Source organism: Nocardia sp. NPDC049149 (assembly GCF_043197455.1).
Lineage (GTDB): Bacteria > Actinomycetota > Actinomycetes > Mycobacteriales > Mycobacteriaceae > Nocardia.
In genome coordinates, this window is the sequence record NZ_JBICTD010000016.1 from 56,879 (window position 1) to 159,852 (window position 102,974).

Sequence of the window (102,974 nt, forward strand, 5' to 3'; positions counted from 1 at the left end):
CGCTTGACGGATTTGGTCGTCATGATGCGGTACTCCCAATCTGCCCCACGACGCCGCACCCTGGCTGGTGCCGCGGACTTCGTGTCGATGCACCAGGTGTGGTGCGCCGGACTCCGTGAGGTCTCGAAAAGGTTACGAACACATCACGGTGGTTTGTAAAGTCGGACAACGGCAAATTGCGGACGCGCGATGTAAATCTCGTCTAAACGATGTGAGATATATCCCAGCAATCACGGAACGATAACAACGCGTTGTTATCGACTAGCGCCTCTGTCGCTATCTCGGTCAGCGGCATGACGGCTCGCCCGGGTTTCGGTGTGTACCGGCTGGACATTTCCCCAGGTCGCTCCGTTCATCTCGGTGACATGTCAAGCTATAAGACTGGTCGGTTGGGTAACTCGCCGCGATCGGTCGCAGCGCGCCGGTGGCAGCACCTCGGCACTGGCCGACACGCCCGAGCGATTGATGTCTTTTGTGCAACATTGTGAGCTGCGTCACTTTTTGGCGTTCTAGATCATTTTGTGGGTATCGAAACGAAAATCTCGAGGATTCTGTCCGGCGGGTTTCTGGGCATTTGGGACGAATCGGACAAGGATCCGGCCTTGTCGTACCCAGGGCCTACGCTCCTGCCCGTGTCCGACCCCGCGCCGCGCAAGGCCGCCGCTCAGCAGTTGGTCTTCGATGACCTCGACACGCCGCTCTACGACACCACCTTCGTGGTCGTCGACCTCGAAACCACCGGAACCAGCCCCGGCGCCGACGCGATCACCGAGATCGGCGCGGTGAAGGTGCGAGGTGGCGAGGTGCTCGGTGAGTTCGCCACCCTGGTCAACCCCGGTCGGGCGGTGCCGCCCGCCATCGTTCAGGTCACCGGGATCACCACCGCGATGGTCTACGCGGCGCCCAAGATCGATGCGGTGCTGCCCGGGTTTCTGGAGTTTGCCGCAGGGGCGGTGCTCGTCGCGCACAACGCGCGGTTCGACACGGCCTTCCTGCGGGCCGCGGCGGCCAGCTGCGAGACCGCGTGGCCGAGCTTCACCGTGCTCTGCACCGTGAAGCTGGCGCGGCGCGTACTCGGCAGGGACGAGGCGCCGTCGGTGCGGTTGAGCGCGCTGGCCCAGTTGCTCGGCGCGAGTACCCAGCCGACGCACCGGGCACTGGACGACGCGCGGGCCACCGTCGACGTGCTGCACGCGCTGATCGGACGAGTCGGCAATCAAGGCGTGCACAGTCTCACCGAGCTCGTCGACTACCTGCCCGACGTCACGCCGCGCCAGCGCGCCAAGCGGTTCCTCGCCGCCGACCTGCCGACAAGTCCCGGCGTGTACCTGTTCCGTGGACCGTCCGACGAAGTCCTCTATATCGGCACCGCGGTGAATTTGCGCCGCCGCGTACGCAGTTACTTCACCGGCTCGGAGACCAGAGGCCGGATGAAAGAAATGGTCTCGCTGGCAACCAGAGTCGATCACGTCGTGTGCGCGCACGCGTTGGAGGCAGGGGTGCGGGAACTTCGACTGCTCGTCGCGCACACCCCGCCCTACAACCGTCGCTCCAAGTTCCCCAAGCGCGCCTGGTGGATCACGCTCACCGCCGAGCCGTTCCCGCGCTTCGCGATCGCCCGCACTCCGAACCGGGACGCCCTCGGACCCTTCAACTCTCGCAACGAGGCGGCCGAACTGGCGGTGATCATCGCCGAACACACCGGCCTGCGCACCTGCACTACCCGCCTGCCCAGCCGCGGCAGGCACGAGTGCCCGCCCGCGATCGTCGGCGGCTGCCCAGCGGCCGGTGATGGAAGGCCTATTAATACAGAGGAATACGCACCGGTTGCCGCCCGCGTGCGCGCCCTGTTCGCCGGCCACTCCGACGCGGCGTTGCGCACCATGCTCGACCGCATCGAATCCCACTCCCGCGCCGAACACTTCGAAGCGGCTGCCCGCCTCCGCGACCGCACCGTCGCGGTGATCCGCGCCCTGCACCGCACCCAGCGCCTCACCGCCGTTGCCCGCATCGCCGAACTCATCGCCGCCCACCCCGACGGTGTAGGCGGATGGGAGTTCGCCGTCATCCGCTACGGCCGCCTCGCCGCCGCAGGCACCGCGGTCCGCGGCGTCTCCCCGATGCCGGTCGTCGAACGTCTGGTCGCCGCGGCCGAAACCGTCATCCCCGAGGGCGGTGCACACCCAATAGATGAGGCCTCAGCAGACGCCCATATAGATAAAGCCCCCAACGATGCGCGTGACTCGATGAGCATGCGTTCGGGAGGGAGCCATGTGCACGCCGTAGATAAGGCCAACCCGGACGCTTATGCGGGCGAGAGTGACTCGAGCGCCCGTGCAGGGGAGGACGGCAGGCGTGCGATAGATAAGGCCACGGCCGACGCGCATACAGATAAGGCCTCAAATGACGTGCGCACCGACGAGCGCGGCTCGATGAGCATGCGTCCGGACGAGCGCCACGTGCGTGCAGTAGATGGGTCCCTGTCCGACGCAGATGCGGGCGAGCGTGATTCGGAGAGCAGACGTGCGGGGGAGGGCGGCCTGCGCGCGAAAGGTGAGGCCTCAGCAGACCTGCGCAGAGATACGGCCTCGACGGACGCGCACATAAATAAGGCCTCAAATGGCAGACGTGCGGGCAAGGGTGGCTCGGCGAACATGCGCGCGGGGGAGTGGGACTTGCGTATAGATAAGGCCTCTGTGGACGTCCATATAGATAAGGCCCCGAGAGACCAGGGCGTGGGTGGCTCCGCGAACGTGCGCGCGGGGGAGTGGGACTTGCGTACAGACAACGCCTCGCCGGATGTGCGAGTGGGCGACGGCGGTTCGGGGGACGTGCATGCAGGGGATGGGAACGCGGCGGGCATGGGTGCGGGGGAAGGCGACTCGGCGAGCGCGGGTGCCGCGGTGGGCGGCGCGCAGGTAATGGATAAGGCCCGACCGACCGTGCGGGCAGGCATGGGTGATTCGGTGAGCGCTCGAGTGGGGGAGGGCGGCTCGTCTATAGATGAGGCCTCGGTGGACGTGCATATAGATAAGGCCCCAAGAGATCAGCGCGCGGGCGAGGGTGGCTCCGCGAACGTGCGTGCGGGGGAGGGCGGCTCGTATATAGATGAGGCCTCGGCGGGCGTGCATATAGATAAGGCCCCACGAGACGAGGGCGCGGGCGACGGTGGGGCAGCGAACGTGCGCGCGAGGGAGGACGGCTCGCATATAGATAAGGCCTCGGTGGGTGTGCGGGTGGGGCAGGACGTTTTGGTGGACGTGCCGGTTCGGGTGGATGTGGGGGCGTGGGAGGACGTTCCGATCAATGTGCCGCCGCTGCGGGGGGCTTCGCCGGAGGAGGCGGGGCTGGTGGTGCGGTGGCTGGCTCGGCCGGGGGTGCGGATCGTGCGGACGAGCGAGGGGTATCGGGAGCCGGTGTATGGTGCGGCGCGGTGGTCGGGGTGGGCGGAGGTGGCTGATGCGGCGGCGAGGACCCAACCGGCCGAAGAGGAATACGTGAACCGCTTAGGCTGAGCGCATGATTACCGCGATCGTGCTGATCCTTGCCGACAACGGCCGCATTCCCGAGACCGCGCAGGCCGTGGCGGACACCGAAGGTGTTGCCGAGGTCTACTCCTGCGCAGGCGACGTGGACCTGATCGCGATTGTGCGAGTGCGCGACCACGAGCAGATCGCCGAGGTGGTGACCGGGCGCATCGACAAGGTCGACGGCGTCGCACGGACCACCACCCACATCGCGTTCAAGTCCTACTCCCGCGTGGATGTCGAGGCAGGCTTCTCGCTGGGCGAGTGAAACCGAGCGGGCGGCCGACAATGCTCGGTCGCCCGATCAGCCATCAACACCAACTCGACGGCGTTGTGTCCGTGGAGAGCCCGCCGACTCGGCCCGACTGTGTGGCTGGCCGCGTGGAGATCGTGTCGGCTCGGCCCCGTGTCGAGGGGGAACTGGTGCAGGTGGCCTCTCGGGCGATGCCTGCACCAGTACCCCATGATCTTGAAGTCGTCCCCGCCGCACAGGGGCGGTGCTTGATGTACAGCGGGGACGCCTATTTCACCAGCTGTCGCTGGTTCGCTGGTGTCCGCGCACCGAACCGGTTGGCTCGGCTCGATCGCTGGCCGATGTTCATGCCGTGTGGAGAGCGCGCGCCGACTCGGCTCGGTTGTGCCGGGCTCAGGGTTTGGTGGCGTGCGGATTCCGCCGACTCAGCCGATTTGTGCTGACTTGCTGGTGTATTGGCCTGCCTCGCCGGGCGCGAGCACACCGCTGGAATCACCCTCGCAGCCGGCGAGCGGGAAGAGGGTGACCACGCTGTCGGTGTTGTTCTCGATCGTGCGGGTGTCGTCGCTGCCGAGAAAGACGCAGCCCGCATTGCCCATGTCTCGGTTGTTGACCATCAAACTGCCGTCCGCCTGGGCCGTCGGCGCGGCGACCAGCACGGCCACCACCGCGAGCACGCCGGGTAGTGCACGAACGCTGCGACGCATGTTGTGCTCCTCACCAGTCGAAGAACCGGCGCGCACCCGGACATCGAACCCGGGTGATTTGCCGGAATGTCGCTCCAACTGTAGTCCCGCCTGGCGGGCGAAGAAATGCCCAGGTCAGCGGTCGCCGAGCGTGACCGTCAGCTTGGTCCAGCGCTCGAGCAGCGCGGCGGCGTTGCCCGAGTCGATCGCTTCCGCGGCGCGTTCGAGGCCGGTCGCGAGCAGCTCGTGCACCTCGGTGTCGGCGTCGGCGGTGCCCTGCGACAGGTTGTAGGCGACGATCGCCGCCGCCGAGTTCACCAGCACCGCATCGCGAACCGCACCGCTGGTCCCGCCGAAGACGTCGCGCGCGACACCCGCGTTGACCTGTGCGTCGCCGCCGCGCAATGCGGAGAGGTCGACGCGGGGGATGCCGAGGCGAGTCGGGTCGATGGTGGTTTCCCGCATCTGCCCGCCGGACACCACCCAGGCGGCCGTGGTGTCGGAGGTGGTGATCTCGTCCAGACCGTCGTTGCCACGCACCACCAGCGCACTCCCGCCGCGTCCGGCGAAAACGCCCGCGATCACCGGAAGCAGGTCGGTGAACGCGCACCCGACCAGACCTGCCCGCGGTTGCGCCGGATTCGTCAGCGGCCCAAGCACATTGAAGACGGTCGGGATGCCGATTTCCCTGCGCGCCGCACCGGCGAACCGCAGCGCGGGATGAAACACCGGCGCGAAACAGAACCCGATGCCGACCTCACGAACGCACCGGGCCACCGATTCCGGTCCGAGCGCGAGCCGCACGCCGAGCGCCTCGAGCACATCCGCGCCGCCGCTTTTCGAGGACGCCGCCCGGTTGCCGTGCTTGACCACCGGCACCCCGGCGGCCGCGACGACGATCGAGGACATCGTGGAGATGTTCACCGATCCGGACCGATCACCGCCGGTGCCGACGATGTCGACGGCGTCGCCGTCGATGTGCACCAGCCGCGCGTGTTCCAGCATGCCGGTGGCGAGGCCGGTGAGCTCGGCAGGTGTCGGGCCTTTGATCTTCATGGCGACACCGAATGCGGCGATCTGCGCGGAGGTCGCGTTGTCCGACATGATCTCGTCCATCGCCCAGGCCGTGTCGTCCGCAGCCAGGTCGTCACCGTCGGTGAGGGCCCCCAAAACCTGAGGCCAGCTGCGTTCGCTCATCTTGTCCACTTCTCCCTGTCACGCTGGCTCGCAAGAGTGCTCGCGACGCGCGAATGCGCGCGGCTGCCCACCAGTTTGTCGCGAAGAAGCCTACTGGGCGAGGGCTTATTGTCACTGTTCGGTGGCATTTCCATTCGCGGGGCGCGGCTGCAGTGCATCCCAGCCGTCGGCGGTGCCGTCGTGGCGTTGCGCGAGTCCGGCCATTCGAGAGCGTTCTTGCGAACAGTGCAGCGCGTCGAGCACCTGCACCCGTTGCAGGATCACCGTTTCCATCGTGTCGGTCCCCGGCCCGCCGACCTGCGGCGCAGGCGCGTACCCCTCCTGCGCCGCGATCCCGCACACCGCCTCGACCTGCCCCGGCGGTACCCGCAGGTGATGACGCAGCACCGCAGGCGCGTCCGCGATCAGGTCGGTAGCGCGCGCCAGCGCCGTCGAACAAGCCTCGGCGTCATCGAAACTCGCGACGACCACTACCAAATCGGCCCGGCTGGGATCCAGCGGTGCCGGACCGCCCCGTCCGAACCAGCGCCGCCAACCACGTCCCACATCGATTCCCATCTCAGGTTCCCCTTATCTCCGCATGCCATCCTGGTACCCGGCAATGCCGACACGCCCGACCGGTACCCGCGAGTTTTGCGGAACGGGAAGCCGCCCGCCGCGCCCGCACCGAAACGACACATTCCGGCCGCTCGGGCGCGCGACGCACCCGCCGGCCGGCCACCGCCCCTGGTCGAATCGTTGCGCGGCGCCGATTTTCCCGACCCCCGAACGGGTCGCGTCGCAGCCACCGCGAAACGATCTTCCCAGGTCGAGACGTTGTCTGTCCGTGGGTCTTCCGACACGGAGACACAAGTTTCGCACCCGGGTACTTGTGTCGTACTACGACGAGTCATACTTACCCCCGTGACGACCGCAGTAGGGACCCCCGGATCGGCCATTACCCAGCGTGTGCACTCGCTGAATCGGCCCAACATGGTCAGCGTCGGTACCATCATCTGGCTGTCCAGCGAGCTGATGTTCTTCGCCGGCCTCTTCGCGATGTACTTCGTCGCGCGCGCGCAGGCCCATGGCAATTGGCCGCCGGAACCGACCGAGTTGAACCTGAAGCTCGCCGTGCCGGTCACCGCCGTCCTGGTCGCGTCGTCGTTCACCTGCCAGATGGGTGTGTTCGCGGCGGAGAAGGGCGACGTGTTCGGCCTGCGTCGCTGGTATGTCGTCACCCTGATCATGGGCGCGATGTTCGTCGCCGGTCAGGGCTACGAGTACATGAATCTGGTGCACGAAGGCACCTCGATCTCGAGCAGTGCGTACGGCTCGGTGTTCTACATCACCACCGGTTTCCACGGTTTGCACGTCATCGGCGGTCTGATCGCGTTCGTGTTCCTGCTGATCCGCACCAAGGTCAGTAAGTTCACGCCCGCGCAGGCCACTGCCGCGATCGTCGTCTCGTACTACTGGCACTTCGTCGACATCGTGTGGATCGGGTTGTTCGCCACGATCTACTTCGTCCGCTGAGTCGGGCATTACCCAGTCTTTTGCACAAGTCGGTTCCGTCTACTCCAAAGGGACACAGATGAGTTCATCTCCCCCGTCAGCGCCAGCGCCCGAAAGCAACGGGAACGGCGAGGCCAGCAAGACGCGCAGGCAGCGCCGCGTTCGCCGTCGCATCGCGGGCGGGCTCGCGCTGTTGGTGGGCCTCGTCGGAGCAGGCTTCCTGGCAGCGGCGTTGACGCCGGACCCGCAGCGCGCGACCGCGCACGAGGACCAGTCCGCGCTGATCCGCGAGGGCCAGCAGCTGTATGACACGTCCTGCATCACCTGCCACGGTGCGAACCTGCAGGGTGTCGCGGATCGCGGCCCGAGCCTCATCGGTGTCGGCGAGGCCGCCGTCTACTTCCAGGTGTCTTCCGGCCGCATGCCGATGGCCCGCAACGAGGCTCAGGCGCAGCGCAAGCCACCGAAGTTCGACGAGCGCCAGACCGACGCGCTGATGGCGTATGTTGCGGCCAACGGCGGCGGCCCGAGCGTGGTGCGTGACGCGAACGGCGAGATCGCCCAGGAATCCCTGCGCGGCGACGACATCGCGCGTGGTTCGGAACTGTTCCGGATGAACTGCGCCTCCTGCCACAACTTCACCGGCCGTGGTGGCGCACTCTCCTCGGGTAAGTTCGCGCCGCCGCTGGAGCCCGCCTCCGAGCAGCAGATCTACGACGCGATGGTCTCGGGCCCGCAGAACATGCCGAAGTTCTCCGACCGGCAGCTCTCGCCGGAAGAGAAGCGCGACATCATCGCCTACGTCATGAACGCCAAGGAAGAGCGTGCTCCCGGCGGCTGGGACCTCGGTGGATTCGGTCCCGCGACCGAGGGTCTGGTCATGTGGGTGATCGGCATTACGACGGTGGTCGGTGCCGCGATTTGGATCGGGTCCCGTTCATGAGTGAGAAGGAGCCAAACGACATGGGTCGGCCGGATGAGGGCCACGACGGCGGCGAGCCGTCGAACGAGCAGGCGAGCCGTACCCCGGCCGTTCCGGAGTCCGCAGGCCATGCGCTGACGGACCCGACCGAGGCCGAACTCGACGCGATGTCGCGGGACGAGCTGGTCAAGCTCGGCACCGAGCGCGACGGCGTCGACGTCGCCTACCGGCGCGAGCGGTTCCCGGTTCCGGGCACCCGCGCCGAGAAGCGGGCCGAGCGCGCGGTCGCGTTCTGGTTCGCGGTCTCCGGCATCGCCGCGGCGGTGCTGGTCGGCGTGTTCCTGTTCTGGCCGTGGGAGTTCAAGTCCTCCGGTGAGGACGGCCACGCGGCCTACTCGCTGTTCACTCCGCTGGTCGGTATCACCTTCGGCGTCTCGGTGCTGGTCATCGGCGTCGCGGTGGTGTTGATCCGCAAGCTGTTCATCCCCGCTGAACTGTCCATCCAGGACCGCCACGACGGTCCGTCGCCCGAGGTCGAGCGCCGCACCCTGGTCGCCGAGCTGACGGACGCGCTGGACACCTCGACGCTGGCCCGGCGCAAGCTGATCACCCGCACCGCCGGTGCCGGTGTCGGTGTGCTCGGCATCGGCGCGCTGCTGGTGTTCGTCGGCGGCATGGTGAAGAACCCGTGGGCCAAGCGCGAGAAGTCGCCGCTGTGGGTGTCGGGCTGGACGCCGGACTACCCGGGCGAGACCATCTACATCCGGCGCGACACCGGTCGCCCCGAGGACATCGTGCTGGTTCGCCCCGAGGATATGGACGCGGGCGGCATGGAGACGGTGTTCCCGTGGAAGGAAAGCTGGCGCGGCCACGAGCACGAGACGCTGCAGTCGCTGCGCGGTATCCGCAACGCCGTCATGCTGATTCGCCTGCGCACCGAGGACGCGCAGAAGGCGATCAAGCGTAAGGGCCAGGAGAGCTTCAACTACGGCGACTACTTCGCCTACTCGAAGATCTGCACCCATCTCGGTTGCCCGACGTCGCTGTTCGAGTCGCAGACCAACAAGATCCTCTGCCCCTGCCACCAGTCGCAGTTCCTCGCGACCGAATGGGGTAAGCCGGTCTTCGGTCCTGCCGCTCGCGCACTGCCGCAGCTGCCGATCACCGTCAACTCCGAGGGCTTCTTGGTCGCCAACGGCGACTTCATCGAGCCGCTCGGCCCGGCTTACTGGGAGCGTCGTTCATGAGCCCTTCGATGGTGGCAAACCAAGCGAACGAGATGGACGAGCGGTATCAAGCCGCGAAGTTCGTGAAGCGGTCGATCAACAAGGTCTTCCCGACCCACTGGTCGTTCCTGCTCGGCGAGATCGCGCTGTACAGCTTCATCATCCTGTTGCTGTCGGGCGTGTATCTGACCTTGTTCTTCGATCCGTCGATGACCGAGGTCGTCTACAACGGCGCGTACCAGCCGCTGCGTGGTGTGACCATGTCGCGTGCCTACGAGACGTCGCTGAACATCACCTTCGAGGTGCGTGGCGGTCTGTTCGTCCGCCAGGTGCATCACTGGGCCGCACTGCTTTTCGCGGCGTCGATCATCGTGCACCTGTTCCGCATCTTCTTCACCGGCGCGTTCCGCAAGCCGCGTGAGGCGAACTGGGTGATCGGCTGCCTGCTGCTCATCCTGGCGATGTTCGAGGGCTTCTTCGGCTACTCGCTGCCCGACGACCTGCTGTCCGGCACCGGCCTGCGCGCCGCGTTCGGCGGTATCACGATGAGTATCCCGATCGCGGGTACCTGGATGCACTGGTTGATCTTCGGCGGGGACTTCCCAGGCACGATCATCATCCCGCGCCTCTACATCGCGCACGTGCTGCTGTTCCCCGGCATCATCCTCGCGTTGATCGCCGCGCACGTCGCGCTGGTCTGGTACCAGAAGCACACCCAGTTCCCCGGACCCGGCCGCACCGAGAACAACGTGGTCGGCGCCCGCATCATCCCGGTGTTCGCCGCCGACCAGGGCGCGTTCTTCGCCTTCACCCTCGGCATCGTCGGCATCATGGGCGGCGTCTTCCAGATCAACCCGATCTGGAACCTGGGTCCGTACAACCCCTCTCAAGTGTCGGCGGGTTCGCAGCCCGACTTCTACATGATGTGGACCGACGGTCTTGCCCGCCTCATGCCGCCGTGGGAGCTGTACCTCGGCCGCTACACGGTGCCTGCCGTGTTCTGGGTCGCGCTGATCATGGGCCTGGTGTTCACGGTGCTGATCATGTACCCGTGGATCGAGAAGCGGCTCACCGGCGACACCGCAGGGCACAACCTGCTGCAGCGTCCGCGTGACGTGCCGGTCCGTACCGCGATCGGCGCGATGTCCATCGGCTTCTACCTGGTGCTGACGCTGTCGTGCGTCAACGACATCGTGGCGCTGAAGTTCGACATCTCGCTGAACGCCACCACCTGGATGGGCCGCATCGGCCTGCTCGTCGTGCCGCCGGTCGCCTACTTCGTGGCCTACCGGTTCTGCATCGGCCTGCAGCGCAGCGACCGGGCGGTGCTGGAGCACGGCATCGAAACCGGTGTCATCAAGCGCCTGCCGCACGGTGAGTACATCGAGGTGCACCAGCCGCTCGGCCCGGTCGACGACCACGGCCACCCGATCCCGCTGGAGTACCAGGGTGCCCCGGTGCCCAAGAAGATGAACAAGCTCGGGTCCGCGGGCAAGCCCGGTACCGGCAGCTTCCTGCGTGCCGATCCGTGGCAGGAGAGCGAAAAGCACTTCGAGATCGAGCATGCCGAGGAGCACAAGCAGTTGAAGGTGCTGCAGGCACGCCAAGAGAAGGAACACGGTGGCAAGCACAGCCACTGATCACTGATCACTGAACACGAAGGCCCCGAGTCGAATCCGACTCGGGGCCTTTGCTTTTGGCTGACGGCGGCGGCGCCGCTGACGATGGGCCGGCGACTACAGGCGTGGCGTGCTGCGGCGGGACGCTTCGATGGCTTCGAACTTCGCCAGGTTGTGGCGCGCGTCGGCCAGCGCGTCGTGCGCGTCCGGCGGGACAGGCGGCAGCTCGGGCCTGCCGTGCGCGTCCCAGTGCTGGCGCAGTTCGTTGGTGTAGCGGGGCAGGACGGTAGGCAGGTCGACCATCGAACCCCACAGCTGGCAGAGCGCCACATGGTCGTACGCGCCGACCCACGCCCACAGCTCCGGCACCACGGAGGACCGGGGCACCAGGAAGCGGTAGAGCTCGTCGCGGATCTGCTGTCGACTTCGCCACAGCGGCGAGGACGGCGACGGCAGCTGCGGCAGCACGTGCCTGCGCACCCACGGGCCCGCGCGGTCCGGGTCGAATTCGGTTGATACCGCGTAGTATTCGCGCCCGTCCTCGCAGACGACGCCGATGGAGACCAGGTCGATAACTGTCCCATCCTCAATGAATTCGCAATCGTAAAAGTATCGAAGCGAGATCGGTCCACTCCTCAGCAGTTCGGTGTTCCCCCGCGAATCACCCTAAGTGGAACAGGGCTGGGTCCGGTATCCGGGCTCGGCTCGACATGGTGGTGGCGGTACCCACCCCTACGGTGGGTACCACTGGCGTCCGAGTGGTCCGTATTCTGAACGAGTGAACTGGACCGTCGACGTACCGATCGATCGCCTGCCGGAATTGCCGCCGCTGCCCACCGAGCTGCGCAGGCGGTTGGACGACGCGCTGGCCCGCCCCGCGCTGCAGCAGCCGTCGTGGGATCCGGAACAGGCCAGGGTGATGCGGACCGTGCTGGAGAGCGTGCCGCCGATCTGTGTGCCCGCCGAGGTGGAGGATCTGCGCGAGCAGCTCGCCGAGGTGGCGCGCGGTGAAGCGTTCCTCATGCAGGGCGGCGACTGCGCCGAGACCTTCGCCGACAACACCGAGCCGCACATCCGCGGCAACATCCGCACGTTGCTGCAGATGGCGGTCGTGCTGACCTATGGCGCGAGCATGCCGGTGGTCAAGGTCGCGCGGATCGCGGGCCAGTACGCCAAGCCGCGGTCCTCCGACACCGATTCGCTCGGCCTCAAGTCTTACCGCGGTGACATGGTCAACTCGCTGGTGGCCGACGCTGCGATGCGCGAGCACGACCCGTCTCGGCTGGTGCGTGCCTACGCCAACGCCAGCGCCGCGATGAACCTGGTGCGCGCGCTGACCGGCGCGGGCATGGCCGATTTGCACAAGGTGCACGACTGGAACCGCGACTTCGTCGCGAAGTCGCCTGCCGGTGCTCGTTACGAGGCGCTGGCCGAGGAGATCGACCGCGGCCTCGCGTTCATGACCGCGTGCCGGGTGAACGACCCGAGCCTGAAGTCGGCCCGCATCTACGCCAGCCACGAGGCGTTGGTGCTCGACTACGAGCGCGCGATGCTGCGGCTCAGCGAGAACGCCGCAGGCGAGCCGGTCCTCTACGATCTGTCCGCGCATTTCCTCTGGATCGGCGAACGGACCAGGCAGCTCGACGGCGCGCACATCGCGCTCGCCGAACTGCTCGCCAACCCGATCGGCCTGAAGATCGGCCCGAGCACCACGCCCGAGCTGGCCGTCGAATACGTCGAGCGCCTCGACCCCAACAACGAGCCGGGCCGCCTGACCATCGTCTCCCGCATGGGCAACAGCAAGGTCCGCGATGTCTTGCCGCCCATCATCGAAAAGGTCCAGGCCACCGGGCACCAGGTCATCTGGCAGTGCGATCCGATGCACGGGAACACGCACGAGGCGTCCACCGGTTTCAAGACCCGCCACTTCGACCGGATCGTCGACGAGGTGCAGGGTTTCTTCGAGGTGCATCACGCCCTCGGCACCCATCCCGGCGGCTTGCACATCGAGCTGACCGGTGAAGACGTCACCGAGTGCCTCGGCGGCGCGCAGGACATCTCCGATCTCGACCTGTCCGGTCGCTACGAAACCGCCTGCGATCCGCGCCTCAACACCCAGCAGTCGCTCGAACTGGCCTTCCTGGTCGCCGAAATGCTGCGCTGACGCCTGAAAGTCGCTGAGCCGCACCCTTTCTGATTTCCCGCACACGATCTGGCCTGCCGAATCGTGTGCGGGAAATCAAAAACGGTGCGGCTCAGCATTTTTGATCTCGCGCCGACGCGATCCGGCGGTTCGGGTCAGGGGAGGGCGGTGAGGGTGACCGTTGAGCCCGCTTCGACGTTGGTGCCGATGCCGGGAACCTGGCCGATCACCACGGAGCTGTCGGAGGGGGTGAGCTGTTTGACCTCGACCTGGAGACCGAGTTCGCGGAGCGCGGCTTTGGCTTCGCGGACGCTGCCGCCGAGCATCGCGGGCACTCTGACCGCGTTGGAGACGAAAAGCGTGACGGCCGTACCGGAGTCGACCGTGGTCGACCCTTCCGGGTCGGTGCCGATCACTTTGTCGCCTGCGACGTCTTTGTCGAATTTGAGCTGGGTGTCGCGGATCTTGAAGCCTGCCGCGGTGAGGATCTTGGTGGCGTCCTCGGTGGTTTTGCCGCGGACGTCCGGCAGTTTGAGCGGTTTGGCCCCGCTGCTGCGGTAGACCTTCACCTGTCCGTTCATCGGAAGAACGGTGCCGGGGCCGGGGTCGACCCGTTCGAGGGTGCCTTTCGGAGCCGAACTGCCGACCTCGCCGGCATCCACCGGTTGCAGGCCCGCATCCCGGATCAGCTGGTTGACCTTCGAGATCTGATCGCCGCGATTGACGTCGGGCACTTTGGGTTTGCCGCTGGAGATGAGGACCGCGACGGTCGAGCCCTTGGTGACCCGCGATCCCGCCGCCGGGTCGGTGCCGACCACGTTGCCGACGGGGATCGTGTCCGACGCCTTCTGTCTGATCTGGGTTTCGAACCCGGCCTCGCGCAGCGTGGTGACCGCGCGGTCTCTGTCGAGTCCTGCGGTGGCGGGGATCGGTGAGAACCGGCCGAAGCCGAGCCACCATCCGCCGATGCCGACGACCAGCGTGAGAATCACCACGATGGCCACCCACAGCCAGACCGCGCGGCGGGATTTCGCGCGGACCGGCGCGTACGCCTGATACGGCGTCGACGCGTGCTGCTGGCGCACCGGTTGTTCGTCGTAGCCGTCCGGCGGGCCGTAATCGACCCGAGGGCGCTGGGCAGTGACCACCTTCGTGTGCTGCACCGTCGGCGGCGTGTACGGCTCGGGGACGGGCGCCGGGGCAGGCTGGTGCCCGTTGGGCGTGGCAACCTTGTAGCTCGCGCTCAAATGCTCGGCCGAATCCTGCGGCGCGGGCACCCGGTACGGCGGCAGGTTCAGTTTCGCGCCGATCTGGCGCAACGCCGCCGCCATCTCGTTCGCGTCGGCGTAGCGGTGCGCGGGCTCGCGCGCGGTGGCCTTGGCGACCAGTTCGTCGAACTCCGGCGGCACGCCCGCGATGAACCGGCTCGGGCTCGGCACGTCGTTCTCGATGCGCTGATAGGCGACCGAGATCGAGGTGTCGCCGGTGAACGGCACCTTCCCGGTCAGCAACTCGAAGATCAACACGCCGAAGGCGTACACATCACTTCGCGCGTCGGCCGTGCCGCTGGTCACCTGCTCGGGCGACAGGTACGCGGCCGTGCCGAGAATCACGCTCGCCGAGGTGGTGTTGGCCGCCGCCACCGCGCGCACCAGACCGAAATCGGCGATCTTGACCTCGCCCGCATCGGAGATCAGCACGTTCTCCGGCTTCACGTCACGGTGCACCAGGCCCGCCGAATGCGCGACGCCGATCGCCGCGAGCACCGGCTCGGCGACCGCGCGCACCGCGTGCGGCGGCATCGGCCCGCGTTCACGCAGCAACTCGCGCAGCGTCCCACCCTCGACCAGCTCCATGATCAGGAACGGATACTCGCCGTCGACACCCTGGTCGTATACCGCGACCAGCGACGAATGCTTGAGCTTGGCGACCGCGCGCGCCTCGAACTCGAATCGGGAAAGGAACTGCGGGTCACCGGCGAATTTCGGGTCCATCACCTTGATGGCGACCGGGCGATCCAGACGGGTGTCGACTCCCCGGAAGACCATCGACATGCCGCCGCGGGCAATCGGCGCATCGATGCGATAGCGCCCTTCCAGCATCTGGCCGATCAATTGATGTCCTCCGGCTTTCACAAAGTTCTCACCCCTCGCGGTTCATCCCACAAGCGATCGACCGCCCTGTGCGGCCCTCACGATGGTATCGACCAAACGCACCCGGGTGTCTCACGACTTGCGGCAGCGGACCGTCTACCGTTATCCGCGTGAGTGCATTTCCCTGCAGTGATGATGTCCTTCCGGAGTCGGTGGCGCTGTTGCCGCTGCCCGAGGTGGCCGACAAGCTCGGGCTCGTCGTGACCCGGGTGCATCAGATGCTGCGCGACCACCAGTTGCTCGCCGTCCGCCGCGACGGTGTCGCGGGCGTCCCCGAACGGTTCTTCGACGCCGCAGGCGCGGTCGTCAAGCCGCTCCCCGGCCTGATCACCGTGATGAAGGACGCCAAGTACACCGACGAAGAGATCCTCCAGTGGATCTTCACCGACGACGACAGCCTCCCCGGCAAGCCCATCGACGCCCTCCACGGCCCGCTCGCCCGCGAGGTCATCCGCAGAGCCGCCGCCGACCCGTTCTGAGTTGTTGGCCGCGCGGGCGCGGCGTTGTTCGCGGCCCCTTGGTCTCGCGTCCGAGCGGCCGAGACTTGCGCCTGCGGCGCATGCGCTTCGGCCACTCGGACGCGAGACGGCCGCGAACGGCGCTCGCAAAACTCGCGCGTGGTTCGCGAGTATGCAGGCACGGTGTCGACAACCTGTGTCGACCTCATCGGTGGTTGCGTAGGGCAGCGGTGGTGAATTGCACTGCTGCGACGCCGAGGCGTCGGTGGCGGGGGACTACTGCGCGGTGGGTGAAGATGTCGTAGTCGGAGTCCTCTATGCGGTCGAGGATGGCTGCGTAGAGGGTGGCTGCGGTGCGGATGGCGGGGCGGACGCGGGGGTCGAGGAGATCGATGCCTGGTTGGGCCTTGCGGTAGATGTCGCGGTTGATCGCGATGAGGTGGGCCACGGCTCGGCGCAGCTTCGGGTCGGTGTGACCGGTGCGGCGGCAGTGCATGAGGAGATCGTGGTCGACGCCGAAGGCGGCGAGTTCGTCCGCAGGCAGGTAGACGCGCCCGCGGTCGAGGTCTTCGGCGACATCGCGGAGGAAGTTGGTGAGCTGGAACGCTTCGCCGAGTGCGGCGGCGGCGGGTTCGGCCTCGGCGACCGGGCCGACGGTGCCGAGGACGGGGAGCACCTGGAGACCGATGGCGGCGGCGGAGCCTGCCATGTAGTCGCGGAGCTCGGCCATCGTGGTGTAGCGGTCCCGGAAGTTGCTGGTGCCAGGCACATCCATGCGCATGGAGTCCAGGAACGTCCAGAAGTGTTGTGCGGCAATGTCGTAGCGGCCGATGGTGTCGGCGAGGGCGAGCAGGACCAGCCGGTGCGGCTCGGCGGGCAGCGGCTGTCCCGGCGATTCCAGCGCGATCCGCAGGTCCTTCTCGATCAGGTCGAGTAGGTCGGCAGGGTCTGGGCGCTGCGGAAGGCGCTGGGGCGCATCGGTTTCCGCGTGGTCGACGATGTCGTCGACGAGCCGGGCGAACGCGTAGAGCGCATGGATCGCTGGTCGGCGTTCGGCCGAAAGTAACCGGGTGGCCAGGAAGTAGGTGCGCCCGTGCGTGGCCGCGATCTGCTTGCATACGCGGTACGCGACGTCGAGCTGGGTCGACGAGGCGTCGCTGCTCATGGGCGGGCTGGCGCGGCCGGTTCGATGCTCGGCGGCGCGGACCGCAACCGCAGCGGATCCACCGTGCGCAACGACATCGCCGCCACCACGGCGGCGAAGGTCGCGGCGGCCACGTGCACGAAGTTGTACAGGCCGATGGAGCCGTCCGGTTGGAAGACCAGCATCAGCCAGGTGCAGAGGCCGACAAGCACCATCAATGTTCTGGTGGACAGCGCGAAGGCGGCGGCCAAAGCGAGCGGCCACGAGTAGTACCAGGGCAGCGCGGCGGGGGAGAGGATGACGATCGCGACGAACGCGATCAGGATCCCGAGCACCGCTTCGCGCTCGCTGTGCCGGAACCGCCACCAGGTCCACGCGAGGACGGCGACCAGCGCCACCGCACACAACACCCTGGCCACGTCGAGCACCGGCGCGAAGTTCAGCGGTGTCACCCAGGTGGTCGCGTGCGCCATGATCGTGGGCAGCGAGAGCCACTGGATGATCTTCTTCGACCCGGACAGCGCCGTCAGCCAGCCGAAACCGACGCCGGCGATGGCCGAGGCGGCCAGGAACACGATCGCGAAGACGCTCAGGCCGAGACCGGCGATCTTGGCGAACACCATGGTCGGGTGTGGCATGTCTTCGGTCGGTTCGGCGGCGTCGTGAGGTTGTTCGCTCTCCGGCAGGTGTTCCGGGTCGCGCCCGGCCCGGCGTGCGGCGCGTTGCTCGCGCTCGTGCAGCATCCAGATCCACACCAGGAACGGCAGCGCGACGCCTGCGGTCGCCTTGATCCCCACGGCGATGGCGAGCACGACGACGCCTGTCACGTGATGGCGTTCCAACACCAGCGCGATGGCCGCGCACATCAGTCCGACCATCAGCATCTCGTTGTGCACGCCGCCGATGAGGTGGATCAGCACCAGCGGGTTGAGTACCGCGAGCCACAGCGCGACCGTCGGCTTGCCGCCGAGATGCTTGGTCAGATACGGCACCGCCCACATCATCAACACCAGGCCGGGCAGCATCACGAAGCGCATGGCGATGGTGCCTGCGACCACGTTGTCACCGGTGATGCTGGTGATGCCGCGGCCGAGCAGCAGGAAGACCGGGCCGTAGGGCGCGGTGGTCGCCGTCCAGACCTCGCTCACGTTGTCCAGCAGCACACCCGGGTTCTTGACCGGCGGGTCGACGTACGGGTCGTAGCCGTCGCGCAGCAACGCGCCCTGCGCCAGGTAGGAGTACACGTCCCTGCTGAACATCGGCACGGCGAACAGCAAGGGGGTGATCCAGATTCCGACGATCGCGCGCAACTCGTTCAGCGTGACGCCCGCGTCGAGCCCGGTGCCTTTGCCGATGGTGGCGCGGCCGAGCCGGACCCACGCCGTGATCATCAGCAGCACGCCGATCCAGATGACGATGGTCGACAGTGCGTAGCCGTGGCCGAAACGCAGCCACGAGAGGTGCATCGCCTCGAGCAGCGGATCCTGCCGCCGGGTACTGCCCGCGCCGAAGCCGCCGAAGGTGATCATGAGCGCGCCGTAGAAGCCGAGCAGCGCGGCATGTCCTTCCGGGCTGCGGAGGAAATCGGCGGAGGTGCGGAGCAAGGCCAACACACTCTGGGACAGGGTGCTCGCCGACGCACGTGGTGCTGCGGCAACCGACTCGGATCGCTCGGTGGCGGCCGATTCGCGCTTCGTCGCATTGCTCGGTGCGTGGCCGGTGGTGTCAGTCAATGGAGCCTCTGCGGCGCGCGTTTCGGGGGATGCCATCTGGTGTCGGTCCCCCCGAATGGTCAGCGGTCGCAACCGCACGTGAATAGGTCGGCGCCTAGTTTACGGCGTCGCAGGGAACACTATCCCGCTGGTAGGTGCGGTTTCATCTCGAGCAGGGCGCATATCACCGGTAATACGGTTTGCCGCCAGTTTTCCGGACAGCAGTGTGGTCGGCACTCCTACGCCTGGCGTGGTGCCGCAACCTGCGATAACTACGTTGTCGCTGGTGCGCGGAAAATTGCGTGGGCGAAATGGTCCGGTTTGTCGGAAAAGATGGGCCGCGGAGAACGGCGAGCCTGCCAGCATCCCTTGGTCGTGCCACGTTTGCGGCGTATCGAGATGGTCGATGGTGAAGTGCTCGGCAATGCCCGTATATCCGCGTTCTTCCAGCACCAGAAGCAGTTCGCGGAGGTAGGCAGGGCCCACGCGCGACCAGTCCAGCGGGGCGGAGTCCAGGTTGGGGCACGGCGCAAGCAGCGACAGCGGCTCGTATGCGCCGTCCGCGCGTGCGATGACCAGAGCGGGGTCGGTGAGCGCGGGCCGGGTCAGCAGCAACGACGGGTCGCTCATCAATCGTCCTCGGCGGCCGGTGATCTCGGCGAACGTGGCGTCCCATGCCGCGCCGAACTCGATGGTGTGGTGCGCCTGCACCGGCCAGGTGGCGGCCACCTCGGCGGGCACGGTGCCGTGCGCGACGACCGCGGAGGGTGCGGCGCGCAACCCGCGGCGCCTGCGCACGCCGAAGCGTGCGATGGAGCCGAGGTCGACGGTGAGCACCAGCACGTCACAGTCGAAAGCGCGGCCGTCGGCCGTGCGCACCCGCTCGGCCCGCCTGCCCGCATAGTCGACCGCGGTCACCTCGGTGCCCAATTCCAGCGTGCCGCCCGCCGCGGTGAAGGCCTCGGCCATGGCCGAGGCGATCGTGCGCATCCCACCCTCGGGAAAGTAGACGCCGAGCGAGGTGTCCATGTGCGGGATGGCGCCGTACACGGCGAGCGCGTCGGCGGGCGGCAGGCCCGCGTACAACGCCTGGAAGGTGAACAGCCGGGCCAGTCGCGGATCGTTCAGGAGTTTTCCGACTCGCTTGCCGAGCTTGCCGAACCCGCCGAGTCGCGCCAAAGAGACCAGCGCCCTGCGCTTTTCGGGGGTCCGCAGCATGTCCACCGGTGAATCGAAGTTGGTGTCCATGAATTCGGTGAACTCGGCCGCGTAGATGCGGGCCAGCCACGCGCGCAGCCGCCGGTAGCGGCGCGCCTCCGCCGGACCGCAGGCCGCGGCGACCTCCTCGGCCATCGCCTCGGGGTCCGCGAACACCCGGATCGTGCTGTCGTCGGCGAACTTTGCGTGGTAGGCGGGGGCCAGCTGATGGATGCGGAGCGCGGGCTTGCAGGTTTCCGGCGTGCGCCCGACCGCGGCAAGGGCGTCGGTGATCAGTTCGGGCAACGTCAAAACGGTAGCGCCGGAATCGATCTCGTAGTCCGGACCGCGATAGGTCCCGACCCGCCCGCCCGGCTGGTCGGCCCGCTCGAGCAGGGTGACCGAGCGTCCGGCGCCGGTCAGGTACAGCGCGGCGGAGAGACCGGCCAGCCCCGCGCCGACGACCACCACCCGATCCGTCGGTCCTGCAACGATTTTCACTGATCGACCAGCTCTCACGCGGCGCGTTTGGTCGCGGCGAGCGCCATCGCGCGTAGCCGCTCCTTGGCGGCCGATGTCGCCGTGCTCGCCTCGATGGCGGCCAGCCCAGCCTCGGTGAGCTCGCCGATCCGGCGTTCCACCTCGTCCACCGCGCCGAGCTCGGTCAGCACCTCGCGCAACCGCTCGACCTCGTCGGCGCCGAGATCGGTGCCGAGGCTGGTGCGCAGCAGCTTCGCGGCGGCCGGATCGGTCGCGTCCGCGCGCTGCAAGGCCTCGGCGACCAGCACGGTGCGCTTGCCTTCGCGCAGATCGTCGCCGGAGGGCTTGCCCGTGACCGCGGGATCGCCGAACACCCCGAGCAGGTCGTCGCGCAGCTGGAAGGCGATGCCGATGTCGGTGCCGTAGGTGCGATAGGCCGCGATCAGTCCTTGATCGGCGTCCGCGATGGCCGCGCCGAGGTGCAGCGGGCGTTCGACGGTGTAGGCGGCGGTCTTGTACCGGTTGATCCGCAGCGCGGCCGCGACCGACTCGTCGCCGCCCGCCTCACCGTGGATGTCGAGCAGCTGCCCGCCGAGCACCTCGGTGCGCATCCCCGCCCACACCGGCGCGAACCTGGCGATCGCCGCCGGGTCGAGCCCGGAGGCGTGCACCATGTCATCGGCCCAGGCCAGCGCCAGGTCGCCGATGAGGATCGCGACGCTGGTGCCGAAGTGAGCGGAATCACCAGCCCAGTCACGGTCGCGGTGGCGCTGCTCGAAATCGACGTGGACCGTGGGGAAGCGTCGCCGGGTGCGCGAGGAATCGATGATGTCGTCGTGGATCAGCGCGCACGCCTGCACCAGCTCCAGCGCCGAACACGCGGTGAGCACCGCGTCGGCCTCTGAGCTCTCGGCGTCGCCGCCCGCGCCGAGCCACCCGGTCCACGCGAACGCGGGCCTGGTGCGCTTGCCGCCGCGCAACACGAACAGCTCCAACGCATCTGCCGCCTCGACGAAGACCGGGCCGAGCTGCTCGACGATGCCGCGACGCGTGGCGAAGAACCTGTTCAACGCGTTTTCCACCGCGGTGACGAAGCCAGGGGTGCCCGGCTGCGGTGCGATGAGCTCGGCCGCCGAGGTGCGGTGAGGCGTCTGGGTACCGGGTCCGGCGGACAGGGGGAGCCTCCAAGGTCAGGCGGGTGCTGGTCTGTCCGAAGAATACGCGTTGGCTGCGCCGACCCGCCGGGGCCGCCGCCGCTCGCCACTTACACTGGACCGGTGACTTTCGATAATGCGCGGGGACGCTCGACCCCAGGCCGTCCGCCCCGGACGCACCCGAACGTCTCTGGAACACCCTCGGTTGTACAGAGTCTGCGGACCCATTCGGGTCTCGGCGTGCCGTTCTCCGTGGAGTTCAATCCGCCGCGGGACGCGGCCGCGGAGGCACGGCTGTGGCGTGCCGTTCGCCAGTTCGAGCGGATGCATCCCGCGTTCGTGTCGATGACCTACGGCGCGGGCGGTTCCACTCGCGATCGCACCGTGCGGGTCACCGGTGAGCTGGCGCAGGAGACCACCCTGCTTCCGGTGGCGCACCTGACCGCCGTCGAGCACAGCCTTGCCGAATTGCGCTCGCTGGTCGGCTCCTACGCCGATTCGGGCATCCGCAACATCCTGGTGCTGCGCGGCGATCCGCCCGGCGATCCGCTCGGCGAATGGCAGCAGCATCCCGAAGGTGTCGCCTACGCCGAGGAACTCGTGCGCATCGTGCGCGACCTCGGTGACTTCCACGTCGGTGTCGCCTCGTTCCCGCAGGGGCATCACCGGTCGCCGGACCTGGACAGCGATACCGCCTTCCTGGCCGCGAAACTGCGTGCGGGCGCGGAATATTCGATTACCCAGATGTTCTTCGACGTCGAGCACTACCTGCGGCTGCGCGACCGGCTGGTGCAGTGCGACCCGATCGAGGGCGCCAAGCCGATCATCCCCGAGCTGATGCCGATCACTTCGCTGCGCACGGTGGCGCGCGCCGAAGAGCTGTGCGGCCGTGCGCTGCCCGCGTCGGTGCTCGACCGGCTGAACAAGGCGGCGGGTGACGCCCCTGAGGAAAACCAGGCCGCGGTGCGCGAAGTCGGCATCGAGATCGCGACCGAGATGGCGCAGCGGCTGATCGACGAGGGCGCGCCGTGCCTGCATTTCATCACCTTGAACTTCGCTAAGGCGACCACCGAGGTCCTCACCAACCTCGGCTACGGCGTGACCGCGGCGCCGATCAGCGCCTGAGGGCCGAACATCCGAGGGTGTCCGGCCCTGTTCGCTACCAGCCGGGGTTTCCGGCGAGTGGCACGTTCACATAGCTGGGTGCCGACGGATCCAGTTGCAGGTGCTGGGGTTTGAGCTCGGTCGCGTCCAACAGCGGGCGGATCGGCAGGCCCTTCGGATAGTTGCCCGCGAAGATGTCGACCCGAAGCCGGTGTCCCGGTTGGAGAATCGCGTCGGTGGGGGCGAGGCCGACATCGAGTTGGACGGGTTGTCCCGGCACCACTGCCTTGCGCTCGGCGAGCGACATCACCGGGAACGGATCGGTGTACGCACCGTCGGGGGAGCGTCTGCTCTGTCCGTCATCGATGGCACGCAACGACGACATCAGCTGCCCGGTCGTCAGCGTGACCGAACGACCGTCTGGGGCAACGTCGTTCAGCGTCGCGGTCCAGTAGCCGTCGGTGGCGTCGTGCACCGTGTTGAGGTGCACCGCGATCGGGCCGGAGATCGGCGTCGGCGCGGTCACCGGCGGGCTGGTGAAGGTGAGCCCGCTGAGTTCCTGTATCCGCGCCTCCTTGCCGCAGCCGGAGAAGACCAGGATGCCCGCGGTGCCCTGCACCGAGTCGGCCGAACAGAGACTGGCCAGACCCGGTGCCACGGTGAGCCGATTCGTCTCGGGAGTGGGTTCGGCGGTGAGGGTTCCGTCGTGCACGCTGGTGGTAGTGGTGCCGCTCGGCGCCGCCGAGAAGTACAACCGCCGGTGGCTCGCCTCCGGCCGCGGGAACTGCTCGGCGCTGGTCCAGCCTGCGCCCTGCTGCCACATGGTCACCGGGCCGTAGCCGTCGATCCCGTTGTCGATGCCCTTGAGCCACTTGTCGAACCACGCGCGCTGCAACACGTCGATGCGCGGCGGTTCACCGGGCTTGCCGCGCATGTCGAAGCCCGTGCTCACGTGGTAGCTGTTGCCCATGATCAGCTGCTTCTGCCCGGGTGGCAGCGGAATGTCTTGGTAGATACGGGGTTCGCCGTTGGCGAAGTTGTCGTGCCAGCCGCCGATCACCATGGTCGGCACCGTGATGCGGTCCGGATGTCCGAGCCACGCCTGCCTGATCGGGCTCGCCGGGTCGAGAACCTCCTGCAGCTGCGGCGGAACCCGGTCGAACGAATCGGTGCCCAGTGTCTGGATGCCGACGTCCAGGAACGACAGCGGGCTGGCCAGCCGGTCGCTGAGCCACTGCATATCGAACCTGCCTTGCAGCAGCGACACCAGATCGGGCACGAACTTGGCCACATTCACCAGGAGCAGATAGGGCAGCAGGATCCCGATGGCCGCACCGCCCGGCGCGATCATGTCGCGCACCAGGTCATTGCCCGGCACCACCGGGACGATGGCTTTCAGTGCGGGCGGCTGCTTTTCGGCGGCCTGCACCTGGTTGATCCCGGAGTACGAGGCGCCGGTCATGCCGACGTTCCCGTCGGACCACGGCTGTGCGGCGGCCCACGCGATCACCTCGGGGGTGTCCTGCTGGTCCTTCGGTCCCCACGGCTCCCAGATCCCCTGGGAGAAGCCGGTGCCACGGACGTCGACCACGATCTGCGTGTAGCCGCTGCGAATCAGGTTGGGGTCCACCGCGAATGCGCGCCCGAACCCGCCGCCTGCGACCCGCGTCGCGTCCGTCAGTCCCTCCAGCGGAGTGCCTGGCAGCTCGAAGTCGCGAAGGAAGCCGACGATCGCGTCGGACAGCACCGGGATCGAGAGCCCGGTTTGCGCGATCATCGAGAGCAGCTTGGTATAGGGCGTCAGGTTGACGATGGTCGGCAGCGGCGTCGCGATGGGTCCGTTGGTGTCCGCGGGCCGATACACGTTCGCCTTCAGCACCGTGCCGTCGCTCATCGTGATCGGCACATCCCAGTCGATATGAATCCCCGGGTACTGCTGCGGACCGTCGTGCACCGCGGTCCACTGTGGCGTTCCCTCAGGTGACGCGGGCGCGGTCGGCGCTACCAGTAGTTGTGACACAGCGAGTAGGGCGAGCACTCCGATGAACCAGCGGGTCCCCGGGTGCTTACCCACCCCGCGGACTCCGTCGGCTGCCGTCCCCGGTGGGGCTGGAGCAATCCTCATCGATCTCCTCCGTCGTTCCGAATCGGCCAGAAATATACATGCAGGCATGTATGTTTCGTGGTAGTTTTCGAAATAGGGGTGTGACGGGCGGTTTGATCTTCGTGACGCCGGGTATGTAACTGTTTGATCTCGGGGTATTTAGCTGTCCTGGACAGATGATCAAAAATTGATGAACACGTGAAACGGGGGCGTGACTGCCCTCGATGGAGTGAGTGTTCGACGGATTCCCGGTCCGTCGGGCCTGTGTTGCGGGATGTGTAAGAGAAGGGGAGGGCACGGCGCAGTGACCCCACCAGCCAAACGATCGTTCAGACGGCACGACCAGCACATGGCGGCGGGATACCTGGCTTTGGCCAGAGGTTGCCGGACCGCCGATGACCAGGAAGACACACACGTGACGGGGTCGATGGACGCCGTCCGGCGGGACTTCTATGTCGTGCGCCAGCACGACGAGCCCGCCTGGACATGCTGTGCAACCGAGGAACAAACGGCCGAACGGCCGAAACCCTTGTCCAGGCGCGCCCATTGGGCCGCCGACTTCGAGGGTGACACGCAAAGCATCGAGGCTTTCGAATCGAGCTACTCGGATGCCTATCGGGCCGCCGAGGACCGCGAAGACTGGAAGATGCTCGAGGAGCTCAAGGCCGCGGTCGACCGCGCGTACATCGCCGCGCAGGACCGCGTGGACGAGCGGCGGATGGCCGGGCTCAAGAGCCTGCGCGAACGCGCGGAACTCGACACCTTGGCCAGGGCCTATCGGACCGCCGAAATCTATGGACTGTCAACGCAGTCGGTGACCTACGCGGGCTGGCACGTCGGCGCGCGCACCGGCACCGGCACGCCAGAGGGTGCGCTGATGGTCTACGCCGAGTCGGGCGACGAAGCGGTGTTCGACTTCAGGCCCGGGCAACGCGCTCAGGTCAGGGAGATCATCCGGGCAGGCAGCCGTCGCGACTTCAGCATGCGGCCCTACACCATTCGGCGGATCTCGCCGGGCCTGCTCGGCTCGCTCGCTCCGCAAGCCGCCAGGCTGGACGTGATAACCAGGGACGGGACAGTGATTCCGGCCACGGTGGTGGCACGGACGTTCGCGGTGGACCTGCCACTCGAACTGCCGAGCCAGCCGCGACTGACCGCACTGCGCGCTGCCGCGACGGCATCGAACGACGCCGAATTGGCGGCGATGATCGCCGTCGAGACGGAGGTCTACGAACAGCTGCGCGACTTCACCGTCCGCGTGTACGACAGCGCAGACGCCCTCCTGTACGAGGGGCCTGCGCTGCCGATCGAAAACTCACGCGGCGCGGGCTGCGCGTAACCCCCAGGCGTCGGCGAGGAGTCGATGCGACTCCAGCCGGTCGGCGTGCCGGTGCGTGACGCTGGTCACGAGGAGCTCGTCGGCGCCCGTGAGGTGTTGGAGAGCGGCCAGCCGCTCGACGACAGTGCTTGGCGCGCCTACGAATTGGGTGGCCAGGCGGTCGTCGACCAGGCGGTGCTGTTCGGGGGTGAGCGGGGTGGCGGTGTCCGGGTCGAGATAGTCGGCCGCGCCGGCCCCGCTGCGGATGCTGTGCACCCAGTGGCCGTAGGTGGCGGCGTGCTGGCGGGCGGTCGCGTCGTCGGCGGCGACCACCACGTCGGCGGAGACCACGACATAGGGTGCGGACAGCTGGGGAGAGGGGCGGAACGCCGCGCGATAGGCCTCGACCGCGTCCAGCGCGGTGCCGGGGGCCACGTGGTAGGCCGCGGCGAACGGAAGCCCGAGTCGGCCGGCGAGTTCGGCACTTTCGCCACCGGAGCTGCCGAACAACCACAGCTCGACCTGCGCGCCCTCGCCGGGAACGGCATGCAGCGCAATGCCTTCCGGACTGGCGAAGGTGCCGTCGAGTAGCGCGCGGATCTCGTCGATCTGCTCGGCGAAGTCCAGTGGTTCCGCGCCGCGCTGCTGCAGGGCGCTGATCGAGGCGAGGAATTTCGAGCGGTCGGCGATCCGGCCCGGATCGAACGGCGGCGGAACGACGACACCGTCCCGGATTTCGGTGCGGCCGGTCGCGGTGTCGATCTTGGGATGGCTGCCCTTGGCATGTGCTGGCTCCGAGCCGTATTGGCTGCGGCGGTGGCCGGAGCGACCGAGGCCGAGATCCAGTCGGCCGGGGTAGAGCGCGTCGATGGTGCCGAAGGCTTCGACGATCGACGCCGAGGTGTGATGGCCGACCTGGACGGCCGCCGAGCCGACCCGGATGCGGGAGGTGGCGGCGGCAACCAAGCCGATGAGGGTGATCGATGCGGAGCTGGCCACCGAGACGAAGTGGTGTTCGGCGAGCCAATAGCGGTGGTAGCCCCACTGTTCGGCGTGCTGCGCGAGGTCGATGGTGTTGCGCAGCGCCTGCTGCGCGGTCGAGCCTGCGCTGACCGGGGACAGGTCGAGAATGGAGAGCGGGACGGTCACGCGGTCCTCCCTAGCCGTGGATGCTGTTCGCCTGCTTCGATGGCCACCCGCAGCCGGTTCTCCGCGGGTGCCAGCGGGCAGGTCGCGAAATCGGTGAAGGCGCACGGCAGGTTGGCCGCGCGATTGAAGTCGAGCCGCACGAGGCCGTTCGCGTCGGGCGCGCCGACCACGAGCGAGCGCGCCGCGGGATAGGTGGTGATGCCGCTGGTCGCGTCGGTGAACAGCAGGCGCAGATCGGTGGGATCGCCGAACGCGATCACCCGCTCGGTGGCCTCGCCGATGGCGAATTCGATGGTGCCCGAGGCGGTGTGGTGGTGCTCGAGCCCGTCGATCACGGCACCGGTGGTCACCGTCGTCGACTCGTCGAACGGGGTGAACCGGCCCTGCACCACCCAGCGCGGGTCGGCCGCATAGGCCGGAATGCCGTCGAAACTCACCAGCGTCGGCGCGGCCGGATCGTGCACGCGCACCGCGTACTTGCCGGTGCGCCGGATCACCTCGAGCACCCGATGTTCGTGCAGCACCGACAATCCCGGCGCGCCCTCGGCGGGCGTGAGGATCTGCACGCCCGCGATGCGGTTGCCGTCGAATTCCAGGCGGTCGGCGGGCTGCGCGGTGATGAACACTTTGTTGTCGGTGACCCACCAGGTGCCTGGCACCTCCGGCAGCCGCTCGGGTTGGTCGGTGAGCCAATGCAATCCGGTCAGGCTGAGGAAGCCGAGCGGATCACGCAACTGGTCTTCCCGCGCGTGATGCCAGCGTGCCCACTCGGTTTCGAAAACGGTGCTGATGCTTGTCGTCATGACGCTCGTGCTCCTTCGTGGACGGTGCGGTGCTGACGCGGACCGAGCTGGTCGCGCCGGGTGGTGAGGTCGGTCATCAATGGGTCTCCCGCCAATCGAGGCACTGCCGTGCCGCCGGGTGCAGACCCGTTCCCGCGGCGTCGGGTGCGAAGAACAGTGCGTGCTGCCACAACTCGGCGCCGCGATCCGTCCCCGGCCCGGTCAGGTGGGTTCGCCACCATCGCTTCGCGCGGGCAGGCAGCGACGGCGCCGCGTCCGGCCTGCTCCGGCAGCAGACGGGCCGTTCCGTGCGGACGAGTATCCGGCTGTGGCGGTAGGTCGAATCCGACATCAGGGGAGTCCTTTCGCCACGGCGGGCCGGGGGATGGCCGAGAGCAGCTCGCGGGTGTATTCGTGCTGCGGATTGTCGAAAATCTGTGCGGTGGTCCCGGATTCGACGATACGGCCGTGCCGCATGACGGCCACGTGATCGCTGATCCTGCGGACCACCGCCAGGTCGTGCGAGATGAACAGGTAGCTCAGCGCCAGCTCGGACTGCAGCCGGTCGAGCAGCTCCAAGATCTGTGCCTGGACCGAGGCGTCGAGCGCGGAGACGGGCTCGTCGAGCACCAGCAAGTCGGGATGCAACGCGAGGGCACGGGCGATCGCCACGCGCTGGCGTTGTCCGCCCGACAGTTCGGCGGGGCGGCGCTGCGCGAAGTCGGCGGGCAGCGCCACCTGCTCGAGCAGCTCGGCGACCCGCGTCTGCCTGGCCGCGCGGTCGCCGACGCCGTAGGCGCGCAGCGGCTCCTCGATGATGGCGCCGACGCGCCAGCGCGGGTCGAGCGACGCGTACGGGTTCTGGTAGACCACTTGGAACCGCTTGCGCAGCAGCCGGAGTCGTGCGCCGCGCAGCCGGGTCAGCTCCTGTCCGTCGAAGGCGACCCGCCCGCTGTCGGGGTCGGTGAGCCGCAACGCGATGCGCGCCGTCGTCGACTTGCCCGATCCGGATTCGCCGACCAGCGACAGGGTTTCGCCGCGCCGGAGCTCGAAGTCGACACCGGCGACCGCGGTGACCGACCCGCCCGCCTGCGCGCGGAATCGCTTGCGCACCTCGCGCACGGCGAGCAACGGCGTCGCGCCGTCGCGTGGCTTGGGCGTCCGATAGACACCGACGGGCGCCAGGCTCGGTGAGGCCGCGAGCAGCCGCTTCGTGTACGGATGCCGCGGCTCGGCCAACACCGTTGCGGTCGGCCCGCTTTCGACGATCTCGCCGCCGTGCAGCACGATGATCCGATCCGCGCGCTCGGCGGCCACCGCGAGATCGTGGGTGATCAACAGCACCGCGGTGCCCTTGGCCGCGATCTGGCTCGCCAGCTGATCGAGCACGCGGCGGGCCACCGTGGCGTCCAGTGCGCTGGTCGGCTCGTCCGCGATCACCAGGTCCGGCTCACAGGCCAGCGCGGAGGCGATGAGCACCCGCTGGCGTTGACCGCCGGAAAGTTCGTGCGGGTACTGCACTTCGCGCAGCTCCGGCCGATCCAGGCCCGCTTCGGCGAGCAACTCGACCGCGCGTCCGCGCGCGGACTTGCGGTCGGCCAGCCGGTGCACCACCAGCGCCTCGGCCACCTGCTCGCCGACGCGCTGGACCGGATTCAGCGACAGACCGGGATCCTGTGGCACGAAACCGATCCGCGCGCCGCGCAGCCGCTGCAATGCCCGCGCGGACCTGGTGTCGATCACCTTTCCGTCGAACGCGATAGTGCCCCCGGTTATTTCGGCGTTGGCGCCGAGCAGCCCGATCACCGACTGCGCGAGGGTGGACTTGCCGGAACCGGATTCGCCGACCAGTGCCACTACTTCGCCGCGGCACACCTGCAACGAAACCCCGGCCAGTGCGCTGACCGCACCCGAGTCCGCCTGGTAGCGGACCCGGAGATCGTCGACCTGCAGCAGCGGATCGGCGGTGCGCGTTCGGGTTTGCGTTGGTGGTGCTAACGGCGAAGTGATGGTCATGGTTATTCGTTCCTTCCTACGGCGCGCCCTAGGCGCTGAGCGGCCAAGACAACCGCGACGATGACCAGCCCTGGCAGCGTGGTCAGCCACCACGCGGTGGCGAGATAGTTGCGACCCTCGGAGATGAGCGAACCCCATTCCGGGGTGGGTGGTTTCGCGCCGTAACCGAGGAAGCTCAGCGCCGAGATCGAGAGCACGGCCATGCCGAACTCGACCGCGGCCAGCGCGAGCACCGGCTGATAGGAGTTGGGCAGCACATGCCGCAGCAGCGCCGTGTACCATCGGGCGCCCGCCGCATGGGCGGCCTCGACATACGCCGCGTTCCGCACCCGCAGCACCTCCGACCGCATGACCCTGGCGAAGTTGGCGATCAGCGAAACGCCCACCGCGACAGCCACATTGCGGGTGCCGAAGCCCAGCGCGGTGACCAGCGCCAGCGACAGCAGCAGTGCCGGGATGGACAGCAGCACGTCGACGACACGCATGACGACGGAGTCGACGAACCCACCGGCCGCGCCGGAGACCAAGCCGAGGAGCGACCCGGCCACCAGGGCGATCCCGACTGCGGCGAGCGTCGCGGTGAGCGAGAGCCCGGCGCCGTGCACCATCCTGGTGTAGAGGTCGCGCCCGAGGTTGTCGGTGCCGAACCAGTGCTGCGCGTCGGGACTGCGGAACTTCTCCGCAGGCACCCCGGTCAACGGGTCACCGCTGGCGAATACCGAGGGAAACAGCGCCCACCCGACCGCCAATGCCGAGATCAATCCGGACAGGACGAGGATCGCGTTGCTGCGCAACCACTTCCCTCGCAGCGTTGGCGCGCGCAGCGAGATCGGCCGCCGCTCCTCGATGACGTCAACCACGAACTGCCACCCCTTCGACTGTCCCGCTCGGCTCGGGCGTCGCCTCGGCCGCGAGGGTGCGGCGGGCACGCGCGGCGATGCGCGGATCGAGCAGTGGATACAGCAGATCCACCGCGAGATTCACCGTGACGAACACGGTGGAGGTGAGCAGGACGACGCCCTGCACCACCGGAATGTCTTGTGCCAGTACGGCGCTCTGGGTGAGCCGCCCGACGCCCTGCCTGGCGAAAACGGTCTCGACCACGACGGATCCGGCCAGCATGTTGCCGACGAGCACGCCGGCGATGGTGAAGGTCGGCACGCTTGCCGGACGCAGCACGTGTTTGCGCTGCACCCACCAGCGTGAACCGCCCTTGGCCAGTGCCACATCGACGAACGGCTGCCGCCAGGTGGCCGCGAGCCCGGCCGTGAGCACCTGGGCGATCACCGCACCGATCGGCAACGCCAGCGTCACCGCGGGCAGCACCGTGGCCGCGAAGCCGTGTCCGCCGAAGGCGGGGACGAGCCGCCACTGGAACGAGAACAGCTGCAGCAGCAGCAATCCCGTCCAGAAGGTCGGTACCGAGACCCCGAGCGAGGGGAGCGCCGCCAATGCGGTGCGCAGCCACGGGCGCCGGGTGTAGGTCGCGGCGAAGGCCACCGCGACGCCGCCGACGGTCGCGAAAACCAGGGCGAGCCCGGTCAATGCGAGCGTCGACGGCAATGCGTCGCCGAGCGCGCTCGTCACCGGCTGTCCCGTGCCGATGGAATGCCCGAGGTCGCCGCGCACCGCATGCCAGAGCGCGGTCCAATACTGCTCCCACAGTGGCCGATCCAGCCCGTAGCGTGCCTGCAACTCGGCGATCGCGGCCTTGTCCACCGGGGTGCCCGCACCGCCGCCGTCGGCCGCGATGGAGATCGGGTCGGCGGGCAGCAGATAGAGCACGACGAACGAGAGGGTGAACGCGGCCCACAGCACCCAGATCGCCTGCAGGACCCGCAGAGCCAGATAGCGTGCCATCGTCACCGCCCGCTCAGCCAGGCGTCGAAGAACTGCAGCCGGGCCGAGGCTTCGAACCTCAGGTCCTGTGCGGTGGCGCTCGCGCCGATCGCCTGGGACAGCTCGACCGTCGGAATCCACAGTCCGGCCGTGAGCACCTGCTGTTGCGCGGTGCGGACCAGGCCGGTGCGTGCGCCGTTGTCGACGGTGCCCAGCTGACCGTCGAGTGCATCGTCGAGGGCCGGGATGCGGTCGCGCGCATTGAGATTGCGGCCGTCGAGGCCGAACGAGGTGCGCAGGATGTCACCGTCCGCGCGGGTGGTGTTGTAGTAGGTGCTCTCGAAGTCCTTGGCGTTCTGCCGCGCGGTGGACTCCGCATTCGACACCAGATCCAGCTTCAGTTCGATACCGACCTGGCGCAGCTGCTGCTGCACCAACTCGATGATCGCCTGATTGCCCGCGAACACCTGGCTGAAGAGCACCGAGAAGGACAGGCGCTCACCGTTCTTCACCCTGATGCCGTCGCCACCCGGCACCCAGCCCGCCTGATCCAGGATGGTGCGCGCCTTCGCAGGCTCGTAGGCCAGCTGTGCCGAAAGATCCTGGTAGCCGGGCGTGCTGCTGGCCAGCGTGCTGGTCGCGGGCTTGAACTGTGGCCCGAGCACGGTGTCGACCAGCTGCTTCCGATCGATCGCAGGCAACAGGGCCTGGCGAACGGCAGGATCGCGCAACGGTCCTCGGGTCACGTTCGGCTGGAAGCCGAACGGCACACCGGGATTGGCGGTGCTGAGCACCCGGCCGCCTGCCGCCTCGATCTGCGGTGCGTCCTGCGGCAGCGCGTCGCTGATCGCGTCGAGTTGTCCCGAGGCCACACTGCCGGTGCGCACGCCGGATTCGGGCACAACGGTGAACTCGATCTTGTCGAGGTATGCCTCGCCGCGATGCCCGAACACCGCCGAACCCCACTGGTAGCCAGCGCGTTTCGCCAGCGTTACCGAGGCGTCCTGGCGGTAGCTCGCGTAGGTGAACGGGCCGCTGCCGATGTTGTCGCCGAGGCAGCGCTGTTCGGCGGGCTTGGCGGTGGTGGCGTCGGCGAGGATGCCCAGCTGCGTCGTCGAGGACGCCTGCAGGAATTGCGCGTTGGGCTTGGTGAACTCCACCCGCGCGGTCAACCGGTCCACCGCGGTGGTGCCGACGTAGTTGGTGAGATAACTGGCGCCGAGTGGGGATTTCGCCGAACCGAGCTTGACGATCGAATCGAAGGTTTTGCGCACCGAATCCGCGGTGAGCGGCGTGCCGTCACTGAAGGTGACGCCGTCGGTCAGCTTGAACGTGAACACCTTCGCGTCGGGCGTCACTTCCCAGCTCTGCGCGAGCCACGGCTTCAGCTCGCCGGTCTTCGGGTCCTGGTCGGTCAGCGAATCCACGATCTGCCGGGAGACGTACAGCGTCTGATTGGTGCCGGACTGCGCGGGATCCGAGCAGGTCGGCGCCTGGGACAGCCCGTAGCGCAAGGTGCCGCCCGGCTTCGGCGGCCCGGCGTCACCGCCGGGAGCGGCCGAATCGGTGCCGCAGGCGGCGACGGCGCCGATGGCGGCCAGTGCGCCTGCCAGCGCGAGGATTCGGTGGCTGGTTCGGATCACGGTGCTACTCCAGAGATTTCGGTGCGGACGAGGTCGTCGCGCGGGTCGAGCTCGGCGGCATCGGCGCCGGTGGCCAAGGGGCGGCTTGGAATACGGCGGCGCAACTCCGGCGCCACCGCGGTCTGGAACAGCGCGAGACTGTCCAGGTAGTCGATCTCGGGGCGGCCGTCGCGCTCGGCGGACAGGTGGATCACCTCGTGGCCGAACTGCTCGTGCTGCCTGCCGACCTTGTCGAGCACCTGCTCGGGACTGCCGACCAGGGCCGAGCTGCGGGCAACGAAATCGTCGAGGGTCTCGAACACGATCGGCAGCCCGAGCTTGTGCGCCAACGCGAGTCGCGCCTCGAAGATCGGACGGTAGGTGTCGAGCGCCTGCTGAGAGGTGCGGGCCACATGGAATCCGGCCGTGCCTGCCCCGACCAACGCGTCCTCGGGCCGGTGGCCGTAGAACTCCCAGCGCTCCCGATAGTGGCGCACCAGTTCGGCATACGGCTCGATCGGGTTGGTGACGTTCGCGGAGAACAGTGGATCACCGTTGCGGGCGGCAAGTTCCACCGAGTCTCTGCTCGTCGCGCTGCCGTGCCAGATCCGGATCTTCGGCTGCCACGGCCGCGGCAGCGCCTTCGCCGCCTGCAGTTCCGGCCGGAACCGGCCGGACCAGGTCACGCTGTCGCTGGCCCAGAGCGCCCGAAACAGCTCGTAGCCTTCGCGATTGCGGTCCCACTGGTCGTCGGTGGTGACGTGGAACAGCTCGGCCTGCGCCGCGCCGTTGCCCTTGCCGATGATCAGCTCCAGCCTGCCGCCGGACAGGTTGTCCAGCGTCGAGTAGTCCTCGAACGCGCGCACCGGGTCCAACAGGCTGAGCGTGGTGACCGCGGTGAACAGCGTGATACGCGAGGTGACCGCGGCGAGATGGCTGAGGATCACCGGCGGTGCGGCGGACAGGAACGGATCCTCGTGCCGCTCGCCGACCGCGAAGCCGTCGTAGCCGAGATCCTCGGCCAGCTTGGCCTGGTCGACGACAGTGCGCAGCCGTTCCCTGGTGCCGGGGAGGCGTCCCGTCGTCGGATCCGGCACGCGGGTAACCAGGGTGAAGAGCAGGAACTTCATGCGATCGCCCCCAGATCGTCGGTACGGGACAGGTGCTTCTCGAACGGGTGCGGGCCGATCTCGTCGGCGGGCACGGCCGGGTCGTAGAGCGCGGTGTAGCCCGCCGCGAGATACAGCGCGACGGCCTCGGGCTGGCGCGGCCCGGTGGTGAGGTAGATGCGCCGGTAGCCGCGCTGCACGATCTCGGCCTCCAGCTGCTGGAGCACGTAGCGGCCGAGGCCTTGCCTGCGATGTTCCCGCGACGTCCAGATGCGTTTCAGCTCGGCGGTTTCCGTGTCGTAGCGCTGAAAGGCACCGCCTGCCACCGCTTCTCCTGCCCTGGTGACGACCAGGAGCGCACCGTGTGGTGGCGCGAACGCCGCCGCCGGGTACTCGGTCAGTGATGCGTGCATCTGTCCTGCGGTGCCGCCGTAGCGGCTGCTGTATTCGACCGCGAGTTCGGCGAGCAGGGGAGCGGCGAGCGGATCGCTCTGGGCAACGCGGTGCACCCGCAGCTCCGGTCGCGAAAGCTGTTGGGTCACCGGCTCACCGCTTCTTCGGTAGGCCGGGCGGATTGATCCGCGACGCGGTGACCTGTTCGGACTGCAGACCCCACCGCGCGATCACCTGCTGGTAGGTGCCGTGCTCGATGGCGTAGGCCAGCGCGTGCTGGACGGCGGTGATCAGCCCGCTGTTCTTCTTGGTGAGCACCGCGATCTCGCCCTGCAGTTCCGCACCCGCGCCGGAGAAGGTGGCCAGGATCTTGGTCTGATTCGTGGTGGTGGAGTGGTAGATCGCGGTCGGGTTCGGCCCGATGTAGCCATCGAGCCGCTGCGAGGCCAGCGCCAGGTAATAGTCGCTGACCTGCTGGAAGTAGGCGATGTCGATCGGCGCCAGGCCCTCGGTGCGGTTCTGCTCGTTCCACTTCACCAGGAGCTGTTCCTGATTGGTGCCGGTGCCGACGCCGATCCGCTTGCCGGCCAGGCTTTTACGGCCCTGATAGTCGAGGGTGCTCTGCTTCGGCACCTCCAACGCGACGGTGTCGTTGCGGTAGGTGGCGAAGTCGTACTTTTCCTTGCGCTCCTCGGTCACCGTGACGTTGGAGATGAACGCGTCGACTTCGCCGGAATCGATCCGCACGAAGTTCTGCGACCAATCCGCCACCTGCGCATCGAGTTTCAGCCCGAGAATGTCGGCGACCAGTGCGGCGAAATCGACCTCGGAGCCGACCACGGTCTTGTCGTCGTTGGCGTAGAAGCGCAGCGGCGGCGCGGTGCCGGAGGCGCCGGTCACCACCAGCGTGCCGCGCTCTCGAATGGCCTGCGGCACTTCGGCGGCGATGCTGTCCACCTTGGCGGCGCGGACTCGGCCGGTCTGGGCGGCGGAGAGGTCGAACGTGATCGCACCGGCGGTCTGGGACGCGGTGTCCGCCTCCGGGTCGGTGCAGCCGGTGGCCAGCAGCACGACCGCGGTCGCGGCGGCGGTGGCCAGGGCAGAGAGCTTCATCGGGTACCTGTTCATCAGCGGACTCGGGACAGGAAGGCGCGGGTGCGCGGGTGGCGCGGATTGTCGAGGACTGCTTGGGGCGTGCCCTGCTCGACGATGACGCCCGCGTCGAGAAACACCACGGTGTCGGCGATCTCACGGGCGAAGCCGATTTCGTGGGTGACGATCACCAGGGCGGTGCCGCCGTCCGCGAGGCCGCGGATCACGTCGAGCACCTCGCCGACCAGCTCGGGATCCAGGGCGGAAGTCGGCTCGTCGAACAGGATCACCCTCGGCTGCAAGGCAAGTGCGCGGGCGATCGCCACCCGCTGCTGCTGCCCGCCGGACAGCGTGCGCGGATAGGCGTCGGCCAGCTCGCCGATGCCGACCCGCGCCAGCAGCACCCGCGCCTCGGCCTCGACCTCCTTGCGATCGCGGCGTTGCGCCGACAGCGGCGCCAGCGTGACGTTGTCGAGCACCGTCAGATGCGGAAACAGGTTGAACTGCTGGAAGACGAAACCGATGCGGGAGCGTTGCTTGCGCACCGCGCGGTCGGGGAGGGCGTGCAAGGTGTTGCGGCGCAGGCGATAGCCGATCAACTCGCCGTCGATGTGCACGGTGCCTGCGTCCAGTGTCTCCAGGTGGTTGACCACCCGCAGCAGGGTGGACTTGCCCGAGCCGGACGGGCCGATCACCGTGACTACCTCGCCGGACCGCACGGTCAGATCGATGCCGCGCAAAATCTCGTGCGCGCCATAGGATTTGCGGACGCCGCGTACCTCGACGGCGGCGGTGGCGGTCATCGGGTCGCTCCGCGTGGTGCGGCGGAACCGGTTTCGGCGATCTCACGCAGCTTCTGCCAGCCGCGCTGCAGCGGCGACGGCGGAGGTGTGCGTTGTGCGCCCTTGGCGTAGTGGCGCTCGATGTAGTACTGCGCGACCGAGAGCACGGTGGTGAGCACGATGTACCAGGCGGTGGCGACCATCAGCAGCGGCACCACCCGGCCGTTGCGGCCGTAGATCACCTGGACCTGGTAGAAGAGTTCGGCGATCGCCATCACCGACACGATCGAGGTGCCCTTGAACAGGCTGATCACCTCGTTGGTCGCGTTCGGCAGGATCGACCGCATCGCCTGCGGCACCACGATGGTGCGAAACTGGCGCACCCGCGGAATACCGAGCGCGGCAGCGGCTTCGAGCTGGCCCGCGTCGACGGAGATGATGCCCGCCCTGATGATCTCGGCCGAGTACGCGGCCTGGTGCAGCGCGAGCCCGATCACCGCCGCGGTGAACCCGCTGATCACCCCGTTCACCTCGAAGGTGAAAAACGCTGGGCCGAAAGGGATCCCGATCGACAGCGTGTGGTACAGGTAGGCGATGTTGAACCAGAACAGCAGCTGCACGATCAGCGGGATCGAGCGGAACGCCCAGATGTAGCTCCACGAGATCACCCGCAGCACCGGATTGTTCGAGAGCCGGGCGATGGCAAGGGCGGTGCCGAGCAGGAAGCCGAGCGCGGTGCCCCACGCGGTGAGCTCCAGCGTCACCCGCAGCGCGGACAGCACCGATTTCGCGGTGATGTACTGGGCGAAGGTCGGCCAATCCCAGCCGGGGTTGGTGGCAAGGCCGTGGATGAACTGCGCGAGCAGGACGAGCGCGACGGCGCTGATCACCCAGCGCCACGGGTGCCAGGGTTTGGCCACGGTGGGAGCTGGCGCTGTGACCGGCGGCGGTGGGGCGGGCTCGTCCGGTGCCAGCTCGGCGGCGGCATCGGGTGCGACGGACGCACTCATATCGGGAGGTCCTTCGGAAGAACGAAATGTGACCGCCCCTCATCGGGCCGCGGTCACCTCACCCGGCCAGCGACGGGTGCACTGTCTGGCTGCGGTCAGCCCCGACAGCTCGCGGACGTCACCTTGCACTGATCGATATGTCGGCGTCCCCACCGGATGCCGCGGACAGCTTCGATGACCATGTCGGTTCCTCCATCGGTCCTGGCGGAAGCACCCGCACCCGCTGTACGGGGGGTTGCTGCGACGTCGACGAGCCAGGTCTCTCGGTCGCTCTGGATGGTTGCCGCCGATCCGGACACCGCAGGATGTCAGGGTCGAGCGGAATTATCATGCCCAGCGGCCGAACCCTTAGACAAGGGAACGAATCACCGTGAGCCTAGCCCTTGTCGCACGGCGCGCGGTCCCGCAGAATTCGTCGCTGACAAGCGGTGTCACCGCGTGGGGTTCAACCGGATCACGATGTTGTCGGAGGACGGCTCCGGTACCGATTCGCCGGTGACCCTGACTTTCAGAGTGCGCCCGGTATCGCGGTCGACGAAGGACAGGGGCGGGCGGCCGTCCTGCAGGTATTTGTCGCCCCACTGCATCAGGGACAGGAAGACCGGCAGCAGATCCTCGCCGGACTCGGTCAGTAGATACTCGTCGTGGATCCGTTTGCCGGGCTCCCGATAGGGCACGCGGGTGACGATCCCGGCGGATTCGAGCTGTTTGAGCGCTCGTGACGCAGCGGGCGCCGACGTGCCGATCCGTGCCACGAAATCTTCGAATCGTGTTGTGCCATAGAAGCATTCTCGAATCGCGAGAAACACCGTCTTGGTGCTGAGCAGGCTCAGCACCCGCTCCGCCGAGCAGCCGTCGCTTGCTGACCACGCGTCGCGATCGCGCAGCCGCTTTTCGAACTCCATCACCACTCCAGCATTGTAACTAACGGTTGCGTTATTCAGCATCCCGTGCTTGTATCTAACTAACGTAATCGTTACTGAGATGGAGGGTGCAATGGTTGCGGTGCAGGACAAGGTGGCTGTGGTAACCGGGGGCCGGCGTGGGCTCGGCGCGACGCTGGTCGACGAACTGTTGGCGCGTGGGGCCCGAAAGGTCTATTCGACCGCGCGCGCGGCGTACCTCGACAGCAGGCCGGAGGTGGTCACCGCCGCGCTCGAGGTGCGTTCGGCGGACTCGGTTGCCGCGTTCGCGGAACTCGCCTCCGACGCCCAGCTCGTGTTCAACAACGCGGGAACCCTGCTACCGGGTGCATTGCTGACGGGCGACTTCGACAGGGTCACCGAGACATTCGATGTCAATGTCTTCGGACCGCTGCGCGTGGCGCGGGCCTTCGCGCCGATCCTGGCCGCCAACGGCGGCGGTGCGCTGGTGAACATGCACTCCGTGCTGTCCTGGCTGGCGGGCAGCGGCGCATACGGGGCATCCAAGGCCGCCGCGTGGTCGGTGACGAACTCGCTGCGTATCGAGTTGGCGCAGCAGCACACTCAGGTCGTCGGCGTGCACGCGGGATTCATCGACACCGAGATGGTGTCGGCAGTCCAGGCACCGAAGGCCACGCCCGCCGAGATCGCCGCGCGAATCCTCGACGGCCTCGAAGCGGGCCACACCGAAGTGCTGGCCGATGCCGTCACCGTCGATGTCAAAGCGGCCCTCTCCGGGCCGGTGGAGCAGCTGATCTTCGCCGCCGCCCGCTGAGATCACCAGAGGAGCACCGAAAGCCATGCCACTGTGGACAATTCATCACACGCCTGGAATCTTCACCGACACCGACACCGACAAACACAAGCTCGCCGCGCGCATTGCCGACCACTACGAATCGGTCGGCCTGCCGAGGTTCTATGTGGTGACGCTGTTTCATGAAGTCCGTCCCGAGAACTTCTACGTCGGCGGCGAACCGACCCCGGCCGGGGTCCGCATCGCCATCGACCACATCGCTCGCCGCAACCCCGATCAGGAAAGCCGTCGGCGAACGGCCCAGTGGATCAAAACCATCGTGCACCCGTTCCTCGAGCGAGATCCCGACCTGCACTGGGAGTTCCACGCCGACGAGACCAGCGAGGACCTCTGGATGATCAATGGTGTCGTGCCCCCGCCAGGCGGTTCCGACGCCGAAAAGCGCTGGGCTGAACAGAACTCGGTGTCCGCCTACTGACGATGCCACGCGGATGCGCTGACGACCAGTGGCGCGCGTAGTCCGCTCGGCGCATCCCTGTCACACGGATGGATGCGGATGGTCGTCGCCTGCGCTGTGCACGGTGGGCGGATGGAACGCCCGCGCCACGATACTGCGACACGCCAGGAGCTTGCCAGTGTCGATACGGGCAGTTCAGTGGGTTTGCCGGAGTACCGTCAGTCATCGGTTGTGTCGACGAGGAGGTCTCCGTGGCCGTGCTGCGCCGTCTGACCATAGTGTCCGCTGTCAGTGCGCTCGCGCTGCTGGTTGTCGCGCCCGCTGCCGGCGCGGAGCCTGGCCCATCGGGCGGTGGGGTGCCCGCTCCGCAGGTCGGGTCGGTGCCTGCTCCACCTTTCGGCGTGGTTCCTGCTCCGGCTGCTGGCGTTGCGCCGGCGGCGCCTGGGAATGGTGCGCCCAATTCACCTGGCGGAGTGGGAGATCGGGCGTCACAGGGTGGACGAGGTGCGGCCGGGGATCTGTTCGGTGTCTATGAGGCCGCGGTCGATGCGTTGCGGGCGTTCGGGATGCAGCCGTTTCTGTATCCGACGGCAGCGCCGTTCTGTTTGCCGGGCAGCACACTCGGTCTCGCACCCGCGGTGGCCGGGGCGGTTCCTGGGCCGTGGCCCAAGACGACGGTCCCGATTCCTGGACTCGACCTGACGGCAGTCAAGGCCGGGCAGACCATGTTCAGCTTTCTGCCTTACGGGCTCGGACCCGAGGGGTCGAATACCACGGGCATGTATGTCGCCTGGATGAACACGAGCACAAGCAAGTACGGCCTGGTGCCGATGGGGACGCTGTCCGACGTGGTCCGCACGATGGTGCCCGCCGAGGTCCCACCGGCGCTGCGGCCCATGGCCGAGCGGGTGATTCAAGACTTCTTCCTCGGTGCCATGCCGATGGGCGGGATTCGTGCGGTGCCGGTCGAGACCGGATCGGGCACCGTACTCGCCGCGGTCTTCGGGGCGGTGCAGAACGGTGGCGTGCCCTGTTTCTTCCTGCCGACAGTGGGTGTGATCGACGTTCCGTAAGCCCTTGGTTGGACAGCGTTCTCGACACGGCTGCGGCTCGGAGTAGGCAAGCGAGTCAGTCCGAAGCAAGCCGTGCGCCGACACCGGCGGTATCGACGACTCGCCCCTTCCATTCCAGTGCGCCGCGCCGCCGAGCCCGGTGGGAACGCACCCAGAGCCGCAGGTAGGCGGCGACGGAGAACGGGTGAGCCAGTGCCGCAATCACATCGGCGCCTGCGAGCGGGCCACCGGTTTCGGTCGAGCGGGCGAGTAGTCGGCCGATGACTGCGGCGGCGTAGCCGAGCAGACCGGCGCGGCGGACCGCACCGTGACCAAGGACAGCCGCCAGCGGTGGCAGCCAATAGCCAAGGGCAGCAAAGATTCCCACCGCCGCACCACCGACGCGGGTGCCGCCGTAAGCGGACCAGAGCCAGCGGGTGTAGCCCGCGTCGAGTTCGGCGGCGCCGGTGTACATCCTGGTATTCGCGAGGCTGCCGGCGGCGACGAGAACGGTGTGCTGTCCGGCCCGGCGCAGGGTTCGGGCAATATCGAGATCTTCGGTGACACTGGCGGCGACCGCGGCGTGCCCGCCGACGGCGCGATAGGCGGCGGTGTCGAACACCAGGAATTGGCCGCAGGCCACCGCGGTCGATGGCCGCAAGCTTCGATTGCCCACGGAGATCGGCAGGCTCGCGGCCCACGACCAGCACAGCAGCGGCTGCACCAGCGCCTCGGCCACGGACTCGGCTCGCTGGCGCGGCCACGGCGACACCAGCGCCACCTGCTGCTTGCGCAACGCGGTGACCGCACCCGCGATCGCCTGCGGCGCCAGCCGCACGTCGGCATCCAGGAAAACCAGCGACGGCGTCGAAACTTCCTCGGCCAGCCGCGCACACGCGGCGGCCTTCCCGGTCCAGCCCGGCGCGGGCTCGGTGTCGTTGCGCAACACCGTGATCCGGGGATCAGCACCGGCCGCCGCGGTGGCGGCGGCGAAGGTGTCGTCGGTCGAGCCGTCATCGAGGACGAGCACCGTCATCCGCGCGACTCCGAGCTGCGCCCGCAGGTCAGTGATCAGCCATGGCAGCCGCGTCGCCTCGTCTCGCGCGGGCACACACACGGTCACCGGCTCGATCACGCTGGCAGGCCGATTCGTCAACCGCCGCACCGTGATCCGGTTGTACAAGGCGATGGCCGCACCTGACACTGCGATGCCGGCGCCGATCCGCGTCGCGACGAACGGGCTCAGCGACTCTGCTTGACCGAACGCCACCAACGACTCCAGGAGAGCCCGGTGGGTGCGCCCGGCGCCGGGGGATTGCGGTCCATGTACGCCATGGCGGCGATGATGGCCGCGACGGCGAGGGTGATGCCGCCGACGATGCCTGCCCAGCCCGCGAAGGAGCGGGTGTTGGGGTCGGCGTAGCTGACCTCGGCGCGCAGCGTGGAGACGTCGCCGGGCGGCAGCTTCCACGACACGATGTTGTCGCCCTCGCGGTTGCCGTTGGTCTTGGCGACGCGGGCCGGGAAGGCGACGGTGAACTGCACGTCGGAGCCGTGCGGCGGTACGGATTTCAGGTCGACGCGGCCGTTGAGGCTGACCAGATCGCCCGCCCGCTGGAACTGGAGCGAGAACATGCCCTGTGTTTGCTCGGACAGCTGACCGAGCTGCGCGACCTCGCCGAACGACATGTCCTCGAAGAAGACCTGGCTGCCCACGTACCCGTCCTGGGTGTAGGACTCCACCCGCACCTTGGCGGCCAGCGAGTCCGGCGCCTTCAGCTGCGGGCCCTTGTCCTTGGGGTCGGCGGGGACGACCGCGGCGACGATCCGCCCGGACACCCGGTCGTTCGACGAGACACCCATCGACACCTGCACCCGCAGGCAGCCCGCGAGCACGGGGACCAGCAACGCCGCCAGCAGAACGGCCGCGGCGATCCGCCGTCCGAGACGGGGTGTCCGCGGCGGCGATAGGACCGGGGCATCGGGCATCGTGGTGATGGGACTCGGCTGCACGCAGACATCGTGCCAGGCCATCCCTCGTAGTGCCCACGCGACGGGCGGAACGCGGGTCGCGATGTCGCTACCCATCCTGTCGAGCCGTGCCCGCGACGAGCCCGCGCAGCAGCGGAATGCCCAGGATGCTCAGCCCGACGCCGCCGTAACAGGCCGAAAACGGGAGGCCGAGAAACACTGCGTGCGCGAGGGTCGACCCGAGCCAGGTCCACAGAAATACAGCCACCGGCACGGCGATCCGAGCCGGAAAGGGTCCGATTCTGTCGAGCCCTACTGACGTCGTCGCATCGGGCGCCGCGCGCTCCCAGACCGCGAGCAGCGCTCCCATGAGCAGTGCCACCGCGAACCAGCCGAGATAGTTGGTGTACGGGATTTCGGGCAGACCGGGCAGTCCGGAGTCGGTGTCGCACCAGATCCACTGCCCGTCGGCGACCATCTGCGGATCGAGGAACAGGTCCCAGCCCACCGCCCCCACCGCGAGCAAGCCGATCCGCGACGGCACCCGCCGGGCGATGAGGCCGGCCACCACCCACACCGGATACAGCCCGCCGGTCCACGCCAGCGGTACCACCAGCGGCACTCCGCCCAGGGCAGGCCCGAGCCGGTCCACCGCGTACGCGTAACACCCGAACGGCATGTCCGTTGCGGTGCCGACGATCTCGGCGAGCAGGCCGAGGCCGGAGACGATCACCGCGAACCCGACCGCGTACCGAACACCGCGGGTCGCGCGTGCGTGCGCCAATGCCGTACCCGCCGAAAGGAGTACGACGAGCACCGTGACGCGGTCGCGGGCCGCACCGGAGGTCAGTGGGTAGGCGATCTGGGCGAGGATCAGCAGCGCGGCGCAGACGAACGGCACCACGGCGCGCACGGGCGGGCGGACAACGTGCCGCGGGATCGATGTCATCGCCTGCGCGGCAACGAGAACCGACGACGCCGTAGGTCGCGCAGCGCCATGGCGGCGGCGGTGCGCCCGCTTGCCCCGGACACGCCACCACCTGGATGCGTCGACGCGCCGGTCAAATACAGGCCGGGCGCGCCGGGCACGCGCTGCCCCGCCAGCTCGGGCAGCGGTCGCCACAGCATCATCTGGTCCAGCGACATCTCGACGTGCATCACATTGCCGCCGAGCAGTCCGAGCTCTCGTTCCAGCTCGACCGGGGTCTGCACATGCCTGCGCAGCACCGAGTCGGCGAAACCCGGTGCACAGGAGTCGACTTCGGCGATGATGCGATCGGCTTCGCCGTCGGCGTGCCCGGCCCAGTCGCTGCCGTCGGCCAGCCGGTACGGATGCCATTGCGCCCACAGCGACAGCTGGTGCTCTCCTGGCGGCGCGATACTCGGGTCGAGCGCACTGAAACTCATCGCAAGCACCACCGGCCGCGGCGGCAGCTCACCGGCCGAGGCCGCACCGTGCGCGAGCCGAAGCTGCCGCCGATCCGACACGAGAAACTGCAGACCGCGCGCGGATTCGTCGACGGAGCTGCCTGCGTACTGTGGCAATGCGCTGGTGGCTACTCGCACCACCATGCCGATGCCGGGCCCGACGCGGATGCGCCGCCGCCAGTCGTCGAGTACCGCAGCGTCGAACCCGCCGTCGCGCAACAGCTCCAGGGTGGTCAGCACATGGGCACCGGCGATCACAGTGTCCGCGTGCAGCTTTCGTCCCGACGCGGTGTGCACCTGCCAGCCGTCGCCGTCGCGCCGCAGTGCGGTGACCGCGTCGCCCGCCGTCACCACGCCGCCGTCGGACTGCAGCCGTCGCACCAGCGCCGCACTCAACGCGCCACTGCCGCCGACCGCACGACCAGGCGGCAGCGTGTGCATGAGCGCGGCGAACCCGACCATCGGCGCGGTGCCGGGTTCCGACATCGGCGGTCCGGACTGGGCGCCGAACCAGGCCAGCGACGCCTTGAGTCGCTCGTCCTGAAAATAGGTGTCCAGCAACGCGTCACCGGACTGCAGGAACTCTCGCGACAGCGCGCTGCCACCGTTCTTCGCGTCAAGCCCCCAGAACGAACGCACCAGCCGCCCCGGCGTCGGCCCGCCGCCGAACGCGCGCATCACCCGCGCGCTGCGCGGCCCCCACACCTCGACGAATCGTCGATACGCCGCGGCATCCCGTTCGCCGCACGCGGCCGCGATCGATGCACAGGTGGCATCGAGGTCCCTGTGGAAAACCAGCGGCGCACGCCCCGCGACGCCGGGCGTGAAACCCCAAGGGTCGCAATCGATGTACCGCAGCCCGAAGTCGCCGAGCGCCAGGTCCTCGATGATCCCGGTGTGCCGGATCATCAGGTGCGCGGACGAACCGCGATCGACCAGATGGCCGGGAAACCGCTCGACCGTCGACACCGCGCCGCCGAGCACCTCGTCGCGTTCCAGCACCTCGACCTGATGCCCGGCCCGCGCGAGATAACAGGCGGCGACCAGCGCATTGTGGCCGGAGCCGACCACCGCGACCGTCACGTGACCGCCATACCGGCGCGCCGCACCGTCCTCACAGCGGCAGCCGCCGTCCGAGAATGGCGAACGGCCTACTGTCGCCCGCGAACACGAAATTGCGCACCACGTCACCGAATCCCTGCCGCCGGTACAGCCGCCACGCGCGATTGTCTTCCTGCTCGACCTCCGGCGTCGACAGCAGCACTGCGCGTTCCTGCCGGTCCTGCAGCAGCCGTTCGAGCAGCGTTGCGCCGATGCCGAGGCCCTGTGCCGACGGGTGCACATGCAGCTCGGTGAGCTCGAAGTAGTCCGAAAGCAGTTCGCGCGCCGAGTGTTCCGGCCAGCCGGACCGTCGCATCCCGCTGTGCACCTGCTGGTGCCACCACTGGTGCGGTGCGCCGTGATACCCGTAGGCGATGGCAACGATCGGCGAGGACCGTAGATCGACGTGACCGGAATCGTCCGGCGCCACCGCGGCGACAGCCTGCCACCCGGAGCGGGTGGTGTGCTCGGTCCACATGGGCGCGCGGTGGTGTTCGGTGCCGCGGGGATAGTCCATCGCCGCGACATACACCCCGAGTGCGTCGTGCAGCCGGGAGCGCAGTGCCGCGACGGAGAGGTCGACGACGACAGGTGCTGGCGTGTGATTGGGCTTGACGGCGGTCATGGCTCTCGTCGGTCCGGCGGGCAGGAGTGCGGCGACGGGGTCGTCACTGCGCGGGCGCGGAAGTTTGTCGGTGGGCGTCTCTATATTCAATCTCAATTCAAACGTTCGAATACCTGTTCGGTCACACCAAGGCGGTGTTGGCCCCGGGTGCGCGATGATGGAGGGACGGGGACATGTCTGGTCGGATGGAACATCCCGGACAACCCGGTCGAGCGGGCAAGCTACTGAAACGAGCGGATGGCCTGCTCATGCAGGCCGCGGGCGAGCGAGACCCGCGTGAGCGGTTCCGGACCGCCTATCTCGCGGCGCTGCGCGGGGCCGGGGCGGTGATCGCGCTCACCGGCGCCGACACCGCGCCACGGGCTCGGTCCCGCAACGCGTGGGTCCTCCTGCAAGGCGCCGCGCCCGAGTTCGTGATGTGGGCTGATTATTTCAGCGCGCGCTCGGAGATCAGGGCGGCGCTGGAGGCCGGACTGGATCGCGACATCGACGATATCGAGGCCGACGAGTTCTATTCGCGGGTAGGCGCATTCCTTCACGACGTCGAAGATCTCCTTAACGCATCGGCTCGGTTGCGCCCGGCCCCGGGGTGGACAGGGGGCATGACCGCATAGTTATGGGCGACTAGGTGGTACGGCCCTGATCGAACTCGTATCATTGGTGACAGATAGCCGCCAAGGTCGGCTATCTGTCGCCTACCCGGAGGCGACAGCCACGCCTAGTGCCGGGGGAGGTACCGTGCCACTCTCCGAGCACGAGCAGCGCATGCTCGAACAAATCGAGAGCGCGCTCTATGCTGAGGATCCGAAGTTCGCGTCGTCCGTCCGCGGCGGACGCCTTCGCTCGACCTCGAGTCGTCGCAGACTCCAGGCCGCGGCCTTGTTCGTCCTCGGTCTGTTTCTACTCGTCGCCGGCATCGCCGCACCAGTGAAGCCCGGCGGCTTCCCGATCATCAGCTTGATCGGCTTCATCGTCATGTTCGCCGCGGGCGTCCTGCTGCTGGTCGGCAGCTCCAAGGGCATCGCGAAGGGTGATCGGTCCGGCGGCGACGCCGCGCCCGGTGGTCCGAGCGGCGGCGCGAGTGGCCGTGGCCGCCAACGCAAGTCCGGCGGTTTCTCCGAGCGGATGGAAGACCGATTCCGGCGAAGGTTCGAGCAGGAGTAGCTCGCTCGTAGCCTGACAACTTCAGCACAGCCAGCGACGCCGCACCGATTCGGTGCGGCGTCGCTGGCTCACGTGTGGACACTGTCGGGTCGCCGGTGATCTCCGCGTCAGTGGGTGGCGCTTCCCCCCACCGCCCCCACCAAGATTCCCCACCTCGCCCCACCGTGATCACCCACTTCGCCCCACCCTCACCTCGAAGTGATCACACCTGGGTGTTTGCTGGGTGTTTCCGGGCGTTTGTCCTTCGGGCCGTGCGTGTCGGCAGAACACGCAAAAAGTTCTCCACCTGGGTGATAGCTGGGGTGACCTGCGAAATCGGCTGAGCGGCGAGCCGGATCACCACGGGTTTCGATTGAAAGTGGGGGAAAGTGGGGTAATGTGGAGCGCGCACTACCGGAAAGGCCGACCATCGAGGTGATCGACTAGGGAGGTATCGGGTTGTTTCTCGGTACCTACACACCTCGGCTGGACGACAAGGGGCGACTCACGTTGCCTGCAAAATTTCGAGACGATCTGGCGGGAGGGTTGATGGTCACGAAGGGTCAGGACCACAGCCTTGCCGTGTATCCCAGAGAAGAGTTCACCGCACTCGCTCGGCGGGCCGCGGCGGCATCTCGGAGTAATCCGCAGGCACGCGCATTCGTCCGGGCACTGGCAGCCGGCACCGACGAACAACGTCCGGATGCCCAGGGCCGCATCGTGTTATCTGCCGAACACCGTCGGTACGCGAACCTGCAACGGGATTGCGTGGTGATCGGCTCGGTCGATTTCCTCGAAATATGGGACAAGCAGGCGTGGGACACCTACCTCGCCGAGCACGAGGAGGACTTCTCGCAAGCGAGAGACGAGTCGCTGGGCGGAATCTTCTAGCCCCGAGCGAACGAGTGCCGCGTGGCCTCTGCCCGGACGCGGACCCTGACGTACTTCCCCGACGCCAGGTGCCGCGGTTCGGTCAGAGACCACGGGGCATTCGTCTCCAGCAACAGTTTTCAGCAGTGGGAACAGAGCGACCCGCGTGTGGTACGCGACGAAGCGAGGCAGATCCCGGGAGGTCGAGGTGAACCGCGAACAGGACGGCCCCCGCCATGTTCCGGTTTTGCTTGGTCGAGCCGATGCACTGCTCGGGCCCGCGCTGACCGAACCGGGCGCGGTATATCTCGATGCGACACTGGGTCTCGGCGGACACGCCGAACACTTTCTGCGCACCTATCCCGGTCTCCGGCTCGTCGGTCTCGATCGCGATACCGCCGCGCTGGAGTTGGCCGGCGCGCGGCTCGCGCCCTTCGCGGACCGAATCACCTTGGTGCACACCCGATATGACGGCATCGCCGATGCGCTGACCGAGGCCGGGCTTGCCAGCACTGGCTCGGTCTCGGGCATCCTGATGGACCTCGGCGTGTCGTCGATGCAGCTCGACGAGGCCGACCGCGGCTTCGCCTACTCCGTCGACGCGCCGCTGGACATGCGGATGGACCCGACCACCGGCCCCACCGCCGCCGATGTGCTCAACACCTACGGCCACGGCGATCTGGCCAGGGTGCTGAAAACCTATGGGGAGGAACGCTTCGCGGGCAAGATCGCATCCGAGGTGCTGCGCCGCCGCCAGCAGCGGCCGTTCACGACCAGCGCCGAGCTGGTCGAGCTGCTCTACGCGACCATTCCGGCGGCGACCAGGCGCACCGGCGGGCATCCGGCCAAGCGCACCTTCCAGGCGCTGCGGATCGAGGTGAACCGCGAGCTCGACTCCTTGCGCGCGGCGCTGCCCGCCGCGCTGGACGCACTGCGGGTCGGCGGCCGGATCGTGGTGATGTCGTATCAGTCGCTGGAAGACAAGGTGGTCAAGCAGGAGTTCGCGCCGCGCGCGGCCTCCCGCACGCCCGTCGACCTTCCGGTCGAATTGCCCGGCATGGGACCGGAATTCCGGTTGCTGACCCGCGGCGCCGAGAAGGCGACCGAGCAGGAGATCGAGGAGAACCCCCGCGCCGCACCGGTCCGGATGCGCGCGGCCGAACGGATCCAGGAGGTCGGATGAGTCACCGCTGCGGCGTGCTCACCCGGCCGACGGGGTGTGGGAACTCCGGCATGACACCGGAACGGATGAGTCGTCCGCGCGCAGCACTCATCCAGCCGACGGGAACTTTCGCGCGCGCACGCAGCCGTTGGAGACAGGAGCGTACGAGCGCTCTTCCGGCGGAAGGGAGGCGGGCTTGTCCCGCCACCAGCACAGGACGCCGGAGGCGACACGAACGAGGAGTGTGTCTCCGGCAGACCGGGTGTGGGGCCTGGACAAGGGAGGCCGGATGCCCCACGCAGACTCACGAGGGGACAATGAAATGAGCATACGGACACGGACCGTAGCGGCACCGGGGCGCATCGCGCGCCGGGTGCACGAGTCCGACCGGGTGAAGTCGGGCGCCGCACAGCGGGCCTATGCGCGGCGCCGGACCCGCGCCGAAAGCCGTTCGGACACACCTGATCTGCCGAGGCAGCCGGTGTCGGCGATGGCGGGCCGGATCCGGTTCGTCACGGCGATCATCGCGCTGCTCGGCTGCGGCCTCGCGCTCACGCTGCTGCTGACCACCCGCGCCGCGGAGGACAGCTACCAGCTCGGCGATGCACGGGCGGTCAACCGCAAGCTGCTCGACGAGCGCAACGCATTGCAGCGGGAGGTGGAGGCGGCCGATTCCGCGCCTGCCCTGGCCGCTCGCGCCCGCGAACTCGGCATGATTCCGGCCAAGGACCCGGCTCGCCTGGTCGTCGCGCCGGACGGCACCGTGACGGTGATCGGCAAACCCACTCCGGCACAGGGCCCTCCGGTGCCGCCGCTGAACGTGTCGCCGTCGGCGCCGGTGCCGCCGCCCGCGAACAATGCCCAGGCCCGTGGTGAGCGGGTGGTGCCGGTGACGACCACACCGGCAACGCCGACGGCGCCGCCCGCGGCGAACGCGCAGGTGAATGCGGCGCCGGCGAGCCCGGTGCCGAGCCCGACCCCGGTCGCGCCCGCACCGCCGCCCGCGCCGGACACCGCGGCGCAGGCGGGCGCGGTACCCCACGCCGAGGCCGTCCCGCAGGCGGAGGCGCCGCAGCCGCCGCCCGAGGACATCGCCAGGCCGCATTCGGAAACCCCACAGCCGCAACAACTTCCCGATGGAGGCCAGCGGTGACACAGACCAGGCCCGCGCCGCGCCAGCGACGTGGGCCTGGGCCCACCAAGGCGGCAAGACCACGCTCGGCGTCACCCAAGAAGGACACGCCGCTACGCAGGCGGCTCGGCGCAGGCCGGATCCTGATGCTGATCGCGCTCGGTGTTGTTGCGCTGCAACTGCTCTGGATTCAGACGATCAACGCGCCGAGTTTGTCCGCGCAGGCGGCAGATCAGCGCACCAACACCGATGTCGAGTATGCGGTCAGAGGCCCGATCACCGACCGCAACGGCAAATTGCTCGCCTTCACCGTCGCCGCGAAAAAGCTGAACTTCCAACCGGTTCCGGTCCGCAAGCAGCTCGCCGATGCGCGGGCCAAGAGCGACAAGGCGCCCGATCCGGACAAGCGGCTCGAGGACATCGCCAAGATGATCGCCGAGAAGCTCGGCAAGTCGGGGCCGTCGGAGTCGGAACTGCTCGCCAAGCTGCGCAGCAATGAGAAGTTCGTCTACCTGGCCAGCAATGTCGACCCGCGGATCGCCGCGGACATCAGGGCCAAGTATCCGGAGGTCGGCGCGGAGGTGCAGCACCCGCGCGAGTATCCCGGTGGTTCGTTGGCGGCCAACGTGATCGGCGCGACCGGGTGGGACGGCCACGGTCAGATCGGGCTCGAGTCCTCGCTGGACTCGGTGCTCGCGGGCACCGACGGTTCGCGCACCTATGACCGCGGTTCCGACGGCGCCGTCATCCCCGGCAGTTCGCGCGACAAGCAGGACGCCGTGAACGGCTACGGCGTCGAGCTGACCCTCGACTCGGATCTGCAGTACTTCGTGCAACAGCAGGTGCAGCAGGCCAAGGAGATGTCCGGCGCCAATGCGGCCTCGGCGGTGGTGCTCGACGCCAAGACCGGCCAGGTGCTCTCGATGGCCAACGACAACACCTTCAATCCGCAACTGGGACCGGAACATTGGGACAACGCGGGGATGAACAACCCCTCGGTGTCCAATGTCTTCGAGCCGGGATCGGTGAACAAGATCATCACGGCCTCGGCCGCCATCGAGTACGGCCTGACGACGCCCGACGAGGTGCACCAGGTGCCCGGCAATATCCGGATGGCCGGAGTGACCGTCAACGACGCCTGGCCGCACGGTGTTTCGCCGTTCACCACCACCGGCATCTTCGGCAGGTCGTCCAACGTCGGCACCCTGATCCTCGCCCAGCGGGTCGGCGAGGACCGCTTCGCCGACATGGTTAATCGCTTCGGTCTCGGCCAGCGCACCGGCGTCGGCCTGCCCGGCGAGAGCTCTGGTCAGGTACCCGCCAGGGATCAGTGGTCCGGCGGCACCTTCGCGAACCTGCCGATCGGCCAAGGCCTTTCGATGACCACCCTGCAGATGACGGGGATGTACCAGGCCATCGCCAACGACGGCGTGCGCATCCCGCCGCGCATCATCAAGTCGAAGATCGGCCCGGACGGTCACCGCACCGAAGAGGAACAGCCCGAGGGGGTGCGGGTGGTGAGCCCACAGACCGCGGCGACGCTGCGCACCATGTTCCAATCGGTGGTGCAGCGGGATCCGATGAACGCCAACCAGAACGGCACCGGCGGCCCCGCCGCCATCGACGGGTATCAGGTCGCGGGCAAGACCGGCACCGCGCAGAAGGTCGACCCGGCCTGCCGCTGCTACTCGACGTCCTCGTTCTGGATCACCTTCGCGGGCATGGTCCCCGCCGACAACCCGCGCTACGTGATCGGCCTCATGCTCGACAACCCGATCCGCAGCTCCGACGGCAGCGGCGGTCAGTCGGCCGCGCCCCTGTTCCACAGCATCGCCTCGTGGGCACTCCAGCGCGACCGCATCCCGCCGTCGCCGGAGCCGTCCAGGCGATTCGTGCTGCAGACCGACTAGGGCGTGTCTCCCGGGCATGTGGTGCGGAAAAACGCAGGCGCGTGGTGAAGGCGCTATCCGTCGCCGGTAACCTGACACGTCGATCACCGCCCGCCGAGAGGAGCCTGGTTTCTGTGCAGTCCGGCCAAGCGCATGCGTTGCGACCAGCGCACGTGCCAACCACATCGTTGACGGCGCTCGCGGCCGCGATCGAGGCGGAACCGGCTGTACCGGCATCGCTCGACGGGGTCGTGGTCACCGGCATCGAGCAGCGGTCCAATGCCGTGCTGCCTGGAGATCTCTTCGCGGCGCTGCCCGGTGCCCGGTCGCACGGCGCGCGCTTTGCCGCCGACGCGGTCGCCAGGGGCGCCGTTGCGGTGCTCACCGATGCGGCGGGCGCCGAACTCGCCGGTGCGCTGGACGTGCCGGTGCTGGTGCGGGAGAACCCGCGCGGGGTGCTCGGCGAATTGTCCGCATCGATCTATGGCAACCCCTGCGCGCAGCTGCGGATCATCGGCATCACCGGCACCTCGGGCAAGACGACGACCTCCTATCTGGTCGAGGCGGGGCTGGCCGCGGGCGGCCTGTCGACCGCGCTGATCGGCACCATCGAGACCAGGATCGGCGGGCGCCGGGTGCCGAGCGCGCTGACCACACCCGAGGCGCCGCAGCTGCACGCGATGTTCGCGCTGATGGTCGAGCAGGGCGTGGACGCGGTGGTGATGGAGGTGTCCAGCCATGCGCTGGCGCTCGGCCGCGTCGACGGCGTGCGTTTCGCGGTCGGCGGGTTCACCAACCTGTCGCAGGATCACCTGGACTTCCACGCCGACTTCGAGGACTACTTCGGCGCCAAGCGCAGGCTGTTCGAGGCGGGTTCGCCGATTGCCGCGCGGACCGCGGTGATCTGTGTCGACGACGAATGGGGCCGGCGGCTCGCCGCCGACCTCGACGCCCCGATCACGGTGTCCACCACCGGATCCGGTGACTGGGCGGTGCGCGACGGCATCCGGGCGCACGGCGGCGAGCAGGAATTCACCGCGGCCGGTCCGGACGGCGATGTCGCGGTGCGCCTTCGCCTTCCCGGCCGCTACAACGTGGCCAACGGGCTGCTCGCGGTCGCGCTGTGCGCGGCGGCCGGTGTCGATGCCGCGGTGGCCGCGCCCGCGCTGGCCACCGTCGACGTGCCGGGCCGGATGCAGCGGGTGGAGCGGGGCCAGGACTTCCTCGCCATCGTCGACTACGCACACAAACCAGCGGCGCTGGAATCGGTGATCGCCACGCTGCGTGGACATCTCGCCGCCGACACACCGGAAGCGCCTGGGCGACTTGCCGTGGTGATCGGCGCCGGTGGCGACCGCGATGCCGGCAAGCGTCCGCTCATGGGCGAAGTGGCGGCGCGCGGCGCCGACCTGGTGATCATCACCGACGACAACCCGCGCAGCGAAGACCCGGAACGGATCAGGGCGGCGATGAGTGCGGGTGCGCTCGCGGTGCCCGAGGCCGAACGCGGTACGGTGCGCGAGGTCGGCGATCGCGCTGAAGCCATTGCGGCAGCGGTGAATTGGGCACAGTCCGGCGACGTGGTACTGGTTGCGGGCAAGGGCCACGAGGCAGGGCAGGAGATCCAGGGCGTGAAGCATCCCTTCGACGACCGCGACGTGCTCGCGGCGGCACTGGACAAGCGAAGTCCGCACAGCGCGGATGCGGAGGACTTGACGGTTTCATGATCGAGATGACACTGCGGGAGATCGCGGACGTCGTCGGCGGCACGCTGCACGACGTCCCCGACCCGGAGGTGCGAGTCACCGGTTCGGTCGAATTCGATTCGCGCCGAATCGGTCCCGGTGATCTGTTCCTTGCGCTGCCCGGCGAACGTTCGGACGGGCACGACTTCGCGACGGCGGCGATCGACGCAGGCGCGGTCGCGGTGCTCGCGGCACGTCCGGTCGGCGTACCCGCCATCGTGGTCGCGCCGAACCCAGGCTCGTTGCCTGCGAGTTCGGTTGCGCTGGCCGGTGATTCGGACGGCTCCGGCGCCGCCGCGCTGGTCGCGCTCGCCGATCTGGCCCGCGTCAGTGTCGAACGTCTCACCGCGGCAGGCACTCTCACCGTGATCGGGGTAACCGGCTCGTCCGGCAAGACCTCGACCAAAGACCTGCTCGCGGCCGTACTCGCGCCGCTCGGCACCGTGGTCGCGCCGCCGGGTTCGTTCAACAGCGAGCTCGGCCACCCGTGGACCGCGTTGCGCGCCAACGCCGACACTCGTTTCCTGGTGCTCGAGATGTCGGCGCGCGGCACCGGTCATATCGCGGCGGCGGCCAGGGTGACACCGCCGCGCATCGGCGTCGTGCTCAACGTCGGCACCGCCCACCTCGGTGAGTTTGGCAGCCGCGAGGCGATCGCGAAGGCCAAAGGCGAACTGGTGGAAGCGCTTCCGTCGTCCGGGCTGGCGGTGCTCAACGCCGACGATCAGCAGGTCGCCGCGATGGCGGCGCGGACGTCGGCCCGCGTGGTGACGGTCGGGCACTCGGACAGTGCGACAGTGCGCGCCACCGACATCCGGCTCGACGAACAGGCGCGCGCCGGTTTCACCATGCACACCCCGGCGGGCAGCGTGCCGATCCAGCTGGCCGTGCACGGTGAGCACCAGGTCGGCAACGCGCTGTCCGCCGCCGCCGTCGCCATGGAATGCGGCGCCGACCTCGCCACCGTCGCGCAGGCGCTGTCCGGCGCGCGCGCCGTTTCGGCCCGCCGCATGGACGTGCGCACCACCGGCCGCGGCGTGACCGTCGTCAACGACGCGTACAACGCCAACCCGGATTCCGTTCGCGCAGCACTGAAAGCGCTGGTCACCATGGCGCGCGCGGGCGAAACTCCGCGCCGCAGCTGGGCCGTGCTCGGCGAGATGGGCGAACTAGGGGAAGAATCCGTGATCGAACACGATCGGATCGGGCGGCTCGCGGTCCGGCTCGACGTGCACCGGCTGATCGTCGTCGGCACCGGAAGGCCGTCCCGGGCGATGCATCAGGGAGCGGTGATGGAAGGCTCATGGGGCGAGGAGTCGATCCTTGTGCCCGACATCGCCGCGGCCATCGCGCTGCTCGACGACGAAGTCGAGCCGGGTGACGTGGTGCTGGTGAAGGCGTCGAAGTCGGAGGGCCTCTGGGAGGTCGCCGAACACCTGACCGGTAGTGAGCCATCGAGCGGACGCAAGGAAAGCACGGAGGCAGCAGGGTGAGTGAAGGAGCCGTGGTCATCGCCAACCACCGGTCGGACGACGACGTCCGCCATCAGCGCACCGAAGACACAGCGGCCAGCTGCCGAACGACGGAGCCGAGCATCAGCGAGGCGCTCTCGTGAGACAGATTTTGTTCGCGGCCGCGATCGCGCTCGCCGTGTCCATCCTGCTGACCCCGCTGCTGATCAAGATGTTCGCCAAGCAGGGCTTCGGCCAGGAGATCCGGGTCGACGGCCCGGCCAGCCACCAGGCCAAGCGCGGCACCCCGACCATGGGTGGTGTCGCCATCATCGTCGGCATGTGGGCCGGCTACCTCGGCTCGCACCTGATCGGCATCGGCTATAACGCCGACGGTCCATCGGCGTCCGGGCTGCTTGTCCTCGGCCTGGCGACCGCGCTCGGCGGTGTCGGTTTCGTCGACGACTTCATCAAGATCCGCAAGCAGCGCAATCTCGGCCTGACGGCCGCGGGCAAGTACCTCGGTCAGCTGACCGCCGCCGTCGTGTTCGGCGTGCTCGCCCTGCAGTTCCGCGGCGCCAGCGGGCTGACCCCGGCCAGCAGGCACCTGTCGTATGTGCGCGACATCAGCACGGTCACCATGGGCGTCGTCGTGTTCCTGGTCTTCGTCTGCCTGGTGGTCGTCGCCTGGTCCAACGCGGTGAACCTCACCGATGGACTGGACGGTCTGGCGGCAGGCTCGATGAGCCTGGTGCTCGGCGGCTACGTGGTCATCACGTTCTGGCAGTACTACCACGCCTGCGAGACCAAGCCCGAGCTCGGTTGCTACAACGTGCGCGACCCGCTCGACCTGGCGTTGGTCTGTGCCGCAGGCGCGGCGGCGTGCGTCGGGTTCCTGTGGTGGAATGCCGCGCCCGCCAAGATCTTCATGGGTGACACCGGCTCGCTCGCGCTCGGCGGCATGCTCGCGGGCTTGTCCATCACCACACGTACCGAGCTGCTGATGATCGTCATCGGTGCGCTCTTCGTTGCCGAGACCCTGTCGGTCGTGCTCCAGGTGGCGGTGTACCGCACCACGCGCAACCGGCTGTTCAAGATGGCGCCGTTCCATCATCACTTCGAGCTCAGCAAGTGGGCCGAGACTACGGTGATCATCAGGTTCTGGCTATTGGCCGCGATGGCGTCGGCCGTCGGGCTCGGTTTGTTCTACAGCGAATATCTCTCTGCGGTCGGGTGAACTAGCGATGGTCGAACATTCTCCTCGGGCCCTGCGATCACCAGGGCCCATGCTCGAATTCCTGCGTGGCCGTGACGTTCTCGTCGCGGGCTGGGGTGTCTCGGGGCGCTCGCTCGTCGAGCCGCTCCGCGATATCGGCGCACGCCCGGTGGTGACCGACGGCGGTGCCGCGGCACTGGCCGAAGCGTCCGCACTCGGCCTGGACATCGCCACCTGCGCGGAACTGGAATCCGCGGACTGGAGCCGGTTCGCGCTGGTGATCACCAGCCCGGGCTGGCGGCCGGACTCACCGGTGCTCGCCGCGGCGGTCGCCGAGGGCACCCCGGTGTGGGGCGACGTCGAATTCGCCTGGTGGGTCGATCAAGCCAGGATCTACGGTCCGGTGCGCAAGTGGCTGGTGATCACCGGAACCAACGGCAAGACCACCACCACGCAGATGACGCATGCCATCCTGCGCGCCGCTGGCATCCCCAGCGTCGCGTGCGGCAACATCGGCCTGCCGATCCTGGATGCGTTGCGGCGCAACCCCGGTCCCCAGGTGCTCGCGGTCGAGCTCTCCTCGTTCCAGCTGCACTGGGCGCCGTCGGTGCGTCCAGAGGCCGGCGTGGTGCTCAATGTGGCCGAGGATCACCTGGATTGGCACGGCGGCCTCGACGCGTATGCCGCCGCGAAGGCGCGGGCGCTGGTCGGCAGGGTCGGCGTGGTCGGGTTGGACGATCCGGTGGCCGCCTCGCTGGCGCGTCGCTCGAAAGCCCGTCGCACCGTTGGCTTCCGGATCGGCGTGCCCGCCGACGGCGAGCTCGGCGTCGTCGACGGCAAGCTGCTCGATCGCGCGTTCACCAAGGCCGCGATCCTGGCCGAGGTCGGTGACATCAGCCCGCCTGGCCCGGCAGGCGTCGCCGACGCGCTCGCCGCGGCCGCACTGACCAGGGCCATCGACGTGGCGCCGCAGTTCATTCGGGAAGGCCTGATCGAGCACAAGGTCGGCCCGCACCGCTCCGCGTTCGTGCGCGAGGTGGCAGGCGTCGACTTCATCGACGACTCCAAGGCCACCAACCCGCACGCCGCACGCACCGCGATCCTGGCGCACCCGCAGGTGGTCTGGGTGGCAGGCGGCCAGCTGAAGGGCGCGCAGATCGAGGATCTGGTCGAAGAGGTCGCCGACCGGCTCGTCGCGGTGGTGCTGATCGGTGCCGACGCGCCGGTGTTCGCGGCCGCATTGGCGCGACACGCGCCCGATGTCCCGGTCATCGAGCTGATCGCGGGAGACGATGCTGGGATGGGTGACGCGTCGATAACCGATAAGGCCGACGCTGTCATGGCGCGTGCGGTCCGCGCCGCGGCCGGGTTCGCCAGTCGTGGCGACACCGTATTGCTCGCTCCGGCAGCGGCATCCCTGGACATGTTCGCCGACTACACGCATCGGGGCCGCAGTTTCGTGGCCGCGGTGCACGCACTGGAAGACGGTGACGTCGGGCGGCAGCTATGAGTGAAACGGCGCGGCGGACGGACCCGCGAGCCGGAGCCCGCTTCGTGGCCTGGCTGGCGCGGCCGCTCGCGTCGTTCCATCTGGTCGTCACCATCGCCACGCTGCTCACCGTGCTCGGCCTGGTGATGGTGCTTTCCGCGTCGAGCGTCGAGGCGTATGCCGATGGGGGATCGGCGTATTCGCTGTTCATCCAGCAGGCGCTGTTCGCCGCGATCGGCTGCGTGCTGTTCTATCTGGCGCTGCGCATTCCCTTGAAGCGGCTGCGGCAATGGTCGTTCCCGCTGTTCGCGCTGTCGGTGGTCGCGCTGGTGCTCGTGCTGATTCCCGGCATCGGCTCCGAGGTGCAGGGCGCGCGGCGCTGGTTGTTCATCGGGCCGATCTCGGTGCAGCCGTCGGAGATCGTCAAGGTGACGCTGGTGGTGTGGGGTGCCCACCTGCTTGCGTCGCGGCGTTCGGAACACGCGAGCCTCAAAGACATTCTGGTGCCGCTGGTGCCTGCCGGTCTGATCGTCTGCCTGCTCGTGGTGTTGCAGCCCAACCTGTCCACCACCATCGCGCTCGGTGTCGTGCTCGCGGCGCTGCTCTGGTTCGGCGGACTGCCGCTGCGGCTGTTCATCACCATCGCGGTGTCCGGCATGATCGCGGCGGGCGTGCTCGCCTTGTCCGCCGGGTACCGATCCGACCGGATGCGCGCGTTCTTCAATCCCGGCGAAGACCCGCAGGGCAAGAATTACCAAGCGCGCCAAGCGCTGTACTCGCTGGCCGACGGCGGCATCTGGGGCCGCGGCCTCGGGCAGAGCCGCGCCAAGTGGAGCTATCTGCCCAACTCGCACAACGACTTCATCTTCGCCATCATCGGCGAGGAACTCGGCTTCCTCGGCTGCGCACTGGTGCTCGGGCTGTTCGCGTTGTTCGTCTACACCGGCCTTCGCATCGCCAGCCGCTCGGTCGATCCGTTCCTTCGCCTGCTCACCGCGACCGCGACCACCTGGATCACCGTGCAGGCGTTGATCAATATCGGCTATGTCGTCGGTCTGCTTCCGGTCACCGGCCTGCAGCTGCCGCTGGTGTCCGCGGGTGGTTCGTCGCTGGCGATCACCCTGTTCATGTTCGGCATCATCGCGAACGCGGCACGCCATGAGCCCGAAGCGGTTTCGGCGCTACACTCCGGACAGGACGGCCGGTTCAGCAGATTGCTGCGGCTGCCGAAGCCGGAAATCTACTCGCCCGCCAGGGCCAGTGCCGCCCGCGCGAAGTCCGCGCAGCGCGCCAAGAAGCCGCCGCCGCAGCGCAGACAGGCCTTGCCGCCGGCGCGGCGGCCGAAGGAGGAGCCGGGCCGACGGCGTTCGCCCGAGAGCCGCGGCACCAGTTCGCTGCGCGCCACCAGGGCATGGGAGCCAAGCTATCCGGTCAACCACGCAAGAGAACGGGGAAGATCTAGGTGATCTCGGTAATCGTCGCAGGCGGCGGCACGGCGGGGCATATCGAGCCCGCCCTGGCAGTAGCGGATGCGCTGCGGCGACTCGACGATTCGATCCGGGTGACCGCGCTCGGCACCGAACGCGGCTTGGAGACTCGCCTGATCCCCGAACGTGGCTACCCACTCGAACTGATCCCACCGGTCCCGTTGCCGCGCAAGCCGACCGCCGATCTGCTGCGGCTGCCCGGCCGTGTCCGTGCCTCGGTGGCGCGGACCAGGGCCGTCATCGACAAGGTCGAGGCCGATGTGATCGTCGGCTTCGGTGGTTACGTGGCGCTGCCTGCCTATCTGGCCGCCGGGCCTGGCCTGTTGCGGCGGCGGCGCGCGGTGCCGGTGGTGGTGCACGAGGCGAACGCGAAGGCCGGGATCGCGAACAAGGTCGGCGCGCGCCGGGCCGCGCGAGTGCTTGCCGCCGTTCCGGATTCGGGGCTGGCCGGCGCGCAGGTCGTCGGCATTCCGGTGCGGGCGGCGATCACCACGCTGGACCGCGCCGCGTTGCGTGCCGAGGCGCGCGCCCATTTCGGGCTACCCGCCGAAGGGCCGGTGCTGCTGGTGTTCGGCGGCTCGCAGGGTGCGCGATCGCTGAACGAGGCGGTGTCGGGTGCGGCGGCGCAGCTGGCCGCGGCGGGCATTTCGGTGCTGCACGCGCACGGCCCCAAGAACACCCTCGACCTCGCCGCGTCCACACGGGGACAGCAGCCGGCGGAGCCGGCGGGGTGGGTAGGCACCGGGGGCACGCCATACGTGGCGGTGCCGTATCTTTCCCGGATGGATCTCGCCTACGCCGCCGCCGACGCGGTGGTCTGCCGGTCGGGTGCGATGACCGTCGCCGAGGTGTCGGCGGTCGGACTGCCCGCCTTCTATGTGCCGCTCGCACACGGCAACGGTGAGCAGGAACTCAACGCAAGACCGGTCGTCGCGCAGGGCGGTGGCAGAATCGTGCCCGATTCGGAACTGACCCCGAAATACGTGATCGATGAGGTGATTCCGCTGCTCATGGACTCCGCACGGCTGATCGAGATGGGCAGCGCCGCGGGCGGTGCCGGGCACCGCGACGCCGCCGACGCGGTGGCGCGCATCGTCCTGGAGGTAGCCGGATGACCGACGAACTCTCGTCACTGCCGCCTTCGCTGGCGCGGGTGCACATGGTCGGCATCGGCGGTGCGGGCATGTCCGGCATCGCCCGCATCCTGCTGTCCCGCGGCGGCGCCGTCTCCGGGTCGGACGCCAAGGAGAGTCGCGGCGTGCTCGCGCTGCGGGCCAGGGGCGCGCAGGTGCGCATCGGCCACGACGCCAGCGCGCTCGACCTGCTGCCCGGCGGCCCGACCGTGGTGGTCACCACCTACGCGGCCATCCCGAAGACCAATCCCGAACTGGTGGAAGCGAAGCGGCGCGACATTCCGGTGCTGCTGCGCCCCGCCGTGCTCGCGTCGCTGATGCAGGGGCATCGGACGCTGCTCGTCTCGGGCACGCACGGCAAGACCTCGACCACCTCGATGCTCATCGTGTCGTTGCAGCACTGCGGGCTCGACCCGTCCTTCGCGGTCGGCGGCGAGCTGAACGAGGCTGGCACCAATGCCCACCACGGCACCGGGGACATCTTCGTCGCCGAGGCCGACGAGAGCGACGGTTCGCTGCTGCAATACGAGCCGGACGTCGCGGTGGTCACCAACATCGAATCCGATCACCTCGACTACTTCGGCACCGACGAGGCCTATGTCCAGGTCTTCGACGATTTCGCGGACCGGCTCGTCGAGGGCGGCCTGCTGGTGGTCTGCCTGGACGATCCCGGTTCCTTCGCGCTGGCCGAGCGGGTCGGTGCGCGGTTGGCCGAGAAGAACATTCGGGTCCTCGGCTACGGCTCCGGTGAGCTCGCCGACGCGCCGGTTCCGGTCGGCGTTCGGCTGCACAGCTGGGAACCGCGCGATGTCGGCGGCATCGTAGGGTTCCAGCTCGCCGACGAATCGGCGCCGCGCACGCTGCGGCTCGCGGTGCCGGGCAGGCATATGGCGTTGAACGCCATGGCCGCGCTGCTCGCCGCCCGCGCAACGGGTGCCGACGTGGACGAAATCGTCCAGGGCCTGGAGGGTTTCGGCGGTGTGCACCGCCGGTTCCAGTTCAACGGCAGGGAGAACGGCGTTCGGGTCTTCGACGACTACGCCCATCATCCGACCGAGGTGCGTGCCGTGCTCGGCGCCGCCGCTGAGCTGGTGCAGCAGGAGGCCCGCGACGGCGCGCGGTCGCGGCAAGGCCGGGTGATCGTGGTCTTCCAACCGCACCTGTACAGCCGCACCGCGACCTTCGCCAAGGATTTCGGCGCCGCGCTCAGCCTGGCCGACGAGGTCGTCGTGCTCGATGTGTACGGGGCGCGGGAGAAGCCGCTGCCGGGGGTGAACGGTGCGCTGGTGGCGCAGTCGGTCACCAAACCCGTGCATTACCAGCCGGATATGTCCCGGGTCGGTCGCCAGGTCGCGCGGCTCGCGCTGCCCGGCGACGTGGTGATCACCATGGGTGCCGGCGATGTGACGATGCTCGGCAGCCAGATCCTCGACGGCCTGCGGGCGCGGCCCCAGTACGGGCGCTGACGGTGACACGCCGGGGACGGCAGTCGACGGAGTCGGCGGGACGGGCGAACACCAGCGGCGGGTCGGGGCGGGTCCGCGCGGAGCGGCGGGACGGACCCGGGTTCGTCCGGTCGGCGATGGACCGGCTGAGTCCGGCGCGGTGGCGGCGAATCTGGTTGTGGGGATTGCTGAGTGTGTGCGTCCTTGCTGTGGTCGCGGCCGTCGCGTTGTTCACCCCGGTGCTCTCCGTGCGCACCGTCAAGGTCGACGGCGCGATCGCGGTGCCCGAGCAACAGGTGCGGTCGCTGCTCGAAATCCCTTCGGGCCGCTCGATGCTGCGCATCGATACCACCGAGATCGCCCGGCGCGTCGCGAATATTCCGAAGGTGCGCACCGCGCGGGTGCAGCGGGTGTTCCCGTCGACGGTGAAGGTGACTGTGGTCGAGCGGGTTCCGGTGCTGTTCTTCGACAGCCCGCAGGGCGCGCATCTGCTCGACGCGGAGAGCGTGGAGTTCGCGATCGAGGCCGCGCCGATCGGCGTGCCCCGGTTGATCACCGACCATCCGGCCAGCGCCGACCCGGTCACCAAGGCCGCCGTCGGTGTGCTCGCTGTGCTGCCGCCTGCGCTGGGCATTCAGGTGGACGAGGTTGTGGCACGGTCCATTTCGGATATTTCGCTGAATCTGAAGGACGGCCGCACGGTACTGTGGGGCGGGACGAACGACGCCACGCGCAAGTCGGCGGTCGTGCTCCCGCTGTTGACCCGCCCTGGAACGGTGTTCGATGTATCGAGTCCCAATCTGGTCACGGTAAAGTGAGCGATACCCATTGCGCCCGCGTCGAATTGCACACTTCGATGGGCGGAGTTCGCAGACCCCGCGTGGTCCCGCGAATCACCGTCTCCGGGCCTGACGCTCATGCCACCGGTCTTCGCGCCGGGAACGGAGCGCCGGGGGGCAACCGTTCACCATACGTCGTGTGGGGCGGCGAAACGAGAGGGATCACACAAGATTCTGTCTCCCGTTTCGGCGCGCCTGCGCGCGGATTGCGGCGGCTGCGAATAGCGTTCCGCAGCAGTCGGATACTTGACATAACGCTAACCCTATGGTTGAGGTTGAGGGTTTGCCCGGGCGGCGGATCGCTGAGTGAAGCCGCTCAGGCCAACTTCACCCAGCTCAGCAGGCGAAATGTCGCGAATCCGAAAACGACAGGCTTTAGATCGAAGGAAGGCGAGAGCCCATGACGCCCCCGCACAACTACCTTGCAGTGATCAAGGTCGTCGGTATCGGCGGCGGCGGTGTGAATGCCGTCAACCGGATGATCGAACAGGGCCTCAAAGGTGTCGAGTTCATCGCTGTCAACACCGACGCGCAAGCCCTGCTGATGAGCGATGCCGACGTCAAGCTCGACGTCGGCCGTGAACTCACCCGTGGTCTCGGTGCAGGCGCCGACCCCGAGGTCGGCCGCAGGGCCGCCGAGGACCACAAGGACGAGATCGAAGAGGTGCTCAAGGGCGCCGACATGGTCTTCGTCACTGCGGGAGAGGGCGGTGGCACCGGTACCGGTGGTGCTCCCGTCGTCGCCCAGATCGCGCGCAAGCTCGGCGCGTTGACCATCGGTGTCGTCACGCGACCGTTCTCCTTCGAGGGCAAGCGGCGCGGCGGCCAGGCCGAAACCGGCATCACCCAGCTGCGCGAATCCTGCGACACGCTCATCGTCATCCCGAACGACCGGCTGCTCCAGCTCGGCGACGCGGCGGTCAGCCTGATGGACGCGTTCCGCTCGGCCGACGAGGTGCTCCTCAACGGTGTGCAGGGCATCACCGATCTGATCACCACCCCCGGCCTGATCAACGTCGACTTCGCCGACGTCAAGAGCGTGATGTCCGGCGCGGGCAGCGCGCTGATGGGCATCGGCTCCGCGCGCGGCGAGGGCCGTTCGGTGAAAGCCGCCGAGTCGGCGATCAATTCGCCGCTGCTCGAGGCGTCGATGGACGGCGCGCACGGCGTACTGCTGTCGATCGCGGGCGGCTCCGACCTCGGGCTGTTCGAGATCAACGAGGCTGCGTCGCTGGTCCAGGAGGCCGCGCACATCGAGGCCAACATCATCTTCGGCACGGTGATCGACGACTCGCTCGGCGACGAAGTGCGAGTCACCGTGATTGCCGCGGGTTTTGACGGTGGAGGACCCGCCCGGCGTACCTTCGACACCGCCAGCCGGGTCAACATCGGCTCGGCGCGCGCGGGGGAGATCGCCAAGAGCCGCGGCACCGAGGTCGCGGCCCACAGCAGCGATGCGACGGCCACCCCGATCGGTTCGGGCTCGAGCAGGAGCAACGTGCCGAGCTACTCGGATCGCCCCCGCCTAGCCGACCCGACCGTCGCGAACAACCCGCGCGCCCACATCGAGCCGCCGGACGACGATGACGACGACGTCGACGTGCCCTCGTTCATGCGCAGGTAAAGACTCGAAGAACGTCGAGGGGAGTCACCTGGTTGCTGGTTGATCGTCAACCGCCACCGGGTGACTCCCCTCGATGCATTCATGGGCATGATCACTGGGGGCGGGGGTGACGGGTCGGCTTTCACTACGCTCGGGGGTATGACTGCGCCGACTTTGACTGTTCGACGGGTGACCACGACGCGGGCGGGTGGCTTTTCGGCGCCGCCGTACGAGTCGTTCAACCTTGGGGATCACGTGGGGGACGATCCAGGCACGGTGCGGCGCAATCGGGATCGACTGGCCGAGGGGATCGGGCTGACGCCTGATCGGCTGGTGTGGATGGAGCAGATTCACGGCCGCAATGTCGAAATCATCGACGGCCCACGGGCGGAACCGGTGCCTGCGACCGATGCGCTGGTGACCACGGTGCCCAATCTCGCGCTCGTCGTGCTCAGCGCCGACTGCGTGCCGATCCTGTTGTCCGACGACGAGGCGGGTGTGATCGCCGCGGTGCACGCGGGTCGCATCGGCGCCAGGATCGGCATCGTGCCCCTGGTGCTCGACGCGATGGTGTCGGTCGGCGCCAAGCGCGAGCGGATCGGGGCGTTCCTCGGTCCCGCCGCTTCCGGTCGGCAGTACGAGGTGCCCGCCGCGATGCGCGCCGATGTCGAGGCGCACCTGCCAGGCAGCGCCGCGACGACGGTGCGTGGCACGCCCTCGCTCGACCTGCGCGCCGGCATTCGCAGGCAGCTCACCGAAGCCGGGGTCGGCGCGGTCGCCGTCGACCCGCGCTGCACCATCGAGGACCGCACCTTGTTCAGCCATCGCCGCGGTGCGCCGACCGGCCGCATCGCCGGGGTGATCTGGATGCAGGCATGAGCGCGCTGAACCTCACGGAGACCGTCGACGCGAGGACGGCCGAGTTGGCCACCAACCTGTCCGGTCTGCTACAGCGGATCGACGCGGCCTGCCTTGCGTCGGGCCGTGATTCGGACACGGTGCGTCTACTCCCCGTGACGAAGTTCTTCCCGGCCGCCGATGTGGCGATTCTGTACCGGCTCGGCCGCCGCGAGTTCGGCGAGTCACGGGAACAGGAGGCGACTGCCAAGGTGGCTGGACTGCCAACTTTGGTTCGGCAGGACACCGCTGCTGCCCGATCGGGCGCCGACAGTGACGAAGGCCTCTCAGATGTGCACTGGCACATGATCGGACGGCTCCAGCGGAACAAGGCGAAGGTCGTCGCCCGCTGGGCGCACACCGTGCATTCGGTCGACAGCGAACGACTGGCAACGGCCCTTGACGCGGGTGCGCGCGCCGCGCTCGACGCGGGGGACCGGACCGAGCCGCTCCGCGTCCTCCTGCAGGTGAGCCTGGATGACGACCCTTCGCGCGGCGGTGTCGCGCCTGCGGATTTGGCAGCGCTCGCGGAACACGTTGCGGCGTCTGCCGGATTGCGATTGTCCGGTCTGATGGCCATTCCGCCGCTGGGGGCTGAGTCTGATGCATCTTTCGCTCGGCTTGCGATATTGCACACGAGGATGCTCGCCGAGCATCCCGGTGCCACAGAGCTTTCCGCCGGAATGTCAGGGGATCTGGAATCTGCCATCCAACACGGCTCGACGGTTGTGCGTGTCGGTACCGCCTTGATGGGCGCTCGACCGATAACCTCGGCGTAGCAAAGAAACCTCATCAGTCACATTCGACACATATGCTTGGGACAGACGAGGGGCTGAGCAAGACTTCAACACCCGGCCGCCACCGGGGCCGAAGGAAGGTCGACCAATGAGCGAGCGCAGCGAGCGAGTAATCCGCGCAGCCACTTGCGTGGTCATGACCGTGCCACGCGACTGCGGGGTGCGGTAATGAGCACGCTCCACAAGTTCAAGGCCTATTTCGGCATGGTTCCGCTCGAGGATTACGAAGACGACTACGTGGATGATCGCGCCCCTCGGGGTGGCGACGACCGTGGTTCCCGTCGGCCCCGGCCCCGTGACTATGCCGACCGCGGCGCGTACGGCGCCGATCGCTATGCCGAAGATCGTTACGGCGCAGACCATTACGGCGCCGACGGCTTCGACCGCGAGGATCCGGACTACCCGGAGCCTGCCTACAAGTCGCCGTACAAGGCCGGATACCCCGTGTCCCGCCGCGACGACTACGCCGACGAACCCTACGGCGAGGACCGTTACGAGGCGCCGCGGCGTCCCACCCGGATCGAGGCCGCACCGTCGGGCCGATTCCGGGCGGGCGGTAGCGCGCCGACGCTGCGCGGAGCCACCCGAGGTGCGCTCGCCGTCGATCCCGAGGCCGAGGAGCGGCGGCTGGAGGAGCGCGTGCGCCCCGAGCCGGCACCCGCGCGCAGGCCGGGGATCTTCGAGGACGGAGGCCCCTTGTCCAAGATCACGACGCTGCGTCCACGGGACTACAGTGAGGCCCGCATCATCGGTGAGCGCTTCCGTGAGGGCAACCCGGTGATCATGGACCTGGTCGATCTCAGCAACGCCGATGCCAAGCGGCTGGTCGACTTCGCCGCAGGTCTGGCTTTCGCGCTGCGTGGCTCGTTCGACAAGGTGGCCACCAAGGTGTTCCTCCTCTCACCTGCGGATGTGGACGTATCGGCCGAAGAACGCCGACGCATCGCCGAAACCGGCTTCTACAACCAGAAATAAGGTCGTGATCTGGGGGGTGTTGCCGACCGGTCGCGCGTGGGGCGGCGCGGTCATTTTGCGCAAAGCCGATTTTGCGGCAGAGTGAACTCGTGGCCTTGTTCGCGGTGCTGTACTTCGTACTGTTCATCTTCTGGCTGTTGCTGATCAGCCGGGTGATCGTGGAGTTCATCCGAAGCTTCGCTCGTGACTGGCGTCCGACCGGTGTGGTGGTCATCATCCTGGAGGTGATCTTCACGATCACCGACCCGCCGGTGAAACTACTGAGACGGTTGATACCACCGGTGTCACTGGGGGGAATTCGCCTGGACTTGTCGATTATGGTCCTGCTTTTCATCGTCTTCATCTTGATGTCGATCGTGGGCAGGCTCGGGCAACCAGTAGCTCCGGTGTGACAGAATGGGCCGTGAAGTAGCTTGCTAGATCTGCTAGATCTCCAAAAGACGCGTGAAGGGATCCTTCCATGCCGCTGACTCCAGCCGATGTGCACAACGTCGCGTTCAGCAAACCGCCGATCGGGAAGCGCGGCTACAACGAGGATGAAGTCGACGCCTTCCTGGATCTCGTTGAGCAGGAGCTCTCGCGTCTGATCGAGGAAAACGCCGACCTGCGCCAGCGGGTCGCCGAACTCGATGCAGAACTGGCTGATGCCAAGAAGAATCGCGGCCCTGTCGTCCAGAACAACGTGAAACCGCCTGTGCAGCAGGCGCCGCCACCACCGCCGGAGCCCATCAAGCCGCCGGTGCAGCAGGCGCCGCCCGCCCCGATGCCCGCCGCGCCCGTCGCGAAGGACGCCCCGGGTGCGGACGCGAACCTGCAGGCGGCCAAGGTGCTCAGCCTCGCCCAGGAGATGGCGGACCGGCTGACAAGTGACGCCAAGGTGGAGGCGGAGAATCTGCTGTCCAACGCGCGGGCAAATTCTGAGCGTCTGGTCGGCGATGCCAGGACCCGCTCCGAGGGCATGATCGCGGACGCACGTCAGAAGGCCGACGCCATGCTGTCGGACGCGCAGAACCGTTCGGACAACCAGCTGCGCCAAGCCAAGGAGAAGGCCGACGCACTGCAGGCCGACGCGGAGCGCAAGCACACCGAGATCATGGCGACCATCACCCAGCAGCGCAGCGTGCTGGAGAGCCGGATCGAGCAGCTCAAGACCTTCGAGCGGGAGTACCGGGTGCGGCTGAAGTCCTACCTGGAATCGCAGCTCGAGGAGCTCGAGAACCGTGGCTCTGCGGTGCCGGTCGATGGTGGCGAGGCGTTTGCCGATGCCAACACGGCCAACAACCTGCAGCCCGCCTCGTTCGGCAAGGGTGGCAAGTAGCCGCTCACCTCGAGCTGCACCGTCCGGATAACTAGAGGAACAGTCGAGCCGCCTGGCATGCCTTGGGGGTCACCATGCTCGTCTTGACACTTGTCCTTGCCGCCGTCGGATTCGCCCTGCTGGTCGCCGCATTGACCACCGGTTCGGTGATCTGGGCGTGGGGCTGCATCCTGGTCTGTGTGCTCGGCGCGGTCCTGTTGCTGGTGAGTGCCCTGTCTATGCGTCGGCCGGATAGTGAGTCGCCGCCACCACCTGGGCGTCATGCCAAGCGCTAGGGGCCGTAAACAGGTTTGACCGCACTGGCTAGAATCAAACATGAACACTGGTGTTGATCCGGCTATCACCGGGGAGCCTTCGGAAGAACAGCACGTGCTGCCGGGCGGCGGCCGTGCCAAGTAGAACCGAACGGGTGAGCCCGTCACAGCTCGCAACGAGAGGTTCGGCTGTTCAGGCCGGACAAGCGGGGTGGTACCGCGGTAGCGACGCACCAGCGTCGACATCGTCCCCGTGCCAACGGACACGGCACGAGGAGACGCATCCGCGATGGCGGACCAAACTTCCAGCACTAGCGAGCGTAGCGAGCGGCCAGTAAACACAGCCGCCAATGCGGTCATGCCGGAACCGAGCGCCAGCGAGGTGCAGGTATGAGCGCTTACCCGCGCGTCGACTTCGGTGTCGGCAGTGCAGCGGGGTTCCCTGAGATGGAGCGGCGCGTGCTCGACGCATGGGCGGCCGCCGACACCTTCCGCGCGAGCATTGAAAACCGTTCCGGCGCAGCGGAATTCGTCTTCTATGACGGACCGCCCTTTGCCAATGGACTGCCGCATTACGGACATTTGCTGACCGGATATGTCAAGGATCTGGTCCCGCGTTTCCAGACGATGCGCGGTAAGCGTGTCGACCGGCGTTTCGGCTGGGACTGTCATGGATTGCCCGCGGAAATCGAAGCGGAAAAGCAGCTCGGTATCACGGACAAATCACAGATCGACGAGATGGGCCTCGCCGAATTCAACGCGGCGTGTAAATCTTCCGTCCTCCGATACACCGGGGAATGGCGCGACTACGTGACGCGTCAGGCGCGCTGGGTCGACTTCGACAACGACTACAAGACGCTCGATCTCGACTTCATGGAGTCGGTGATGTGGGCGTTCAAGTCGCTGCACGAGAAAGGGTTGATCTACCAAGGCTTCCGGGTGCTGCCCTACAGCTGGTACGAGCAGACCCCGCTGTCGAACCAGGAGACCCGCCTCGACGACGCGTACAAGATGCGCCAGGATCCGGCGGTCACCGTCGACATGGTGCTGCGCGTGCCCGCCGACCATCCGCTGCATGCGCTCGATGGTGTCAACGCGCTGATCTGGACCACCACGCCGTGGACGCTGCCGTCGAACCTCGCGATCGCGGTGCACCCCGACGTCCGATACGTCCACCTGCGCGCCGCGGACGGCAAGCAGTATCTGCTGGCGGCCGAGCGCGTGTCGCACTACTCCCGCGAGTTCGGCGACGAGCCGGAGGTGCTCGCCGAGTACGACGGCGCCGCGCTGGTCGGGCTGTCCTACACGCCGCCGTTCGACTTCTTCCTCGGTCACCCCAACGCACACCGGGTGCTGGCCGCCGACTACGTGACCACCGACTCCGGCACCGGTGTCGTGCATCTCGCGCCGGCGTTCGGTGAGGAGGACATGGACGTCGCCACCGCGAACGGCATCGAGATCGTGCAGCCGCTCGACCCGGGCGGCAAGTTCACCTCGATGGTGCCGCCGTACGAGGGCCTGATGGTGTTCGACGCCAACCCGGTGATCATCAAGGATCTCAAGGCCGCCGGAAAGCTGTTGCGGCACGAGACGATCGAGCACTCCTACCCGCACAGCTGGCGCTCGGGCCAGCCGCTGATCTACATGGCGGTGCCGTCCTGGTTCGTCGCGGTGACCAAGTTCCGCGACCGGATGGTCGAGCTGAACAAGCAGATCGCCTGGGTGCCCGAGCACATCAGGGACGGCCAGTTCGGCAAGTGGCTCGAGGGTGCGCGCGACTGGAACATCAGCCGCAATCGCTACTGGGGCAGCCCGATCCCGGTGTGGGTGTCCGACGACCCGGAGTATCCGCGGATGGACGTGTACGGCTCGCTCGACGAGCTGGCGCGTGATTTCGGCGTGCGCCCGGACGACCTGCACCGGCCGATGATCGACGACCTCACCCGGCCGAATCCCGATGACCCGACCGGCAAGTCGACCATGCGCCGGGTGCCCGAGGTGCTCGACTGCTGGTTCGAGTCGGGCTCGATGCCGTTCGCCCAGGTGCACTACCCGTTCGAGAACAAGGAGTGGTTCGACAACCACTTCCCCGGCGATTTCATCGTCGAGTACAACGGGCAGACCCGAGGCTGGTTCTACACCCTGCACGTGCTCTCGACCGCGCTCTTCGACAGCCCTGCCTTCAAAACCGTTGCGGCGCACGGCATCGTGCTCGGCGACGACGGGCTGAAGATGAGCAAGTCGAAGGGCAACTACCCGAACGTGAACGAGGTGTTCGATCGGGACGGCTCCGACGCGATGCGCTGGTTCCTGATGAGCTCGCCGATCCTGCGCGGCGGCAACCTCATCGTCACCGAGCGCGGCATCCGCGAGGGCGTCAGCCACGCGCTGCGTCCGCTGTGGAACGCGTGGACCTTCCTGCAGCTCTACGCCTCGAAGTCCGGTGTGTGGCGCACGGATTCGACCCACGTGCTCGACCGCTACATCCTGGCCAAGCTCGCGGTGACCAGAGACGTGATGACCGAGGCGCTGGAGACCTACGACATCGCGGGCGCCTGCGACGAGCTGCGCTCGTTCGCCGACGCGCTGACCAATTGGTATGTGCGCCGGTCGCGTTCGCGGTTCTGGGAAGAGGACCGCGACGCGGTCGACACGCTGCACACGGTGCTCGAGGTGGTCACCAGGCTCGCGGCGCCGCTGCTGCCGCTGATCAGCGAGGTGATCTGGCGCGGGCTCACCGGCGGTGACTCGGTGCACCTCGCCGACTGGCCGAAAGAAGGGGAGCTGCCGCACGATTCGGAGCTCGTCGCGGCCATGGACGAGGTCAGGGTGGTCTGCTCGACGGTGCTGAGCCTGCGCAAGGCGCAGAACCTGCGGGTGCGCCTGCCGCTGGCCGAGGTGACCATCGCGGCGGGCGACGCCGACCGGTTGGCGCCCTACGCCGACATCATCGCCGACGAGGTGAACGTCAAGAAGGTCGACCTGACCACCGATGTCGCCGTGCACGGCCGGTTCGAACTGGTCGTCAACGCCCGTGCCGCGGGTCCGCGCCTGGGCAAGGACGTGCAGACGGTGATCAAGGCGGTCAAGGCGGGGGAGTGGTCCGAGGATGCCAGCGGTGTGGTCACCGCCGCCGGAATCGCCCTGCTCCCTGAGGAATACACGCAGCGCCTGGTCGCCGCCGAGCCCGAGTCCACCGCCGCCCTGCCTGGCAACGCGGGCCTGGTGGTGCTGAACTCGGTGGTCACCGAGGAACTGGAGGCCGAGGGCTGGGCCCGCGACCTCATCCGTGATCTCCAGGAGACCAGGAAGTCCCTGGGGCTGGACGTGTCCGACCGGATCACGGTGGTGCTGGAGGTGCCCGCCGACCGCACTGCGTGGGCCGAGACGCATCGGGAGCTGATCGCCGGCGAGATCCTGGCGACCACCCTCACCCTCGGTGCCGCGGGCACCGAGGCCGCCGACCTCGTCGGTGGCGTGCGGGCGCAGGTCACCAAGGCCTGATTTCGAACAGTCGGGGCGGGACCTGAAAAAGGTTCCGCCCCTGCTGTTTTCGTACCGTCGAGCGTGGCGTCGCAATGCCGAGCAGATCGGCGATCGTGCGGCACCGATAGTTTCGGCCCGCGCATGGGCTGTCGACCGCCGGTGCTACCGGCTCGCGTGGTCGTGTCCTGCCGGGCTCGGTCCACCGCGTGCTGCCGGTGTGCCCGTCCCGACCAGCGGCGACACGTGCTGTGTCGCTGCGCTACTCCGCTCGTCACGCCGTTCGTAGCGGTGCGCGGCCACCGTCCACTTGGCCGACTTGTAGGCGCCCATCAGGCCGGCGCCATCAGTTGTTGCATGATCGCGGCGGTGTCCAGCCAGACGTTCTCGCGGCTGATCTTGTTGTCGCGGATCTCGCAGACGTGCAGTATCCGAAAGGTCAGCGGCCGGTTGTTGCCGGGGATGCCGAGGATCATGCCGGGTGCCGTTCCGTACCACAGGGATTCGTCGACGAAGAAGTCCTCGCCGTAGTACCGGTGCACGCTCTCCATCTTGTCCTCGCGGATGCCTGCGAACAGTTCCCGGTAGCGCTGGGCGATGGCGGTGTGGTCGTACAGGACGCCCTGCGGATCGCCGACGGCGTCGTGCTCGATGTCCTCGGCGAGGGTGTCCATGATCGCGTCGACATCGTTGGCGGCCTCCGCCGCGCAGTGCCGTGCGAACAGCTCGTCCATTTCTTCGTGTGTCATCGCCACGCCCTCCTCGGTGGTGAGAATCTGCTATCTTAGTGAGATGACTTTCTCACGGCGAGATGAGATTCTCAATAGTGGCCGAGCCAAAAATCAGAAGATGCGCACGAGGGAAGCGCTCATCAGTGCCGCGCTCGAACTCGCTCGCAACGGTCAGTCACCGTCGATCGCCGAGGTCGCGGAGGCCGCGAAGGTCTCGACCGCCACCGCGTATCGGTACTTTCCGAATCCGCAATCGCTGTGGGCGGACATGGCGACCCGTCAGACCGGATTCGTCGGCGGCTACCCGGACTTCCTCGACCGGTTGACCGGCGATGTCGAGGAGCGCATCGATCAGGTGGTGCGGGAGGTGTGCGCCTTCCAGTTCGCCGATGAGGTGGTGTGGCGCGGGGTGCTCAGAGCCACCCTTGATCGCTGGTTCAATCAGGTGGATGTCGTTGAGGCGGAACGGGTTCCGGTGCGCGGCGTGACCCGGCTGGAGATGGCGCGGCGCGCCTTGGCGCCGCTGCGCGACACGCTCTCGGAAGAGCGGTGGGAACAGTTGGTGCACGCGGTGACCATGGTGTTCGGTGTCGAGGCCATCGTGTCCACCCGGGACACCTGCGGCCTCGACCCAGAGGCGGCCACCGAAACGATGCGTTGGGCGGCCCGAGCTCTCGTTCGGGCCGCCGTGGCCGAGGCGGGCTGACCTCGGCGCTACTGTCAGGCGGGCGCCATCAGCTGCTGCATGATCGCGGCGGTGTCCAGCCAGACGTTCTCGCGGCTGATCTTGTTGTCGCGGATCTCGCAGACGTGCAGTATCCGGAAGTTCACCGGGCGATTGTTGCCGGGGATGCCGAGCAGAATGCCGGTTACCCTTCCGTACCAATGGGATTCGTCGACGAAGAAGTCCGCACCGTAGTACCGGTGCACGCTCTCCATCTTGTCCTCGTCGAGACCGGCGAACAGCTCCCGGTAGCGCTCGGCAATGGCGGCGTGGTCGGTCAGGACGCCCTGCGGATCGCCGACAGCGTCATGCTCTATCTCGTCGGCAAGGGTGTCCATGATCGCGTCGACATCGTTGGCGGCCTCCGCCGCACAGTGCCGCGCGAACAGCTCGTCCATTTCCGCAGGTGTCATCGATGCGCCTTCCTGATAATGAGAATCTGATCTCGTGCTGAGGGGACTGTCCTACGACGAGCCCAGATTCTCAATACTTCGGTCCGCTCACTTGAACGCGTTCTCCCTGAGCTGGATCAAGTAGGCGCGGCGCTCGGCGATCAGGCCGTCGCGCATCACGAAAACCTCGCCAGCCACCATGCGGACCGGTTCGCCGTCGACTCGCGTCGCCTCGATGGCCAGCTCTGCCATGACGACGTCATCCTCCTCGACCATGCGCAGGATGGTGATCCGCGGGCTTCCGGTGAAGCCCTCGTTCTCGATCTCCTTGTCGTAGGCGTCTTTTCCGGTCAGCTGGAACCAGCCGAAGACGGTCCATTCGATGTCGTGGGTCAGGCAGGACAGGATCTGGTCGTGGTCGGTCTTGTTGAAGCCATCGATGTAGCGCTCGACGGTGCGCTTGTTCGCCGAAGTCACGGTTCTCCCTGGTGATGGTTGGTGGGCAGGCTCTTGAACCGTAGCGGGATCCGATTGCATAATGCAATCACTTTGGTGTAATTCGCGGCGTCGATCAAGTGTGATGCAGATCACATATTATTGATTTGCTGAAGTGTCGCCGCTGCTCGGAGCGACGCGGCAGAATCGGCAATGGTGCTGTTGTTGCGGAGATCGACTTCTGTGGCAGCAGTGAGTTCGTGAGTTGTCCTAACTGCGTTGAGCTGCGCGAGACGTGCCTACGCCGGGCGCAGCGACTGCGGTTCCTGCTGGACGACGGTGCGCTAGCCGGGCGTCAGCCGGGGCCGCCGGATGGTTGCCCGGTGGCCGGGTGACCGGAAGGGACGAGCACGTGAACAGAAAACCATTGCGCCGCATTGCCCTCGGACTGCTGATCTCGACGGCGGCCACGCTGATCATGGCGGGCCCAGGGTGGTCGGACACCGGCATCGGCAGCATCGACAGCCTCTCCGCGTCCGGCTCCGCCGCGATTCCGCTGCCGAGCTCGCACGGCGTCGGCGCACTCGCCGCCGCTGTCACGCAAACCGGAAAGCCGTACGAGTGGGGTGGCACCGGCCCGGTCGCCTGGGACTGCTCGGGCCTCGTGCAGTGGGCGTTCCGGCAGGTCGGCGTCCGCATTCCGCGCACGACCTGGGAGCAGGCCAGAGCGGGTGCGCCCGTGCCGTTCTTCGCCTTGTCGCCCGGTGACGTGGTGGTGCTGAACCGCGACGGCTCCCATGTCGGCATCTACGCGGGGCTGGGCCAGATCTTCAACGCCTACGACTGGGGCGTCCCGGTCGGGCTGAGCCCGCTGCGCCAGTTCGATATCTATGCCATCCGGCGGTTCTGACGGCTGAGCCGCACACCGGTGCGCACCGGTGTGCGGCTCGCACAGTTCAGTGGCCGGTGTCCTCGGCGAGGCTGCGCAGCAGCGGACCGTACTGCGGGTTCGCCAGCGCCGAAGCGAACTGGGCGACCAGATAGTCGGCCGGGTTGCCGGTGTCGTACCAGCGGCCCTTGATCACCTGGCCGAACACCGGGTTGTTCGCCGCGTGCACGTTGATCGCGTCGGTCAGGTAGACCTCGCCGGAGCGGTGCTCGTACCAGGCGTTGGTCTGGCTCCGCAGTTCCTCGATGATGCCGGGGGTGACCACGTAGCCGCCGATCGCGGCGAAATCGGACGGGGCGTCCTCGGGCTTGGGCTTCTCGCGCAGGCCGGTGATCCGCAGCAGGCCGTTGCCCTGGTCGTCGGCGACGACCGGCACGCCGTAGCGCTGGGACTCGGACGGGTCCATCGGCATCAGCGCGAGCACGGGGGCGCCGGTGGCCTCGTAGGCGTCGATCAGCTGCTGGGCGCGCGGCACCTCGGCGACGAACACGTCGTCGGGCCACAGCACCAGCATCGACTCGTCGCCCAGGTTGCGGGCCGCGTTCAGGACAGGCGTGCCGTTGCCGTAGGGGCCGTGCTGATCCAGGTAGGTGATGTGCCCGAGCCTGGACAGCTCGCCGACCTCCTCGACCGCGTCGGCGTACGCGGTTTTTCCGTCCGCGCGTAGCTGCGCCACCAGGGCAGGATTCGGCCGAAAGTGGTCCTGGATCAACGACTTTCCGCCGCTGACCACGATGGTGATGTCGGTGATGCCCGACGCGACCAGCTCGCGGACCGTATGTTCGATCACCGGCTTGTCGCCGACCGGCAGCATCTCCTTCGGGATGGCCTTGGTCAGCGGCAGGAGTCGGGAACCGATACCGGCGGCCGGGATAACGGCCTTGCGGATCTTCATAGGTCCGATCATCACATACGCCGCGGCCCGGTAAGGGCGCTCCCCGTGCTTCGCCGACTGTTCACCGAAGCCGTGTATTGCGCGGGCTACTGTGATATCAGCCCAGGTCAAGGGTGGTTGCACGGTGGGAGGACGTGCTGAGGGGAGGCGGTGGCGCTGGCGTGTCCCGCACAGGCAACTCGCAGTTAGCGCCGAGCCATCGCCGAGCTTCGCTTCCTGCCAGGATCTGTCGGTGGGCGGGCGTAGATTTCTGGTGGTGAGCGAGCGAACCGTTACCGGCCTGCGGGTGCGGGCCGTGGCGGTGTGCGCGAGCCACAGAGCATGCGCCGTCGGGCACGGCGGAGCCGAGCGTCGGGGAGGACGTAGCCGTGAGTACTGACAAGGCGACCGTGGCGGAGTTCCTGGAACAGCTGGAGCCGCTGGATGTCCGGGCCAGGGCCATGTTCGGGGAGTACGGCCTGTACTGCGACGACAAGCTGGTCGCGTTGATCGCCGACGACCAGTTGCTCGTCAAACCCAGCGCGGCCGCCGCCGACTATGCCGAGGAATCCTGGCTGGTCCCGCCGTATCCCGGCGCCAAGCCGTACTTCCGGATCCCGGAGTCGAAGCTCGCCGAGTCGGCCTGGTTGCGGGAGTTCGTGCAGCGCACCGCCGACGTGCTGCCCGCGCGCGTGCCCAAGTCCAGGAAATCCTCGGCGAAACCGCAGTGAGCGAGCAGCGAGCGGGCTGGCAATGCGCCATCCCGCACGACGGAACCGAGTGGGAGCGAGGGGCAGTCGTGAGTGGGCGGCTGTCGGTGCGGCGAGAACTCGGCGTGCCGTCGTGCATGGCGGAGAGCGTTGGCAAGGCGCAGTCGTGAGCGAGTGGCATGCTTCCGGCCGTGCCGCCGCGCCGCAGGCGGGGCGGGTGGATACTGCGCGGCGGTGGGTGCTGCACATCGATATGGATGCCTTCTTCGCTTCCGTCGAACAGTTGACCCGGCCCACGCTGCGCGGGCGGCCGGTGCTGGTCGGTGGCACCGGCGGGCGCGGTGTCGTCGCGGGCGCGAGTTATGAAGCCAGGGTGTACGGCGCCCGGTCGGCGATGCCGATGCATCAAGCGCGCAGGCTGGTCGGGGTCACCGCGGTGGTGGTGCCGCCGCGCGGCGCCGTGTACGGGGTGCTGAGCGGGCAGGTGTTCGAGGTGCTGCGCAGCCGGATCCCAGTGCTGGAAACGTTGTCGTTCGACGAGGCGTTCGGTGAGCCCGCCGAACTCGTCGGCGCGACCGTGGCGCAGGTGCACGAGTTCTGCGAGGGACTGCGCGCGGCGGTGCGGGAACGCACCGGGCTCACCGCCTCGGTCGGCGCTGGCACCGGCAAGCAGCTCGCCAAGATCGCCTCCGGTCTCGCCAAACCCGATGGCATACGGGTGGTTTCGCCTGCCGAACAGCAGCGGATGCTTGCGGCGCTTCCGGTGCGCAAGCTGTGGGGGATCGGCCCGGTGGCCGAGCACAAGCTGCGCTCGCTCGGCATCGAGACCGTCGGCGCCTTCGCCGATCTGCCCGAATCCGAGGCGGTGTCGATCCTGGGCGGCAGCGTCGGCGCCGCGCTGCATCGGCTGGCGCGCGGCATCGATGACCGCCCGGTTGCCGAACGGGCCGAGGCCAAACAGATCAGCGCCGAAACCACGTACGAGACCGACATTGTCACGCTCGCGCAGCTGCGGCCCGCCATCGAGGCAATGGCTGCGGCCGCGCATCGCCGCCTCACCAACGACGGCCGCGCGGCCCGCACCGTGGTGCTCAAGTTGAAGAAGTCCGATATGAGCATCGTGACCCGCTCGTTCACCCTGCCCTACGCGACCGAGGACCTCACCACGTTGGCCACCGCCGCGCAGCGCTCCGCGATCGACCCGGCCGAGCTCGGCCCGATCCGGCTGGTCGGCGTCGGCTACGGCGGGCTGTCCACGGTGCGACAGGAGTCGCTGTTTCCCGAGCTCGATCAGGCGCCTGTCCTCGAGGACACCGGCTGGGAGCAGCCGGCCGAGCCGCAGGAAACGGTGGTACCCGCGCAGCCGGTCGCCGAGGTGTCAGTTCCGCTCTGGCGTTCCGGCATGGATGTCGAGCACCCGGAGTACGGCCACGGCTGGGTGCAGGGCGGCGGATACGGCGTCGTGACAGTGCGTTTCGAGACCCGCTCGACCGGTCCAGGGCCTGCCCATACCTTCGCGGCCGACGATCCGGCGCTGACCAGAGCCGATCCGATGCACAGCCTGCGGTGATCCGACTCGCCGTACGCCTCGACATCGCCGGGCGTGGCGCGTACGTTCGCTGCCGACGACATCAGTCAGTCCCGTGCGGTCCACGTGGTGGTCAGGGGTGCCGGTAGCCTGGGTGCTCGTGCAGCGCTGCCGGTCGGGTTGCGGCTGCCGTGGTGGACATGACATGGACCTACTCGAACGCAAAGGACGAGCAGTTGAAGCTTCGTAAGACTGGACGCATCGCGATCGCCGGCCTGGCCATCGTTGCCGCACTGGGCATGACCGCGTGCAGCGACGACAAGGACAGCAAGCCCGCCGCCAAGACGTCGACCAGCGCCAAGGCGTCGGCGACAAACAACGCGAACCTGCCGCCGGTCCCGACGGTGGCACAGCTGAACGAGGCGCTGACCAAGGCGCTCGACCCGTCGGTTCCCGCCGCCGAGAAGCTCGACAATGTCCAGGGCGCCGAGGCCGACCCGACGCTGCCTTCCCGCCTGGCCGACGCCGCCAAGGGCGCCGACGTCAAGATCACCGTCACCGACGTGACCCAGTTCGGCGACAGCGTCAACGCCAAGGCCAAGTTCACCGTCAACGGCCAGGAGAACCCGGTCGACGTGCCGTTCGTCGTCGACAACGGCAAGTGGAAGATCCAGAAGTCCTGGGCCTGCGCGATGCTGACCAACCTCGGCCAGCAGTCGACCGCCTGCAGCTGATCCACCCCGAACGGCCCGGCCGACGGCGACTGCCGCAGGCCGGGCCGTTCGACATTTCGGCGCGAGGTGACGTGCCCGAAAGGCGTACCGCGCCGGAAATAGGAAGTTACCAACGACTTCCGCGCCAGTGACGTTGCCCACCCGCGAGCCGCTCGCCGAGGTGCACCGCGCGATGGCGGTAGCTGCGACTCTGGGTCGTCCGACCATTTCGCGCTAGCATCCACCGTCGTGACTGTCAGTGACGCTGTGCGCGAATCCTCCCAACCGTCGGCACAGCGGGGGAATCTGCCGGAGCGCCTGCCGGGAGCCGCCGCTCCTCGACTCAAGGCGCTGGCCATCGTCAGCGGCCTGATCGCCGTCCTGTCCGCGTTGTCGATTCCGTTCCTTCCGGTGAACCAGGACCAAGCCGGTGTGTCGTGGCCGCAGGCGGCGGCGGTGTCTTCGGTGACCGCGCCACTGACTGCCTACGCTCCGATGAGCCTGTCCGCCGAGATCCCGTGCGCGGCATTCACCGCGCTCGCGGACGCGGGTGGCGTTGTGGTGTCGACGATTCCGCGACAGTCCGTCGACATGGAGCGCTACGGCTTTGTTGTCAAGGTTGTCCCCGACGCTGCGGATCGAGCCGGGCGAGTCGACGTGGTCTCCCGCAACACGCTGCTCTGGTCGTCGTCGCTCAGTGACGTCCGTGGTCAGGGCTGTGCGCTCGCCATCGACATGACCACGCAGCGGACCACGGTGTCTGCCTCGGGCCTCCCGGACTCAGGCAAGGAGATCACCTCCGATGTCCGTCCACAGGTCGTCGGCGTCTTCAGTGATCTGACCGGTGCGGTGCCTGCCGGGCTGCACGTGGATGTCCAAGTGGATTCGCGCTTCACCTCGTCGCCGACGACTCTGAAGCTGGCCGTGATCGTGGTGGCACTGCTAGCAACGCTGGTTGCCCTGGTCGCGCTGTACCGCCTCGATGGTCTCGACGGCCGGACGTCCCGCCGGTTCCTGCCAACGCGCTGGTGGCGGTTGCAGCCGCTGGACTACTTGGTGTTCGCGACGCTGCTGCTGTGGCACTTCATCGGTGCCAACACCTCCGACGACGGGTACATCCTCGGGATGGCGCGTGGCTCACAGAGTTCCGGGTACATGTCGAACTACTACCGATGGTTCAGTGTCGACGAGGGCCCGTTCTACACGCCGTACACCGACATGATCTCTTTGCTCACCCACTTCTCGGCGGCGAGTCCTTGGGTTCGGTTGCCTACCTTGCTCGTTGGGGTCGTCGCCTGGTGGGTGATCAGCCGCGAAATCCTCCCGCGCTTGGGTGTTGCCTTGCGCGACAACAAGATTGTTGTGTGGACCAGCGGGCTGGTTTTCCTGGCGTTCTGGCTCCCATACAACAACGGCCTGCGCGCAGAACCCTTCGTGGCAATGGGCGTGGTGCTCACCTGGGCTTCAGTCGAGCGGGCTATCGCGACCCGGCGACTGCTGCCGTATGCGTTCGCGATCATCATCGCGGCGCTCACGTTGACCTGCGCGCCGTCGGGACTGATCGCGGTCGGCGCGCTGGCGGCCGGTGCGCGCACCATGACCAAAGTCCTTGTACAGCGGGCGAAGAACACCGGATACCTGGCGTTGTTGCTGCCTGTGCTTGCCGCGGGGCTGGTCGTGCTGACCGTCATTTTCGCGGACCGAACTTTGGCTGCGGCGTTGGAGATGACCTACGTGCACGGCAGGATCGGTCCCGGTGAGTCGTGGTTCTTCGAGTTCCTGCGCTACCAGTACTTGCTGCAGATCAACACCGACGGCTGGCTCACCCGGCGGTTCGGCATGTTCGTGATGCTGCTCGGTCTGGTCGTGTGCGTGGCGACGATGCTGCGCCGCGGCGGGCACATTCCCGGCACCGCGGTTGGTCCTTCGCGCAGGCTAATCGGCATCACCCTCGCCGCGATGGTGCTGATGATGTTCTCGCCGACGAAGTGGACGCACCAGTTCGGCGTCTTCGCCGGATTGGGTGCCTGCGTCGCAGCACTCACCGCGGTTGCGGTCGGGACCGAGGTCATGCGGCCGCTGCGTAACCGCGCGCTGTTCGCTGCCGCGTTGTTCTTCGCGATGGCGCTGACCTTCGTCGGTGCTAATGGCTACTGGTACGTATCAGCGTGGAATGTCCCGTGGTGGGACAAGGCGCCCACCATCGCAGGCACCGGATTGTCGACGTTCGCGGCGGGCTTGTCGGTTCTCGCGCTGATCGTGGCGGGATGGTTCCACATTCGGCCGGAGACTCAGCCGCGATCGGACTCGGTGGCTGGTCGGGTCGCGCGCACGCCGCTGCTGGTTGTCGTGGCCGCGGGCATGGTGCTGTTCGAGGTGCTGTCGCTCGCGAAAGCGGCAGTCGCTCAGTATCCGTCGTTCTCGCAGGCTCAATCGAACATCGCCGCAGCCGTGTCCGGCGGCTGTGGCCTCGCCGACGAGGTGCTGATCGAGACCGACCCCAACGCCTCGATGCTCCGCCCGCTGACCGGCGATACCGCGACTGCATTGGCGGGGGTGTCGACCGGATTCACGCCGAATGGGGTGGCCACCGACCTCACCTCGGACGAGGTTGAATCAACCACGGGCAAGGCGAATTCCGTGACCAGTGCGTCCGATGACACGGCGGATCCGAAGGCCGGGTCGACCTCGCCGGGGTCGGAGACCGCCGCGACGAAGGGCGCCGGAGTCAACGGCAGCAGCGTCCCGCTGCCCTTCGGTCTCGACCCGGCGACCACCCCGGTGCTCGGCAGTTACCGAGAGGGCGCACAGGTACCCGCCGAACTGACGTCCGGGTGGTACCGACTTCCCGCTGCCGACAGCGGAAGTCGCGGCCCGATCATCTCGATCGCCGCGGCGGGTCGGATCCGGCACGTCGATCACGACGGCATCGTGCACCCCGGACAGGACCTGCGCGTCGAATACGGCCGCGCCGAATCCGACGGCACCGCAGTCGCTCTCGGCAGCATCGACCCGATCGACATCGGCCCGTCCCCGACCTGGCGCAACCTGCGCGTCCCGTTCGACCGATTGCCCGAGGACGCGAACGTCGTCCGGATCGTCGCCAGCGACAAGGACCTCGGCAAGGACCAGTGGCTCGCGGTCACCCCGCCGCGGGTGCCTCAGACGAAAACCCTGACAACCCTCGTCGGTACCCGCACTCCCGTCCTGCTGGACTGGGAGGTCGGCATGACCTTCCCCTGCCAAAAGCTCGCCCCCACCTACGCGGGCGTCGCCGACTCGCCCACCTACCGCATCCTCCCGGACCGCAACGGCGCCACCATCACCAACCTCTGGCAGGCGCACGATGGCGGTGGCCCCCTCGGTTGGACTCAACTCCTCTTCACTGCCCGAGCCCTCCCCGCCTATCTGAACAACGCGTGGGACCGCGACTGGGGCTCCATCGAGCAATACCTCCCCCTCGACCCCAACGCCGACCCCGCCAAAGTGACCCTCACCCCAACCCAACGCTGGGGCACCTGGACCCCCGGCCACATCAACACCACCTGGTAACCCCCAACCCGCCCGAAGTTCGCACCCCTTCTGTGGATTCCACAAAGGTTCCATACGGTTCACAGGGCCCAGAGCCCTTGTGAACCGTATGAAGTCTCTGTGGTTCCCTAGTTCAAGGGTTGGATTTCGGTGTACACGTAGCCAGTAGCGAGGATTCGACGCCTTTGATCTTGAAGCTCTCGAAACGGGACCACAGCCAAGTAACCCGGCTGGGACAAGACGACGCGTGACTGACTGCGGAGGTCAGCCGGGTACGGCACACGACGCCACCACGCTACTCCAGTGCAAACCCTTGGCTGCCGCATTCGTCAGGAGACCGTGGACCCGAAGGAGCTTTGCCTTCGCCAAGCCCAAAGCGGCACGACTGCAACCCAACCCGACCCGTGGGGGTGCGGCGTTGGACGGGCGCGGTGTTGGACGGGCGCGGCTTTGGGGGTTGGTGCGGGTTTCGTGGGGCGTGTTGCGTTTGGGGTGGTGGTTTATCCGCGGGTTGAACGGTCTCCTGACGAGCAGGACGGTTTCGGGGTTTGCACTGGATAGCGTGGTGGCGTCGTGTGCCGTACCCGGCTGACCTCCGCAGTCAGTCACGGGTTCTCTTGTTCCAGACCGGGTTGCTTGGCTGTGGTCCGGTTCAAAGATCTTGAAAGAAATCGACGGTAGTCAAATGGTGGGCGTCTCGGTGCGTACTGCCACCATATGACTCCCGTCGATGAAGTTGATCAACCATTTCACTCCCGTCGATGAGGCAACAACCATTTCACTCCCGTCAACAAGGCTCGGCAACCAATTGATTGCCGCCCGATGAGGCTCGGCAACCACTTTCCTCACGCCGATGCGAAGCTCGCGGCCTCAGAAGGGGTTCCGGCGCGAGAGTTGGTGCAGCCATGTCCCGTTCGCGTGGGTGGTGGTTCACGAGTGGTACATGGTGGAGGCGTTTGCGGCGTGTCGCCTCCACCATGTACCACTCGTGCGGGTGTGTCTCACCGGCTGGGACTTGGCTGCGGTGGATGGCGGGGTGGGAGTGGGCGTAGCGCGGGAAGCGGGGCGTGGGGCGCGTTGGGGTGGGAGCGGGTCAGGAGGGGACGGTGGTTTTGGGGGTGTGGGCGTTGCGGCGGGCGCGGAGGAGGGCGTGGGTGGTGAAGAGGGCGAGGGCGGCCCAGATGAGGGCGAAGCCTGCCCAGCGGGACGGGGGCATGGGTTCGTGGGCGACGGCGACGCCCCAGGCCATTTGTAGTGCGGGCGTGAGGTATTGGAGCAGGCCCATGGTGGACAGCGGGACGCGTTGGGCGGCAACGGCGAACAGCAGCAGCGGGACCAGGGTGACCGGGCCGGTGGCCATCATCAGGGCGGCATGTCCTGTGCTGGAGGCGAATTCGCTGCGCCCCGTGATCGCGAGCACGAGGGCGAACACGAGCGCGCAGGGCGCGGCGACGATGCCCTCGGCGGCGATGCCGCGCAGCGCGTCGAGCGGGATCACCTTCTTCACCAGGCCGTAGGTGGCGAATGAGCAGGCAAGCACGAGTGCGATGACCGGTGGTCTGCCGTAGTCGACGGTGAGCACCACGACCGCGGTGGCGCCGAGGCCGAGCGCGACCCACTGCGGACCGGCCAACCGCTCACGGAACACCACCACCCCGAACGCGACGGTGACCAGCGGATTGATGAAGTACCCCAGCGCGCACTCCACCACGTGCCCCGAGGTGACGCCGTACACGTACACACCCCAGTTGATCGCGATCGCGGCCGACGCGACGGCGGCGAGCCGCCAGATCCGCGCGCTGATCCCGCGCAGTTCCTTGATCCGCCCGCGCACCGCAAGCACCGCGAGCACCACCACCAGCGTCCAGAGGATCCGCTGCGCCACCACCTCGGCGGCGCTGGCGAACGCCAGCAACCCGAAGAACGCGGGGAACAAACCCCAGAGGAAAAAGGCGCTGGTACCGAACGCAACACCCGGGATAGACCTGCTTCGCTGCACGCTTGCGACGCTACTTCTCACGTAGCCTTGCGGTCATGTCGACAACCGTGCAGGCATCGCGCGCTACCGGACTCTCGGCGTCGGAGGTCGAGCAACGTCGCCACGACGGGCTCACCAACGACGTACCGGACCGGGCGAGTCGCTCGGTGCGCGACATCATCCGCGCCAACGTCTTCACCAGGATCAACGCCATCCTCGGTGTGCTGTTCATTCTGGTGCTGGCCACCGGATCGATCATCGACGGCATGTTCGGCCTGCTGATCGTCGCCAACAGCGCGGTCGGCATCATCCAGGAGGTCCGCGCCAAGCGCACCCTCGATCAGCTGGCCATCGTCAGTCAGGCCAAGCCGACCGTGCGCCGCGACGGTAAGGCGGTGGAGCTGGCCCCGAGTGAGGTGGTGCTGGACGATCTGATCGAGCTTGGTCCAGGCGATCAGATCGTGGTCGACGGCGAGGTCGAGGAGTCGGCGCTGCTGGAGATCGACGAGTCGCTGCTCACCGGCGAGGCCGATCCGATCGACAAGCAGGTCGGCGCGCCGGTGATGTCGGGCAGCTACGTGGTCTCGGGCAGCGGCGCGTACCGCGCAACCAAGGTCGGCAAGGACGCCTACGCGGCCAAACTCGCCGACGAGGCGAGCAAGTTCACCCTGGTGAAGTCGGAGCTGCGCAGCGGCATCGACACGATCTTGAAGGTGATCACCTACCTGCTGATTCCGGCGGGCGCCCTGAGCATCTACAACCAGTTGGTCTCCAGCAAGGAGTCGTGGCGGCCCGCGGTGACCGGCATGGTCGCGGCGCTGGTGCCGATGGTGCCCGAGGGTCTGGTGCTGATGACCTCGGTGGCGTTCGCGGTCGGCGTGGTGCGCCTCGGCAGGCGCAAGTGCCTGGTGCAGGAGTTGCCCGCGATCGAGGGCTTGGCGCGCGTCGACGTGGTGTGCGCGGACAAGACGGGCACGCTCACCGAGAACGGCATGCGTCTTTCCGACATCAAGACGCTGGATTCGTTCGCGGACAACGACGTTCGGCAGGCCCTTGCGGCGTTGGCTGCCGACGATCCGCGCCCGAACGCGAGCGTCCAGGCGATCGCGGAGGCGCTGCCGGAAGGTCCTGGCTGGCAGCAGACGGCGGTCGCGCCGTTCTCCTCGGCGAAGAAGTGGAGCGGCTGCTCCTACGGCGAGCACGGCGACTGGCTGCTCGGCGCCCCCGATGTGCTGCTCGACCCGTCTTCCGAAGACGCAAGGGTGGCAGAGGAACTCGGCTCTTCCGGCCTGCGCATCCTGTTGCTTGCCCGCAGTGATCGTCCGGTCGACGCGGCGGACGCGCCTGGCACGGTGCGTCCCGCCGCGCTGGTGGTGTTGGAGCAGCGGGTCCGGCCGGATGCGAAGGAAACCCTCGAATACTTTGCCAGCCAGAACGTCTCGATCAAGGTGATCTCGGGCGACAACGCGGTCTCGGTGGGCGCGGTCGCGTCCTCGCTCGACCTCACCGGCGGCGAGCACGCGGTCGACGCGCGCGAATTGCCGGACGACCGTGATCAACTCGCCGACGTGCTCGACCGGGAGACCACCTTCGGCCGAGTGCGTCCGGACCAGAAGCGCGCCATGGTCGCCGCGTTGCAGTCGCGCGGCCACACCGTCGCGATGACCGGCGACGGCGTGAACGACGTGCTCGCGCTGAAGGACGCCGACATCGGCGTCGCGATGGGCGCGGGCAGCCCGGCGACCCGCGCGGTGGCCCAGATCGTGCTGCTGGACAACAAGTTCGCGACGCTGCCGTATGTGGTCGGCGAGGGCCGCAGGGTGATCGGCAATATCGAGCGGGTCTCGAACCTGTTCCTCACCAAGACCGTCTACTCGGTGGTGCTTGCCTTCCTGATCGGTCTCACCGGTGTCGGGGCGCAGATCTTCGGCTATGACTCGATCGACTATCCGTTCCTGCCGCGGCATGTGACTATCGCCGCCTGGTTCACCATCGGCATCCCGGCTTTCATCCTCTCGCTCGCCCCCAACAACGAGCGAGCCCGCAGCGGATTCGTCCGGCGTGTCATGCGTTTGGCGGTTCCGTCGGGTGTGGTGATCGGCGTTGCCACTTTTGTGGCCTACTTGATCGCCTTTGTGCCGCACCCGACGGCGCAACAGAAGGAACAGGCGGGCACCACCGCGTTGATCACCTTGATCATGATCGCAGTGTGGGTGCTCGCCATCGTTGCCCGCCCGTACGTGTGGTGGAAGGTGGTGCTCATCGGGACGTCGGTGGTCGCGTACGTGATCTTGTTCACGGTTCCGTTCACCCGTGAGTTCTTCAAACTCGATCCGTCCAACGTCGGACTCACCACGGCGGCATTCATTTGCGGCGCCGTGGGAATCGTGCTGGTCGAGGTCGCCTGGTGGATCAGCGCGGTATTGCTTGGTGACAAGGGGCAACTGTTCCCGACCCCGAATCGGGGCGAAACCGACTAACTGGACATCTGACCCGGCGCGCCGCGAGAACCCTTGTGCGGGGCGATTATTCAGTGTTGGAGTACCTTCTCCGATTATGGAGGTACTGCTGCACCAGATCGACGCGTTTGCCGACGCACCGTTCTCGGGCAACCCAGCCGCGGTGATGCCGCTCCCGTCATGGCTCCCGGATTCGTTGCTGCAACACTTGGCCGAGGAGAACAATCTCGCCGAAACCGCCTTCTACACTGCGGAATTACCCAGAGAGGCCGGTGCGCCGCCCGGTGTGTGGCCCGCGTTCCACCTCCGCTGGTTCACCCCACTCGCGGAGGTGGACATGTGCGGGCACGCCACGGTGGCCAGTGCCGCACAGATTTTGGAGGACATGCACCCCGGCGAGGATCGGGTCAGCTTCTTCACCCGCAGCGGCTGGCTGCACGTCGACCGCACCGACGACGACGAATTCGTGCTCGACCTGCCCGCCGTGCCCTCGGCCGAGGTGACACCCGACATCGTGCTGCTCGCCGCGCTCGGCGTGCAGCCGGTGCGCGCCTTCACCGGCGCCGACGAGGTCATCGTGGTGGCCACCGAGCAGGAAGTCCGTGCCGCGGCACCGATTTTCACCGCGTTCCCCCCGTTGGCGCGCGGCGTGATCGTCACCGCGCGCGGCGAGTCCGCCGACTTCGTCTCCCGCTTCTTCGCACCGGGTGTCGGTGTCCCCGAGGATCCGGTCACCGGATCGGCACACGCCCAACTGGTTCCGCTGTGGGCCGATGAGTTCGGCAGGACCGAGCTCACCGCCCGCCAGCTCTCCCGGCGCGGCGGCGCGCTGCGGTGCGAACTCGCCGGCGATCGGGTGCTGCTCGTCGGCCGGTGCAGGCGCTACCTGGATGGTGTTGTCCAACTCCCTGATTGACCGGGCCGCGCCATCGAGGCGCGGCCCGCAGTGTGCACCCACTCCGCCTGCTTCGCGCCTAGGGCGCGACGGTCGTATCGACGCGCGGTAGTGGATCCAGATCTCCGCCGGGATGGCTCGGGGTTGAATCATCCCGGCGGAGTGCCATTTTCGACGGCCACCAGACGCGGTCGCCCGCCAGCAAGGTCAGCGCGGGCACCAGCACCGAGCGCACCACCAGGGTGTCGAGCAGCACGCCGAACGCCACCACGAAACCGACCTGGGCCAGCGCGACCAGGGGCAGCGTCATGAGCACCGCGAAGGTCGCGGCGAGCACCACGCCCGCCGAGGTGATCACCCCGCCGGTCACCGAGAGGCTGCGCAGCATGCCCGGCTTGGTCCCGTGCCGCAGTGCCTCCTCGCGAGCCCGGCTCATCAGGAAGATGTTGTAGTCCACGCCGAGCGCGACGAGGAACAGGAACGACATCACGATCACCGTCGAGTCGAGCCCGTGGAACCCGAACAGGTGCTCGAACACGAAAACGCTTGCCCCGAGCGCCGATCCGAACGACAGCAGCACGGTCAGCACCAGCCCGATCGGCGCGACGATCGACCGGAGCAGCAGGCCGAGCACCACCGTCACCACCAGCAGCACCAGGGGCAGCACCAGCCGCTGGTCATGGGTGGCGGCACGGTCGGTGTCGAGATTCGCGGCACTCGGCCCGCCGACCACGGTGCCGACGGTCGACAGTGCGCTGCGCAATCGTTCGATGGTGGCGTACTCGCCGGGCGAGTCCGGCAGATCCTTGGGGATCGCCGAGATCTCGGTGTACTCCGGCCCGACCCTGCCCTCTTCGGCGAACCCGATGCCGGGGTCGGCGCGCACCACCCGCAGCGCCTCGGCGCGGAACTCGCTGCGCGCCAGCACCGTCAGCGGCAGCCCGCCGCGCTCGGGGAAGTGCTCGACGATACGTTGCTGCCCGGCAACCGATTCCGGCGTGCTGATGAACCGATCGACTTGGGCGAGCGGCCCGGTGTTGCCGAGCAGCCCGAGCGCGAGGACGGCCAGCACGCCGCTCGCGCAGGCCGCCGCGACGGCGGGGCGGCCCGCGATGATCGTGCCGACGCGATCCCACAGACCAACGGACTGCGGCACTTCCGCCGCCCGCACCCGCGGAATCCGCGGCCAGAAGACCCACCGCCCGCACAGCACGAGCAGCGCGGGAAAGACGGTCAGCATGACCGCCAGCGTGCACACGATGCCCGCCGCACCGACCGGCCCGAGGCCCGCTGTGCTGTTCATGTCGGCGACGAGCAGGCAGAGTAATCCGGCGGTCACGGTCGCCGCGGAGGCGACGATCGCGGGCGCCGCCTGCCGCAGTGCCGCACGCATGGCCGCCCCCGGTTCGGCATGCCTGCGCAGCTCTTCGCGATAGCGCGCCACGATCAGCATGGCGTAGTCGGTGCCGACGCCGAAGACGAGAATGGTGAGTACCGCGGCGCTTTCCTCGCTGACGGTGAGGTCGAACAGCGTCGCGAGGCCGTACACCGCCGCCATCGCGGCCACATTCGCCATCGCGACCGAGATCAGCGGCACCAGCCACAGCAGCGGACTGCGGTAGGTGAGCAGCAGGATCACCGCGACGACAAGCACTGTCACCAGGAGCAACTGGGTGTCGACGCCGTCGAAGGTGCTGTCGAAATCGGCCTGCAACGCGGCGGGCCCGGTGACCTGAACGCTCAGCCCCGCTGGATGATTCGCGACCGCGGCACGCAGGTCCTTGATGTATTTCGAGCTCTCGCCGCGGCTTTCGTCCACCGTCAGCGTGTACAGCAACGCGGTGTTGTCGCGGGCAACCGCCGGTTGGTCTTGCGCCTGCTCAGTGCCGGGCGCGTACTCGGCGCGCAGGGTCGAATAGTGCTGTGCCGCAGTGGCGCGATCCTCGGCAGTGAGGCCCGCTGCTCGGAAATAGGCCAGCACGAACAGATTCGTGGTGCCGCCGGGCAGTGTCGATTCCAATTCGGCCGCGGCCGTCGACTGCGCCGACGCCGGTAGGTAGTCGGTCGCGCGATCGGTCTTCACCCCGTCGAACCGCCCGGCCAGCGGCGCCAGCGCAACCAGCGCGGCCACCCACAGCCCGAGCACGATCAGCGCACGTGTTCGCATCCCCATCAGTCACTCCTCGGTTGGGTTGTCGAGTGCAGCGTCGCGCGCTCGCGCGGGGAAATCGTCCGCCCGTGGCGGACAGTCCCGGGTACTCCGCGCGAAGTACCCGGGGCGCGGCGATGGCGCGCACAATGACTGGAATGGACAGACAGTGGCGCAGCGACGGCGCGTTGACCGCTGCCGTCCTGCTCATCGGATTCGGCTGGGCGCTGCTGGGTCCGCCGGAGCAGCGGGCACTCGATCCGCTCGGCGCCTTGTTGATGGTTGCCGCGATACTGCCGTTGGCGGTCGCCAGGATCGCGGCGATGCCGGTGCTCGTCGCGCACACCGTGATCGCGGCCGCTTATCACGCGAGCGACTACCCGCACAAAGCGTTGATCCCCGCGACGATGGTCGCGCTGTTCGCCGCCGCGCGCTACGGCAACAGGCGGCGCACCGTGCTGGTGGTGCTGGTGATCGCGCCGCTGGTGGTCGGGGGGATCGCGATCTTCTCCCAGTCGTGGGAGAACGTGTGGCTCCAGGGCTTCGGCGCGATCGGCTGGATTCTGGTTGCCTGTGTCGCCGGTGAGGCGACGCATCTGCAGGAGGCGTATCTGGCGGCGGTGGTGGACCGCGCCGAACGCGCGGAACGCTTCCGCGACGAGGAGGCCAGCCGCCAGGTGACCGAGGAACGCCTGCGCATCGCGCGCGACATGCACGACCTGCTTGCGCACACCATCACCGTCATCCAGATTCAATCCGGTGTCGCCGCGCATCTGCTCACCGAGGGCAAAGCCGAGCCCGCGACGGTGCTCGGCGCGTTGGACACCATCGCGGACGCCTGCGTGGACGCCAGAGCCGAGCTCGCCGCCACCGTCGACGTGCTGCGCTCGCGGGTGGCCGAGCCGCAGGCGCCGCCGCCGAGTCTCGCGCGGATTCCGGCACTGACCGAGCCCGTCGAGGCCGCGGGCATCGCGGTGACACTGGACAGCACCGGGCAGGTGCGCGCGCTGGCGCCGACCGTCGAGATGGTCGGGTATCGCATTGTGCAGGAAGCGCTCACCAATGTGGTGAAGCATTCCGGCGCGACCGAGGTGCGGGTCGAGCTCGACTATCTCACCGACCGGCTGATCGTCCGGGTCGCCGACAACGGCCGCGGAACCGGCGGCGCGACTACGGGATTCGGCATCACCGGGATGATCGAGCGGGCGGCGGCCATCGGCGGCCGGGTGCGGACCGGCGGCGCCGACACCGGGTTCACGGTCACCGCGGAGCTGCCGGTCACCGGCCGTCCGCTCGCCGCCGTGCGGCGCAACGCCGAGTTCGCCGGTGCCGGTTCATGATCCGGGTATTGCTCGCCGACGACCAGGCTCTGGTCCGCGGCGCCTTCGCGCTGCTCGTCGCCTCGGCGCCGGACATGGTGGTCGTCGGCGAGGCGGCCACCGGCCGGGCGGCGGTGTCGATGGCGCGCTCCGAACGCGCCGACGTCGTCGTCATGGATATCCGGATGCCCGACCTCGACGGCATCGCCGCGACCGCGGCCATCGCCGCCGACGAGAATCTGGCAGGCGTCCGCGTTCTGGTGCTGACCACCTACGACACCGATGACAACGTGCTCGCGGCATTACGTGCGGGCGCAAGCGGATTCCTCATCAAGGACACCAAACCGGCAGCGCTGCTCGACGCCATCCGAACCATTGCCGCAGGCGAGGCGCTGCTCTCGCCCAGTGCGACCGCGGCCGTCATCGCTCGCGTCCGCGCGACGCCCGACCCGGCACCCCGGCGCGATCTCGATGTCCTCACCGACCGCGAGCTCGACGTGCTCGTCCTGATCGCCCGCGGCATGACCAACGCCGAGATCGCCGAAGCCCTCGTTGTCAGCCCGCTCACGGTGAAGACCCACGTCAGCCGCATCCTCGCGAAACTTCTTGCCCGCGACCGGGTTCAGCTCGTCATCGCCGCTTACCAGGCGGGCCTGGTCACTCCGGCGGGTTGACCGCCCGACAGGTCTGTTCGGCTGTCGAGGCTTCCTGCCCACTGGCGGCGCCGTGCTCGGCCGTCATCGGGAAGGCTCGTCGGCGGTGCGGTCCTCGAGCGGGAACATGATGGGGCTCAGCAGGTATCGGGTGCGGTCCGGGGTCTCTTCGTTGCCGAGCGTGGGGAGTATCGCCGCGCGCATGCCCGCGATCAGTTCCTGAATCTCGCTGTCGCTGAGCCAGATCGCGTGCTGGCGGTAGCCGACCAGGTCGCGCGCCGGGTCGGCGGTGTCGCGGTCGAGGTAGGCGTTGTACTCGGCGATCAGGGTGGCCATGGCGGTGGCGAAGACCCGCCGATGATCATCGGGGGTCATCGCCACCGCAGTCTCGGCATCGATGGACGCGCGATCCTGCCGGAGTCGATAGTGGCGCTCCAATGCACCGCGGACCCGCTGCTCCTCGGCCACTTCCAGCACCCCACCCGCGGTGAGCAATTCGACGTGCCGGTACACGGTGGCCTTCGAGGTGTCGGGGAGTCGATCGCACAGCTGCGCCGTGGTGAGTACCCGTCCGCCGCGCATGGCGTGCACGATCCGCAACCGCACCGGGTGGGCCAGCAGCTCCAAGGTGTCCATTGCTCCACGATCTCACAACTGATAACGTTCTCAAACATGAGAACGATGAGCACGGAGTGGCTACCACCCGCGTACGCCGACCAAGGCGCCTTCGAGGAACAGGACATCACCATCGGCTCCGGCGACCTCGCGGTCGGCGCGACGCTGAGCCTGCCGCGCGGGCCGGGTCCGTGGCCTGCCGTCGTCCTGCTCAGTGGTGGCGGGCCGTTCGACCGTGACGAAACCAGCGGCCCGAATAAATCATTCAAGGATCTGGCCTGGGGCCTGGCCACCCGCGGCATCGCGGTGCTTCGCTTCGACAAGGTGACGCATGCGCATCCGGAGGTGACCGAACGCCCCGACTTCACGATGGCCGACGAGTATGTGCCCCATGCCGTTTCGGCCCTCCGGCTACTCCGGGAGCACGCGGCCGTCGATCCGGCGCGCGTCGCCGTCCTCGGCCACAGCATGGGCGGCAAGCTGGCGCCGCGGGTGGCCGCCGCCGAACCGGCCGTCGCGGGACTGGTGATCATGGCGGGTGACACCCAGCCCATGCACCACGCCGCCGTCCGGGTGTTCCGCTATCTCGCGTCGCTCGACCCCAGCCCGGAGGTCGACGCCGCGGTCGAGGCGATCACCCGCCAGGCCGCCGTGGTCGACAGCGATGACCTTTCGCCGTCGACCCCGCGCGAGGAATTGCCCTTCGGTCTTTCCGGGAGCTACTGGCTGGATCTGCGTGCCTATCAACCGGTTTCGACCGCGGCCGCAGTGGCGAAACCGATGCTGATCCTCCAGGGCGCCCGCGACTATCAGGTCACTGTCGCCGACGACCTTGTCGGCTGGCAGACTGGCCTGGCCGGGCGGCCCGACGTCACCTTCGGTGTCTACGACGCGGACGACCACATGTTCTTTCCCGGCTCCGGAATCTCCACACCGGCGAGTTATCAAGCGCCCCAGCATGTCGACCCCGCCGTGGTCGCCGACATCGCCGAATGGCTCTCGCGGCTTTGAGGACTCGGCGTGACGGCCCCGGTCAGTGCAGCGCGCCTGCGGGAACCTTCAGGTCGGTGTCGGTCTCGAGGCACGTGCGGATCAACTCCGACAGGCCGTCGGCGAGGCGCGGTATCGGCAGGTTCGGCGGGACGTGGACGAATCCGCCTCGTAGGCGCGGTGATTCGGTGGCGATGAAGTGCCGCAGGCCGTAGAAGACGTGATTGCAGACGAAGGTGCCCGCGCTGTAGGAGATCGAGGCCGGGACCCCGACGGCGGCCATGGCCGCGATCGACGCCTTGAGCGGCAAGCCCGCGAAATAGGCGGCGGGGCCGCCGGGCACCACCGGCCGGTCGATCGGTCGCGCGCCCGCGTTGTCCGGGATGCGGGCATCGTCGAGATTGATTGCGACCTGCTCGGGCGTGATGTCGGTGCGGCCGCCGGCCAGCCCGAGGCAGATCACCAGCTCGGGCGCGTGCTCCGCGATCGCCGCGCGCAGCTCCGTCAGGGACGTGTCGAAGACACAGGGCAGCTCGACCGCAACGATCCTGGTGTCCGCCAACGGTTGTCGCTGTGCCAGCAATGCGGCGGTCGCCCACGACGGGTTGTCGGTCGCACCGTCGAACGGCTCGAACCCGGTGACCAAGACGGTGCGCATCAGAACCCCCACAGGTACATGATCGCGATGTTGCAGCCGAGAACGGCGATCGCGGTCGGGATTTGGGCCTTGATCGGGCCGTAGCGGTCCTTCATCTCCAGCAGCACCGCGGGCACGATGTTGAAGTTCGCGGCCATCGGCGTGCACAGGGTGCCGCAGAAACCGCAGAGCATCCCGACCGCAAGGATCAGCGTCGCGTTGCCGTGGAACTGGCTGACCAGGACCGGCCAGCCGATGGCCGCCGTCATCACGGGGAACGCGGCGAAGGCATTGCCCATCACGATGGTGAACACGGCCATGCCGACGCCGTACAGCGCGACGGCCGCGAACAGCGAGTCGTGCGGCAGGATCGCGGTGAAGATCCGGCCGACCTGCTTGCCGACCCCGGCCTTGTCGAAAAGGAGGCCGAGCACGGCGATCAGCTGCGGCAGCAGCAGTGCCCAGCCGATCGACTGCGCGAGCCGCGAGCCTTCGCGCAACGCGACGCCCGGCCCGGTGGGTCCGGCCGGGCGCAGCAGCGCCATCGCGACAACGAGCGCGACGAGAACGCCTGCGCCGAGCCCGGTGAGCGCCGGTGTTCCGGTGGCGAGCAAGGTTTTACCGCCGACCGTCACCGAGGCGACCATGGTCGCGAAGATCAGGGCGACGATCGGGATCAGTAGCGCGGGCACGAACAGTCGATTGCCGAGCTTCGTTGCGGCGGTTTCGCGTTCGTCGACGGTGGTGGTCGCCATCGCCGCGGTGCCGAGCGCGCCGAGGCCGCCGAGCAGCCCGACGATCACGACGGTGAGGCCGAGCGGCCAGGCGGGGGCGACCTTGTTGACGACGAAAGTCGAGTAACAGAAGCCCATGCCGAGCAGACCCCAGAATGCGGCTGCGCCCGCGCGGCGCGGATTGTCTTGCTGCTGTGCGGCGAAGACAGCGACCACGATGAAGAACAGTCCGAGTCCCCAGTACAGCCATTCGGCGTTGATCATCGCGCCACCGCCTTGACCGCCGCGGAACGACGGACCAGCCACCGGTCCAGCCACAGCAGGCGCCCGGCGTGGATCACGTAGGCGCAGATGGCCGTCGGGATTGCCCACCGCGCGAGCTCCAGCGGATCGAGCTGCAGCCCGTAGGAGGTGTTGACGTAGCCGGTGATCAGCAGCACGCTGCCCACTGCGATGAAAATGTCCTCGCCGAAGAACAGGCCGACATTGTCCGAGCTTGCCGAGAACGCCTTGATCTTCTCGATCTCCGGGTCGGTCAGGTCGCCGTAGCGCTGCTGTGCCGCGCCGATGGCCATCGGTCCGATCAGCGGACGCACCGTGTGCGGATGACCGAAGATGCCGGTCAACCCGAGGGCGGCGGTGCCCTGCCTGACCAACATGTAGCCCGCGAGCAGGCGCCCTGTCGTCAGCACACGCAGCTTGCCGATGAGGCGACCGGCCCGCTGCTGCAAGCCGTATCGATCGAGCAGGCCGATCACCGGCAGCGTGACGACCCAGATCGTCACCGACCGGCTACCCGCGAAGCCGTTGCCGATACTGTCCAGAATTTCCTTCGGCGTCAGCCCGCCGAGCAGCGCCGTGGCCACCCCCGAGACCACAACGACGAGCATCGGGTTGAGCCGCAGCGCAAACCCCACCACAACCAGGGCAACGCCCAGTAAGACGAACACACACACTCCACAACACTGGGGACGGACTGGCGAGAACCGTATGTGTGTCCGGCAGTGTGCGCAACTCCACCCGCGCCGAAGGGTATTCGGGCCTACTCGTCTGGTACGGCACCATCATCGGGTTCGGGCAGAATTTTGTTCATTTGGTTCGGGAGGAGCGGGGTCACCGCGAATCGTCCGGCCACCGCATCCGCGGGCAGCGCCTGGACGGCGCGGATGCCGTTGCGAGAGGCAAGATTTCGAAGTCCGTCCAGGGGGCCGCGGACGACGAGGCCGACCGCGCAGGCGCAGCCCGAGCGCAGGCGGGCGGCCGAGAGAGCGACGATGCGGGCGGAGCGTTCGTCCGCCGTCGGGCGGGGGAGCAGCCAGGCGGCCGACTCGGCGGAGCTGATGGCCGCCGCGTCGCCTGCGGGGACCGGCACGGCGACCAACGGGGTCTGCACCCGCGGCACCGCAACGTGATAGAGCACCTGCGCGATCCGCATGCCACCGCTGTTAGGCGGAAGTTGTTCGGGCACCAAGGGTTCGGTGAACGACACCAGTGCCCAATGGTCGGCACCGTCGGTGCCCTTCAGCGAATCCTTCGCGCGCGCCAGATAATCCGCGACCTCGTCGCCCTGTTCCGGCCCGAGCCGGTCGGTGAAAACGCCCGCCGTGCGCGGCGGGTTCAGCACGCCGAGCAGCACGACGAACACCACGAGACCGACGGCCACCGCCGCGACGACGAGGCGTCCCCACGGCACCGCCCGCCGGTCAGGCATTGCGCAGGACGTCCAGCGCGTGCTTCAGATCGTCGGGGTACTCGCTGGTGATCTCCAGATAGCGGCCGTCGGCGGGATGGTTGAAGCCGAGCGAACGGGCATGCAGCCATTGCCTTTCCAGCCCGAGTCGCTCGGCAAGGCGCGGGTCGGCGCCGTAGGTCAGGTCGCCGCAGCATGGATGCCGGATCGCGGAGAAATGCACCCGGATCTGGTGTGTCCGACCGGTTTCCAGGTGGATGTCGAGCAGGCTCGCGGCTTGGAACGCCTCGACGGTGTCGTAATGCGTGATGCTCGGGCGACCATCGGCGGTGACCGCGAACTTCCAGTCGTTGCCGCGCGCCCGCCCGATCGGCGCGTCGATGGTGCCGCTGCTCGGATCCGGATGCCCTTGCACCAGTGCGTGATACCGCTTGTCGATGGTGCGCTGTTTGAACGCGCGCTTGAGCACCGTGTACGCGTGCTCGGACTGCGCGACCACCATCACCCCCGAGGTGCCGACGTCGAGCCGGTGCACAATGCCCTGCCGCTCGTGCGCGCCGGAGGTGGAGATGCGGTAGCCCGCGGCGGCCAGGCCGCCGATCACGGTGGGCCCGGTCCAGCCGACACCGGTATGTGCCGCAACGCCAACCGGCTTGTCCACCGCGACGATGTCGTCGTCGGCGTAGAGGATGCGCATGCCCTCCACCGGTGCGGCCTCGATGGTCAACTCCCGCTTGGGTTCCGGGAACACCACCTCGAGCCAGGCGCCCGCGGCGAGCCGATCGGATTTGCCCGCCGCGATGCCGTCGAGCTGCACGCTGCCTTCCTCGGCGAGCGCGGCGACGGCGGTGCGGGACAACCCGAGCAGCCGCGACAGCCCGGCATCGACCCGCATGCCGTCGAGTCCGTCGGGTACCGGCATGGTCCGTGTTTCCCTCATGCGGTGTTCCCTTCGGTGGCGGATTCGGCCTTGCCGCTCTCGGTTTCGCGGTCGGCGTCGTTGCGCCCGGTGCGGGTGCCGTTCGGCTCGAAGCCGAACACGGTCAGCACGACGAGCAGGACCGCGCCGCAGACGATCGAGGAATCCGCCACGTTGAACACCGGCCACCAGCCGATCGCGAGGAAGTCGACGACATGCCCCTGCAACGGGCCCGGCGAACGGAACAGCCGGTCCACCAGATTGCCGAGCGCGCCGCCGAGCACCATGCCGAGCCCGATCGCCCACCACAGCGACCGCAGCGTGCGCCCGATGCGGACAACGCCGATCACCACGGCCGTCGCGACCAAGGTCAGCAACCAGGTCATGCCGGTCGCCATCGAGAACGCGGCGCCCGGGTTACGGACGAGGCTGAGCCTGGCGAAGTCGCCGATGATCGACACCGGCTCGCCCGGCGTCAGATTGGCAACGACGAGACATTTCGTGAGCAGATCGAGGCCGAGCAGCACGGCGGCGATGATGAGCAGGGTCCGCAGCCGCTGCGGAGCGGCGGGTTCTGGCGTAGGTGAACTGTCCGGCGGATTCGCCGATGTCGCCCCCTCGACGGTGTTCGTGGGGTTCTCCTCGGGCGGCCGGTCGTCACTCACACGCACCATCATCTCTCGAGGGGCAGTAGTACTTGTGCGGCGGTCCGCTCAGAAAGTCGTCGCATGTCCCGCGCATGTCCCAGCTGACACTCAGGAAGCGGTCGTATCGTGTTCCTCGTGACGGTGTTGTCTTCCCCCCACATCCCCCGGAAAGCTCGCTCGGGTGTGCTGCTCATAGTGCTAGCGGTCGGCCTGACCGCGTTCGGTACCGGCTGCAGCGACGGCACCGAGTCGCGGATGGAGACCGACAGCACCGAACCGCTCGGCAGCAAGGAAGTGACCGTGCCGATCCCGGCGGTGGTCACCACGATCGTGTCGCCGGGCGCCGAGCCGCGCTCGCTGTTACGGCCGGAATATCCGGCGGGCACCGTGCAGCGGGTGACGCTGCATACCTCGCACCACATCGAGCAGCAGATCAACGACCAGTCCGCCCGCGACTTCTCGACGCCGGATCTGACGATCCCGATGACCGCGAAGACCGACGCCGACGGCATCGATCTCACGCTGGGCACCGTCACCTCGCCGGACCCGCGGCTGGCCAAAGCGCTCACCAAGACCAGTGGGTCGCATGCCGGTTTCGACCTGAGCGACCTCGGCACCATCACCGCGCTGCGGCTCGAGCCTGCACCCGAAACCTCCAATCCGGCCCGTGCCGCGCTGGAGCAGGCCTTCTATCAAGCGGTCTACCGCTCGATCGCGTTTCCCGATCTTCCGGTCGGTGAGGGCGCGGTTTGGACGGTGCGACAGGAGGTCAGCGGCGGGGTGATTCTCGACCAGGTCACCACCGCGACGTTGACCAAACGCGACGGCGACCGGCTCACCATCGAATTGGACGTCATCCAGAAGCCGAAGTCCGCGGTGTGGAACCTGCCGAACAACGCGGGCTGGCTCGACATCCAGGACTACGTCATGCAGGGCACCGGCACCATCACGGTCGATCTCGGCTTGCCGCTGCCGGTCGCGGGGTCCATCACCGTCGGCGGCCACCAGGCCTATCGCGATCCGCGCAGCTCGAGCATGCTGCAGCAGACGATCGACACGCAGGTGTCGTGGACGGAGTGAAGCGCGGCTGCGGTCTGATGCTCGCGACGGCCACCACGGTGCTCCTCGCCGCGTGTGGGTCCGCCGAATCGCCTGCGCCGCCCGCGCCCGAGCTGCCTGGGTTCGGCCCCGTGATTGCGGCCAAGCCGGTGACCGGGGCGCCGATCACCGATGCCGATCGGTTGCAGGACCGATTGCTGACCAGCACGAATCTGCCGCCCGATTTCACCGCGTTGCCCGCGCGTGTCGACCCGCCCGCGACGGCGCAGGCGCCGCCGACCGACCCGGCCGAATGCGCGAAGGTGCTGACTCCGCTCGGTGCGCAGCGACCGGGGTCGCTGGCCAAGGCGGTCGTGCAGTACACCGGCCCGAACTTCTCCAGCATCGACATCGATGCGGCGAGCTATCCGAATGACGCAGTGGCGCTTGCGTTTTCGGAGCTGCAGGCGACAGTGCGCGGCTGCGCGCACTATTCGGGCACCGACGCGACCGATATCAAGATCGACTACCGCATCGGTGGCCTTGCCGCGCCCGCCGTCGGCGACGCGGCCGCAGCCTTCCAGGTCCGCACCACCAGTGAAGGACTCACGCTGCAGTCCTCGGTTGCGATCGTCCAGGTCGGCAGCACGCTGACGCAGGTGGCGGTGACCGCGCCGGAGTCGGTGGACATCCAGGTGCTCAACGAGCTGGCCGCCGCACAGGTGCGCAGACTGCAAGGCGTCTCCGGGCCTTGATTCGAGAGGATCAGCCCTGATCATGGCCTCGCGGGCATAGGCTCGACACCGTCCGGCACATCGCCTCACCGGAGGTTTCCCATGTCTGATGTCAAGCCGATCCCCGACGGCTACCCGGTCGTGTCGCCGGGTCTGGCGATCGACGGCGCCGCCGCCGCGATCGATTTCTACAAGCACGTTTTCGGCGCGTCGGAGCGGATGCGCATGCCGGGACCGGACGGCAAGGTCGCGCACAGCGAGCTGATGTTCGGCAACTCGCTGATCATGGTCGGTGATCCGTCACAGGAGATGGACTTCCTCGATCCGAAGCAGGTCGGCGGGACGCCCGTCAACCTGCACGTGTACGTCGAGGATGCGGACGCCGCCTTCGCTGCCGCGCTCGGCGCTGGCGCCAGGGAACTGACGCCGATGACCGACCAGTTCTACGGTGACCGCAGTGGTTCCTTCGAGGATCCGTGGGGACACCGGTGGACGGTGGCCACCCACATCGAAGATGTCGCACCGGAGGAGATGGATCGGCGGATGCGCGAGCTGTTCGGCTAGTTCCTCAGCCTGGCACCACCGAATCACCGACCACCCGAACGGTTTTCGCGGCCAGCGGCTTGGGCGCAGGCCCGCCGACGACCTTGCCGTCCAGCGCGTACTTGCTGCCGTGGCATGGACAGTTGATCGTGCCGCCGGACACGGTGGTCACCTTGCACCCGGCATGCGTGCACGTCGAGGACAGGCCGACGAAGGTACCCGCGTTCGGCTGGGTCACCACGGTGTCGCCGACGATCACGCCGCCGCCGACCGGGATGTCCGCGGTCTTGGCGATCGCATTCCCCGCGGGGGCGTCCGCCGCCGGTGACTTGCCGTCGGCCGCTTTGCTGTCGCTCGGCGGATTCGGTGCGGGAGTGGCGTTTTCCTTGCCGTAGGTGGTGCACGCGGTCAGCGCCGTTGCCGCGACGACGGCGCCTGCGCCCGCCGCCACCACGGTGCGGCGGCGGAAAGCCGAAGGGTCGGTGGTCATATGGTCGATCTCCGATCAGAAGGTGAGGCCGTTGTTCTGGAAGAACCAGAGCGATGAGGTGAGCCAGAGGCCGGTCAGTCCGGTCAGGACCAAGCCGCCCGCGACCGGGATCACCCAGCCGGGCAAGCCTTTCCGGGTGAGCAGCAGCATCTTGGCGACGAACGCGCCGTAGAAGAAGCAGCCGAGCAGCGAATGCGCGAGCACCCGGTTGTCGTACTGCTGAAATCCCAAGGCGTACAGGCAGTGCACCGCGACCGGGACGCTGGCGAGCACGGCGAGCCTGCCCGACCAGACGTGCGCGGTGCCGATCCAGGACGGCGCGGAGATGCCGGGCAGCTTGCCGTACATCGCCAGCGCCGAGACGAACTGGAACAGCGCGAACGCGAAGGCGACGGTGGCCAGCCAGGCCTTGACCGCCTGCGGGCCGGAGAACCCCGCGATGTTCACCGAAAACGCCGAGGGGTCATGGGTTTTGGCGTACACGCCGAGCAGCACCGAGACCGCGGCGCCGACGAGCACCGGGATCGCGATGGCCCCGATCGCCACGGTGCTCGGCTGCGGCCGCTCGATGGGCTCCGTCTCTCGCTCAGCCGACACTGTCACCACCACTTACCTTGTTCGCAGTTATCTTCTTGCCGTTGATGATTGCCGTCGCATCGGGGGCGAGGCCTTGGGCGGGCGAGGTTGTTCCGTCGGCGGCGCGCTGGACGCCGGTAACAGCACCAGCGCCGTCGACGATCCAGCTCTGTCGCACGCCCGCCTCGGTGTAGACGTAGAGTCCGGCGGGCGGTTGCACGGGCGCGGTGCTGAAGTCCCACTTCTTCGCGCCGAGCGACAGCGTTCCGGTCACCGTCTTGCCGTCGAAGCGGCCATCGAGTTTGGCGTCGTTCTTGCCGTTCAGCTGGAGTGCACCGTTGGTGGCGCTGCCCTGCAGCCAGGATTCGACCGCCTTGCCGTCGCAGGCGTAGGCGATCGCCTTGCCGTTCTCGACGGTGATCGACAGCGTGATCGGTGCGCCCGCCGGGAGCGGAATGTTGCCGATGTAGTCCGCCTTCGGAGGGAACTGCGCTGGTGCTGGTGTGCTTGTCGGCGGCGGTGCCGGCGCGGCGACGGTGGCGCTCGATGTCACCGTCGTATTCGGTTCGGCCGTCGACGGTTCGGTCTCTTTGGACATATTGACGACCAGCAGGACTAGGCCGAGCACGGCCACCGCCGCCAGGGTGAGCCACGGCCCGAGACGTTTCATAGGATCTCCTCGAGGTACGGCCGAACTCTGTACCGGCCTACACGGTCCCCGGCGCGAGGGCTGCGCACCGGTACCGCTCTTCGCATTGTCAACGGGGCAGTGCACCCGATCGGTTCAAACCGGCATTCCCGACACCCACCGGTCGGCGTGTTGACCGGTTGTGTCGCAGTGGTGCGCGGGTTCGTGTTTCGGGCGCCTCGAGATCAAAGCCGCTGATCCGCACCCCTTCTATGTATCCGCACCCGTTCTGCGGGCCTAGAACCAGTGCGGATGCATGGAAGGGGTGCGGATTCCGAGAAGGGGTGCGGCTAGCGCCAGCGCGGACCG

The 102,974-nt window shown here is 67.9% G+C and carries 95 protein-coding genes and 1 riboswitch (1 of these 96 cut by a window edge); of the genes, 50 read left to right on the forward strand and 45 right to left on the reverse strand.

The genetic code is table 11. The features are described from left to right. Positions 1-23: the 5' end (the start) of a C40 family peptidase gene (locus tag ACGFNJ_RS40960; protein WP_393461479.1), read on the reverse strand. 538 nt of this gene lie to the left of the window's left edge; the window shows 23 of its 561 coding nt (coding positions 1-23); the start codon lies at positions 21-23; its stop codon lies beyond the left edge, outside the window. A 609-nt stretch (positions 24-632) separates the two neighbouring features. On the opposite strand from ACGFNJ_RS40960, the gene ACGFNJ_RS40965 reads away from it, so the two are divergent. Both ACGFNJ_RS40965 and ACGFNJ_RS40970 read left to right on the forward strand, forming a co-directional pair. Beyond that, positions 633-3,515 (forward strand): DEDD exonuclease domain-containing protein, encoded by a 2,883-nt coding sequence (locus ACGFNJ_RS40965; RefSeq protein WP_393461481.1) that lies wholly within the window; start codon positions 633-635, stop codon positions 3,513-3,515. A gap of 4 nt (positions 3,516-3,519) precedes the next feature. Beyond that, positions 3,520-3,795, forward strand: a complete 276-nt coding sequence (locus tag ACGFNJ_RS40970) for an Lrp/AsnC family transcriptional regulator (RefSeq protein WP_393461483.1) — start codon at positions 3,520-3,522, stop codon at positions 3,793-3,795. A 410-nt stretch (positions 3,796-4,205) separates the two neighbouring features. On the opposite strand, the gene ACGFNJ_RS40975 is transcribed toward ACGFNJ_RS40970, so the two are convergent. The 3 genes from ACGFNJ_RS40975 to ACGFNJ_RS40985 all read right to left on the reverse strand — a co-directional run bounded on the left by ACGFNJ_RS40975 (position 4,206) and on the right by ACGFNJ_RS40985 (position 6,221). Then, the gene (locus ACGFNJ_RS40975; protein ID WP_393461485.1) at positions 4,206-4,487 is read right to left on the reverse strand and encodes a hypothetical protein; all 282 of its coding nucleotides are present in this window, start codon (positions 4,485-4,487) and stop codon (positions 4,206-4,208) included. A 114-nt stretch (positions 4,488-4,601) separates the two neighbouring features. Then, positions 4,602-5,663, reverse strand: a complete 1,062-nt coding sequence (gene trpD, locus ACGFNJ_RS40980; protein WP_393461487.1) for an anthranilate phosphoribosyltransferase — start codon at positions 5,661-5,663, stop codon at positions 4,602-4,604. Positions 5,664-5,774: 111 nt separating this feature from the next. After that, the gene (locus ACGFNJ_RS40985) at positions 5,775-6,221 is read right to left on the reverse strand and encodes a hypothetical protein (protein ID WP_393461489.1); all 447 of its coding nucleotides are present in this window, start codon (positions 6,219-6,221) and stop codon (positions 5,775-5,777) included. Positions 6,222-6,566: 345 nt separating this feature from the next. Between ACGFNJ_RS40985 and ACGFNJ_RS40990 the strand changes: the two genes are divergently transcribed. The 4 genes from ACGFNJ_RS40990 to ACGFNJ_RS41005 are packed head-to-tail and all read left to right on the forward strand — an operon-like array spanning position 6,567 to position 10,945. Then, positions 6,567-7,178, forward strand: coding sequence for a heme-copper oxidase subunit III (locus ACGFNJ_RS40990; protein ID WP_393461491.1), 612 nt, complete (start codon positions 6,567-6,569; stop codon positions 7,176-7,178). Between the two features lie 58 nt (positions 7,179-7,236). Continuing rightward, positions 7,237-8,100, forward strand: coding sequence for a c-type cytochrome (locus tag ACGFNJ_RS40995; RefSeq protein ID WP_393461493.1), 864 nt, complete (start codon positions 7,237-7,239; stop codon positions 8,098-8,100). Positions 8,101-8,120: 20 nt separating this feature from the next. Next, positions 8,121-9,326 carry a ubiquinol-cytochrome c reductase iron-sulfur subunit gene (locus ACGFNJ_RS41000; RefSeq protein WP_393461494.1) on the forward strand — a complete coding sequence of 402 codons (1,206 nt, stop codon included), beginning with the start codon at positions 8,121-8,123 and terminating at the stop codon, positions 9,324-9,326. Beyond that, a complete protein-coding gene (locus tag ACGFNJ_RS41005) occupies positions 9,323-10,945 on the forward strand; it encodes a cytochrome bc complex cytochrome b subunit (RefSeq protein ID WP_393461496.1) in 1,623 nt (540 codons plus the stop codon). Before ACGFNJ_RS41000 ends, ACGFNJ_RS41005 begins: the two co-directional genes overlap by 4 nt. Positions 10,946-11,041: 96 nt before the next feature. On the opposite strand, the gene ACGFNJ_RS41010 is transcribed toward ACGFNJ_RS41005, so the two are convergent. Further along, entirely contained in the window at positions 11,042-11,548 is a 507-nt protein-coding gene (locus ACGFNJ_RS41010) for a polyadenylate-specific 3'-exoribonuclease AS (RefSeq protein WP_393461667.1), read from the reverse strand. A gap of 154 nt (positions 11,549-11,702) precedes the next feature. On the opposite strand from ACGFNJ_RS41010, the gene ACGFNJ_RS41015 reads away from it, so the two are divergent. Continuing rightward, positions 11,703-13,088 (forward strand): class II 3-deoxy-7-phosphoheptulonate synthase, encoded by a 1,386-nt coding sequence (locus tag ACGFNJ_RS41015; protein WP_393461498.1) that lies wholly within the window; start codon positions 11,703-11,705, stop codon positions 13,086-13,088. A gap of 134 nt (positions 13,089-13,222) precedes the next feature. On the opposite strand, the gene pknB is transcribed toward ACGFNJ_RS41015, so the two are convergent. Next, positions 13,223-15,181, reverse strand: a complete 1,959-nt coding sequence (pknB, locus tag ACGFNJ_RS41020; protein WP_393461500.1) for a Stk1 family PASTA domain-containing Ser/Thr kinase — start codon at positions 15,179-15,181, stop codon at positions 13,223-13,225. Positions 15,182-15,330: 149 nt separating this feature from the next. On the opposite strand from pknB, the gene ACGFNJ_RS41025 reads away from it, so the two are divergent. Further along, complete coding sequence (locus ACGFNJ_RS41025) at positions 15,331-15,699, forward strand: Rv2175c family DNA-binding protein (RefSeq protein ID WP_393461502.1); 369 nt, start codon at positions 15,331-15,333, stop codon at positions 15,697-15,699. A 184-nt stretch (positions 15,700-15,883) separates the two neighbouring features. Here the strand turns inward: ACGFNJ_RS41025 and ACGFNJ_RS41030 are convergent, their stop codons facing one another. The 4 genes from ACGFNJ_RS41030 to ACGFNJ_RS41045 all read right to left on the reverse strand — a co-directional run bounded on the left by ACGFNJ_RS41030 (position 15,884) and on the right by ACGFNJ_RS41045 (position 21,332). Further along, positions 15,884-16,843, reverse strand: a complete 960-nt coding sequence (locus ACGFNJ_RS41030) for a phytoene/squalene synthase family protein (protein ID WP_393461504.1) — start codon at positions 16,841-16,843, stop codon at positions 15,884-15,886. Then, positions 16,840-18,555, reverse strand: coding sequence for an alpha-(1->6)-mannopyranosyltransferase A (locus tag ACGFNJ_RS41035; protein WP_393461506.1), 1,716 nt, complete (start codon positions 18,553-18,555; stop codon positions 16,840-16,842). Before ACGFNJ_RS41035 ends, ACGFNJ_RS41030 begins: the two co-directional genes overlap by 4 nt. Positions 18,556-18,654: 99 nt before the next feature. Then, a complete protein-coding gene (gene crtI / locus ACGFNJ_RS41040) occupies positions 18,655-20,232 on the reverse strand; it encodes a phytoene desaturase family protein (protein ID WP_393461508.1) in 1,578 nt (525 codons plus the stop codon). A gap of 14 nt (positions 20,233-20,246) precedes the next feature. Next, positions 20,247-21,332 carry a polyprenyl synthetase family protein gene (locus tag ACGFNJ_RS41045; RefSeq protein WP_393461669.1) on the reverse strand — a complete coding sequence of 362 codons (1,086 nt, stop codon included), beginning with the start codon at positions 21,330-21,332 and terminating at the stop codon, positions 20,247-20,249. 156 nt (positions 21,333-21,488) lie between these two features. Here ACGFNJ_RS41045 and ACGFNJ_RS41050 point away from each other — a divergent pair, with 156 nt between their 5' ends. Next, positions 21,489-22,490, forward strand: coding sequence for a methylenetetrahydrofolate reductase (locus tag ACGFNJ_RS41050; RefSeq protein WP_393461510.1), 1,002 nt, complete (start codon positions 21,489-21,491; stop codon positions 22,488-22,490). Between the two features lie 34 nt (positions 22,491-22,524). Here ACGFNJ_RS41050 and ACGFNJ_RS41055 read toward each other — a convergent pair whose 3' ends face one another. Then, positions 22,525-24,594, reverse strand: coding sequence for a CocE/NonD family hydrolase (locus ACGFNJ_RS41055; RefSeq protein WP_393461512.1), 2,070 nt, complete (start codon positions 24,592-24,594; stop codon positions 22,525-22,527). A 394-nt stretch (positions 24,595-24,988) separates the two neighbouring features. Between ACGFNJ_RS41055 and ACGFNJ_RS41060 the strand changes: the two genes are divergently transcribed. After that, entirely contained in the window at positions 24,989-25,912 is a 924-nt protein-coding gene (locus ACGFNJ_RS41060; protein ID WP_393461514.1) for a hypothetical protein, read from the forward strand. Here the strand turns inward: ACGFNJ_RS41060 and ACGFNJ_RS41065 are convergent. From ACGFNJ_RS41065 to ACGFNJ_RS41125, 13 genes are all read right to left on the reverse strand, one after another. After that, a complete protein-coding gene (locus tag ACGFNJ_RS41065; RefSeq protein ID WP_393461516.1) occupies positions 25,889-27,040 on the reverse strand; it encodes an LLM class flavin-dependent oxidoreductase in 1,152 nt (383 codons plus the stop codon). The genes ACGFNJ_RS41060 and ACGFNJ_RS41065 overlap by 24 nt on opposite strands. Continuing rightward, complete coding sequence (locus ACGFNJ_RS41070) at positions 27,037-27,843, reverse strand: DUF1684 domain-containing protein (protein ID WP_393461518.1); 807 nt, start codon at positions 27,841-27,843, stop codon at positions 27,037-27,039. The genes ACGFNJ_RS41065 and ACGFNJ_RS41070 overlap by 4 nt, the downstream gene beginning before the upstream one ends. A gap of 76 nt (positions 27,844-27,919) precedes the next feature. Continuing rightward, complete coding sequence (locus tag ACGFNJ_RS41075) at positions 27,920-28,174, reverse strand: hypothetical protein (RefSeq protein WP_393461520.1); 255 nt, start codon at positions 28,172-28,174, stop codon at positions 27,920-27,922. Continuing rightward, entirely contained in the window at positions 28,174-29,838 is a 1,665-nt protein-coding gene (locus ACGFNJ_RS41080) for a dipeptide ABC transporter ATP-binding protein (RefSeq protein WP_393461522.1), read from the reverse strand. Before ACGFNJ_RS41080 ends, ACGFNJ_RS41075 begins: the two co-directional genes overlap by 1 nt. 2 nt (positions 29,839-29,840) lie before the next feature. Beyond that, positions 29,841-30,647 (reverse strand): ABC transporter permease, encoded by an 807-nt coding sequence (locus ACGFNJ_RS41085; RefSeq protein ID WP_393461671.1) that lies wholly within the window; start codon positions 30,645-30,647, stop codon positions 29,841-29,843. Positions 30,648-30,690: 43 nt separating this feature from the next. After that, a complete protein-coding gene (locus tag ACGFNJ_RS41090) occupies positions 30,691-31,698 on the reverse strand; it encodes an ABC transporter permease (protein ID WP_393461524.1) in 1,008 nt (335 codons plus the stop codon). Between the two features lie 2 nt (positions 31,699-31,700). Beyond that, a complete protein-coding gene (locus ACGFNJ_RS41095) occupies positions 31,701-33,320 on the reverse strand; it encodes an ABC transporter substrate-binding protein (protein ID WP_393461526.1) in 1,620 nt (539 codons plus the stop codon). Continuing rightward, complete coding sequence (locus ACGFNJ_RS41100; RefSeq protein ID WP_393461528.1) at positions 33,317-34,429, reverse strand: LLM class flavin-dependent oxidoreductase; 1,113 nt, start codon at positions 34,427-34,429, stop codon at positions 33,317-33,319. Before ACGFNJ_RS41100 ends, ACGFNJ_RS41095 begins: the two co-directional genes overlap by 4 nt. Next, positions 34,426-34,950 carry a GNAT family N-acetyltransferase gene (locus ACGFNJ_RS41105; RefSeq protein WP_393461530.1) on the reverse strand — a complete coding sequence of 175 codons (525 nt, stop codon included), beginning with the start codon at positions 34,948-34,950 and terminating at the stop codon, positions 34,426-34,428. Before ACGFNJ_RS41105 ends, ACGFNJ_RS41100 begins: the two co-directional genes overlap by 4 nt. A 4-nt stretch (positions 34,951-34,954) precedes the next feature. Further along, complete coding sequence (locus ACGFNJ_RS41110) at positions 34,955-35,914, reverse strand: ABC transporter substrate-binding protein (protein ID WP_393461532.1); 960 nt, start codon at positions 35,912-35,914, stop codon at positions 34,955-34,957. A gap of 14 nt (positions 35,915-35,928) precedes the next feature. Then, positions 35,929-36,696, reverse strand: a complete 768-nt coding sequence (locus ACGFNJ_RS41115) for an amino acid ABC transporter ATP-binding protein (RefSeq protein ID WP_393461534.1) — start codon at positions 36,694-36,696, stop codon at positions 35,929-35,931. Beyond that, positions 36,693-37,685, reverse strand: coding sequence for an amino acid ABC transporter permease (locus tag ACGFNJ_RS41120; RefSeq protein ID WP_393461536.1), 993 nt, complete (start codon positions 37,683-37,685; stop codon positions 36,693-36,695). The genes ACGFNJ_RS41115 and ACGFNJ_RS41120 overlap by 4 nt, the downstream gene beginning before the upstream one ends. Positions 37,686-37,874: 189 nt before the next feature. Then, positions 37,875-37,968: riboswitch (SAM riboswitch) on the reverse strand. Positions 37,969-38,116: 148 nt separating this feature from the next. Next, the gene (locus ACGFNJ_RS41125; RefSeq protein WP_393461673.1) at positions 38,117-38,590 is read right to left on the reverse strand and encodes a winged helix-turn-helix transcriptional regulator; all 474 of its coding nucleotides are present in this window, start codon (positions 38,588-38,590) and stop codon (positions 38,117-38,119) included. 91 nt (positions 38,591-38,681) lie between these two features. On the opposite strand from ACGFNJ_RS41125, the gene ACGFNJ_RS41130 reads away from it, so the two are divergent. From ACGFNJ_RS41130 to ACGFNJ_RS41140, 3 genes are all read left to right on the forward strand, one after another. Then, entirely contained in the window at positions 38,682-39,383 is a 702-nt protein-coding gene (locus ACGFNJ_RS41130) for an SDR family oxidoreductase (RefSeq protein ID WP_393461538.1), read from the forward strand. Positions 39,384-39,408: 25 nt separating this feature from the next. Beyond that, positions 39,409-39,840, forward strand: a complete 432-nt coding sequence (locus ACGFNJ_RS41135; protein WP_393461540.1) for a tautomerase family protein — start codon at positions 39,409-39,411, stop codon at positions 39,838-39,840. Between the two features lie 452 nt (positions 39,841-40,292). Further along, positions 40,293-40,892, forward strand: coding sequence for a hypothetical protein (locus ACGFNJ_RS41140; protein ID WP_393461542.1), 600 nt, complete (start codon positions 40,293-40,295; stop codon positions 40,890-40,892). A gap of 55 nt (positions 40,893-40,947) precedes the next feature. On the opposite strand, the gene ACGFNJ_RS41145 is transcribed toward ACGFNJ_RS41140, so the two are convergent. From ACGFNJ_RS41145 to ACGFNJ_RS41165, 5 genes are all read right to left on the reverse strand, one after another. Further along, positions 40,948-42,141 (reverse strand): glycosyltransferase, encoded by a 1,194-nt coding sequence (locus tag ACGFNJ_RS41145; protein ID WP_393461544.1) that lies wholly within the window; start codon positions 42,139-42,141, stop codon positions 40,948-40,950. Beyond that, on the reverse strand, positions 42,114-42,860 hold the full coding sequence (locus ACGFNJ_RS41150; protein ID WP_393461675.1) for an LppM family (lipo)protein: 747 nt from the start codon (positions 42,858-42,860) through the stop codon (positions 42,114-42,116). The genes ACGFNJ_RS41145 and ACGFNJ_RS41150 overlap by 28 nt, the downstream gene beginning before the upstream one ends. 91 nt (positions 42,861-42,951) lie before the next feature. Next, entirely contained in the window at positions 42,952-43,791 is an 840-nt protein-coding gene (locus ACGFNJ_RS41155) for a carotenoid biosynthesis protein (protein ID WP_393461546.1), read from the reverse strand. Continuing rightward, the gene (locus ACGFNJ_RS41160) at positions 43,788-45,353 is read right to left on the reverse strand and encodes a phytoene desaturase family protein (protein WP_393461548.1); all 1,566 of its coding nucleotides are present in this window, start codon (positions 45,351-45,353) and stop codon (positions 43,788-43,790) included. Before ACGFNJ_RS41160 ends, ACGFNJ_RS41155 begins: the two co-directional genes overlap by 4 nt. A 31-nt stretch (positions 45,354-45,384) precedes the next feature. Continuing rightward, positions 45,385-45,996 (reverse strand): GNAT family N-acetyltransferase, encoded by a 612-nt coding sequence (locus ACGFNJ_RS41165; RefSeq protein ID WP_393461550.1) that lies wholly within the window; start codon positions 45,994-45,996, stop codon positions 45,385-45,387. Positions 45,997-46,169: 173 nt separating this feature from the next. On the opposite strand from ACGFNJ_RS41165, the gene ACGFNJ_RS41170 reads away from it, so the two are divergent. From ACGFNJ_RS41170 to ileS, 23 genes are all read left to right on the forward strand, one after another. After that, positions 46,170-46,610, forward strand: coding sequence for an SAV_6107 family HEPN domain-containing protein (locus ACGFNJ_RS41170; protein WP_393461552.1), 441 nt, complete (start codon positions 46,170-46,172; stop codon positions 46,608-46,610). Positions 46,611-46,734: 124 nt separating this feature from the next. Next, positions 46,735-47,160, forward strand: a complete 426-nt coding sequence (locus ACGFNJ_RS41175) for a DUF3040 domain-containing protein (protein WP_393461554.1) — start codon at positions 46,735-46,737, stop codon at positions 47,158-47,160. A gap of 438 nt (positions 47,161-47,598) precedes the next feature. Further along, positions 47,599-48,030, forward strand: coding sequence for a division/cell wall cluster transcriptional repressor MraZ (gene mraZ, locus ACGFNJ_RS41180; protein ID WP_069165071.1), 432 nt, complete (start codon positions 47,599-47,601; stop codon positions 48,028-48,030). A gap of 187 nt (positions 48,031-48,217) precedes the next feature. Beyond that, entirely contained in the window at positions 48,218-49,192 is a 975-nt protein-coding gene (gene rsmH / locus ACGFNJ_RS41185; protein ID WP_393461557.1) for a 16S rRNA (cytosine(1402)-N(4))-methyltransferase RsmH, read from the forward strand. A 301-nt stretch (positions 49,193-49,493) separates the two neighbouring features. Beyond that, complete coding sequence (locus tag ACGFNJ_RS41190; protein WP_393461559.1) at positions 49,494-50,324, forward strand: hypothetical protein; 831 nt, start codon at positions 49,494-49,496, stop codon at positions 50,322-50,324. Continuing rightward, positions 50,321-52,213 (forward strand): peptidoglycan D,D-transpeptidase FtsI family protein, encoded by a 1,893-nt coding sequence (locus tag ACGFNJ_RS41195; RefSeq protein WP_393461561.1) that lies wholly within the window; start codon positions 50,321-50,323, stop codon positions 52,211-52,213. Before ACGFNJ_RS41190 ends, ACGFNJ_RS41195 begins: the two co-directional genes overlap by 4 nt. Positions 52,214-52,326: 113 nt before the next feature. Beyond that, positions 52,327-53,919, forward strand: a complete 1,593-nt coding sequence (locus tag ACGFNJ_RS41200) for a UDP-N-acetylmuramoyl-L-alanyl-D-glutamate--2,6-diaminopimelate ligase (RefSeq protein ID WP_393461562.1) — start codon at positions 52,327-52,329, stop codon at positions 53,917-53,919. Continuing rightward, a complete protein-coding gene (gene murF / locus ACGFNJ_RS41205) occupies positions 53,916-55,430 on the forward strand; it encodes a UDP-N-acetylmuramoyl-tripeptide--D-alanyl-D-alanine ligase (protein WP_393461564.1) in 1,515 nt (504 codons plus the stop codon). Before ACGFNJ_RS41200 ends, murF begins: the two co-directional genes overlap by 4 nt. Continuing rightward, positions 55,427-55,552 (forward strand): hypothetical protein, encoded by a 126-nt coding sequence (locus ACGFNJ_RS41210; RefSeq protein WP_393461566.1) that lies wholly within the window; start codon positions 55,427-55,429, stop codon positions 55,550-55,552. Before murF ends, ACGFNJ_RS41210 begins: the two co-directional genes overlap by 4 nt. Then, the gene (gene mraY, locus ACGFNJ_RS41215; protein ID WP_069167368.1) at positions 55,549-56,625 is read left to right on the forward strand and encodes a phospho-N-acetylmuramoyl-pentapeptide-transferase; all 1,077 of its coding nucleotides are present in this window, start codon (positions 55,549-55,551) and stop codon (positions 56,623-56,625) included. Before ACGFNJ_RS41210 ends, mraY begins: the two co-directional genes overlap by 4 nt. Before the next feature lie 49 nt (positions 56,626-56,674). After that, complete coding sequence (murD, locus tag ACGFNJ_RS41220) at positions 56,675-58,114, forward strand: UDP-N-acetylmuramoyl-L-alanine--D-glutamate ligase (RefSeq protein ID WP_393461568.1); 1,440 nt, start codon at positions 56,675-56,677, stop codon at positions 58,112-58,114. Continuing rightward, complete coding sequence (gene ftsW, locus ACGFNJ_RS41225; RefSeq protein ID WP_393461570.1) at positions 58,111-59,559, forward strand: putative lipid II flippase FtsW; 1,449 nt, start codon at positions 58,111-58,113, stop codon at positions 59,557-59,559. The genes murD and ftsW overlap by 4 nt, the downstream gene beginning before the upstream one ends. Next, entirely contained in the window at positions 59,556-60,695 is a 1,140-nt protein-coding gene (gene murG / locus ACGFNJ_RS41230; protein WP_393461572.1) for an undecaprenyldiphospho-muramoylpentapeptide beta-N-acetylglucosaminyltransferase, read from the forward strand. Before ftsW ends, murG begins: the two co-directional genes overlap by 4 nt. Next, complete coding sequence (murC, locus tag ACGFNJ_RS41235; protein ID WP_393461574.1) at positions 60,692-62,179, forward strand: UDP-N-acetylmuramate--L-alanine ligase; 1,488 nt, start codon at positions 60,692-60,694, stop codon at positions 62,177-62,179. Before murG ends, murC begins: the two co-directional genes overlap by 4 nt. Positions 62,180-62,181: 2 nt before the next feature. Further along, positions 62,182-62,976, forward strand: a complete 795-nt coding sequence (locus ACGFNJ_RS41240; RefSeq protein ID WP_393461576.1) for a cell division protein FtsQ/DivIB — start codon at positions 62,182-62,184, stop codon at positions 62,974-62,976. 421 nt (positions 62,977-63,397) lie between these two features. Then, positions 63,398-64,621: a cell division protein FtsZ gene (gene ftsZ / locus ACGFNJ_RS41245; RefSeq protein ID WP_069167373.1), complete on the forward strand. Its 1,224-nt coding sequence runs from the start codon at positions 63,398-63,400 to the stop codon at positions 64,619-64,621. A gap of 138 nt (positions 64,622-64,759) precedes the next feature. Further along, positions 64,760-65,479 carry a peptidoglycan editing factor PgeF gene (gene pgeF / locus ACGFNJ_RS41250; RefSeq protein ID WP_393461578.1) on the forward strand — a complete coding sequence of 240 codons (720 nt, stop codon included), beginning with the start codon at positions 64,760-64,762 and terminating at the stop codon, positions 65,477-65,479. After that, entirely contained in the window at positions 65,476-66,276 is an 801-nt protein-coding gene (locus ACGFNJ_RS41255) for a YggS family pyridoxal phosphate-dependent enzyme (RefSeq protein ID WP_393461580.1), read from the forward strand. The genes pgeF and ACGFNJ_RS41255 overlap by 4 nt, the downstream gene beginning before the upstream one ends. A 186-nt stretch (positions 66,277-66,462) precedes the next feature. After that, positions 66,463-67,269: a cell division protein SepF gene (locus ACGFNJ_RS41260; RefSeq protein ID WP_393461582.1), complete on the forward strand. Its 807-nt coding sequence runs from the start codon at positions 66,463-66,465 to the stop codon at positions 67,267-67,269. 89 nt (positions 67,270-67,358) lie between these two features. Then, entirely contained in the window at positions 67,359-67,661 is a 303-nt protein-coding gene (locus ACGFNJ_RS41265; RefSeq protein WP_014983168.1) for a YggT family protein, read from the forward strand. A 68-nt stretch (positions 67,662-67,729) separates the two neighbouring features. Further along, positions 67,730-68,587 carry a DivIVA domain-containing protein gene (locus ACGFNJ_RS41270; RefSeq protein WP_393461585.1) on the forward strand — a complete coding sequence of 286 codons (858 nt, stop codon included), beginning with the start codon at positions 67,730-67,732 and terminating at the stop codon, positions 68,585-68,587. Positions 68,588-68,661: 74 nt separating this feature from the next. Beyond that, positions 68,662-68,862 carry a hypothetical protein gene (locus tag ACGFNJ_RS41275; protein ID WP_084655507.1) on the forward strand — a complete coding sequence of 67 codons (201 nt, stop codon included), beginning with the start codon at positions 68,662-68,664 and terminating at the stop codon, positions 68,860-68,862. 369 nt (positions 68,863-69,231) lie between these two features. Continuing rightward, positions 69,232-72,345: an isoleucine--tRNA ligase gene (gene ileS, locus ACGFNJ_RS41280; protein WP_393461587.1), complete on the forward strand. Its 3,114-nt coding sequence runs from the start codon at positions 69,232-69,234 to the stop codon at positions 72,343-72,345. Between the two features lie 311 nt (positions 72,346-72,656). Here ileS and ACGFNJ_RS41285 read toward each other — a convergent pair whose 3' ends face one another. Next, on the reverse strand, positions 72,657-73,073 hold the full coding sequence (locus tag ACGFNJ_RS41285) for a nuclear transport factor 2 family protein (RefSeq protein WP_393461589.1): 417 nt from the start codon (positions 73,071-73,073) through the stop codon (positions 72,657-72,659). 100 nt (positions 73,074-73,173) lie between these two features. Between ACGFNJ_RS41285 and ACGFNJ_RS41290 the strand changes: the two genes are divergently transcribed. Further along, on the forward strand, positions 73,174-73,761 hold the full coding sequence (locus tag ACGFNJ_RS41290; RefSeq protein ID WP_393461591.1) for a TetR/AcrR family transcriptional regulator: 588 nt from the start codon (positions 73,174-73,176) through the stop codon (positions 73,759-73,761). A gap of 14 nt (positions 73,762-73,775) precedes the next feature. Here the strand turns inward: ACGFNJ_RS41290 and ACGFNJ_RS41295 are convergent, their stop codons facing one another. Beyond that, positions 73,776-74,192: an ester cyclase gene (locus ACGFNJ_RS41295; RefSeq protein WP_393461593.1), complete on the reverse strand. Its 417-nt coding sequence runs from the start codon at positions 74,190-74,192 to the stop codon at positions 73,776-73,778. Positions 74,193-74,279: 87 nt separating this feature from the next. Next, a complete protein-coding gene (locus ACGFNJ_RS41300) occupies positions 74,280-74,648 on the reverse strand; it encodes a nuclear transport factor 2 family protein (RefSeq protein ID WP_393461595.1) in 369 nt (122 codons plus the stop codon). A 436-nt stretch (positions 74,649-75,084) separates the two neighbouring features. Between ACGFNJ_RS41300 and ACGFNJ_RS41305 the strand changes: the two genes are divergently transcribed. Next, on the forward strand, positions 75,085-75,516 hold the full coding sequence (locus ACGFNJ_RS41305) for an NlpC/P60 family protein (RefSeq protein ID WP_393461677.1): 432 nt from the start codon (positions 75,085-75,087) through the stop codon (positions 75,514-75,516). A 46-nt stretch (positions 75,517-75,562) separates the two neighbouring features. Here the strand turns inward: ACGFNJ_RS41305 and ACGFNJ_RS41310 are convergent, their stop codons facing one another. Next, positions 75,563-76,450 (reverse strand): UTP--glucose-1-phosphate uridylyltransferase, encoded by an 888-nt coding sequence (locus ACGFNJ_RS41310; protein ID WP_393461597.1) that lies wholly within the window; start codon positions 76,448-76,450, stop codon positions 75,563-75,565. Positions 76,451-76,818: 368 nt separating this feature from the next. Here ACGFNJ_RS41310 and ACGFNJ_RS41315 point away from each other — a divergent pair, with 368 nt between their 5' ends. The 4 genes from ACGFNJ_RS41315 to ACGFNJ_RS41330 all read left to right on the forward strand — a co-directional run bounded on the left by ACGFNJ_RS41315 (position 76,819) and on the right by ACGFNJ_RS41330 (position 82,932). Beyond that, a complete protein-coding gene (locus tag ACGFNJ_RS41315) occupies positions 76,819-77,160 on the forward strand; it encodes a TfoX/Sxy family protein (protein ID WP_393461599.1) in 342 nt (113 codons plus the stop codon). A gap of 232 nt (positions 77,161-77,392) precedes the next feature. Continuing rightward, positions 77,393-78,709, forward strand: coding sequence for a DNA polymerase IV (locus ACGFNJ_RS41320; RefSeq protein WP_393461679.1), 1,317 nt, complete (start codon positions 77,393-77,395; stop codon positions 78,707-78,709). Between the two features lie 158 nt (positions 78,710-78,867). Further along, on the forward strand, positions 78,868-79,401 hold the full coding sequence (locus tag ACGFNJ_RS41325; protein WP_393461601.1) for a hypothetical protein: 534 nt from the start codon (positions 78,868-78,870) through the stop codon (positions 79,399-79,401). A 246-nt stretch (positions 79,402-79,647) separates the two neighbouring features. After that, positions 79,648-82,932, forward strand: a complete 3,285-nt coding sequence (locus ACGFNJ_RS41330; RefSeq protein WP_393461681.1) for an arabinosyltransferase domain-containing protein — start codon at positions 79,648-79,650, stop codon at positions 82,930-82,932. Between the two features lie 1,072 nt (positions 82,933-84,004). Here the strand turns inward: ACGFNJ_RS41330 and rarD are convergent. Next, positions 84,005-84,910: an EamA family transporter RarD gene (gene rarD / locus ACGFNJ_RS41335; RefSeq protein ID WP_393461603.1), complete on the reverse strand. Its 906-nt coding sequence runs from the start codon at positions 84,908-84,910 to the stop codon at positions 84,005-84,007. Positions 84,911-84,945: 35 nt separating this feature from the next. Here rarD and ACGFNJ_RS41340 point away from each other — a divergent pair, with 35 nt between their 5' ends. After that, positions 84,946-87,369 (forward strand): HAD-IC family P-type ATPase, encoded by a 2,424-nt coding sequence (locus ACGFNJ_RS41340; protein WP_393461605.1) that lies wholly within the window; start codon positions 84,946-84,948, stop codon positions 87,367-87,369. Between the two features lie 76 nt (positions 87,370-87,445). Continuing rightward, entirely contained in the window at positions 87,446-88,264 is an 819-nt protein-coding gene (locus tag ACGFNJ_RS41345; RefSeq protein WP_393461607.1) for a PhzF family phenazine biosynthesis protein, read from the forward strand. A 58-nt stretch (positions 88,265-88,322) separates the two neighbouring features. On the opposite strand, the gene ACGFNJ_RS41350 is transcribed toward ACGFNJ_RS41345, so the two are convergent. Continuing rightward, on the reverse strand, positions 88,323-90,416 hold the full coding sequence (locus tag ACGFNJ_RS41350) for an MMPL family transporter (protein ID WP_393461609.1): 2,094 nt from the start codon (positions 90,414-90,416) through the stop codon (positions 88,323-88,325). 134 nt (positions 90,417-90,550) lie between these two features. On the opposite strand from ACGFNJ_RS41350, the gene ACGFNJ_RS41355 reads away from it, so the two are divergent. Both ACGFNJ_RS41355 and ACGFNJ_RS41360 read left to right on the forward strand, forming a co-directional pair. Continuing rightward, positions 90,551-91,732 (forward strand): sensor histidine kinase, encoded by a 1,182-nt coding sequence (locus tag ACGFNJ_RS41355; RefSeq protein WP_393461611.1) that lies wholly within the window; start codon positions 90,551-90,553, stop codon positions 91,730-91,732. Then, a complete protein-coding gene (locus ACGFNJ_RS41360; RefSeq protein ID WP_393461613.1) occupies positions 91,729-92,385 on the forward strand; it encodes a response regulator in 657 nt (218 codons plus the stop codon). The genes ACGFNJ_RS41355 and ACGFNJ_RS41360 overlap by 4 nt, the downstream gene beginning before the upstream one ends. A gap of 63 nt (positions 92,386-92,448) precedes the next feature. Here the strand turns inward: ACGFNJ_RS41360 and ACGFNJ_RS41365 are convergent, their stop codons facing one another. Next, complete coding sequence (locus ACGFNJ_RS41365) at positions 92,449-93,000, reverse strand: helix-turn-helix domain-containing protein (RefSeq protein WP_393461614.1); 552 nt, start codon at positions 92,998-93,000, stop codon at positions 92,449-92,451. Between the two features lie 45 nt (positions 93,001-93,045). Here ACGFNJ_RS41365 and ACGFNJ_RS41370 point away from each other — a divergent pair, with 45 nt between their 5' ends. Further along, positions 93,046-93,990, forward strand: a complete 945-nt coding sequence (locus ACGFNJ_RS41370) for an alpha/beta hydrolase family protein (protein ID WP_393461616.1) — start codon at positions 93,046-93,048, stop codon at positions 93,988-93,990. Between the two features lie 22 nt (positions 93,991-94,012). Here the strand turns inward: ACGFNJ_RS41370 and pcp are convergent, their stop codons facing one another. From pcp to lspA, 6 genes are all read right to left on the reverse strand, one after another. Next, complete coding sequence (pcp, locus tag ACGFNJ_RS41375; protein ID WP_393461617.1) at positions 94,013-94,639, reverse strand: pyroglutamyl-peptidase I; 627 nt, start codon at positions 94,637-94,639, stop codon at positions 94,013-94,015. Then, positions 94,627-95,604, reverse strand: a complete 978-nt coding sequence (locus tag ACGFNJ_RS41380; RefSeq protein WP_393461619.1) for a DUF979 domain-containing protein — start codon at positions 95,602-95,604, stop codon at positions 94,627-94,629. The genes pcp and ACGFNJ_RS41380 overlap by 13 nt, the downstream gene beginning before the upstream one ends. Then, complete coding sequence (locus ACGFNJ_RS41385; RefSeq protein ID WP_393461621.1) at positions 95,601-96,290, reverse strand: DUF969 domain-containing protein; 690 nt, start codon at positions 96,288-96,290, stop codon at positions 95,601-95,603. The genes ACGFNJ_RS41380 and ACGFNJ_RS41385 overlap by 4 nt, the downstream gene beginning before the upstream one ends. Before the next feature lie 92 nt (positions 96,291-96,382). Next, positions 96,383-97,051: a hypothetical protein gene (locus ACGFNJ_RS41390; RefSeq protein WP_393461623.1), complete on the reverse strand. Its 669-nt coding sequence runs from the start codon at positions 97,049-97,051 to the stop codon at positions 96,383-96,385. Then, positions 97,044-97,970, reverse strand: coding sequence for an RluA family pseudouridine synthase (locus ACGFNJ_RS41395; RefSeq protein WP_393461625.1), 927 nt, complete (start codon positions 97,968-97,970; stop codon positions 97,044-97,046). The genes ACGFNJ_RS41390 and ACGFNJ_RS41395 overlap by 8 nt, the downstream gene beginning before the upstream one ends. Further along, positions 97,967-98,623 carry a signal peptidase II gene (lspA, locus tag ACGFNJ_RS41400; protein ID WP_393461683.1) on the reverse strand — a complete coding sequence of 219 codons (657 nt, stop codon included), beginning with the start codon at positions 98,621-98,623 and terminating at the stop codon, positions 97,967-97,969. The genes ACGFNJ_RS41395 and lspA overlap by 4 nt, the downstream gene beginning before the upstream one ends. A gap of 114 nt (positions 98,624-98,737) precedes the next feature. Between lspA and ACGFNJ_RS41405 the strand changes: the two genes are divergently transcribed. The 3 genes from ACGFNJ_RS41405 (at position 98,738) to ACGFNJ_RS41415 (ending at position 100,932) form a co-directional block, all read left to right on the forward strand. Beyond that, positions 98,738-99,676, forward strand: a complete 939-nt coding sequence (locus ACGFNJ_RS41405; protein WP_393461685.1) for a hypothetical protein — start codon at positions 98,738-98,740, stop codon at positions 99,674-99,676. Then, a complete protein-coding gene (locus tag ACGFNJ_RS41410; RefSeq protein WP_393461627.1) occupies positions 99,664-100,389 on the forward strand; it encodes a hypothetical protein in 726 nt (241 codons plus the stop codon). Before ACGFNJ_RS41405 ends, ACGFNJ_RS41410 begins: the two co-directional genes overlap by 13 nt. Before the next feature lie 81 nt (positions 100,390-100,470). Beyond that, complete coding sequence (locus ACGFNJ_RS41415) at positions 100,471-100,932, forward strand: VOC family protein (protein WP_069167089.1); 462 nt, start codon at positions 100,471-100,473, stop codon at positions 100,930-100,932. Between the two features lie 4 nt (positions 100,933-100,936). Here ACGFNJ_RS41415 and ACGFNJ_RS41420 read toward each other — a convergent pair whose 3' ends face one another. The 3 genes from ACGFNJ_RS41420 to ACGFNJ_RS41430 are packed head-to-tail and all read right to left on the reverse strand — an operon-like array spanning position 100,937 to position 102,647. After that, a complete protein-coding gene (locus tag ACGFNJ_RS41420; protein ID WP_393461629.1) occupies positions 100,937-101,401 on the reverse strand; it encodes a ubiquinol-cytochrome c reductase iron-sulfur subunit in 465 nt (154 codons plus the stop codon). A gap of 15 nt (positions 101,402-101,416) precedes the next feature. Further along, the gene (locus tag ACGFNJ_RS41425; RefSeq protein ID WP_393461687.1) at positions 101,417-101,971 is read right to left on the reverse strand and encodes a DUF6529 family protein; all 555 of its coding nucleotides are present in this window, start codon (positions 101,969-101,971) and stop codon (positions 101,417-101,419) included. 16 nt (positions 101,972-101,987) lie between these two features. Then, positions 101,988-102,647: a hypothetical protein gene (locus ACGFNJ_RS41430; protein ID WP_393461631.1), complete on the reverse strand. Its 660-nt coding sequence runs from the start codon at positions 102,645-102,647 to the stop codon at positions 101,988-101,990. Between the last annotated feature and the right edge of the window lie 327 nt (positions 102,648-102,974).

What these genes read in the sequence shown, in the direction of transcription:
- ACGFNJ_RS40970 (WP_393461483.1), top strand. Translation starts at nt 3,520, where the DNA reads ATGATTACCGCGATCGTGCTGATCCTTGCCGACAACGGCCGCATTCCC.
- ACGFNJ_RS40975 (WP_393461485.1), bottom strand. Translation starts at nt 4,487, where the DNA reads ATGCGTCGCAGCGTTCGTGCACTACCCGGCGTGCTCGCGGTGGTGGCC.
- trpD (WP_393461487.1), bottom strand. Translation starts at nt 5,663, where the DNA reads ATGAGCGAACGCAGCTGGCCTCAGGTTTTGGGGGCCCTCACCGACGGT.
- ACGFNJ_RS40985 (WP_393461489.1), bottom strand. Translation starts at nt 6,221, where the DNA reads ATGGGAATCGATGTGGGACGTGGTTGGCGGCGCTGGTTCGGACGGGGC.
- ACGFNJ_RS40995 (WP_393461493.1), top strand. Translation starts at nt 7,237, where the DNA reads ATGAGTTCATCTCCCCCGTCAGCGCCAGCGCCCGAAAGCAACGGGAAC.
- ACGFNJ_RS41000 (WP_393461494.1), top strand. Translation starts at nt 8,121, where the DNA reads ATGGGTCGGCCGGATGAGGGCCACGACGGCGGCGAGCCGTCGAACGAG.
- ACGFNJ_RS41005 (WP_393461496.1), top strand. Translation starts at nt 9,323, where the DNA reads ATGAGCCCTTCGATGGTGGCAAACCAAGCGAACGAGATGGACGAGCGG.
- ACGFNJ_RS41030 (WP_393461504.1), bottom strand. Translation starts at nt 16,843, where the DNA reads ATGAGCAGCGACGCCTCGTCGACCCAGCTCGACGTCGCGTACCGCGTA.
- ACGFNJ_RS41055 (WP_393461512.1), bottom strand. Translation starts at nt 24,594, where the DNA reads ATGAGGATTGCTCCAGCCCCACCGGGGACGGCAGCCGACGGAGTCCGC.
- ACGFNJ_RS41070 (WP_393461518.1), bottom strand. Translation starts at nt 27,843, where the DNA reads ATGACGACAAGCATCAGCACCGTTTTCGAAACCGAGTGGGCACGCTGG.
- ACGFNJ_RS41075 (WP_393461520.1), bottom strand. Translation starts at nt 28,174, where the DNA reads ATGTCGGATTCGACCTACCGCCACAGCCGGATACTCGTCCGCACGGAA.
- ACGFNJ_RS41080 (WP_393461522.1), bottom strand. Translation starts at nt 29,838, where the DNA reads ATGACCATCACTTCGCCGTTAGCACCACCAACGCAAACCCGAACGCGC.
- ACGFNJ_RS41090 (WP_393461524.1), bottom strand. Translation starts at nt 31,698, where the DNA reads ATGGCACGCTATCTGGCTCTGCGGGTCCTGCAGGCGATCTGGGTGCTG.
- ACGFNJ_RS41100 (WP_393461528.1), bottom strand. Translation starts at nt 34,429, where the DNA reads ATGAAGTTCCTGCTCTTCACCCTGGTTACCCGCGTGCCGGATCCGACG.
- ACGFNJ_RS41110 (WP_393461532.1), bottom strand. Translation starts at nt 35,914, where the DNA reads ATGAAGCTCTCTGCCCTGGCCACCGCCGCCGCGACCGCGGTCGTGCTG.
- ACGFNJ_RS41115 (WP_393461534.1), bottom strand. Translation starts at nt 36,696, where the DNA reads ATGACCGCCACCGCCGCCGTCGAGGTACGCGGCGTCCGCAAATCCTAT.
- ACGFNJ_RS41120 (WP_393461536.1), bottom strand. Translation starts at nt 37,685, where the DNA reads ATGAGTGCGTCCGTCGCACCCGATGCCGCCGCCGAGCTGGCACCGGAC.
- ACGFNJ_RS41125 (WP_393461673.1), bottom strand. Translation starts at nt 38,590, where the DNA reads ATGGAGTTCGAAAAGCGGCTGCGCGATCGCGACGCGTGGTCAGCAAGC.
- ACGFNJ_RS41130 (WP_393461538.1), top strand. Translation starts at nt 38,682, where the DNA reads ATGGTTGCGGTGCAGGACAAGGTGGCTGTGGTAACCGGGGGCCGGCGT.
- ACGFNJ_RS41135 (WP_393461540.1), top strand. Translation starts at nt 39,409, where the DNA reads ATGCCACTGTGGACAATTCATCACACGCCTGGAATCTTCACCGACACC.
- ACGFNJ_RS41150 (WP_393461675.1), bottom strand. Translation starts at nt 42,860, where the DNA reads ATGCCCGATGCCCCGGTCCTATCGCCGCCGCGGACACCCCGTCTCGGA.
- ACGFNJ_RS41155 (WP_393461546.1), bottom strand. Translation starts at nt 43,791, where the DNA reads ATGACATCGATCCCGCGGCACGTTGTCCGCCCGCCCGTGCGCGCCGTG.
- ACGFNJ_RS41165 (WP_393461550.1), bottom strand. Translation starts at nt 45,996, where the DNA reads ATGACCGCCGTCAAGCCCAATCACACGCCAGCACCTGTCGTCGTCGAC.
- ACGFNJ_RS41170 (WP_393461552.1), top strand. Translation starts at nt 46,170, where the DNA reads ATGTCTGGTCGGATGGAACATCCCGGACAACCCGGTCGAGCGGGCAAG.
- ACGFNJ_RS41190 (WP_393461559.1), top strand. Translation starts at nt 49,494, where the DNA reads ATGAGCATACGGACACGGACCGTAGCGGCACCGGGGCGCATCGCGCGC.
- murF (WP_393461564.1), top strand. Translation starts at nt 53,916, where the DNA reads ATGATCGAGATGACACTGCGGGAGATCGCGGACGTCGTCGGCGGCACG.
- murD (WP_393461568.1), top strand. Translation starts at nt 56,675, where the DNA reads ATGCTCGAATTCCTGCGTGGCCGTGACGTTCTCGTCGCGGGCTGGGGT.
- ftsW (WP_393461570.1), top strand. Translation starts at nt 58,111, where the DNA reads ATGAGTGAAACGGCGCGGCGGACGGACCCGCGAGCCGGAGCCCGCTTC.
- murC (WP_393461574.1), top strand. Translation starts at nt 60,692, where the DNA reads ATGACCGACGAACTCTCGTCACTGCCGCCTTCGCTGGCGCGGGTGCAC.
- ftsZ (WP_069167373.1), top strand. Translation starts at nt 63,398, where the DNA reads ATGACGCCCCCGCACAACTACCTTGCAGTGATCAAGGTCGTCGGTATC.
- pgeF (WP_393461578.1), top strand. Translation starts at nt 64,760, where the DNA reads ATGACTGCGCCGACTTTGACTGTTCGACGGGTGACCACGACGCGGGCG.
- ACGFNJ_RS41255 (WP_393461580.1), top strand. Translation starts at nt 65,476, where the DNA reads ATGAGCGCGCTGAACCTCACGGAGACCGTCGACGCGAGGACGGCCGAG.
- ACGFNJ_RS41260 (WP_393461582.1), top strand. Translation starts at nt 66,463, where the DNA reads ATGAGCACGCTCCACAAGTTCAAGGCCTATTTCGGCATGGTTCCGCTC.
- ACGFNJ_RS41270 (WP_393461585.1), top strand. Translation starts at nt 67,730, where the DNA reads ATGCCGCTGACTCCAGCCGATGTGCACAACGTCGCGTTCAGCAAACCG.
- ACGFNJ_RS41275 (WP_084655507.1), top strand. Translation starts at nt 68,662, where the DNA reads ATGCTCGTCTTGACACTTGTCCTTGCCGCCGTCGGATTCGCCCTGCTG.
- ileS (WP_393461587.1), top strand. Translation starts at nt 69,232, where the DNA reads ATGAGCGCTTACCCGCGCGTCGACTTCGGTGTCGGCAGTGCAGCGGGG.
- ACGFNJ_RS41285 (WP_393461589.1), bottom strand. Translation starts at nt 73,073, where the DNA reads ATGACACACGAAGAAATGGACGAGCTGTTCGCACGGCACTGCGCGGCG.
- ACGFNJ_RS41290 (WP_393461591.1), top strand. Translation starts at nt 73,174, where the DNA reads ATGCGCACGAGGGAAGCGCTCATCAGTGCCGCGCTCGAACTCGCTCGC.
- ACGFNJ_RS41295 (WP_393461593.1), bottom strand. Translation starts at nt 74,192, where the DNA reads ATGACACCTGCGGAAATGGACGAGCTGTTCGCGCGGCACTGTGCGGCG.
- ACGFNJ_RS41305 (WP_393461677.1), top strand. Translation starts at nt 75,085, where the DNA reads ATGGCGGGCCCAGGGTGGTCGGACACCGGCATCGGCAGCATCGACAGC.
- ACGFNJ_RS41310 (WP_393461597.1), bottom strand. Translation starts at nt 76,450, where the DNA reads ATGAAGATCCGCAAGGCCGTTATCCCGGCCGCCGGTATCGGTTCCCGA.
- ACGFNJ_RS41320 (WP_393461679.1), top strand. Translation starts at nt 77,393, where the DNA reads ATGGATGCCTTCTTCGCTTCCGTCGAACAGTTGACCCGGCCCACGCTG.
- ACGFNJ_RS41325 (WP_393461601.1), top strand. Translation starts at nt 78,868, where the DNA reads ATGACATGGACCTACTCGAACGCAAAGGACGAGCAGTTGAAGCTTCGT.
- ACGFNJ_RS41340 (WP_393461605.1), top strand. Translation starts at nt 84,946, where the DNA reads ATGTCGACAACCGTGCAGGCATCGCGCGCTACCGGACTCTCGGCGTCG.
- ACGFNJ_RS41345 (WP_393461607.1), top strand. Translation starts at nt 87,446, where the DNA reads ATGGAGGTACTGCTGCACCAGATCGACGCGTTTGCCGACGCACCGTTC.
- ACGFNJ_RS41350 (WP_393461609.1), bottom strand. Translation starts at nt 90,416, where the DNA reads ATGGGGATGCGAACACGTGCGCTGATCGTGCTCGGGCTGTGGGTGGCC.
- ACGFNJ_RS41355 (WP_393461611.1), top strand. Translation starts at nt 90,551, where the DNA reads ATGGACAGACAGTGGCGCAGCGACGGCGCGTTGACCGCTGCCGTCCTG.
- ACGFNJ_RS41360 (WP_393461613.1), top strand. Translation starts at nt 91,729, where the DNA reads ATGATCCGGGTATTGCTCGCCGACGACCAGGCTCTGGTCCGCGGCGCC.
- ACGFNJ_RS41365 (WP_393461614.1), bottom strand. Translation starts at nt 93,000, where the DNA reads ATGGACACCTTGGAGCTGCTGGCCCACCCGGTGCGGTTGCGGATCGTG.
- ACGFNJ_RS41370 (WP_393461616.1), top strand. Translation starts at nt 93,046, where the DNA reads ATGAGCACGGAGTGGCTACCACCCGCGTACGCCGACCAAGGCGCCTTC.
- ACGFNJ_RS41380 (WP_393461619.1), bottom strand. Translation starts at nt 95,604, where the DNA reads ATGATCAACGCCGAATGGCTGTACTGGGGACTCGGACTGTTCTTCATC.
- ACGFNJ_RS41390 (WP_393461623.1), bottom strand. Translation starts at nt 97,051, where the DNA reads ATGCCTGACCGGCGGGCGGTGCCGTGGGGACGCCTCGTCGTCGCGGCG.
- ACGFNJ_RS41395 (WP_393461625.1), bottom strand. Translation starts at nt 97,970, where the DNA reads ATGAGGGAAACACGGACCATGCCGGTACCCGACGGACTCGACGGCATG.
- lspA (WP_393461683.1), bottom strand. Translation starts at nt 98,623, where the DNA reads ATGGTGCGTGTGAGTGACGACCGGCCGCCCGAGGAGAACCCCACGAAC.
- ACGFNJ_RS41415 (WP_069167089.1), top strand. Translation starts at nt 100,471, where the DNA reads ATGTCTGATGTCAAGCCGATCCCCGACGGCTACCCGGTCGTGTCGCCG.
- ACGFNJ_RS41420 (WP_393461629.1), bottom strand. Translation starts at nt 101,401, where the DNA reads ATGACCACCGACCCTTCGGCTTTCCGCCGCCGCACCGTGGTGGCGGCG.
- ACGFNJ_RS41430 (WP_393461631.1), bottom strand. Translation starts at nt 102,647, where the DNA reads ATGAAACGTCTCGGGCCGTGGCTCACCCTGGCGGCGGTGGCCGTGCTC.